This window comes from Paenalcaligenes hominis (assembly GCF_041359055.1).
Classification (GTDB): domain Bacteria; phylum Pseudomonadota; class Gammaproteobacteria; order Burkholderiales; family Burkholderiaceae_B; genus Paenalcaligenes; species Paenalcaligenes hominis_A.
The window spans coordinates 576,170-691,512 of the sequence record NZ_JBGJKZ010000002.1; the positions used below are offsets into that span (position 1 = coordinate 576,170).

The window sequence follows — 115,343 nt, forward strand, 5'->3', positions numbered from 1 at the left end:
TTTCAACGGCTTTTTAGTAATCAAACTCGCCTCAACGCCCTCTGGCTTTGCTTGATTTTTTCTCACGATGCGCAGATGGCGGTGCATGTGATCGTCCCATAAACATGTCTTTCACCTTAGCCAATTGCCCCTTAGGGCTACTAGCATAAAACGTCAGTTCATCCCGCTCAGCATCCAGCGACATTGAGTAATCTGGCAAGTTTCTTGACTCAGCTAGCGCCTTCATCTCAAATCGAAAACGACGCAACGCACTTACACTGCCACTTTTTTGATGTAACACTGTCAACGATACGCGCCAAAGTGGCTGCCTACCGCAGTGCTTTCGTGCTAGCTCATAGATTCGTCTATCCATGGGCTTGCGCAAGCGAAAGTAGGCGTTCGATAGTGTCAGCACTCGCTTCTCCTGAACGGATCGGAATAACCACTTGGGCAAGTCCACCTCAACAGCCACCATGCGAGTCACATCTTGTGATTGCTCTACCACTCGCCAACCATCAATCAAACTAAAGCCTCTATTTTCACGCAGACCTCCTGTTTCAATGCTAGTTTCAACCACCGTCCCTTTTAATCGACGCAGCATCTCAATCATTCTCTCGTAAGCTCGGCCACTGGTATCACGATGGGTCGCCCTCAAAAAATCAAACGCAGTAAATCGAACGGTAGGAGCTATGGTACGGCCACGGTTAGCGGCTTCGATCAGCTGGCTGATGCAATAGATCCAAAGATCCTTGTCATGAATCGTCGCGCAGCCCGTTGCACCCGGCAAAACAGTGATGGTTTGTCCATTACGATCGTAGCGTCGCACCTGCGTATCTCCTGCTCGCAATGCAAAAATGGGATGCTCCATACTGGCTACATCATTTTTTGGTGCTGGATCAAGAATATCTGCGACAAGAAATGCCCTCTGCCGATCTTCAGCTGCGTCTGGCTGGATGACCACCCCACTCACTGCCTCATCGTCTGGCTTCACACTTACACATAGTGAATAAAAACTAACGTCTACTCACTCGCCCCAGGGCGTAATGCACGAATACTCGATTGTTTGCGCGACTCAATCCACGCCTCAATCTCGGCCAAATCCCACGCCACGTTGCGACTCGTCAAAACGATGCGACGAGGGAATTCACCACGTTGCTCCATGTTGTAAATTGTCCGTTCAGACAAGGGAATTATGCTGTGGAGTTTTTTGCGGTTAATGAGTATTTTGCGTTCCATCGTATTTGCTCCTTCGTATCAATCAGTTGCCTGACGATACTTGCCAATGCTTGTATGGATGCGCAAAGTTGTTAGAATAAAGTTGAGATCACAGCCGAGCAGCGCCTTCATGAAAAAGCTGAACTTCGACCCCATTTATCAAGAAACCAAGCGAGTCACTAAAACCTCATCTGCGCGTATTCAAGCCAAATTGAATGACCCGTGCTCATGGTGCTTTTGTGAGCTGTGTTGGCGCACAACGGAATACTCAACTAACGTGGATTCGCCCCAAGTCATAAAACGACTGCTTCGTGGCAACGCAAAAATCGTCGATGTAACGCCCACAATGAGGGAAGCCGCTCGCAAAAAAGCGGACATCATAGTGGAACGCTATGAGAAAGCCTTAAAAGGTGAACTAGGACGCTACACAGCATCCCGCCTCTATAGCCAATACTGTGACGTGATTGATATGCGAAACGACCGCTCTGTCGAGGGCTTTAGAGATTGTGTGGAACGGATAGCCCTGTATCAGGAATGGGCAAAACATGGCGAGCTAGCTTGGAACACCCGCAAGCCCGGACAAGATGATAAAGCGGCAAAACCAAGCAAGCTGTATTGCGAAATGCACAACCCTAGACGAAGCGATGAAGCCCGACGCGCCTATCAGCGCGACCGACGATTCATGGCCGAGTATGAAAGCCTAATGGAAGCCATCTGGTCGCAAGGCATCAACACTATGTTTTTATCGCCTTGGGATATTGAGGCACACGCGTACGTACGACGAGAGGCTTATAGGCTGCTTCAAGAGGCTAAGGCTCCTAGAGCAACTGCGAGCACCATTCAAGAGCTTCTAGATCAAGGTATGAATCAATCTGAAGTTGCACAGGATCTAGGGATATCACGGCAAGCAGTATCGGCGGCTATAAAGAGACGGAATCTTGGAAAAGGGCGCTTACATGAGCATTTCAATTAAGGCTACCAGACGGAAACCCTCAACCCACAACCCACAACGATCCATTGAGGACTGTTATATTCAAACCACTCACATTGACTGTCTAAACAGCCCTATTGAACTTTTAGGTGTTTAAAATCTGCCGCTGTAAGCGATGAACGTCTAACCAAATTACGTGATAACATATCTTGCCGAATAGCAGCTACAAACTCAGCCATGGCCTTTTCCTTCTGTTCGTCGGGATACGCTGTAGCGGAGTGGACTGTTTCCAAAAATGCGTAGCCTTTGCGAATAACATCATCTGGACAGTAGAGCCATGCTATGTTGAGCTGGTTCAGGAAATCATTTTTCAATTGCGGCGCGTTTTCAGCCCCAACATAGAAACCTCTTAACGAACTTAACAGCTCCTTATAGCTCGCCTCTTTTCTCCGATATTGATCAGCAACTCGCTGCCGCCACTCGTTCACGAACCAAGCAACAGTAGCACTGACCAACGGCAAAGCAAGCCCCCAAAAGTCTGGAGAGGAGATAACTTCCTTAATAAAAATCATAGTCTCAATTTTGGATTGCATAGACATGTTCAATCATTAATCACTTTATATTAAAACTAGTGTAGTTCGTCTAAAGCTGTATTGATCCAACTGAACCTGCTCAAATGAAGATGCGGACATTACAATCTCACTTTTATCCGCCCTACAATATAATTACAATTGTAGCTCAGCGAACACTCCCAGCCGTCCACCCATCAATCATATCCGCCCAATCCTGCAACATTTCAGCTCTCTGTTCCCTATACTCCGCCTTGTTGTACACCGCTCTCACGTCACGTTGTTCGTGCACTAGGCACTTTTCAATCCAATCCGTGTTGGACTCTGCCTCATGCAACAAGGTGCTCGCGGTACGTCTTAAATCATGTGGCCCAAACTTCGCTAGCGACTGCCCTTCCTTTTGGGCCAGTCGGTAGGTTAAGGTCAGCACCTGATTCAGCGTCGCGCTGCTCATGGGTTTATCAGTATCATAGCGGGATGGCAGAACGTATTCCGACCCGCCCGCAAAAGTTTTTAATGCAATGAAGATATCCAAGGCCTGTCGGGATAAGAACACCAAATGAGGATTACGGCGTTTCATGCGCTCTTTGGGGATGGTCCAGAGTGCTTCGGTGAAGTTGATCTCGCTCCATGTGGCATTGGTCAGCTCACTCTTGCGCACCATGGTCAACAATAAGAGCTTGGCGGCGGCTCGTATAGAGGGAGATGTACCGATTCTTTCTATGTATTGATACATCAGGCCAATTTCTTCTGGTGTTAAGGCCCGGTCGCGCGGTTCAAATCGGGCAATACTGGCTGGACGTACTAGCTCTGCCGGATTCTCTACTTTTTGGCCGCGTTCAATCGCCCAGCGGAAGATTTGCAGCACCAACTCACGTGCGTGCACGGCGGTTACCGGTGCGCCTAACTATAGACAGACCGGCGTATATCTCGTGTGGAAGCTATCAAACAGCGCCTGATACAGCATTACCCTAATCATATTGCCTCAAGAGCGTCTGTGTTAAATCGATCAGGTCATCTAACAAGGCACTATCTATACTAGCTTTTTCCTCTGCTTCTTACACAACATTCCATAGGACAGTTGCGGCACAAACTTAGATAGCGGTGTATCTACTGCTAGTTATTAACCCTCACCCCAAGGGTTAATAACTTTCAATCCCGCTGCTTCAAACGGGCTGGTATCTCTTGTCGCAACAATAAAACCGCCTTCGTGTGCTGTTGCTGCTATTACTGCATCTGCAGCGGCAATGCCGCTACCGGACTTTTTAGCAGTTGCAAGTACCTCTGCATAAGCTCTGGTACATGACATATCAAATGGCAACACTCGCCCTGCAAACAACGGCAACAGCCTTTCTTCAATCCTTGAGCTAAGCAGTTTTTTGCGCTTGCCCTCCGGCATCAGCGCAACGCCTGCACGAATCTCCGCAATGGTCATTGCAGACAGATATAGGGTCTCAAGTAGCTGCTCATTTAGCCAAGCTAAAACACGCTCATCAGCCTTTGCCCGGAACTGTTCAGATAAAACATTTGTATCAAGCAGAATCATTAAAAACTCACAGCCCGTGCCGGTGAGTGGTCGCGCTCAAAACCTGCTGCCTCTTCATCAGTCAGTTTTACTTCGCGCCCTATTTCGCCCAGCAAATTGCCCAACTTGACGCGACCTTCAGGTTTTACTGCCTGCTCAAAAATGGCCAGCATTTCCGCCTGGAGTGACCTTCCGTGTTGTGCTGCCCGGACTCGAATCGCTCTGTGTACTTCCTCGGGAACGTCCCGAACTGTTACTGCTCGCACTCTCATAATCAAACCCTCCTAATGCAGTCTATGCTTTCAATTATATGAAACGCTTTCAAAGGTGGCAAGCGCCTGCCGTGATAAAAACACCAAGTGCGGGTTACGCCTCTTCATGCGTTCCTTGGGAGTCGTCCACAGCGCTTCACTAAAACTGATCTCGCTCCAGGTCGCATTGGTTAGCTCGCTTTTGCGCACCATGGTCAGCAACAGCAGCTTGGCCGCCGCACGATTTGTTGGGCTTGTAACCACCCGCTCCATGTACTGATACATCAACCCGATTTCTTCTGGTGTCAATGCTCGGTCACGAGGCTCAAACTTAACAATTGTGGTTGGACGCACTAAATCGGCTGGATTTTCGACCTTCTGCCCTCGCTCAATTACCCAGCGGAACACTTGCATCATGATTTCGCGCACATGAACGGCGGTGGCCGGTGCCCCTCGCTCGACGATGGCGTCGGTGAGTGCCCGCAAGTCCTCATGGGTAATCTCTATCAGTTTCTGATTGCCAAATCTAGACAGCAGCTCGCGCTCATAGACTGAACGGCGCATATCCCGTGTGGAATCGGCCACTTGATAGCCACGTAACCACTTTTGTGCCCACGCATCGAAGGTATCAGCATCTTTGATCCGAGTTTTAGCGCGGGCTTTTTCTTTGGCCGGAAATTTACCTACGGCAATCATCTTTTTGGCTTCGCCTAGTTGCTCTCGCGCCTCGGCCAATGTGATGCCGTCTAGACCGTAGCGACCAAAGGTGATGGTTTCTTGCCTGCCATGGATGCTGTAGTTGTAGCGAAAAGAAATGGTATCCGTGGGCGTAACAGCGATATACAGCCCATCCCTATCGTTGACTTTGTAGAGTTTCTCTTGTGGTTTTAGATTTCTTAGCTTGGTATCGGTTAGCCTTAGGGGTGGCTCCATATCCATTCTGATACCATGACTAAAAACCACGTCAAAAATCAGAAAAAAATAATTAAAAACAAGGTACTATGATTTTTCAACACCATGAGACAGAAAGTAAACCTCACATGGTATTTACTTTAATCATGGCATCAACAGTTCATAACACCAAGTTTCATACCACAAATAAATTGTACTTGAGGCTGCCAAACGGTGCCAGATCGTGCCAGACACAAATACAAAAAAGCCCGCAATTACGCGGGCTTAGTGGCTTTTTATGCCATCAGATGCCTAGCCGTGCCAGACGCGGGATTATTCCCACTCAATCGTCGCAGGCGGTTTGCTGGATACGTCGTAGGTGACGCGATTAATGCCGCGTACTTCGTTGATAATGCGGCCTGAGACACGTTTTAGCAATGAGTAAGGCAATTCGGCCCAATCGGCAGTCATGAAATCAGAGGTTTCTACGGCACGTAGTGCAACCACGTACTCGTAAGTGCGGGCGTCGCCCATCACGCCAACGCTTTTTACTGGTAAGAAAACAGTAAAAGCTTGCGAAGTCAGTTCGTACCAATTTTTGCCTGTGGCTTCGTCAACGGTGTTGCGAAGCTCTTCGATGAAGATCGCATCGGCTTGGCGGAGTAAGTCGGCGTATTCTTTTTTCACTTCACCTAAAATACGTACCCCTAAACCTGGGCCTGGGAACGGATGACGGTAGACCATTTCGGCGGGTAGACCGAGCGCAATGCCTAGTTTACGTACTTCGTCTTTAAATAGCTCGCGCAAAGGCTCAAGCAAGGATAGGTTTAAGGTTTCTGGCAAGCCGCCAACGTTGTGGTGAGATTTAATTCCAGTGGCTTTGCCAGATTTGGCTGCCGCGGACTCGATCACGTCAGGATAAATCGTACCTTGGGCTAACCATTTGGCATCGGTTTGTTTAAGGGCTTCGGCTTGGAAAATCTCAACAAACTCTTTGCCAATAATTTTGCGTTTGGCTTCAGGGTCGGTTACGCCAGCCAGTTTACCCATGAATTGGTCGCTAGCATCGACGTGAACAATGTTCATACCGAAGTGCTCGCCAAACATGGCCATGACCTGTTTGCCTTCGTTCAAACGTAACAAGCCGTGGTCAACAAACACGCAAGTTAGTTGGTCACCAATAGCGCGATGAATAAGTGCAGCAGCAACGGAGGAGTCCACCCCACCGGATAAGCCTAATATGACATGATCGGAGCCCACTTGCTCACGGATGGAAGCGATGGCTTCTTCGACGTAGTCAGGCATATTCCAGTCGCCTTCGCAGCCGCAGATATCACGGACAAAACGCTCAAAAATAGCCGGGCCTTGTTTGGTATGAGTGACCTCTGGGTGAAATTGCACACCATAAAAGCGACGTGTTTCGTCTGCCATGCCAGCATAAGGACAAGAGGCGGTGGAGGCCATGACGCTAAAGCCTTCGGGCAAAGCGGTAACTTGGTCGCCGTGAGACATCCATACATTTAACATGCCATAGCCTTCGGGAGTCTCAAAGTCTTGGATGTCTTTTAAGAGCGCAGTATGACCATGGGCACGGACTTGAGCGTGGCCGAACTCGCGGCGCTCGGCTTGTTCTGTTTTGCCACCTAGGTGCAATGCCATGGCTTGCATACCATAACAAATGCCTAAAACCGGTACGCCTAAATCAAAGACAGCAGCAGGAACCTGTAGTGCATCGTCAGCATAGACAGATGCGTGACTGCCCGACAAAATCACCCCTTTTAAATTGGGCTGACTGCGCAAGAACTCATCACTGACATCGCCAGGATGGATTTCGCAATAGGCACCGGCTTCGCGAATGCGACGTGCAATGAGCTGTGTAACTTGTGACCCGTAGTCAAGAATAAGAATGCGTTGGTGCATGATAACTTTGTAGAGGTAGATGAAAATCGGCCAAGCCGCATGAGGCAGCCTGGCCGATTAAAGCATTAAGTACAAAAACTAAACGCGTTTAGTCAGCCCGATAGTTAGGGGCTTCTTTGGTGATTTGCACGTCGTGTACATGAGACTCGCGTACACCGGAGGCGGTGATTTCCACAAACTCGGCTTTGTCGTGCAATGCAGGAATGGATTCTGCGCCGCAATAGCCCATTGAAGCACGTACACCACCCACTAACTGGTAAATAATGGCGAGTACAGAACCTTTGTAAGGCACACGGCCCTCGATGCCTTCGGGAACCAGTTTGTCTGCATTGCTGCCGGCTTCTTGGAAGTAGCGGTCAGCAGAGCCTTCGACCATAGCACCCAAGCTACCCATACCACGGTAAGACTTGTAAGAACGGCCTTGGTACAGGACCACATCGCCAGGGGCCTCTTCGGTACCTGCAAACATACCGCCCATCATGCAAGCAGAAGCCCCTGCGGCTAGCGCTTTGGATACATCACCTGAAAAGCGAATACCACCGTCAGCGATTAAAGGCACACCTGTACCACGTAGGGCTTCGGCTACATCAGCAATAGCTGTAATTTGAGGTACACCCACACCGGCAATAATACGTGTAGTACAAATAGAACCTGGGCCAATACCTACTTTGACCGCATCGGCACCGGCTTCAACTAAGGCTAGGGCTGCTGCTGCGGTAGCAATGTTGCCACCGATGACTTGGATATGGGGGTAGTTTTGTTTTACCCAGCGTACACGATCAATTACACCTTTGGTGTGACCATGAGCGGTGTCTACCACGATAGCGTCTACGCCAGCCTTGGAGAGCAGGTCTACACGCATTTCTGTGTCGCCACCTACGCCTACCGCTGCTGCCACACGTAACTGACCGTGTTGGTCTTTACATGCATTGGGGTGCTCGGTGTTTTTGACGATGTCTTTCACGGTAGCTAGGCCACGAAGCTCGAAGGCATCGTTCACAATGAGCACACGCTCGAGGCGGTGTTTGTGCATGAGGGCTTGAGCTTGTTCGAGGGTAGCGCCCTCGGGCATGGTGATAAGACGCTCTTGGGTGGTCATGACTTCGCGAATGGGGAGCTCGAGGCGATCCTCGAAGCGTAAATCGCGGTTAGTAACAATCCCCACCAGCTTGCCGTTTTCTACAACAGGCAAACCTGAAAAGCCGTTTTCTTTTTGTAACTGAATAGCATCCCGCACTTTCATATCGGGAGTGACTGTGATTGGATCAATCACAATACCGAACTCGTGACGTTTAACACGAGACACTTCACGTGCTTGTTGTTCTGCTGATAGGTTTTTGTGGATAACACCGATACCGCCTTCTTGGGCCATAGCAATGGCTAAGCGGGCTTCGGTAACGGTATCCATCGCAGCAGATACTAGGGGGATGTTGAGTTTGATGTCGCGCGTAAATTGCGCGGAGAGATCGGTATCGCGAGGTAAGATCTGCGAGTACGCAGGCACTAGCAATACGTCGTCGAATGTGAGAGCTTTTTTGATAAGACGCATGTCTTTATATCCCGTCCAAAACCTGATTATACGCTGATTTTTTTAACCTAGCCAGACACGTGCGTTGTAGAACAAACGCATCCATGGTGTTAAGCCACCGTTTGTTGCGTTAGCACCACCCGCATCGTGAGGCCCCCATTGCTGTGGTGCCCACGACAGCTGTACGTTACGAATGACGCGTTCGGGGTGCGGCATCATGATCGTAAAGCGTCCATCTGCTGTAGTAACCCCTGCGATGCCATTTACACTGCCATTCGGGTTATAGGGGTACTGCTCGGTGCGTTGACCACGGTTGTCTGTGTAGTGCAAGGCGGAGTGAATAGCACTTGCATTGCCTTGACGCTCGAAGTTGGTAAAACCTTCACCGTGCGAAACCACAATAGGTAAACGGGTGCCTGCCATGCCTTGAAGGAAAATAGAAGGCGAGTCCGCAATTTCTACAGAGGCCAGACGGGCTTCGTATTTCATGGACTGGTTTGCTGTAAACAAAGGCCAGTTTTCTGCGCCGGGGATCATGGGGGCTAATGCCGCCATCATTTGACACCCATTACATACCCCAAGCGCAAACGTATCGTTGCGTTGGAAAAACTCGGCAAACTGCTCGTTAAGCATGCTATTAAAGCGGATGGTACGTGCCCAACCCTGACCAGCACCTAACACATCACCATAACTAAAGCCCCCAGCAGCCACAATCCCTTTGAGGTCATCTAAACGACGGCGTCCACTAAGTAGATCGGTCATGGGTAAATCTATCACCTCGAAGCCTGCTTGGGTAAATGCCCATGCCATTTCGAGTTGACTGTTACTGCCTTGCTCGCGCAACACAGCAATTTTGGGACGCACACCTGTTTGAATAAATGGAGCTGCGATGTTTTCTTGGGGGTTGAAATTAACCTGTACCTGTAAGCCTGGGTTTTCCACGTCATCCCAAATCGCGTGCTCGGCTTCGGCGCTGGCTGGGTTATCACGCAATAACATCATTTGGTGATTCACTGCCGACCACGTTTTACCTAAATCTGCCCGAGCAATTTGGTAAATACATGCTGCATCACGGTACACCTCGATGGTATCCGTTTGATTAGGTTTGCCAATCACATGCGAGTGCGTAGACAAGCCGGCATCGCGTAACTGCTGTAACACTGCATCGCGTTGATCAGCAGGCACTTGGATGACCGCACCGACCTCTTCGTTAAACAAGGCTTTAAGGGTAAGCTCGTCGCGTTGTACGGCAACTTGCTCGGCACGAATTTTAAAATCACCCCAATCGGCGGCATGCGGATCGATGGTGAGCATATCAATATTCATCGACACGCCGGTATGACCAGCAAATGCCATTTCAGCAACCGTCGCAAATAAGCCGCCGTCTGATTTGTCGTGATAAGCCCAAATTAAACCCTGATCGGCTAAAGAACGGATGCTCGTAGCAAACGATTTTAATAAATCAGCGTTAGTGAAATCCGGTGCAGCGGTGCCTACTTGGCTGAACGCATGACACAATACCGAGCCAGCCATGCGTTGCTGACCTTCGGCTAAATCGATAAAAATCAACACGCTGTCCGCATCAGTGCGTAGTTGCGGCGTTAAGGTTTTACGCACATCCGCAACTTGAGCAAAAGCCGTTACGACCAAGGACACGGGTGCCACTACATCGTGCTCTTTGCCGTCTTCTTCCCAAGCGGTACGCATGGAAAGAGAGTCCTTGCCTACAGGAATGGATAAGCCTAGCTCTTGACACCATTGACTTACGGCAGTCACAGTATCAAACAAGGCGGCATCTTGCCCTGCTACCCCACATGCAGCCATCCAGTTTGCTGAAAGCTTCACATCATCAAAACTGCGTACATCGCTAGCCAACAGGTTAGTCATGGCTTCAGTTACCGCCATACGACCCGAGGCAGGCGCATCAAAAATCGCAATAGGGCTGCGTTCACCCATAGCCATGGACTCACCGCGTACCTGCTCGTAATCAGCCAAGGTTACAGCACAATCGGATACAGGAATTTGCCAAGGCCCGACCAATTGATCGCGGCTGCATAAGCCCCCTACACTGCGGTCACCAATGGTGATGAGGTAGTTTTTATTAGAGACCGTGGGATGGCGCATAACACGCTGCACGGCTTCTGCTAATTGAATAACGGGTAAATCAAGTTCGCCTGTAATGGGCTCTAGACGCGTAACATCACGCAACGTGCGTGGCGCTTTACCTAAGATGACCTCTAGCGGCATATCGACCGGAGCGGGGGTTTGTGCAACTGGACTGGGCTCGGCATAACCAGGGATACCTTCACCATACGTTACACGTAACTGACGCTCTTCGGTGGCTACACCTACTACGGCCCATAAGCAACGCTCACGCTCGGCAATGGCTTTAAATCGTTCTAAGTCAGCGGGGTTAATCGCCAATACATAACGTTCTTGAGACTCATTACACCAAATCTCGGCAGGAGAAAGACCGGATTCCTCTAGCGGCACATGGGTTAGATCAAAAATAGCCCCACGTTCTGCGTCATTAACTAGTTCAGGGAAAGCATTAGACAAACCGCCTGCGCCCACATCATGGATAGCAACAATAGGGTTGTTTTCGCCCTGCTGCCAACAGCGATCAATGACCTCTTGTGCGCGGCGTTGCATTTCTGGGTTGCCCCGCTGTACAGAGTCAAAATCCAGCTCGGCCAAATTAACGCCCGATGACATACTAGAGGCCGCACCGCCCCCCATACCAATACGCATGCCTGGACCACCCAATTGGATTAACAATGCACCAACGGGTAATGGGTCTTTATGGGTTTGGCGATCGTCAATGGAACCCAAGCCGCCTGCAATCATAATGGGTTTATGATAACCCCAATGCTGACCACCAATGGTTTGCTCAAAGCTACGCATGTAACCAAGCAAATTGGCACGACCAAATTCGTTATTGAACGCAGCACCACCCAAAGGACCAACAGTCATAATATCCAAGGCGGTAGCAATACGGTCTGGGAAACCCAACGAGTCTTTATCCCAAGCCTCGGCTAAAGCAGGTAGTTGTAAATTGGAAACGGTATAGCCCGTTAAGCCCGCTTTAGGTTTAGAGCCTCGGCCTGTAGCGCCCTCGTCACGAATCTCGCCCCCCGAGCCTGTACCGGCACCAGGATACGGTGCAATCGCAGTGGGGTGATTATGTGTTTCGACTTTCATAAGGGTATGAATTAGACCCTCATAAGCCTGATAGGCCCCTTTTGCATCCGAATCAGGCAAGGAGGCATGAAACACACTCGCTTGCCCACCCTCCATAATGGCCGCATTGTCGGCGTAGGCCACAATGGTTTTTTTAGGCTGAGCCGCATGAGTTTCACGGATCATGCCAAATAACGTTTTGCTTTGCTCAACCCCATCAATAACCCACTGAGCATTGAAAATTTTGTGGCGGCAATGCTCGCTATTGGCTTGTGCAAACATCAAAAGCTCCACATCGTGTGGATTACGTCCTAACTTTTGGAATGCTTCGAATAGGTATTCAACTTCGTCCTCGGATAAAGCCAAACCCATGGATTGATTAGCGTGTACCAATGCGCTAATGCCTTGGCCTAGTATGTCTACCGACTGCATGGCTTTAGGTGGCAGATCTTGGAATAAAGGCGCTCCATCAAAGTGTTGGTCTACAACACTTTCGGTCATGCGGTCATGCAGCTGCGCAGCCATCAGCTGTAGCTGATCGGCTTTAATACTTTTGCTACCTAATAGACCACGGCTAGGATCAATGACATAACGAATGCCACGCTCGATACGACGCACACCGCTTAGACCACAATTACGAGCAATATCAGTGGCCTTGCTGGCCCATGGCGACACCGTGCCCAAACGAGGAATAATACGCAGTATTAATTGGTCTTTAGTTAACGTTTGGGAGTCATAAGCAGGTAGTCCATCGTCTAGCAAAGCGGCAAGCTGTTGCTGTTGCTCTGCGTTTAGACCTTCGTCTGCCGTCCATACGTAGTATTCGTAATAGGCCGCAATATGTTGAACAGGTAAATCAAGAGATTGAAAACGCTGAAGAAGACGCTCGCTTTGAAAAGCGGGCAAGGCCGAAGAGCCAGAGAAATATAGTATTGAGGACACGATGTGAGCCAATGCAAAAGTGTTATAAATGCACGCTATTTTAACCACAATCCGCTGGGATGGGGGTTATTACGCAGTGCTAAATTCAATTTTTGGTGTTTTAACACACCTAGGTTCTATCTACTTTTAATCGTCATGACTAAGTTCTGTTACCTGAGTAGGGTAATGAACCTCGAGAATATCTAGCTCTTGGACACCACCTGGGGTACGCAAGGTGACCATATCGCCTTCTTGAGCTTTAAGCAGCGCGCGTGCTACAGGCGAAATCCAGCTGATCTTGCCATTTAATGGGTCGGCTTCATCAACACCCACAATGGTAACAGTGAACTCTTTAGCGTCTTGGTCAGCATACACAATAGTAGCCCCAAAAAACACCCGGTCTTTGTTGGGCTGTAAAGCTGGGTCCACCACTTCGGCTATTTCAAGACGCTTAGTTAAAAAACGAATGCGTCTATCAATTTCACGTAAACGCTTTTTTCCATAAATATAGTCGCCGTTTTCAGAACGATCGCCATTTGACGCCGCCCACGACACAGTCTGTACCACCTCGGGACGCTCTACATTTAACAAGTGCTTTAATTCAGCACGCAAGGTTTTATAGCCTTCGACAGTAATATAGTTTTTTGTCCCCGCAGGTAAGGCCACGGCCTCGGGCACTAAATCATCATCTTGCTGATCGTCTTCTTTGACAAAGGCTTTACTCATTTTACTACCTCAACATAGTGGCTCTAGCGCCTATTAACTTAACCAACGATGCCAGACCGGCGTTAAACCCGGCGGCAAAGCAGGTAAGCAACCTAAATCTAAACGCCCTTCAGAGGGACCGTGAAAATCAGATCCCATTGAGGCCTCAAAGCCAAATCGCTTTGCGACCTGAGCGTACTCATTGTATTGGTGTGGTGCATGACTACCTGTAACGACTTCAATACCCACCCCGCCGCAGTCTTTAAAAGAAGTAAATAGGTGATCGAACTGCAAGGTATCAAACTCGTAACGACCTGGATGTGCAATCACAGCTACACCACCGGCTTGTTGAATCCATTGTACTGCCTCGGTTAAGGTTGCCCATTGCATAGGCACAAAAGCAGGCGCTTGATCGCCTAAATATTTAGTGAAGACTTCCTGAATGGTGCTGCAATAGCCGTGGTCTACCAAAAAGCGGGCAAAATGGGTGCGCGAAACAAGCTCGGGGTTTGTCGCATAAGGCACTGCTCCTTCTAGAGCATTGGTAACCCCCATGGCGGCTAATGCATCGCTAATACGTTGAGCGCGCTGCCAGCGACCAGCCCGTACATAACGCAATGAATCGATTAAACTCTGCGACTGGTAATCAATACCCAAACCTACGATATGTACCGTTTTCCCTAAAAAGGTGACTGAAATCTCTACGCCTGGTACAAATGCCATACCTAGATTTACTGCCGTTTGCTCAGCCAATGCCAAACCACCCACCTCGTCATGATCGGTTAAAGCCCAGAGCCCAACCCCATTTTGATGAGCACGGTAAGCCACTTGGTCGGGCGCGAGAACGCCATCAGAAACCGTTGAGTGACAATGTAGGTCTACAATCATGTTAATCCTTCAGTAAAAACTGTGAGAGCACGTGCAACTGATCGGCCTGCATCAACGTAGGTGCATGCCCAACCCCTGAAACTTGATAAAGCCCTGCATTAGGTTGTCGTACAAGCATTTCATGTGCTGTATCGGGTGATAATAAATCAGAAAACTCACCCCGTACAATGAGGCAATCCTGAGGCAACTGCTCGAATGCGTGCCAGAGTGTTTGTTGGGCTAATTGCGTTAACTGCCCCTGCTGGGCTTGATCTAACTCGAGTTGTTGATGGAAAGCCGCAGCAATACCGCTATCGTAAGCATTGACCCAATAAGCCCCCTGCTGCTTGAACACATAACGAGCTAAGTGCTCCCATTGCGCGTGGCTATGAGGCCCAAAATTTGCCCAACGTGTTTGCGCACCCGCCACGGCCTGCTCCCACGAGGCAAACTGATGTTGATCGCTAACATACTGCGCGATGCGCGCTAACCCAGCCGCGCTCAATACAGGCCCCACATCGTTTAGAACGACCTTACCAAACTGCCAACTAGGCGCGGCCATCAGGGTGGGGGCAAAGAGCACACTGGCAACACTCAGAGTAATTAACCCGCCCATAGACGTACCCACCCAGTCCACACGCTCGGGTTGCAGCTGTTGCAATAAGGTTAAGATATCCGACCCGTATTGGGGAATAGTGTAATACGCGGGGTCAGCTAACCAGTCGGATGCGCCTCTGCCCACGATGTCCGGACAAATCACCCGATACTGTGTACTCATTTTTTGTGCTAGCGCATCAAAATCACGTCCTGTTCGCAACAATCCGTGCAGACAAAGCAAAACATGCGGATTCTGCGGGTCGCCCCATTCCTTGTAAGCCATTTGGTGCACACCGGCTGGACTAACACAGGAAATACGATGGTCTGTTGAGACAGGCAATGACATAAGCAAATCCTTTGAAGAAAAAACGGGACCTTAGTCCCGTTATACCGCATTCAGCTCGACTAATCGACAAGATAAATATGGGGTTTTTCTAATAAGGTGCGCACAGTTTGAATGAATTCTGCAGCATGCATCCCATCTACAAAGCGGTGATCAAATGAAGAAGACAAATTCATCATCGTACGAATTTGGATTTGCTCGTCTATGACCACTGGCGTGCGGATTTGTTTATTAACCCCCACAATAGCCACCTCGGGTGCATTAATAATAGGGGTAGCCACTACACCGCCTAGCGCCCCCAAACTGCTTAGGGTAATAGTGGACTTAGCGCTAAGGTTGCCTGTGCCTGCGCGGGCCGCTTGGGCTAAGTCATGAATGTTTGAGGCAATTTCCCATAAGGTCAGCTGCTGGGCATGCTCTAATACAGGCACCATCAAGCCTTCGTTGGTTTGGGTGGCAATAGCTATATGCACATCCTCATACTGTTGTAAGGTATTTTGTCCGGCATCGTAACGGGCATTGACCTCTGGGTGTTTTTGCACAGCTAAACACATGGCACGTACAAGAAAAGGCAATAGAGTTAGGTGCCCACGCTGTTCTGCCCAATGTTGATTAAGTTGCTGACGCCATGTCTCTAAATCCGTCACATCAATGGCTTCCACATAACTAAAATGAGGAATGCTTTGTGATGACTCCAGCATTTTTTTTGCAATTTGACGACGTAAGCCACGCACCGGAACAGTATGCACCCCACCCGTTGCCACAGAAGAGGAAAAAGTGCGCGTGCCTTGTGCGCCGGCTAGTTGCTGATCTAAATCGGCATGAGTCAGGTGATTTTTCTGCAACCGTTGCGCTAATTGCGGCAAGTCAATGGATAAACGAGCGGCACGTTTGCGCACAGCCGGGGAAGCCTGCACTTTGTGCAGCAACCGTTCGTGTGGTGTGGTTGTAGCAGCTGGGGCTGGGGCTGCTACAGCGCTTTTAATTGGAGTAGAGTCCACCGGCGCTTGGTTTTTTGTTTGGCTTTCAGGCTGCTCTGATGAACTAGGCACGGATACAGCAGCCAACGACTCGGCACCAGGCTCACCAGCCACAGACTCGGACTCGACCATAGGTGTTGCGCTGGTAGTAGATAAGGCAATATCCACTAAATCAGCACCCACAGCGAGGATCTCGCCGGCGGCACCACCCAATGAAGCAACCGTTCCAGCTACGGGAGATGTAATATCCACCGACACTTTATCTGTCATGACACTGGCTACTTTTTGATCCTCTGCAACAGGTTGCCCCACCTGAACAAACCACTCAACGATCTCAACCTCGGTAATACCTTCGCCAATATCGGGAATTTTTATTGTGTAATTAGACATGGCTTATAGCTCCTTCATCACTCGTTGATATGCTGCAATAACACGTTGAGGCCCGGGGAAATAGTCCCACTCGTGGGCATGAGGGTACGGAGTATCCCACCCCGTAACACGCTCGATGGGGGCTTCAAGGTCAAAAAAACAATGTTCTTGAACTAGAGCAGAGAGCTCGGCGCCAAAGCCAGATGTGCGTGTTGCCTCGTGTAAAATCACACAGCGCCCTGTTTTACGAACAGACTGGGTGATGGTTTCAATATCGACTGGCCAAATCGTGCGTAAATCAATGACCTCGGCATCAATGCCAGAGTCAGTAGCCGCAGCCAGAGCCACATGCACCATCGTGCCATAGGCCAAAACCGTGACATCGGCCCCCTCGCGGGTAATAGCAGCTTTGCCTAACGGCGTACTGTAGTAACCCGTGGGCACTTGCGCTAGCTCGTGGTCGCGCCACGATTGCAAAGCACGATCGTAATAGCCATCAAACGGGCCGTTATAAAGGCGCTTGGGTTCTAAAAAAATAACGGGGTCTGGGCTTTCAATGGCTGCAATTAACAACCCTTTAGTATCAATAGGGTTAGAAGGCATCACAGTGCGCAACCCTGCAATATGGGTAAAAATAGCTTCGGGGCTTTGGCTATGTGTTTGACCGCCATAAATACCCCCACCCACCGGCATACGAATGGTGACTGGCGCAACAAAATCGTTAACGGAACGATAACGAATGCGCGATAACTCGGACACAATTTGATCCATGGCTGGATAAAAATAATCACCAAACTGAATTTCAACCACGGGCGTTAAGCCGTAAGCGGCCATACCAATAGCCGTACCGACAATACCGCTTTCAGAAATAGGCGCATCAAATACACGCTGAGAGCCATATTTGGCCTGCAGGCCTTCGGTGGCACGGAACACCCCACCAAAATAACCGACATCTTGACCATAAATAACCATATTGCTATCGCGCTCAAGCATCACATCTAGGGCATCGCGCACAGCTTGTAATAGGCTAAGAGATTGTGTGCTCATAGGCCCTCCTTGAATTGCTGCTCTTGCTGTTGTAGATGCCAGGGCTTTTCAAAATACACATCATCAAACATGTGACTAGCATGGCTACGGTGGGCTTCTTGCATGGTGCCCCCTATGGACTCGGCTTTTTTCTGTGCTTCGATGACGTTTTGCTCTATCTGATGTTGGTAAGCAGTATGTTCGGCCTCCGACCACACGCCTAAACCTATTAAGTGTTGCTTGAGTCGAGCTATAGGGCAGCCTAAAGGAAAGTGTTGCCACTCGTCTGCTGGGCGGTATTTACTTGGGTCGTCAGAGCTAGAATGTGGTCCGGCCCGGTAGGTAACCCATTCGATAAGCGTAGGCCCACCGTTTTGACGGGCGCGCTCGGCGGCCCACTGCGAAGCGGCAAGACACGCCAAAAAGTCGTTGCCATCAACACGCAATGAGGCAACGCCTGTACCTGCACCGCGTGCCGCAAAGGTGTTGCCAGCGCCCCCTGCAATGGCCTGAAAGGTAGAAATCGCCCACTGATTATTTACCACATTTAATATAACGGGGGCATTGTAAACTTGAGCAAAGGTTAAAGCTGTTTGAAAATCGCCTTCGGCTGTGGCCCCATCGCCAATCCAAGAACTAGCAATTTTGGTATCGCCTTTAATGGCGGATGCCATGGCCCAACCTACACCTATCAAAAAACGCGTCGCCAAATTGCCGGATATGGAATAAAAACCATAGTCTTTGTACGAGTACAAAGCAGGCAACTGACGCCCTTTAAGGGGGTCGCAACTATTGGAATACAGTTGACACATCAAATCGGAAATGGGCATGCCTTGGGCAAGCAAAATACCTAATTGTCTATACGATGGAAACTGCATATCGCCAGCCTGCAGCATCATGGTTTGTGCTGTGCTGATTGCCTCTTCGCCATAAGACTGAATATAAAACGTTAATTTCTTTTGACGTTGAGCATGAAACATGCGTGCATCAAAAGCTCGGATCAGCATCATGGTTTTTAAACCTTGAAGTAGCTGGTCGGTGTCAATAGTGGGTGCCCAAGGACCGATGGCTTGGCCCTCGTCATCTAAAACTCGAATTAGACCTTGGGATAGGGCTAACATGGTGTTGGGCGCAGCCAAGGGGTCGGGGCGCGGCACCGCACCCGCAGGTTGCAAATGCAAATAGGAAAAATCGCTAGGTGCCCCGGGTCGTGCAGGCGGTTCGGGCACACGTAAGTGTAGCGGTGTTTGTCTCATGAGTACCTCGTGAAAGATCTTGTGGAAATTTCAACAACTGGGTTTGTTATGTTATTACTGAGCCTTGTGAGCTTTAGTTCACTTTAGCGTGCCATCAAAATTATGCAACTAAGGCCACGCTAGTAATTACCCTTGGTCTACCTACGAGAAAACGGATTTTGCCAGTAGCGCGCCTGATCCTTGCGCTCAGAGTAAAGCATTAACTCTGTGTTTTTTGTTGTCACAATGACCGCTCCATCTCGATCAGTACGGTAAAAATCGGTGCCTGCCTGAAGCCAGCGTTGCTCTACTTCAGGATGAGGGTGGTTAAAACGGTTCCACCACCCCGCCTGCGCTATGGCAACATTAGCCTGAAGCGCTTCAACCCATAATGCACTGGAAGAGGTTTTTGAACCATGATGCCCCACTATGACCACATCATAATGCCCCAAACCGGCTTCAATCAGTTGTTTTTCTTGGGCTATGCCCACGTCGCCCGTTAATAAAGCGCGCCACTGCTCTCCATGGACTGCCAAGACGCAACTGTGAGCATTTTTATCCGTGATCGCCCCTTTTTCATAGTGGACGCGATCAGGCCATACAAAGGCGAACTCGACCCCATCCACTTGCCATCTTAGGCCGCGTTGGCAAAACTGAGTTGGGATAGCATCGGTTAAGGGAGAGACCTCTTTGTGTAAAAGACGCAGCTCTCGCTGTATATATTGGCGTACATCAAACGAGCTATAAATCTGTTGAGTAGACATTCGCTCTAATACACTTAATGTGCCACCCACATGATCCAAATCGGCATGCGATAAAATTAACGCGTCCAATTGCTGTTTGCCTAAACTATGTAAATACGGCACTACCGTACGTTCGCCTTCATCACTATCCCAAGCCCGTCGTATGCCGGTGTCATACAAAAACACATGCTGTGCTGTTTCAATTACTACCGCGCTACCTTGGCCCACATCCAGCACATGCAAACGCCACTCGCCCTGTGCCAAAGGTGGAGGACGCCAAAATAATGCAGGCACTAACAGCCCCCACCCCATTGCGGACCACCGCCAAGCTTTGGGCCACAAGGCCACCACCACACCCAGCATTGCCAAGGCGACTACCCATACCGGAGCCCGGCTGGCTGGTAAACTGGCTAAATCCAATTGGGCCAACCATTGCGTGGGCCACATGGTCAGTTCCAAGCAAAAATGCGTGATTTCTAATGTCCACTGGGCAACACTTTCCCATTGCAAAACACAGAACATGGCAAATAAAAGCGCCAAGGGCGTGATGAGCAGCCCTATCATAGGTATGCCATAAGCATTGGAGACTGGCGAAACCAAGGACATTTCAAAAAACAGAAACGCCAATGGCGGCAATAAAGCCAAACTAATAACCAATTGCCACTGCGTGGCTAAGCGCATTTGCCCGCGCCACTGCTGCCAGCGCGATTGGGTATAGACGCCAAGAGCAGTACCACTCCATCCCGCACACGCAACCAACAGCAGCACCGCACCAAATGACAACCAAAATCCACTAGCCAGCACTGACCACGGGTCAAACAACACAATGCCGATGACTGCCCAAGCCACAATAGTGGTAATAGACAATGGCAAACGCATACTTAGGCTAAACACCACCACACTAAACATAAAAAAGGTGCGCCGCGCTGGCACCTCCCACCCAGCGATCAAACTATAAAGCCCTGCTACTACCCATGCTAGCCACGCCGCCGCCACAGGTGCAGGACAATATTGCGCCGCCGCAAACTGTCCAATGGCTAAACGACGCCAACACCAAGCAAAGCCCCAAGCACACACGCTAGCTAACAGCGTGACATGACTGCCGCTAATTGAAACCAAATGGGTGAGTCCAGTCCGGTTAAACACACGCCAGTCTTGCGCATGGATACTGGCCTGATCCCCAATTGATAAAGCTAAAATCACCCCACCCCACCGTAAAGACTCAAGATAAGGCAACATAGCTTGACGCAAAGCATGACGCCCACGTTGCGCCCATAAAGATAAGCTCCATTCGGTGGCTTTATCTTCTAAACGTTGTGGCTCCCCCCGTACCTGGGCAAGAGCACGAATGCCTTGGGCAAAAACATGCCCCTCGTAATCAAAACCCGCGGGGTTACGGGCTCCGTGTGGTGTTTTTAAATAAGCTGTCAGCGCCCATTGCTGGCCGGGAATAAGCTCAGGAAAAGATTCGGATTGGGGTTGCGCATAGGGACCACGCCATGTACCGCGCGACCAAACCAACGCAATATGCCTGGGTACCCCAGCGGGATGCGATTGCAAGACGGTAGCCGTTACATAACGACTAGTGGGATTTAGCCGTGCCAAACCATCAATTTGTACTACCAATTTAAAGGCTTGGTTTTCTTCGTGTGCAGGTAATTGCTGAGCTAGGCGCTGTTGCGCTTGGTATTGGCAATTGATTAAGGCCAATAACCCCACACTGCACAACAGGCCCAAATGAAAAACCCAGCGCTGATGACGGCAGTACCAAAGCAGCCCTAGACTGAGCAACAGGGCTAGCCCAGCAAACATAAGCGTACGTGTACTCCAAAGCTCAGCCCACTGCTGTGCCCACACAGTCATCGCCACCATAACTGCCGCTACCCATCGCACCATACCAACCCCTCCCTAAAAGAAAAGGGTAGTAAAAAAGCCGTCTTAAAAGACGGCCTTGAGCGGAAAATAACCTAGCGGTAAAACCCTTAGCTAACTAGTGGTGCTGGTGCCACTGGGCTAAACGTGGCAGTACCCGCAAGGCCGTCGCTGTGGTCTGAGTCTTTATCTCTGAGATAGGTTGACTACGCAAATCAGCCAATACCTGCGCAATCGCTGCTAGCTCAGCCGGGCGATTGTATTGATCGGGGTATTTTTTTACGTCAAGCCAAGCAGGCCCTATATCGGGTGCATCGGTTTCAAGCACGAGGTGAGTCAAATCCAAATCGGTGGCTAACCGTCGAATTTGCTTAGCTCGAGTAAATGTCATGGCCCCCCCAAAGCCTAAGGCAAAGCCCAACTCAATGAACTGCTGGGCTTGTTGGTGACTGCCGTTAAACGCATGAGCAATACCCGATAGCTTGGGGTAGCGGCGCAAATATTTTAAAATTTGATCTTGAGAGCGACGCACATGCAGCAACACAGGCAAATCAAAACGCTGGGCGATTTTAAGCTGAGCTTCGTAAAAGTACGTTTGTTTTTCGACCATTTCTGGGGTCTTGAGCTCGGGCACAAAAAAGTCCAAGCCAATTTCACCTATAGCCACTAATCGTGGATCTGCCATGGCTTGCGCTACATCCTGCTCAAGCTGCGTTAAATCGGCTTCGGTTGCCTCGGGCACATACAGCGGGTGAATACCTAAAGCATAGACCAGTTGCGGATGCTGCGCTGCCAGCTGCTGCACTACAGAAAAATTAGATTGGGCTACAGCAGGAATCACAATATAGCGCACGCCATTTGCGGTAGCTTGAGCTACCAGCTCTGCGGTACTTTCAAGAAAAACCTCAGCATCTAAATGACAGTGTGTATCAATTAACATCCGAGTAAGACTCCTTGTTCCATATGTAATTGCCTGTGCGCCAAAGCCGCCAAAGCGGGATCATGGGTCACAATCACAAATGCAATGCCCAGCTCTTGGTTCATGGATTGCAACAGTTCAAACATTGACTGCGCCGTTTCACGGTCCAAATTGCCTGTGGGCTCGTCGGCTAACACGCAATCAGGTCGAGTGACTAAAGCACGAGCCAAAGCAATACGCTGGCGTTCGCCCCCAGAAAGCTGCCCAGGGTAATGCAAAGCACGTTGAGCCAGGCCGACTTGTGTAATCAAAGTTAGAGCCTGCTCTCTGGCCTCGGCACGCGGTACACGTCGCACGATTAATGGCATAGCCACGTTATCAAGCGCCGTAAACTCAGGCAATAAGTGATGAAACTGGTACACAAAGCCTAAGTGACGATTACGAATCTGGCTACGAGTTTTTTCATTCAGTCGCTCGGCATCTTGCCCTGCTACCTTCAGTGTGCCTGCACTGGCTTGATCTAATAAGCCTAACACATGTAGCAATGTGCTTTTACCCGAGCCCGAAGCGCCCACAATGGCGACCATTTCGCCAGCATGCACATGCAAATTGACATCACGCAACACATCTACTGTGTTGCCTCCGTCTATATAACTACGTTGAATATGTGCGGCTTGAATGACGTGTTCTTTTTTAATCATGTCGTAACACCTGTGCAGGTTGAAGTTTAGAGGCACGCCAGCTGGGATACAGCGTGGCTAATAACGACAACACTAATGAAGTAACACCAATAATCACCATATCCATCACAGATGGGTTAGACGGCATTTGACTAATAAAGTAGATTTGTTGAGGTAAAAACTCTTGCCCCGTAAGATTTTCTAAAAATGGCACAATGACATCTATGTTGTAGGCTACCAACGCACCTAAACTGACACCAATTAATGTGCCCAACACCCCAATTAAAGCGCCCTGCACTAAAAAAACAAGACCAATGCTAGCCGGGGTAGCACCAATAGTACGCAAAATAGCAATATCACTGCGTTTATCTTTAACAGCCATTACCAAAGAAGACAGTAAATTAAACGCTGCCACCGCCACAATTAAGGTCAAAATTAAAAACATCATACGTTTTTCAGTTTGAACCGCAGCAAACCAGGTTTTGTTATTTTGAGTCCAGTCGCTGACATGCACACTAAGCGGTAAAGCCATGCGCAACTGCTCTGCCACCTGAGGCGCTTTTTGCATGTCTTGAATACGCAAACGGACGCCACTGTTACCACTATCTCTGAAGACACGAGCCGCATCCTCGTAATGCACAAACGCCAAGGTTGAGTCATATTCATAGTGCCCCGAAGAATACAACCCCACTACAGTAAACTGACGCATACGGGGCGCAAAACCAGCCGGTGATATACTGCCCTGAGGTGCCATTAACATCAAGGTATCCCCTTCACGCACCCCAAGTGTCTGCGCTAACTGCAAACCCAACACCAAACCAAACTGCCCTTCTTCAAGGCTATCAAGCTGGTTAACCACCATTTGATCGGCTAACTCGGACACCTGATGCTCTAACGCAGGATCTATGCCGCGAATTTGCACCCCATTCATTTTGTCTCCGCGTACCAACATAGCTTGAGCCGCCACAAAAGGAGCTGCGCCTACTACCTGTTTGTTTTCTTTAGCATTGTCGGCCAGAGCCTGCCAATGCGATAATACGTCTTGATGTGAGTGACTACGCACATATAATTCAATGTGCGGTAAAACCGACAGCATGCGGTCACGAACTTGGGTCTGAAACCCGTTCATCACCGAAAGCACAATAATCAATGCTGCCACTCCTAACGCAATCCCGGTCATAGAACTGGCTGCTATAAATGACACAAAGCGATCTTTACGCTTAGCTCCTCGACCACTTCGCGCTAAGCCCGCGTAACGCGCGCCTATCCAAAACTCATAAAACATAGACTTTACCGTTAATGACTGCTGCTAATTCCTGTATTGTATTAAGTGAAGCACTAGCCCCGGCCCCAATGGCAGCCGAGCTAATAAAGCACCTCCCTACTTACGCGCCAAACTTAGTTCGCTATTTGGACCAATGCCAAAGCCAATTGGTTCGGCCTACTCTAGACCAGACTCGCTGTACAGCACTCGAGACCTGGCAGGTGGAGCAAGCCGGTTTTTCTGCCGCGACAGCAAAGCATAACGCAGCTTTAGCTCTTTTGTTAGCATCGACCACTGAAAAAAAAGCAACCATCACACCAGATACTGCTTTTTGGTTAGCCGAGTTAGTACATTTAGCGCCCTCTAGAGAGGGGGCAGCCTTAATTCCCGCATCGGAACTGCAGATTAGTTCTGAACATAGCTACGAACTACTTAAAGCTGCGCAAGAGCTCTGTCAGGGTACTGCTTTTCGCCTAGAACCTTGGTCTGCACAGCATTGGCAACTTCATAGCACTATTGAATTACCTGCCGTTTTTGCAAGCCCACAGTTAGTTAGTCGTAGTGCAGTTAACGATTGGTGGGACCAAAACCCCGTCACCCGAGAATGGCGTCGTTTTGTCAATGAACTGCAAATGCTGTATTTTAATCACCCAGTGAATCAAGACCGTCTCAATCAGGGTTTAGCTCCCATCAATAGTTTGTGGCCTATAGGTGGGCTAACTGGGAATGACTGGCAGCCCCAACCTCGTCCCTATCAGCTGCACCAAGAGCTGACCCGGCCCTACTTACGCCAAGACTGGGGACTGTGGTTACAACGCTTACAGCAACTAGACCTTGAGCTCAAAACACAACTGCCTCATAAGCCAGACCTAGTTCTCACCAATACCGAACAACTCTTCATTGCTAGCCCACGACCATCACGGTTTTGGCACCGTTTTATTCAACCCACCTCTACCTGGAGATCACATTGGCTCGCCCAGTCTTAAGCCCTCGTTCCCCACAACCCGATATAGCAGACCAACTGACCCATGCCGGACTGCATCCTCTATTAGCACAACTATTTGCAACTCGTCAGGTCACCGATATTCAACAAACCAATTCTCGTTGGAATGCCTTATTAGCGCCGTATACTTTGCATGATATTGAGAAAGGGACACAGCTATTAGCGGATGCCATAGAGGAGCAACTACGCATTGTTATTGTGGCTGACTACGACTGCGATGGTGCAACCGCTTGTGCAATTGGAATGCGTGCGCTCGGCGAAATGGGTGCAGATGTGGATTTTTTCGTACCAAACCGATTTGAAACCGGTTATGGTTTATCTCCCCAAGTGGTTGAGCTGTTATTACAGCACCCTAACGGTAAACCCGACCTGATAGTAACCGTAGACAACGGTATTGCCAGCGTGGACGGCGTGGCGTTAGCCAATCAATTAGGCATGCAAGTGCTCATCACCGACCATCACTTGCCCGGTGACACCTTGCCCGCCGCCGCAGCCATTATTAACCCAAGCCACCCCCATTGCGCTTTTCCCTCTAAAAACCTGGCGGGAGTTGGTGTTATTTTTTACCTGATGTTGGCATTGCGTGCCGAACTGCGTGAACGAGGCGCATTTGATCTTGAAGATCAACCCCGTTTGGACCAGCTTGCTGACATTTTGGCCTTAGGCACTGTGGCCGATGTAGTTAAATTGGATGCAAATAACCGGTTATTAGTTGCTCAGGGTCTGAAACAAATCCGTCAGGGCAAAGCCCATGCTGGCATCCATGCTTTATTTACTGTCGCAGGGCGACAGCCACAACTTGCTAACGCCTTTGACCTAGGTTTTGCAGTCGGTCCTCGCATCAATGCGGCGGGTCGTCTTGAAGACATGAGCATAGGTATTCGCTGCTTATGCACAGATGACCCACTTGAGGCCATGGAGTTAGCCCAAGAACTGGATCGTATTAACCAAACTCGCCGCCAAATTGAAACTCAAATGCATCAAAGCGCCTTACAGGCGGTAGAGCAAATGATGCAACTTAAACCTCGTGCTAGTGTGTGTGTACACCAACCTGACTGGCATCAAGGGGTAGTAGGTCTAGTGGCCTCTAGGCTCAAAGAACGTTATTGGCGTCCTACTATAGCCTTTGCGCCGGGTGATGGAAATGAGCTGAAAGGTTCTGGACGTTCCATCCCTGACGTGCACTTGCGTGATGTCTTAGATTTGATTTCCAAAAAACACCCAGGATTAATCTTGAAGTTTGGAGGGCACTCTATGGCGGCAGGTCTAAGTATTCATCAAGAAAACCTAGCACAGTTCGAGCAGGCTTTTGATTATGCTGTGGTCGAGTTCACAGGCAAAACACAATTTGATCCTGTTATTGAACATGATGGGTCTTTAGCGGTCGAGTTTATGGATATCCACACTGCCGATCTGCTAAACCAACAAGTGTGGGGGGCCGGTTTTCCCGCCCCCACTTTTGTAGATAGTTTTCGGGTTGTGCACCAACGCGTGCTTAAAGAAAAACACCTAAAGCTACGCGTGGAGCGTGAAGGTTTGATGTTCGATGCCATTTGGTTCAATCAAAACCAACCTCTGCACGACCAAATTGAAATAGCATACCGATTGGATGTCAACCACTGGAACGGCCAAAGTCAATTGCAGCTTATGGTGGAATTTGCCCAATAACAGCTAGCGCGCTCTAGGTTGTAGAGCGCGCTATTAACTAACTACATTAAGCAGATGCCGTCGCCTTGGAGGCGTACACAATCCCACCCACAATTAATAAGAAAGCAAGGCCATGATACAGCTCTGGGGCTTGGCCTAAAAAAATCAACGACAGTAGGGCTGCAAATAACGGCATTAAATTAGCAAAAAAACCAGCCATAGCCGGACCAATCCGCTGCACCCCTAGCCCCCAGCACCTAAATGCAATAATCGCAGGCCCTACGGCCACATAAATTAACGCCAACCCTAGCCCCCAGCTCCACTCAATATGCCAGTCGGTTAAGGCCCATTCGCCTATAGAAAAAGCCCCAGACCACATCACACCAAAAGTCACCTGTGCCAATAGTAGCGTAGACCAATTTTGCTTCATTTCCGGCTCATGGCGATCTTGGCTGAGGATCCAACTATAAAAAGCCCAAATAATGGTGGCAAACACCATATAAATATCACCAATCACAAAGCGAAAATGCACCAGCTCACTTAGGTCGCCCCGAATCAAAATAACAGCCACACCTAATAACGACAGCAAAGCACCGCTCAATTGGCGTAATGAAATAGTGGAATTAAAAAACAAACGCCCAATTAACAGCATCCAAATGGGCATACTGGCATTGACCAAGGTGACATTAATGGGCGAAGAACTATGCAAAGCCATGTACTGCATAGCGTTGTACAACCCCACGCCAAGCAAGCCTAGCAATGCGTATTGACGCCAATGACGCCACAGCGCACTGCCTGAGCGCAGTATCTTGCCACCAAACAAACACAAAATGCCAAATGCAATAAACCACCGGATAAAATTCAAGGTGATAGGCGGAATCATATCGCTGATAACCCGCCCTATCACTGCATTTCCCGCCCATAAAAATGTCGCTATAACCAACAGCAAGACCGCCGAGGGCGTGAGTTTTTGATTCATATTTTATCCTTGCAGAAGCTATTATGCGGCTTCGTTAGTGTCTCCAAAATTCAAAATTATATAGAAAGCCACTTAATAAACCTAGGCATCACTCTAGACCCGAGCCGTAAACCCTTGACAAAAAAAGACTTTTAGCCTATACTATTATTTAATTAAAGTTGTTTTTCACCTAGGCATAGGCCTACGTCCACTGTCTCATCGGTGCCATAGCACCGGAGCCCAAAGCTCCTCTCTTTTATCGCGGTCAACACTGCGACAGCGCCCTTATTTCCTTTAACGAACTAGCATCTCGTTAGAGCATCAGGCTTTTATAATTTAAAAAGGACTTTATTATGTCAAAAGAAGAATTATTGGAAATGCACGGTTCAGTTACTGAAGTATTACCCGATTCCCGTTATCGCGTGGTATTAGAAAACGGTCACCCTGTGATTGCTTATACCGGTGGCAGAATGCGTCGTCACCATATCCGTATTTTAGCTGGTGATGAAGTTACCCTAGAAATGTCCCCCTACGATCTAACCAAAGGTCGCATTACTTTCCGTCACTTGCCCAAGCGCAACAACAATGCCCCCGCTGGTGCTAGCAACCATCGTCGTCGCCGTTAATTATTGCTAGCGTTCCTTTCTGAACGCTATGACATGCTGCTGTCACATAAAAATGTAACCATAACCTACCTATTTTGCATTATTATTATGGTTTGGTTTCATGTCAAAAACGCACTTTACGATTAAAAGCAGTTTTATTGTTTATTTTGCTCTGCTTGTCGTTTTTGCTCTACTTACGTACAGCGCTCTCCACCATTTAACGCGTACTATCACCCAGTTGCAACAGGCTCAAGCCACTCGTTATCAAGTGGCACATAGTATCAATGAATTCAGCTCCATTACCGAAGCCATGGCCCGCGATGCCATGGCTTTTGTTTCAAGTGAGCAGCCTGAGTTCAAACAGCGTTACGAACACTACGCGCATGTATTTCATGAGGCACTCGAGCACCCTCAAAGCTTGCGCTATTTAATTCATGCCAGCCCCCTTTCCGAACAAGAGAAAAAAGGTTTCGAACAAGCCTATGCTTTGGCCGCTGAATTAAGCGTTGCCCAGAAAAACGCCCTAGCCATTGCATCAGGGGAAATAGAAGAAGATGACGGCACCATACGTATTGCTTTGCCCAACACGTTAATGGCGCAAGCGCTGCTATTTAATCAAGGCTACCAAAACACCACACATCAACTCAGCGAGTTACTCGCGAAAATTAACCAAAGCCAACGCGAACGAGTAGATGCTGATGTGAATGAGGCCACTCGTAAAAGCCAGAGTGCTTATCTTTTGGCTCTGATCAGCTTATGCCTCATGCTGCTAGGCAGTGGATTAGGTTTATGGCGGCTTTATGGATCAATTCGCCACCCCCTACGCCAAAGCATGACACAAGCCCGTCGCCTTGCTGCAGGCGACTTACAGGCCCATATTACACATCAACGTCAAGATGAATTAGGGCAATTACTGCATGCATTAAATGGGATTGGGACGGGCTTGCAGCACACTCTAAGCACCGTACATCAGCATAGTGATGATTTACAGGACGCCTCACAGTGTTTAGTCCAGAACCACAGCGACCTACGTGGGTTAAGCGAAAAACAAAATCACCAACTGCAAAAGACCGAGCATACATGCCAGTTGCTGGCTCAAAATATTTTTAATCAAAGCCAGCAAATTGCTCAAGCACATGAATTAAGCCAACAGGCTGCGCAGCTTATGCAGGCCGGAAGCCTAAGCTCGGCCCAAATGACTCAAGCCATGAAAGCCATTCAGCAAAGCACCGAACAAATCAGCGGCATAATTGAGCTAATACAGACCATCTCATTTCAAACTAATTTATTAGCATTAAATGCCGCCGTTGAAGCTGCGCGCGCTGGTTCAGAAGGCCGAGGCTTTGCGGTAGTTGCTGCGGAAGTGCGACAGCTCGCACTGCGCTCAGCACAAGCCTCACAAGATATTGAGCGCTTAATCACCACCAACGTTGAGCAAATAGAACGTGGCAGCTGCTCTGCACAACAAGCTCATACCTTTAATGAAAAAATGACATTGACTATGAATGAGGTGCAAGCCATTATGACGCAGGTAGCACATGGTTTTACAGAGCAAAAAGAGCAAGTCACCCATATGCATCAAACCGTCACCGACTTATCTTGTATTACAAATCAAAAACTGAGACTAATGGACCAAGCCGCACATGAAACCACAGCCCAGCTAAATCAAGTACAAGCCTTGCATCAATTAATTGATTGTTTTTCATTTAGCTCACAAAAAACGCAAGATGTATCCCCTAACTCTAGGGTCCCACTCGCTCTACACTGATCCCCACACGCATTTTCGGCATAAAGCGTAAAATTCGTTAAAATAGTGGGAATACACAATAAATCAAATTGTTAATCAGGATACGCAGATGGAATCAGAACACATCAACCAAATCGAAGCCCAACTCGAGGACTACCTCGAACGCACCCTCGAATTGCGGAGGTATCTTTGACTACGATGAAAAAGCCCACCGCTTGCACGTAGTAAATGCCGAATTTGAAAACCCCCATATTTGGGATGATCACGAACGCGCTCAAGATCTTGGGCGTGAGAAAAAAAGCTTAGAAACAGTGGTTCATGGCCTAGATGAAATCCATCAAGGCTTAGTCGATGCCCAAGAGCTATTTGAATTAGCCGCTATGGATGATGACAATGACACCTTATTGTCTATTGAATCTGACAGCCAACAGCTAGGAAAGCGCATCGAAGAGTTTGAATTCCGTCGCATGTTCTCAAACCCTGCTGACAACCTAAATTGTTTTTTGGATATCCAAGCGGGGGCTGGCGGAACCGAAGCCCAAGACTGGGCCTCTATGCTCTTACGACAGTACGTGCGTTATGCCGAGCATAAAGACTTTAAGGTCGAAATTCTTGAGCAATCTGATGGCGAGGTCGCAGGCATCAAATCGGCCACCCTTAAAATCGAAGGCGAGTACGCTTATGGCTTATTACGTACCGAAACGGGCGTGCATCGTCTTGTACGCAAAAGCCCCTTTGATTCTAATCACGGCCGTCACACTTCATTTAGTAGCGTATTTGTTTACCCTGAGGTCGATGATTCTTTTGAAATTGAAATCAACCCAGCCGACTTACGGGTAGACACATATCGCGCCAGTGGTGCTGGGGGCCAGCACGTTAACAAAACAGACTCTGCTGTGCGCTTAACTCACGAACCCACCGGTATTGTGGTGCAGTGCCAAAACGATCGCTCTCAGCACCGCAACCGGGCTGAAGCCATGCAAATGCTAAAGTCGCGTCTGTTCGAGCTAGAAATGCGTCAACGCATGGCCGAGCAACAAAAGCTAGAGGACTCCAAAAGTGATGTAGGCTGGGGACATCAAATTCGTTCTTATGTGTTGGACCAAAGCCGTATTAAAGACTTACGCACCAACGTGGAAATTTCAAACACACAACGTGTACTAGATGGCGATCTAGACCCATTCATTGAAGCCAGTCTCAAACAAGGAATCTAAATTGATTAATGAGGTCATCGTTATTACGGGGGTTTCCCGCGGCTTAGGCTTTGCATTAGCGCAACACCTTGCTCAGCCACAACGTCTTATCATTGGTATTGCGCGCAGCAACAATGCCCAGCTTGCAGCCCATTGTCATGCTCATAATTGCGCCTATCATTTTATTCAAGCCGACCTAGCACAACCCCAAGCCAGCGCACACGCAGCCCAGGCTCTTAGCGAGCTGCTTCAAGCACACCCTCTGGCCCAGTCTTATTGGTTAATTAACAACGCAGGGACCGTCGCGCCTATGGCACAGTCCCATCAGTTGACAGACCCCTATTCCATCGCGCACGCGCTACAATTAAATGTCGGTAGTCTAATCAGCCTTAGTGCTGCATTCCTAACACACGCTCCGACTCAATCAGATCGACGCATTTTGAATATTTCCTCTGGGGCAGGACGTGGGCCCGTGCCTGGTTGGGGCGTATACGGCGCAACCAAATCTGCGGTAGACTATTTCACTCAAACCCTAGCACTCGAACACCCTCAAGTCCGTGCGGTGGCTTTAGCGCCCGGGGTAGTCGATACCGACATGCAAGCTGACATTCGCCAAACCGAGCCGGAATCCTTTCCTAATCGCGAGCGTTTTATTCAGCTTCACCAAAATCAACAACTTGCCTCAGCGGCCTTTACCGCTGAACAGATTGCCCGTTATCTTGCGAATGAGACATTTGGTACTAAAACCATCGATGATATTCGCCATTATTTTTAATTGTTTTACTCATGACTTCTACTACTGAGTCAACTCACGTTGACGAAAATCATCTGATCGCAGAACGCCGCACTAAACTCTCCGCGTTACGCGAGCATGGCAATGCCTATCCAAATGATTACCAGCCTGAGCACCATGCCCAACAATTACACCAACTCTACGATGGTCAAGACAAAGAAACGCTAGCAGCCACCCCTCACCAAGCCAGTGTAGCCGGTCGCATGATGCTCAAGCGTGTCATGGGCAAGGCCAGCTTTGCAACACTCCAAGACAGCTCGGGCCGCATCCAAATCTACCTAGATAAAAACACCCTAGGCGAAGACGTTTACGAGCAATTTAAAACCTGGGATATCGGCGATATCCTAGCCGTAAACGGGGAAATATTTAAAACCAACAAAGGCGAGCTTTCCATCAAAGCACACGAAATTCGCTTGCTGGTAAAGTCACTACGCCCCTTGCCTGACAAGTTTCATGGCTTAGCAGATCAAGAGCTGCGTTACCGTCAACGTTATGTAGACTTGATCATGAGCGAGGACACACGCACTACGTTTTTGGCACGCAGCAAAGCCATCAACAGCATTCGTCAGCACATGATAGAAGCCGGCTTCCTCGAAGTCGAAACCCCCATGCTGCACCCTATTCCAGGGGGTGCAGCGGCTAAGCCTTTCGTCACCCATCATAATGCGCTCGATATGGAAATGTACTTGCGTATTGCCCCTGAACTGTATTTAAAACGTTTAGTGGTAGGTGGATTCGAGCGCGTGTTTGAAATTAACCGCAACTTCCGCAACGAAGGTGTCAGCCCACGTCACAACCCAGAATTCACCATGATGGAGTTTTACGCGGCGTACACGGACTACCACTGGTTAATGGACTTTACTGAAACCTTAGTCCGCTCCGCAGCCGTGGCGGCTTGTGGTTCGGCTCAAGTTTCTTATCAGGGCGAAGCATTGCGCTTAGACCAACCTTTTGACCGCCTCACTATTGTTGAAGCCATTCAAAAGTACTTCCCCCATTACAGCACCGAGCAACTAAACGATATCGACTTTCTTAAAGCCGAGCTCACTCGCAAAAAAGTCGATATTAATGCTCCCGCATTTCTGCATGCTGGCATTGGTGCATTGCAATTGGCTCTGTTTGAAGAAACAGCCGAAGCCAAACTATGGCATCCTACCTTTATTGTGGATTACCCCGTCGAAGTCTCTCCTTTGGCCCGTGCATCCGACCATAACCCTGCTATTACTGAACGTTTTGAACTCTTTATTACGGGTCGTGAAATAGCCAATGGGTTCTCTGAGCTTAACGACCCAGAAGACCAAGCGGCTCGTTTCCTAGCTCAGGTTGAAGCCAAAGACGCAGGCGACGAAGAAGCCATGTATTTTGATGCCGACTATATTCGTGCCTTAGAATACGGAATGCCTCCTACAGGCGGTTGCGGCATTGGTATTGATCGTCTAGTGATGTTGTTAACAGATAGCGCTAGCATCCGTGATGTGATTCTCTTCCCACATCTACGCCGCGCCGATTAACACATGTAGTTGGATAAATAAAAACAGCACGCTTCACATAGTGTGCTGTTTTTTTTAAAGCTCGATATTTTTACGACGCACTACAACCTTTGATAGCATACGCTGCACAATGTCGCCGTGTTGGTTTTTGGTTAAGGACTCAAGCAAAACAATACCACGGTCTTTTTTTGTACGCGATGGCGTAATACTAATGATCTCAGACTCTACATGCAGCTGATCACTAGGACGTGTAGCTTGGGGCCACGTTACTTCGCAACCCGCCCCAACTAAACCGCCTGCAAAAGGAATACTTTCTACTAAGAGCTTCATGGTAATAGCTGCTGTATGCCAACCACTGGCCGCTAAGCCATTAAAAAAGCTTTGCTGAGCTAAGACAGGATCAGTATGAAAGACTTGAGGATCAAACTGTTTGGCATAACTGATAATTTGCTCTGCATCCAATACATGGCTGCCACTTTTATAACGATCGCCTTCTGTTAGCTCTTCTAGATAACGTTTAGTCGCTGCCTTAGACATAAAAAGCCCTTCTGTGAAAAATAATAAAAAAGCTGATTACCTGCTTAGAGGGGTAATCAGCTTTTAGTAACACCAGTGGTTAAGCCTAAACAGTAAAAGACTCACCGCAACCGCATGCTGCTTTTTCATTGGGATTGCGGAATTTAAACGTAGCGCTAAGGCCTTTACGCTCGTAATCGATTTGGGTGCCGTCAACAAACGGCAAGCTACGCGGATCTACATATACACGGATGCCGTGGTCCTCGAAGATATGATCATTTTCTGCGGCCTCATCCACATAGTTGACCTCATAAGCCATGCCTGAACACCCAGTCAAACGTACACCCAAACGTAGGCCTAAGCCCGAGCCACGCTTTTCAAGGTGCTTGCTAATGTGTTCAGCAGCTTGAGACGTTAGTGTAATAGACATATGTACCTCTTAATGTGTTAGGCTTGCTTCGAGCTGACGCCAAGCAAGCCATAATTGTTCAGTGACCTCGGAGGCTAGCCAGGCACAATGTAATTTAATGCCAGTTAAGTCCAAGGCGGCTATCAATGGTTGTGTATCAAATTGCTCTAGTTGATCTATAGGCATACCCACCAATAGCTCACATAAATAATCAGCCGTTGCAATACATGCCCCACAACCGTATGCTTTAAAACGCGCGGCTTGTACCCGATGGGCATCCAGTGCGATATAAATCTCCATCACAGCCCCTTGTTCTTGTGCTCCGACGCGAGCTTGCAAAACCTGTTCCCCCTCAAGGGTGCCTGCAAACTGAGGCTGCATAAAACGTGCACGTACAGTATCAGAATACATCATTTATCCTTTAATGAGCCATTACCAAGTCGGACTCGCCTTGCCAAACGGGCGATAACGCACGTAGGCGTCGTACCTGAGTGACAATTTCAGATAAAGCGGTATCCAGATCCTGTTGAGTGGTTTGACGACCTAAACTTATTCGTAAAGAGCTATGGGCTAGCTGCGGTGAGCGTCCAAGTGCCATCAGCACATAAGACGGGGCTAAGCTGGCTGAGGTGCAAGCAGAGCCACTGGAGACAGCTAGGCCTGTTAGCGACATCATCAGGGCTTCTCCCTCGATGCCTTCGAAACTAATATTCAGATTATTGGGTAGGCGCTGTGCTAATGAGCCATTGAGGTGCACACCTGGCAGTTCGGCCTGTAATTGATGCCAAAACTGATCGCGCATTTGTTGAATGCGCGCTTGCTCTGAGGCCATTTCCTTTTGTGCAAACTCGAATGCGGCCCCCATGCCAACAATTTGGTGAGTCGCTAAGGTGCCTGATCTAAAGCCACGCTCGTGCCCACCGCCATGAATCTGTGCAGTTAAACGTACACGCGGTTTACGACGAACATAAAGCGCACCAATACCTTTGGGTGCATAAAGCTTATGACCAGAAAATGACATCAGATCGGCCTGAATGGCATCCACATCCAAATCTATTTTACCAGCACCTTGCGCGGCATCAATATGAAAAAGAATATCGTGCTCTGCGCAAATTGCACCAATTCCTTTTAAGTCTTGGATAACCCCTATTTCGTTATTCGCCGCCATGACTGACACCAGCGTTGTGTCAGGGCGTATAGCTGCCTGCAACTGTTCTAGTGTGATTAGCCCCTCTGGGTTAACAGTCAAATAGGTGACTTCAAAGCCTTGGCTTTCTAAATAGGCAAAGGTATCTAATACCGCTTTGTGCTCGGTATTAACGGTAATCAAGTGTTTGCCTTTATCGGCATAGGCTAAAGCAGCGCCTTTAATAGCCAGGTTATTGGACTCGGTCGCACCTGAAGTCCAAACAATTTCACGTGAGTGCGCATGCACCAACGCAGCTACCTGCGCCCGCGCCCGCTCTACGGCCTCTTCGGCATCCCACCCATAAGCATGTGTATTCGAAGCCGGGTTGCCGTACTGCGTCGTTAACCATGGCATCATTTGTTCTAAGACGCGAGAATCTAAAGGCGTAGTGGCGGCATAATCTAAGTAAACGGGATAGGTAGTAGACAAAACCAACTCCAATAAAAATCTAACAAGTCGCTTGTTCGGGTGTAATACGATGTGTAGGGTGTTGACTGCTTTGTTGTTGGCGTACGGATTCCTCGAGTTGTCGCATACGCTGCTGATCAACGAGGTCTTGTAGTGAGACCGAGTCTAAGTAATCCACCATTTTACGACTTAATGTGGCCCATAGCTCGTGAGTCATGCATTGAATACGGTTACCATTTTCATCTTTTTCGCAATTACCTTTGCCACCACATTTGGTTGCATCTAAAGGCTCATCAACTGCAAATATAATATCAGCCACCGTAATATGTCGAGCCAAACGGGCCAAACTGTACCCACCACCGGGGCCGCGTGTACTATCGACCAACTCGTGACGACGCAAACGACCGAATAATTGCTCTAGGTACGACAAGGAGATGCTTTGACGTTCACTAATTTTGGCTAAGGTTACTGGCCCACTTTGCTGTCGCAGAGCCAAGTCTATCATTGCCGTGACGGCAAAACGTCCTTTAGTGGTTAAACGCATAATCTGTTCCTTGAGAGAAGCTGTTGCTGGCGAGGGATTGGCCTCATACCCGACTAATTTAGTCCAGTATAACAAATACCCATTATTTCAGTAAGGTATTAAGCACTTTTTTTGCATTTTGTTTTATAAGCGCAAACTCAACTGAGTAGTGCTTGATCTTTTAAACGACGTAACTGATCTCGGGTTTGAGCAGCAGCTTCAAACTCTAAATTTTTGGCCTGATCCATCATTTGTTTCTCTAGGCGTTTTAATTCGCGTGCCAACACCTTTTCATCACGTATTAGATCAAAATCCAAATCGGCAAGCTCGGATGAGGACGCCTGAGCAGGAGCCAACACGCCGTCAATTAAATCACGCACGGCTTTGTTAACACCACGCGCCGTAATACCATGATCAATATTGAACTGCAGTTGTTTTTCTCGACGACGTTCCGTTTCATCCATGGCTTTACGCATGGATTCCGTAATACGATCTGCGTATAAAATAGCATGCCCTTTTAGGTTGCGCGCGGCACGGCCAATGGTTTGAATAAGACTACGCTCTGAGCGCAAGAACCCTTCTTTGTCGGCGTCTAATATAGCCACCAACGACACCTCGGGTATATCTAACCCCTCTCGTAATAAGTTAATCCCCACAAGCACATCAAATACCCCTAAACGCAAATCACGGATAATTTCTACACGTTCAACGGTATCAATATCAGAATGCAAATAACGTACCTTTACGCCGTGCTCCGCCAAAAACGCACTCAGGTCTTCGGCCATTTGTTTAGTTAGGGTTGTAATGAGCACCCGTTCTTTTACAGCGACCCGTTTAGTGATTTCGCCAAACACATCATCTACCTGTGTAGTAGCTGGACGCACCTCGACCACGGGATCAACCAAGCCCGTAGGACGCACAACTTGCTCTACAACCTGGTCAGCATGAGTTTGTTCATACACGGCTGGGGTTGCTGAAACAAACACCGTTTGAGGCATGCGCTGTTCAAACTCTTCCATTTTTAATGGCCGGTTGTCTAAAGCTGAAGGCAATCTAAAGCCAAACTGCACTAGCGTTTCTTTGCGCGAGCGATCACCTTTGTACATACCACCGATTTGCCCTATGGTGACGTGACTCTCGTCAATGAACATAATGGCATTTTTAGGCAAGTAGTCGATCAAGGTAGGGGGTGGATCGCCAGCTTTTGCCCCCGACAAATGACGCGAATAGTTTTCAATTCCTTTACAAAAACCAAGCTCATGCATCATTTCCAAATCGAATCGCGTGCGCTGCTCTAGGCGCTGTGCTTCGACCAACATACCCTGATCAATAAAATACGCCAAGCGCTCTTTGAGCTCTTGTTTGATGGTTTCAATAGCACGTAATACTGTTTCACGCGGTGTCACAAAGTGAGAGCCTGGGTATACGGTAAAGCGCACCACTTCTTGCAGTACCTTGCCAGTTAAGGGATCAAATAAAGCCAGACTTTCTATCTCATCATCAAACAAAGTAACACGCAAAGCTTGTTCTGCATTTTCAGCGGGAAAGATATCGATGATCTCGCCCCGCGCTCTGAACATGCCACGCTCGAACTCAGTATCGTTACGCTCATATTGCATCGCTACTAGGCGCGCTAACAGCTCTTGACGACCGATTTCATCGCCTTGACGCAAGGTGAGCACCATCGCATGGTAATCGGCAGGATTACCTATACCGTAAATACAGGAGACCGACCCCACAATAATGGTGTCTGGGCGCTCAAGTAGGCTTTTCGTCGCAGATAAACGCATCTGCTCGATGTGCTCGTTAATAGACGAGTCTTTCTCGATGAAAAGATCACGCGATGGCACATAGGCCTCGGGCTGATAGTAATCGTAATACGACACGAAATACTCAACCGCATTTTTAGGAAAAAATTCGCGCATCTCTGCATACAACTGAGCCGCTAGCGTTTTATTCGGTGCCAACACAATAGCAGGCCGACCACTGCGTGCAATAAGGTTGGCCATAGTATAGGTTTTACCCGAACCCGTTACCCCTAATAAGGTTTGATACATCAAACCGTCTGACAAACCTTCGTTAAGCGCCTCAATCGCCGTTGGTTGATCCCCAGCCGGAGCATAAGGTTGATAAAGTTGAAACGGACTATTCGGATACTGAACGAATTGCGGTGTAAAGGTTTGCATACGTCACCCAGATTGATAGATACTCTTATTATCTCATTATTTCTTAGCGCAATTTCTGTTATCTGTTATGAATACCTTGTTTTCTCACGTTACTCAAGTTCCTCGCGACCCCATCTTAGGACTCAACGAGCTATTTCAAGCTGACTCACGACCTAACAAAATTAATTTAGGCGTAGGGGTGTATTACGATGAACAAGGTCATATGCCACTGTTAAATGTGGTCAAAAAAACAGAAAGTCTTTTAGCGGAACAAAGCGTCGCCCGAGGCTATTTACCCATCGATGGCATCCACCATTACAACATGGGCGCGCAATACTTACTATTAGGTAGGGACGCTTCGGCCATTCATCAAGGGCGTACAGTTACTATTCAAAGCCTAGGGGGCACGGGTGCATTAAAATTAGGCGCTGATTTTCTAAAAAATGTGGTGCCTAATGCTGTGGTAGCTATCAGCAACCCTAGTTGGGAAAACCACCGCGCTTTATTTGAAAAAGCCGGATTTCCCGTGGTGGACTACCCTTATTACGACGAGAAAAACCATGGCCTCGATATTGAGGGAATGCTGCAGTTTCTTGAACAATTAGATCCACAAAGCATAGTGGTACTTCACGCCTGTTGCCATAACCCCACCGGTATCGATCCCACATTCGAACAATGGCAACGTATTGCACAGGTCATAAAAGCCAAACAGCTCATTCCGTTTATGGATATTGCCTATCAAGGCTTTGGCGCGGATCTAGATGAGGACGCTAAAGCCGTGCGTTATTTAGCCGACCAAGGCATCCCTATGCTAGTTAGCTCTTCGTTTTCCAAGTCGTTTGCATTGTATGGCGAACGCGTGGGTGCGCTAACTGTCATTACTGAGCGCGCCGAAGAAAGTCCCAAAGTTTTAAGTCAATTAAAACGCATGGCGCGCACCAACTATTCCAACCCGCCCACCCATGGGGCTCAAATTGTAAACCTAGTGCTTAACGATGCAGCACGTTTCGCCGAATGGGAGGCCGAACTCAGTCACATGCGCCAACGCATTCACAGCATGCGTCATCAGCTTGTCACCCAACTGGCTCAACACGGGGTACAAAAAGACATGTCCTTTATCTTAAAGCAACAAGGCATGTTTTCTTACTCGGGTCTTAGTCAAGCCCAAGCCCAACGGTTGCGCGACGAGGACGCCATTTATCTCTTAGACACAGGGCGTATTTGCGTAGCTGCACTTAACGAACAAAACCTTAGTACCGTCGCTGCTGCGATTGCCCGTGTTGTGCAATAGAGCTAATTAACCGCTGAGCTAAGTGAAACCGGCTCTTACGCCGGTTTTTCTTGCTTTTTAGTTGTAGATCGTTGACAATAAAACTGTATATAACCCCAGTCAATGACATAGCCGTGAAACTTACTGCCCGCCAACAACAAATCTTCGACTTAATTCGTAGCGAAATTCAACGCACCGGCTTTCCGCCCACACGTGCTGAAATTGCAGAACGCTTTGGTTTTAAATCCGTCAACGCAGCCGAAGACCACCTTAAAGCGTTAGCGCGTAAAGGTGCCATCGAATTGGTTTCGGGTACATCACGTGGTATACGCCTCTTAGTCGATAACCCAACTCCCACCCAAAACTACCAGTTACCTATTATTGGGCGGGTTGCTGCTGGCCATCCTATTTTAGCCACCGAACACATCGAGCGCGAAATTGGTGTCGAGCCCTCACTTTTTTCCCAAACCCCCGATTACTTACTACGGGTACGCGGCCTTAGCATGCGCGACGCCGGCATACTCGAGGGCGATCTCTTAGCGGTCAAACGCAGCTCCGAAGCACGCAACGGTCAAATCGTTGTGGCTCGTCTTGGTGACGAGGTCACGGTTAAGCGTTTACAACGTCAGGGCAAAAAAATTGCATTACTTCCTGAAAACCCCGACTTTGAACCCATTATTATCCAAAACCAAGACGAGTTCTCTCTCGAAGGCATTGCAGTCGGCCTTATTCGCGACCAACCCTTTAACTAATTCTGCACTCAGCATTAAGCCATAAAAAAGACCCCAAAAGGTTGGATACATATCCAACTTCTTGGGGTCAGTTCATACATAGCACGATTGTTTGATTCGGCCGGACAGAAGCCCGACCGTGCCAGTCTTAGTGTTTAATCACCCCACTAATAGCCGGTGCGCTTTTTGCAGCAACAGCCTCAGCAGTAATACGCGCTAGTTCTTCATCAGACAACGGGGTTGGCATTTTTTCTAACGCCACTTCTAATACACGGTCAATCCAACGTACTGGGATAATTTCCAATGTATTTTTCACATTGTCAGGAATATCGGCTAGATCCTTCACGTTTTGCTCGGGAATCATTACGGTCTTAATACCACCACGCTGAGCAGCGAGAAGTTTTTCTTTTAGACCACCAATTTCCAACACCTCGCCACGCAAAGTGATTTCACCTGTCATGGCTACATCAGCACGAATAGGGATACCTGTAAGTGAAGACACTATGGCAGTAGTAATGGCAATACCCGCAGAAGGACCATCTTTAGGTGTAGCCCCATCTGGGAAGTGCACATGCAGATCACGTTTCTCAAAAATAGGATCAGCTACCCCCCACTTTTGCGCACGGGAACGCACTACGGTACGCGCCGCCTCGACCGACTCTTTCATCACATCGCCAATCGACCCAGTGCGTTGGATATTGCCTTTACCCGGCATATCGGCCACTTCGATGGTGAGTAAGTCACCGCCCACTTCGGTCCAAGCAAGACCGGTGACCTGACCCACTTTGTTTTCCGTTTCAGCCACACCAAAATCAAAACGACGCACGCCAAGGAAATCGCTTAAGTTGTCGCTAGTGACCACAATGGCTTCTGCTTTGGCACCCTTGGGTTGCACCAGAAACTTATGCACGGCCTTGCGGCAAATTTTGCTGATTTCACGCTCTAGAGAGCGCACACCGGCCTCGCGTGTGTAATAACGCACGACGTCACGGATTGCCTCTTCGGTAATCTCTAGCTCGCCTTTCTTCACACCATTGTTAGACATGAGCTTAGGGATCAAATGCTTAAATGCAATGTTTACTTTTTCGTCTTCGGTATACCCCGACAAACGGATAACCTCCATACGATCAAGCAAAGCAGGCGGAATATTCAGCGTATTGCTGGTTGCCACAAACATCACATCTGAAAGATCGAAATCCACCTCGAGGTAGTGATCTTGGAAGGTGTGGTTTTGCTCTGGATCCAGCACCTCGAGTAAAGCCGAAGACGGATCACCACGGAAATCAGCACCCATCTTATCGATCTCATCGAGTAAGAATAATGGGTTCCGCACACCCACTTTACTCATATTTTGCAGTATTTTTCCTGGCATGGAACCAATGTAGGTACGACGGTGACCACGAATCTCGGCCTCGTCACGTACACCACCCAATGCCATCCGCACATATTTACGATTTGTGGCTTTAGCAATAGACTGCCCCAATGAGGTCTTACCTACCCCGGGTGGCCCAACCAAACACAAAATTGGCGCTTTGAGTTTAGAAACGCGCTGCTGTACTGCTAGGTATTCAACAATGCGCTCTTTGACCTTTTCAAGACCATGGTGATCAGCATCCAACACCTCTTCAGCATTCGTTAACGAGTTGTTAATACGACTGCGTTTACGCCATGGTAGACCAATTAGCGTATCGAGGTAGTTGCGCACTACGGTGGCCTCGGCCGACATAGGCGACATCATTTTGAGCTTTTTCAGCTCGGCCTCGGCTTTTTTCAGCGCATCTTTAGGTAGCTTGGCTTCGGCTATACGCTGCTCAAGCTCTTCAATTTCTGCGCCGTCTTCGCCTTCGCCCAATTCTTTTTGAATGGCTTTAACTTGCTCGTTTAGGTAGTAATCGCGCTGGCTTTTTTCCATTTGTTTTTTAACGCGACCACGAATTCGTTTTTCAACCTGCAAGATATCAATTTCTGTTTCGAGCTGGCTTAATAAGGCTTCGAGACGCTCAACCACAGGAATGGACTCGAGCATTTGTTGTTTCTGCTCGAGTTTTAATGGCAAATGCGCGGCAACCGTATCGGCCAAACGACTGGCCTCTTCGATTGCATTCAAGGACGTCAAGATTTCCTGAGGAATTTTTTTATTTAGTTTGACGTATTGCTCGAATTGAGCCACAACAGCACGACGCAGGGCCTCGGCTTCAGCCGGAGTCTCGGTGGCATTTTCTACAGCAATGGCTTTGCCACTGAAGTGAGTCTCGTTATCGATAACCGCTTCAATTTTAGCCCGCTCAACCCCCTCGACCAATACTTTAACCGTACCGTCGGGCAGTTTTAACATTTGCAAAATGGATGCCGCACAACCGATTTCATACATATCGTCGGCGGTGGGCTCGTCTTTGCTAGCCGTTTTTTGCGCTACCAATAAAATGGTATTACCTGACTCCATGGCGAGTTCAAGCGCCTTGATGGAGCGAGGACGTCCAACAAATAAAGGAATCACCATATGCGGAAACACCACCACATCGCGCAAAGGCAATAGAGGTAGTTCCGTGGATTCCATAGATAAAATCTGGCTTGCAGACATAGTAATTTCCTTTTAATTACCTTAAACCACAAGGGGAAGCAAGATAGCTTCCCCTTGTGGTTCTAGCTTCTGACTTACAGATTGAGGCGAACTTGGCAATTTCAAGTAGGCAAAACGTAAAAACAGCGCTAACGGATAAATAGGTGGTGATTAGGCCACGGCGTTATCGCCAGAAGCTTGAGCAAGAGCATCTGCAGCATGGACCACGACGGGCTTAGCCGTGCCTTCTACTGCCTCTTTGGTAAGAATAACTTTACTCACATCAGGCATTGAAGGGAGGTCGTACATAGTATCAAGCAGTGATTTCTCTACTATAGAGCGCAAGCCACGTGCCCCTGTTTTACGCTTGATAGCTGCCTGAGCCACAGTTTTTAACGCTTCATCTTCGATTTCAAGCTCGACGTCTTCCATAGTAAACAACTGCTGGAATTGTTTGATAAGCGCATTTTTAGGCTCGGTAAGGATGCGAATCAATGCGTCTTCGTCTAATTCTTGGAGTGTAGTAACTACAGGCAAACGACCCACTAGCTCGGGGATTAAGCCAAATTTAATTAAATCTTCGGGCTCGACCTCGGCGAAGAGCTCTCCGACGCCACGTTCACTACGCGCACTGACTTTGGCACCAAAACCAATGCCTGATTTTTCAGTACGGTTTTGAATGACTTTTTCTAAGCCATCGAATGCCCCACCCACAATAAATAAAATATTGGTGGTATCAACCTGAATAAAATCTTGGTTTGGATGCTTGCGCCCGCCTTGGGGGGGTACAGAGGCAACCGTGCCTTCGATGATTTTTAATAACGCTTGCTGCACACCCTCGCCTGATACATCGCGTGTAATAGACGGGTTGTCCGCTTTGCGTGAGATTTTGTCGATCTCGTCAATATAAATAATAGCGCGCTGCGCTTTATCTACATCGTACTCACATGCTTGTAATAGCTTTTGAACTATATTTTCTACGTCCTCGCCCACATAACCGGCTTCGGTTAAGGTGGTTGCGTCAGCCATCACAAAAGGAACCTTGAGCATGCGTGCTAACGTTTGAGCAAGCAACGTCTTTCCAGAACCCGTCGGACCTATAAGTAGGATATTACTTTTTGAAAGCTCTACATCGCCCGTTAACCCTGCGTATTGGATACGTTTGTAGTGGTTATAAACCGCAACCGCTAAGTTACGCTTGGGCTGATCTTGGCCAATGACGTATTCATCAAGAAAAGCTTTGATTTCATGCGGTGTAGGTAAGTCGGCCCCGATGAGCTCAACCGCATTTTGCTCTTGCTTGTCCTCTAGGATCATCTCGTTGCATAAGCCAATACACTCGTTGCAAATATAGACTGACCCAGGACCTGAAATAAGCTTCTCTACCTCGCTTTGTGTTTTATTACAAAAAGAGCAGTGGAGGGCTTTATCGTCGGTCGGATGTTTATCGGACATAAATATATAAAATCAAAATAATGCGGCGAACCGCAGATAGCAGGGAGAGGGATGGGAGCGACAAAGCCTAGGCCTTGTCGCCATAACCCTTAAATATCGTCTGAACGATGAGTAAGTACTCGGTCTAATAAACCGTATTCCGTTGCCTCGGCAGCATCCATAAAACGATCACGCTCTGTATCGAGTGCAATTTGCTCAATGCTTTGACCTGTATTTTCGGCCAAAATTCGATTGAGACGTTCGCGCAAGCTTAGGATTTCCTTGGCTTGAATTTGAATATCAGAGGCTTGACCTTGAGCGCCACCTGAAGGCTGGTGAATCATGATACGTGAGTTTGGCAGAGCAAAACGCTTGCCCTTTTGACCTGAGGACAAAAGAAAAGCGCCCATGCTTGCTGCCATACCCGTGCATAAAGTTGACACCTCGGGCTTTACAAACTGCATCGTATCGTAGATAGCCATACCCGCATACACAGACCCACCAGGTGAGTTAATGTAGAGCGAAATATCTTTATCTGGGTTTTCCGACTCTAAGAACAACAATTGCGCCACGATTAAGTTGGCAGAATTATCGTTAACGGGCCCAACCAAAAAGATAATGCGCTCACGCAATAAGCGCGAATAAATATCGTAAGAACGCTCTCCGCGGCCAGACTGCTCAACCACGATAGGAACATAGCCAAGGCCTGTAGGCGTTACAGCATGTCCACCATTCATAGATGCATAGAAGTCGATAAAACGAGACGACATTTAGTTATTTCCCATTAATTGCTCAAAATCCACGTTTTCATCAGTTACTTTGGCTTGGGACACAATATGATCTACTACATTGTCTTCCAATACAATCGCCTCGATTTCAGCACGACGCTGAGCATCGGATAAATAGAAGCTGATGACCTCTTCAGGTTGTTCGTAGTTTTGTGCGAACTCTTCGATACGAGCACGTACCTGCTCTGGTGTAGCAGATAGCTCGGCGCTTTCTACTAACGCAGACAACAACAGACCTAGACGTACACGACGCTCGGCTTCGTCCTGGAATACGTCTTCAGGAATAGGCATGTCGTCGGCGTTCGGTAAACCACGCTGTTTTAGCTCTTGGCGAGCGGCAGCGATACGATTTTGGATTTCGCTTTGAACCAGTGCCTTGGGCACATCAAAACTGCTGGCAGCAAGCAACGCATCCATTACGCTGGCTTTAGTACGTGCATTTACACGTGCTTTGGCTTCGCGTTCGATGTTGGCGCGAACGTCGGCCAATAAGCTTTCGATATTGCCTTCTTCTTGACCAAGCTCTTTGGCGAAGTCATCGTTTAGCTCTGGCAACACAGGCTCGGCAACTTCAGTTACCTTGATGGTGAACTGAGCAGTTTTCCCAGCGACTTCAGTACCACCGTAATCTTCGGGGAACTCAAGAGGGAACACTTTTTCTTCGCCTGCTTTCATGCCTAGAGTGGCCTCTTCGAATTCAGGCAACATGCGGCCTTGACCCAATACAAAGGAGAAGCCCTCTGCAGTACCACCATCAAACGCTTCACCATCAATTTCGCCTTTGAAATCGAGAGTAACACGATCATCGTTTTGGGCTTCACGGCCGTCGCGGGCTTCGTAGTTAGCACGCTGCTTGCGAAGAATGTCTAAGGTGCGCTCGACTTCGGCATCACCCACAGTAACATCACTACGTGTGACTTCTAGCGCTGTTAGTTCGGGCAAGGTGATTTCTGGATACACTTCGAAGGTCGCGCTAAATACCATTTGATCTTCAGCGGCGTCTTCTTTAGGTGTAATAGAAGGTACACCAGCGATGCGCAAACCGCTGTTTTCGATTGCGCTGTCTAATGCTTTGCCTAGTTCATTGTTAATTGCATCGTAACGGATGCTAGGGCCATGGCTGCGCTCTACGATAGATAGAGGGGCCTTTCCTGGGCGAAAACCCTGGATTTTGGCTGTACGCGCCACACGTTTAAGTTGTGCCTGGACTTCTTTTTCGACATCTGCTGTAGAGATAGCCACATCGATTCGGCGCTCCAAACCGGACAGAATTTCAACCTCGGGCTGCATTAGAGACCTATATAAATGAGTAAGTTAACAAAAAATACATATCTTACCGGAAAAAGTTCAAAAAATAACCGGATAGTCCTATAGTTTACTAGTAAGCAAGGTAAAGGTGTCTACTGATTTTTATACCTATACCACTATTTAACTATTTCACTGCGTTAGCGAAGGATGATGTAGCAATGCCAAAACCCTTGTCGGATATACGAGTTCTAGAGCTGGGACAGTTAATTGCAGGACCTTTTGCGGCAAAAATACTTGCGGAATTCGGTGCAGAGGTTATTAAGGTAGAACCTCCTAAAACGGGCGACCCACTACGAAAATGGCGTCTATTGCATAAGGGTACCTCGGTTTGGTGGGCGGTTCAATCAAGAAACAAACAATCGTTGGCTTTAGACCTACGTCAAAAAGAAGCCCAAGACATCATTAAACAGCTGATCACTGAATGCGACGTTTTAATAGAAAACTTCAAACCGGGCACACTGGAGCAATGGGGATTAGGTTGGGCCGATTTAGAAAAAATCAACCCTAAATTAATTATGTTGCGTGTATCTGGCTATGGACAAACAGGGCCTTATAAAGACCGCCCTGGTTTTGGCCTAGTTGGAGAAGCCATGGGTGGGCTACGTCATCTCAGTGGTGAACCAGGCCGCGCACCAGTACGCGTAGGCATTTCAATTGGTGATTCGCTGTCAGCTCTGCATGGGGTGATTGGGGTGCTATTAGCACTACGCCAACGTGACAAAGACGGCCTAGGTCAATATATAGATGTGGCCCTGTATGAGTCTGTTTTTAATATGATGGAAAGTCTTTTACCCGAATACTCTGTATTTAATGAAATACGTCAGCCTGCAGGCAGCGCCCTGCCCGGCATCACGCCTAGCAATGCGTATTTAAGTAAAGATAATAAATACGCGCTTATTGCCGGTAACGGCGATAGTATTTTTCAACGTCTAGCTCAGGCCATGAATCGACCCGATTTAGCGCAGAACCCTCTTTATGCGCACAATGATGGCCGCGCACAACATGCCTCCGAAATCGACCAAGCCATTGCGCAATGGGCAAGTCGCTACACACTGGATGAGCTACTACAGATTTTGCATGAACACCGTGTGCCGGCAGGCCGCGTCTATGACATTGAGGACATTTATCATGACCCTCACTACCAAGCTCGTAATATGATCGTTCAAACAGAGCTAGATGATGGCACGCCCGTTGCTGTTCCAGGGGTGGTACCAAAGTTAAGTCGTACCCCAGGTGAAATTAACAGCAAAGCCCCGCGTTTAGGTCAACACACCACACAAATCTTATCTGAGCTAGGTATAGATGCGGCCACCCAGCAAAAACTGCTTGAAGCCGGCATCATTGACGCAGAAAATTTAAAAAAAGACTAGACAAGAAACGCATTTAGCATTACTATCTATTTTTCGTTCATTGCAGCGCCTTATTTAAAGTGCGACATGAACAAAAAGCTTGACAGAAAAAATTAAACAGCTTATAATTTTTATCTTTCAGCAGTAAAAAAAGCGAACGTGGCGGAATTGGTAGACGCACCAGATTTAGGTTCTGGCGCCGAGAGGTGTGAGAGTTCGAGTCTCTCCGTTCGCACCAAACATTGAAAGCCGTTGATTTTATGGGATCAAAATCCTTTAAAATCAACGGCTTTTTCGTTTTTGTTCCATTTACTGATAGCCTAATATCAAATATTCCAAACTCTAGGCCCCAAAAAAGCCTCACGAAAAGCCCCACGGCAAATATGGCTTTAATCTGATCATCAGCCTTTCTCTGGCTAGGCCAGCAATTAAACACGCCGCCTCTCGTTGACGCCCCCTCGCCTAAACGACGGAATTTCCGCGCACTTCGCTAAAGCCCAAAGCAATTGAACACAAAGACCCGCACAAAATAAAACTTGACTTACCGTGCCTTAGTACCGCATCAACAAAGCCTATAGAGCTTATTTTAAGCACAAAAAAACCCTTCTCGATTAAACCGAGAAGGGCTATACTAAAAGGTATTGAAAAACAAGGCACTTGCCCAGACTAGAGCTTTTTTATGTAAACGCCTTGGCTTTTTTAAATGTCTAGGCCTATGGTTTGCAGATCAAACTAGCTGGTGCTTTGTTAACCCCCCAGGTGACAACACTGTCAGCTCTTCTTTTCAAGGCCAATTCGGCCCTGTCATCGCACCCAAAAACGAACAGAGTTGTAAAACAATGTTAAATTCACCGCGCTTGCATTGCAAGAAAGTGAAAGCATTGTACAATCTTGTCCTTTCCTGACGCTAAGCATGCGCTTGATTAGGTGTTACGACTGAGTTGGTGTTAGTGCCCAACTAAAACATAAAAAGTAAAGCCCTACTTTTTTTGTCTTCCGAAACCCTGCTATATGGGAGCAGTCGTAACACCTAATCCAGTGCTTTGCAGCAATCTAATTAGTGTCTTTTTCTGCAGTAGCGCTATCTTCCTGAAATAGGCAAGATAGTCAGCATATCAAAACCTTTTCCCCGTGTTTGCCATTTGCTTGATGCATGTGTTTGCATGCCTATGTAAGTGTATTACATTTTAGCAACCCATGTAATAAACCGCAACAAACAGTAGCCCATTTAAGGGTATTTGCTTAATCCCCTAGAGAATAAAAGCGCCTGCACTTTAAATAAAGCATTAACTATTAAACCAAAACAAAAGCTTTATAGGCCCTGACCAGATACAGCTGCAGTCTGTAGTTATGAGCTGATACTTACTAGCATCAAGCCTTCAAAGCATAATCAGGTAAAAATATTAGTTTATATAGCAAAAAAGATCATAACGCATTTGCCTAAAAACGCCAATTTAGTTTAGATGCAATCATACACCCGTCGATATATTAATAATCTCCAATACATCCAAGCCGCTTTAACAGCCATTTAATTATTTTAAACTTAAATAAATGACTCAAGCTGTGTGAACACGAGTGCTTTGGTATACCTGCTTAGGCACAATTGAAAATACAAACGCACTTACTAGCATGTGGTTGCTTATTTAAAATAAGCGCTCTGTGCACACAAAGAAGCAATTTAAAGTAGAGGCTTTATTTTTATTTAACTGCTAATTGACCGAACTAAATCGATTTCATAATAATTCCTACCTACAGCACAGAGCAGCCTATTACCGCTATAGCCTATAAGGCTTATGATTCTTAATGCACAATAGAAATGTAAATCAATAGCTCCCACCCACGTAGTAATTAACCTAGGTTTTCAATCTCAAAAAACATGTAATCTAAAAAATAACAATAATGAAGCAAGCACAACACTAAACACTGTTTCAGCAGTTTTTATTAAACCAAGCACAACGAGGGAACGCTGGCCTCAAAAAAGTGTTAGCTTGAGCACTATTAACTACGTTCACTTTATTTTTGGTATTCACACCTTTATGAGTGTTATTTTGACAGTGCTTAGCTAGAGCCGTAAAATACTTGGGCAAGCAGAAACCGCAGCTTGTTGAGATCACACTCATTTCATTACTATGTTTGACCGGGGCGGGCCGGCTCTTTAATCAAGAGTCCCTTTTTGGCTCAGTGGAGTTTACGTTGATTACTCTCAGCCCTTTTAAACGGCGCTTAACTTACGTCACTATTTTCGAAATTCTCGCGGTTATTTTTTCCACCTTGATCTTAATGGGTCTTAGTGGCAGTGCAGCCCAAGACTCATTGCCTGTAGCGATTATGGTATCTGCTACAGCAGTGGCATGGAATTACACCTACAACACATTTTTTGAAATGTGGGAACGCCGTCACCAAGTTATGGATCGCAGCTTGCGTCTACGCTGTTTTCACGCCATTGGCTTTGAAGGCGGTCTGATCCTATTTTGCTTGCCTATTTATATGCTGTGGTATGGCGTGGGCGTATGGGAAGCCTTTATTATGGAATCGATCTTGTTGGCTTTCTTTTTGGTGTATACGTTTTTGTTTACGTTGTGCTTTGACAAAATATTTACCCTGCCTCAGCATGCGCTACGCAATCCATCCCAAATCTAAATATTAAAAATTGATCTAGCCTCTGCCCGCCCAGAGGCTTTTTTTATGGCTGATGGTTATTTTATGCGTCTTACCCCATCAATCTAACCCCCTAGGGATTCCTCTAGGTTCTCAAGTAACCCTTTGAATTATTAGAAAAAAAACAATAATCAGAACTTGTTTGCGCAATAGCAACACCAACTGTTATTTACCTATTTTCATTTTTTTGACATAATTTCATGCTTTAATGTAATCGATTACATTTTTACGCACGTCAACAACTAGGCAAATGAACATACAAAAAGTCGCTCAAGCAGCAGGCGTTTCTGTGGCTACGGTCTCCCGCACTTTCAATTTCCCAGAGAAAGTGTCGGCGGCTACCCGTGCCAAAGTGGAAGCAGCAGCTCATCGACTGCAATATGTACCTAACGCCAGTGCTCGTAGCTTGCGTACCCAAAACACACGCACAATTGGGGTCTTACTGCCTACTTTGCACAACCCCGTTTTTACCGAGTGTTTACAAGGCATTGCCGAAACTGCTGCCGAGCGCGGTTTTTCTATTATGCCTTTCACTACCGCTTATACGCTTGAGCAAGAATTAGAAGCTGTAAAAAAACTGCTCGGTTTCGGCGTAGAGGGTGTGATCTTAGTGGTTTCCGACCCCAAAAACTCACTGGCGCTTGAGCTATTGCAATCCACAAATACCCCGTATGTGCTGGCCTACAACTGGTGTTCAGAACACCCTTGTGTTTCAGTGAACAACCAACAGGCTTTTGCCGAAGTGGTAGCGTATTTAGCTCAACTCGGGCATCAGCGTATTGCTATGGTTAGCGGCCAACGTCATGCGTCAGACCGCGCCCAACAGCGCTACGAAGGTTTTGTACAAGGTATTCAACAAGCCCAGCTACCGCTTTTACCCCTGATTGAAGTCCCTTTTATTGATAATGCCGTAGAGGCCATAGCACAAGCGCTGCAAAAAGAGCGTACTGCAACCGCCTTAGTTTGTTCTAACGACTTAATGGCTATTAGAGCCATACGTGCCGCCCATCTGTGTGGCTATCAAGTGCCGCGCGACCTAAGCGTTACCGGCTTTGATGGGGTCCGTCTAGGTCAGGACCTTACCCCAAGCCTGACTTCTATTGTGCAACCCAATGCAGAAATTGGGCGTCATAGTTTAGAGCTTTTAATTCAACACTTAACACAACACACTCCCCTGCACGCTCAAGCGAGTATTTTGCTAGCGCATCAGCTTCAACCCGCTGAGTCCAGTGCACCTCCTTTTATATCGCATGACTAAGGTCATTTTTACAGGAATGATTATGCCATCCTTATTAAAACGCCTCGCCTACACTAGTGTGATCGGCTTGAGTTTAGGTATGAGCAGCCTTCAGGCTCAAACCGCTATTTGTTATAACTGCCCAACAGAATGGGCTGATTGGGGTACTCAACTTCGAGCTATTGAATACGAAACCGGTGTTAAGATCCCTGCCGACAATAAAAACTCGGGCCAATCCTTAGCGCAGCTTGTGGCAGAAAAAGCCAAACCTGTGGCTGACATCACCTATTTGGGTGTCAGTTTTGCCATTCAAGCAGACAAAGAAGGGGTTTTGGACACTTACCATCCCGCCGACTGGGACCAAATCCCAGCTGACCTAAAAGACCCTGCTGGTAAATGGTTTGCCATTCATTCTGGCACCATGGGTTTTATGGTGAATGTGGATGCTTTAGATGGCAAACCAGTGCCACGTTCATGGGCTGATTTATTAAAGCCTGAATACAAAGGTTTAATTGGGTATCTAGACCCCACCTCTGCTTTTGTAGGCTATGTGGCTGCCGTTGCCGCAAACACCGCCTTAGGTGGTACGTTGGATGACTTTGGTCCGGCTTACGAATACTTCCAGAGCTTGCAAGCCAATGACCCCATCGTGCCCAAACAAACCTCTTATGCACGCGTTTTGTCTGGGGAAATTGCCATTTTGCTTGACTACGATTTCAACGCATATCGTGCTAAATACAAAGATCAAGCCAATGTGGAATTTGTAATCCCTCAAGAAGGTACCGTAATGGTGCCCTATGTGATCAGCCTAGTTAAAGGGGCCCCACAAGCAGAAAACGCGAAAAAAGCCTTAAATTTTGTGCTTTCTGATGCCGGCCAAGAAATTTGGGCCAGAGCATATTTGCGTCCAGTGCGTGCAGAGGCCATGCCTGATGACATTAAAGCCTTATTTATTGATGAAAGTGAATACAACCGTGCCGTAGCCATTGATTACGGCAAAATGGCGGACGTTCAACGCTCTTTCTCAGACCAATACCTAAAAGAAGTCCGCTAATTTAGTCCCTCTTATGTCAAGCTCTGCGTTTCATCAAAGTCAACGCACCATCTTATTAGCCTGTCTGGCACCAGCCACTGCTTTTTTTCTAGCATTTTGGTTGTTGCCAATGACACGGCTATTGGCTCTCCCAGCTCAACAGGGTTGGGAGACCTATTTTGTGGTTCTGACGCATTCGCGGTATTTAACCAGTTTGGTTAATACCCTCGTTTTATCTCTAGTAGTAACGGCTCTCACTCTGGTTTTAGGCGCAACAGTCGGTATTTATTTAGCTCGCACACCTATTAAAGGTAAAGGCTTTTTAGTTTCATTATTGACCATGCCACTGTCCTTCCCCGGGGTAATTGTCGGTTTTTTTGTCATATTACTTGGAGGCCGCCAAGGTCCTGTAGCGGATATTTTTCAACAGCTAGGCATGGGCAGAGTTACCTTTGCCTATGGCGTGATTGGACTTTTTTTAGCCTATTTGTATTTTTCGCTACCACGAGCTATTGCAAACTATACCGCAGCCGCAGAAGCCATGGATCCTGCCCTAGAGGAAGCTGCTCGAACCTTAAATGCCTCGAAGTGGCACATCGTGCGCGATGTATGGATTCCTCAGCTTGCTCCGACCACAGTCGCCAGTGGCGCAGTTATCTTTGCGACCTCGATGGGCGCGTTTGGCACCGCTTTTACCCTATCAAGCAAAATAGAAGTACTACCCATTTCTATTTACAACGAGTTTACCAATTACGCTAATTTTGCTTTAGCGGCTTCACTGTCTATTGTGCTGGGTTTAATCACATGGCTTGTGTTGTTTGTAGCTCGCATTATGACTGAAAAGAAATAAAGACTGGTATGAAAAACTCACATTCATCGCCATGGTTGCGACTCATCACACTGTTAGTGTGTCTATTTATGATTGGCCCCCTGTTTTTATCCTTGTATGCAGGTCTGGTCAACAACTATGGCGCTGGCTTTAAAAGCGGTTTCACTACACGTTGGTTACAAGAAGTTTGGTCTATTTACGGCAGTACCGTTGGTTGGTCAATTTTAATTGGCTTAGCCTGTGTAATAGGCACGCTGTTAATCGGTGTGCCCTGTGCTTACGCCTTGGCTCGTCATCCCTCGAAATGGGCTCGAGCCTTTGAGGAACTGCTTACCCTACCAGTGGCCGTGCCAGGTTTAGCCTCAGCCCTTGCTCTTATCTTAGCTTACGGTCAAATCAGCGTCTTTAGACAAAGCTTTTTATTCATCTTAGTGGGGCATATTGTTTTCACCTTGCCTTTTATGGTGCGAGTGGTGTCGTCCGCGCTACAAAAAGAAGAGCTTTACGCCATTGAAGAAGCCGCCAGAACCTTGGGTGCTTCTTTCTTGCGTCGTTTTATTGGGGTGATTATTCCCGCCGTGTTTCCAGCCATTGTGGCTGGAGCCATGATGGTTTTCACCTTATCCATTGGTGAATTTAACCTTACTTGGATGCTCCACACCCCCTTAACGCGCACCTTGCCGGTAGGTTTAGCGGATAGTTATGCCTCAATGCGTGTTGAAGTTGGCTCTGCCTATACATTAATCTTTTTTATGGTGATTCTTCCCGTGTTATGGATTATGCAAGCCCTTGCTAACTTTGCCCAAAAGAAATACGGAAACTAAGTCAAAATCATGAAGCAACTTGATCGAATCAGCGTTGATATTGTTAACAGCGCTAAAACTTATCCCGACGGGACACAGGGCTTAAAACCCACGAATCTCCATATTCATCCCGGCGAAGTTCTAGCCCTACTGGGACCATCAGGCTGTGGCAAAACCACGTTATTACGCATGATCGCTGGCTTAGAAAGCGCAGATGCAGGCAGCCAAATTCTCTTTGGTGACCAAGACGTCACCGACAAACCCGTAGAACAACGCAATGTAGGCATGGTCTTTCAAAGCTATGCCCTCTTTCCTCAAATGAGTGTACAAGCCAATATTGGCTATGGCCTTAGTATTCGCGGTGTACCCGCTGCAGAGCGCAAGCAGCGTGTGGGTGAACTGGTAGATTTAGTGCACTTGAATGGGCTGGAGCACAAGCGCCCGTCCGAGTTATCCGGAGGCCAACGCCAGCGTGTGGCACTGGCTCGCGCTGTTGCGGTTAGACCTCGCGTTTTATTATTGGACGAGCCACTAGCCGCCTTAGATGCCAAGCTTAAAGAAACACTGCGTGATGAATTAGCCGACTTACTGCGTCAGCTAGGTATTACTGCCATTCACGTAACCCACGACCAACAAGAAGCCTTGGCTATTGCCGATCGCTTAGCAGTTATGCATGCTGGTCGTATTATGCAAGTGGGGCGTGGCGAAGACCTGTATCGCGACCCAAGCCATGCTTTTGTGGCGGAGTTTTTAGGGCGAGTGAACCGTATTAGTCGCAGCGCTGAGGCACGCAGCCGCCATATTATTGAGCTAGGTGCATTTACACAAGCCTGCCCCGATGCGTTAAAAAATAGCCAAATGCTTTTTGTACGCCCCGAAGATATTCAGCTCACCACGCCCAGTGCCGAGGTAGCCAAAGCTAAAGTCATTCAACGTACGTTTTTAGGTGAACGCATTGAGTTTAAAGTGCAACTCACTGATACACAAACGTTGATGGTGGAGACGCATAACCAATGCCCTTATCAAGTTGGCGACACCGTTGGTCTTACTATTCCCTCTACTCGCTTTTTGAACCCTGAAGCAGAATGAATCAAACCTTATTAGTACAAATTAGCGATTTGCATATTCGTGAACCAGGCCGCTTGGCCTATGGTCGCATCAATACCGCTCCTTATTTAGAAAAAGCGGTAACAGCAATTAATCAATTGCCCCAAAAACCAGATGCCGTTGTGATTACCGGCGATTTAACGGATTTTGGCCGCGTTGCTGAATATGAGCATTTACGTCGTTTACTAGCCCCTTTAACCGTGCCAGTGTATATGCTGCCTGGTAACCACGATGAACGGCATGTGTTAACCCAATGCTTTCCTCAGTTAGACTATTTAGAAAGCACGTTAGAAAGCCGCTACACGCAGTACGTTGTGCCTGTAGGTCCTTTGCGTTTGATCGCATTAGACACCAGTGTTATTGGGCAAAGCAGTGGTGTGCTTTGTGCGGAACGGTTGGCGTGGCTTGAGCAGGCGCTGATCGACAATGCCGAGCACCCTGTGGTTATTGCCATGCATCACCCCCCTTTTAATACGCTAATTGGGCATATGGATAAAATCGGGCTTTTACAAGGAGGCCCCGAGTTGGAGCAACTGCTACGCCGCTTCACAAATATCGAGCGTGTGATTTGCGGTCATTTACACCGCCCTATTTCAACTCGATTTGGCGGCACCATTGCCTCAACATGCCCTGCTCCAGCCCATCAAGTCTGTCTAGATCTAAGCCCCGAGGCAGAGTCAGCCTGGTGCTTAGAGCCACCTGCCATGCAAATTCATGCGTGGGATCATCAGGCTCAACGCTTGGTGTCTCATTTAGCCGTGATTGAAGAGTTTGAGGGACCCTACCCATTTCACGAGGGTGGGAAACTCATCGACTAATAACAACACCACACTAACTACCCCTAGGTAAAAGCTCCCTGCAAAGAGCTTTTACTTTTACAGCCGTTATATTTATATATAACGGCTTTTTTATCACCAGCCCCCCATTGCCACGGTAACAGCACTGAAAGCCATCTCACTTTAATACTAGCCCCGTTTAAACAAAGGTTCACTGATATAATACTAGGTTGATTTCTTCGTTTATACACAGGTTTTTTATGAGCGCTACGCCCCATCCTTTTTATGCTGAAGCCTTTACCGATTTACGCACCGTGCGCGATCTATTGCGTTGGGCCCTAAGCCAATTTCACCGTCATGAGCTCAGCTTTGGTCATGGTAGCGACAACCCCTCTGACGAAGCCATTTATTTGTTACTACATACGCTGCACCTTCCACTAGACACTATTGATCCTTTTTTAGATGCAGCCTTAACGTCCAGTGAAAAACAGCATTTTTTAGAGCTGGTACGCCGTCGTTGCGAAGAACGACTACCTGCCGCTTATCTTACTGGCGAGGCTTGGCTTCAAGGCTTACGCTTTAAAGTCAGTGCCGATTGCATTGTTCCACGCTCCCCCATTGCAGAGCTACTTAGCACCCAGCTCGCTCCTTGGGTCGAAGACCCCATGGCCATCCACTCTGTACTCGATGTATGCACAGGCTCGGGCTGCTTAGCCATTTTGGCTGCGCTTACTTTCCCTGAAGCGCACGTTGACGGCGTGGATATCTCTCCTGCTGCCCTAGCCATAGCCAAGCAAAACGTCGAAGACTACGATCTTAGCGATCGGGTTTGCGTGTTGGAAAGCAATCTATATAGTGCTGTAGCAGCCAAAAAATACGACCTCATTATCTCTAACCCACCCTATGTAAATGAAAGCTCTATGCAAGCCCTGCCAGCAGAATACTTGCATGAGCCTCGTATTGCTCTAGCTGGTGGCGATGACGGTATGGATCTGGTGCGCGTTATTTTGGCTCAGGCAGCCTCCCATCTAAATGAAGGCGGCCTTTTGGTTTTAGAAATTGGTAATGAGTACGACCATTTTTGTGCAGCCTTTCCCGAACTCGATCCCGTCTGGCTCAGCACAGAAACCGCCGATGACCAAATCTTGCTCCTCACTTACGAGCAACTTCAATCTTTTAACGCAAACTAACAGGGGCAAGACGTGATTCGTGCCACGGATTTAGGGTTACGCCGAGGAACTAAAGTTCTACTCAGTAATACACAATTTGTTATTAACCCCAAAGAACGGGTGGGCGTAGTAGGCCGTAATGGTGCCGGAAAATCTACGCTTTTTGCGCTTTTTCAGCATGAGATTGATGCCGATCAAGGGGTATTAGACCTCCCATCCAGTTGGCGTATTGCCAGTGTTGAACAAGAAATCCGTGACCGTGATCGGCCTGCCCGCGAGTTTGTTATTGACGGTGACACCCATCTGCGCGCCTTACAGGCTCAACGAGCCGCCACAGCAGACCACGATGGCGAAGAAATCGCCCGTCTAGAAAACGCCTTAATTGAAGCCGATGCATGGACCGCTCCCTCGCGTGCCGAGCAGTTGTTGGCTGGATTAGGATTTAAACCAGACCAATGGTTGCTGCCCGTAGGCCAATTTTCAGGGGGTTGGCAAATGCGCATTGCATTGGCTCGTGCGTTGATGGCACCTTCTGATTTGCTCTTACTGGATGAACCCACTAACCACTTAGATCTGGATGCTATGCTCTGGCTAGAGCGTTGGTTACAATCCTACCCCGGTACAGTATTGACCATTTCCCACGATACAGAATTCTTAGATGCCGTCAGCACCCATATTCTGCATTTCGAGCAACAGCAACTCATCAAATACCGTGGCAATTACTCATCTTTTTTAAGCCAGCGGGCCGAGCGCATGCGCCAAGATCAACTGGTTTGGGAAAAACAACAACGCGAAGTGGCTCATTTACAAAGCTTCATTGATCGCTTTAAAGCCAAAGCCAGCAAGGCTAAACAAGCCCAAAGCCGCGTTAAAGCACTGGCTAAAATGCAAGAGTTAGCCCCAGTACGTTTAGACGGTTCGGTACAGTTTAGCCTGCCTACGCCCGAGCACATGCCAGACCCCTTATTACGTTTGATTGAAACCGATCTAGGTTATAGCGTTCCTGAAAAGAAAACCATTCTGCATCAAGTAAATCTAGATGTACGCAGCGGCAGCCGTATTGGTATTTTGGGAATGAACGGTGCAGGTAAAAGTACTCTGATTAAAACCTTAGCAGGTGAAATCCCTGCTCTCAGCGGTGAGCTCGTCACATCAGCGCGCTTAGAAGTGGGTTATTTTGCCCAGCATCAGCTCGACATGATCGAAGCCGACCTAAGCCCTATACAACACATGCAACGCATAGCACCCGAAGTACGTGAACAAGAGCTACGCAACTACTTGGGCCGTTTTGCATTCAGTGGGGAAATGGCAACCGACACCACGGCTGGTTTTTCGGGTGGAGAAAAAGCCCGTTTAGCTTTGGCTCTTATTGTTTGGCACAAGCCAAACTTATTACTGCTGGATGAGCCCACCAACCATTTAGATGTGGAAACACGGGAAGCCTTAGCCGCGGCATTGGCTGAGTACGAAGGCAGTGTATTAGTGGTGTCTCATGATAGACAGCTTTTGCGCTCTACGGTGGACAACTTTTGGATCGTCGCAGATGGCTGCGTGGCCGAGTTTGATGGCGATTTGGAAGACTACCGCGATTGGCTCTTAGGTCGTGCAGCACAATTACGCAGTGCCAAAAGCTCATCTGCTGTCACCAATGAAAACGAGTCCACCCTAGATCGGCGCACGCAACGTCGCTTGGAAGCCGAAGCACGCCAAAAAATGGCTCAGCTACGCAAACCACTAGAGAAAAAGATCCAGCAACTTGAAAAACACTTAGAGCAACACAAAGCTCGTCTGCTTGAGCTTGATGAGCTGATGAGTGACCCAGAGTTTTATGGTGATCAATACAAAGAACAACGTCCTGCTTTACTTGCTGAGCACGGCGAACTCAGCAAACAAATTGATCAGCACGAAGAGCAATGGCTGGATTTGCTTGAACAAATTGAGCAAATCGAAGCGGAACACAAGGTTTAAACCTGCAGCTCAAAACTAACAGCAAAGCACGCTACCTAAGTAAAGCCGCTTCAAAATAATAATGCGCGCCCAGTTTTGGGCGCGCAGGGTTTGCAAACAGCGTATTAAAAGGTGAACAGCCTAAGCCAATTTCGTAAAGATCGCTTTAGTTAGCCTCCAGCTATGATTTCAAGCTTGGCAATACCCAAAGCCAACGTCTTTGTACCTGCATCACGAAAATGAATCTGGGCTTGCGCCTCGTTGCCGCTACCACTTAAAGTCAATACCGTTCCATCTCCGAACTTAGCGTGGCGCACACCTTGCCCAACACGAAAATGTTGATCGCCTACAACCAGCCCACTTTTAGCTACGGTCGAGGCCATGCCACCTGCAGAAGAAGATGCGGAAGAACCATACTGTGCCCGCGCTTTGTCCCATGATGAACCACCACGCCCAAAACCACCCACCCACGAGCTAGTTGCCACGGGGGCGGCTTGACGCGGCGTCAGCCACTTTAGATTTTCATCCGGCAACTCGTCTAAAAAGCGCGAGCGGGTCGCATAACGCGTTTTGCCGTGCAGCATTCGGCTTTGAGCCAAAGTGACATAGACGCGCTTACGACCACGCGTTAAAGCCACATACATTAAACGGCGTTCTTCTTCGAGACCATCTAGCTCGGCAAGGCTGTTTTCATGAGGGAACAGCCCTTCTTCTAGACCTGTTACAAAAACCGCATCAAACTCTAGGCCTTTAGCGGCGTGGATAGTCATAAGCTGAACGGCTGCTTGACCGGCCTGAGCTTGATTATCGCCGGCCTCAAGGGAAGCATGAGATAAAAAAGCAGCCAGTGGTGACATAGCGGCCAAAACCGCATTGCCATTTTCATCTACGGATTTGGCTTCAGGTGTAACTGGAATACGACCTGCGACCTCGTCAGCTAGACCCTCTTCGGTAACAAACATAGCCGCAGCGTTAACGAGTTCCTGTAAGTTCTCTAGGCGATCTGCGCCCTCTCGGTCGGCTTTATAGTGCTCGAGTAAACCACTGTCATGCACCACCTGTTCGATCAACTCGGGCAATGTAAGCATTTGCGCTTGGGCTGCCAAGTGGTTAATGAGCTCGATAAATTTACCTAGGTTGGTACCGGCACGACCGGTCATATAGGGCACAGCACGGTACAAGCTGCAATCGTACTGCCGTGCGTAGTCGCCTAATTGCTCTACAGAACGCGCACCAATGCCCCGCGTAGGAAAGTTCACCACGCGCAACCACGAGGTATCATCATTTGGGTTATCAATTAAGCGCAAATACGCCAAAACGTGTTTGATTTCTTGGCGCTCAAAGAAACGCTGCCCACCATACACTTTGTAAGGAATAGCCGAGCTAAAAAGCTGGTGCTCAATGACGCGCGACTGGGCGTTGCTGCGATACAGTACCGCAATCTCGTCGTGAGCATAACCGTCACGCAACAAGGCGCGTATTTCCTCGACCACCCATTGCCCTTCAAGCATATCTGAGGCTTTTTCTACAACGCGTACTGCTTCTCCTGGCCCTGAATCCGTCCAGAGTTTTTTACCTAAACGGTCCGCGTTATTGGCAATAAGCGCATTAGCCGCATCTAAAATATGGCCACTAGAGCGATAATTTTGCTCGAGGCGCACCACATTGCCTTTGGCATAATCCCGTTCAAAACATTTCATATTGCTGATATCAGCCCCACGAAACGCATAGATGGATTGATCGTCATCGCCCACTGCAAACATGACCGCCTGATCGCCAGCAAGCAAAGTCAACCAAGCATATTGCAATGGGTTGGTGTCTTGGAACTCATCAATTAATATATGCGCAAAACGCTGCTGATAATGACGACGTAAAGGCACGTTGTTTTGCAATAGCTCGTATGCCCGTAAAAGCAGCTCAGCAAAATCCACCACACCTTCGCGCTCGCACTGCTGTTGATATAGCTCGTAGATATCAACTAAGCGTCGCGTATGAGGGTCGAACACCTCGATGCGATCTGGACGTAAACCTTTTTCTTTTTGAGCGTTAATAAAACGCTGTACGTCGCGTGGTACAAACTTTTCGTCATCAATGCCGTTGGCTTTAATTAAGCGTCGTATTGCCGCTAATTGATCAGCGCTATCAAGAATTTGAAAACTTTGGACCAAGCCCGCGTCTTGGTGATGAAGACGCAGTAATCGATTGCACAAGCCGTGGAACGTACCTACCCACATGCCGCGCGTGTCGATAGGTAATAACGAATTAAGCCGCATCAGCATTTCGCGTGCGGCTTTGTTAGTAAAAGTAACAGCTAAGAGCGCGTAAGGGCTAACCCCTTGTTGCATCAACCACGCCATACGCGTGGTGAGCACTCGGGTTTTACCGCTTCCCGCCCCCGCTAAAATTAGCGTGTGGTGGGCGGGTTGGGTGACGGCTTGAGCTTGTTCTGGGTTTAAGCTCTGGATCATGCTGCGTAACGACGCAGACGCAAGGCGAACTGCTCTAAGCTATCAATTCCACTTTGCTGAGCACGCTGAACCCAAGCGCGTAAGTCGGCCAAGAGCTGATCGCTGGTCGCACTAGAGCTTTCCCAAAGACGAGAAAGTTCAACTTGCATTTGTACAACAGTAGATAGCTTGCCTTCGTCTTCGAGCACTTTTTGAAGCTGGGTGCGTTGCTCTTCGCTAAGAACCTGATCGCCACGACCAATCCAGTCGCTACAACGTCTTAATAGGGAAAGCTTGCCGTGATCGTCTTTGTTTTTCAAGCGCGAAATTTCCTCGGTAGCGGCTTGGCGGATAACATCGGCGTAGCGCGCTAAAATTTCGTAACGGTGAGTGATTACCCCCTGGAGAGTGTCCAGGCTAATGTCACTAGCAGCAACTTTGTTGGCTGGCTCTAGGCGCAATTTAGGTGCTACTTTTTTAACATGAGCCAGCTTAAAAAAGCGCAAAATGCTGATATAAACCCAACCTAAATCGAACTCGTACCATTTGCTCGAAAATTTAGCAGACGTACCATAGGCATGGTGATTGTTGTGGAGCTCCTCGCCGCCAATGATAATTCCCCAAGGGAAGACATTGGTACTGGTATCGGGACTAGCAAAATTGCGATAACCCAGTGCGTGACCCACGCCGTTGACCACCCCAGCCGCCCAGAAAGGAATCCAAGCCATCTGTACAGCCCACACAGCAAGACCAACTAGACCGAATAGCGCTAGATCAATACCCAGCATAATTAAAATGCCAAGTAAGTTGTGACGAGAGTACACATTGCGTTCCATCCAGTCGTCGGGCGTACCGTGACCAAAACGCTTGAGGGTATCCTCGTTTTTGGCTTCCTCGCGATACAGCTCGGCACCACGGAAGAACACCATTCCTAGACCAAAAACTACTGGAGAATGGGGGTCACCTTCGCGTTCGCAACGTGCATGGTGTTTACGGTGGATGGCAACCCACTCTTTGGTGATCATGCCAGTAGTAAGCCAGAGCCAAAAGCGGAAGAAATGCATCACGGCCGGATGCAAGTCGAGGCCTCGGTGAGCTTGGCTACGATGTAAAAACAACGTTACCGAAATAATAGTGATGTGCGTGACCGCCAGAGTGAACAGGACCACCTGCCACCATGACCACTGCAATAGCCCGTCGGCTAGAAAATGAAGAATATTTTGCATAGACCTATTATGGATAAACCATGTGAGTCAATTACAACTAAAGAAAATACAGCTGTACAGTTTAAACGCCTACTGAAGAGTCAGTGTTTGCGTTAAGTCAAACTGTGTCTGTTTTTCGCTGTAATACGGCCGCAAAGAAACCATCGGTATGATGATAGTCTGGGCGGAGTTCTAAGTAAGGCCCTGCCATAGTGAGGTCAGGACTACGTGGAGCTATTATAGGATTAACCTCCATAAGCTCAAAGTGGGGGTGTTGTTGCAAAAACCAAGTCACTTGGTCTTGGTTCTCTTGGGGCAACAAACTACAAGTAGCATAAACCAAACGCCCCCCGGGCGCGACACATTTTGCAGCGCGTTCAAGGATTTCCCGTTGAATTTGCACATAATGGTCAATACTTGCTGCGTGAAAACGCCATTTAATGTCAGGATTACGACGCAAAGTGCCCGTACCGCTACATGGGGCATCGACAAGCACACGTTGGGCTTTACCATGCAAACGCTTGATACGCGTGTCATTTGCTTCGTTAATGACTACAGGCACTATATTCGATAATCCACTGCGTGCAAAGCGCGGTTTAGCCCGTGCCAAGCGCGTCGCAGAGGTATCAAAGGCATATAACCGCCCTGTAGAACGCATCAGTGCTCCGATTAATAAGGTTTTCCCCCCTGCGCCAGCACAAAAATCAATAATCATTTCGCCGCGCTTAGGAGCGATCAGAGCAGCTAATAATTGACTTCCTTCGTCTTGAACTTCAATTTCACCTTTTTCAAATTGAGGCCAATTAGCCACAAAAGGTCGACCACGCAAACGAATACCCCAAGGGGAATACGAGGTAGCTTTGGGTTTAAAACGGGCTGTTTCGCCCTCGGAAAGTTGAGCTAATACCACGTCTCGCTCGGCTTTAAGCGGATTAACCCGTAAATCAAGGGGTGCCTCGGTATTAAGTGCTGCAGCCAAGGCCTCGGAGTCAGGCATGGATAAAAGCTGCTGAGCGAGCCAATCGGGCAGACTATAACGCTGAGCAAAAGGCATTTCCATACCGTCTAGGGTGAGGACGTGCTCAATCCAGTTTTGCTCGCCTGCATCTAGAGCCTCGCGTACATCTTTATCCCACGTATTGATTAAGCCCAAAATAGCTAAGCGTCGGCTTCCTGAACCGACTCCACTTTCTGCTAAATAACGGTAACGACGCAAATGACGTAACACATCAAATACGGCATTTGTCACCTCGGCTCGATCACGCCCCCCCATGTTTTTCTGTTTGCGCATCCATTGCGAAAGCACAGCATCGGCGGGATGCTCCCACTGCAGCACTTGGCCTAATACTTCTGCGACTTGATCAATGCGTCGAGCAATCATCGAAGCAGGACTGTATTGCTGTGTGCTTTTATGACGCGACGGCGTCGTTTTTTTACGTGGGGAACGTTGAGTAGACATAAACCAAAAAAATGAAAAATATTAAAGCGCAAAGGCACGATGAGACACACCGAGTACCTGAACCCTACCATCGGCTAATCGCTGGACTTGACCGGCAACCAACCAATGAACCACTTCATTATAAACGCGATGCTCAATATCTAATAAGCGTGCTGCTAATTGCTTTGCATCGTCATCATGGTGTACAGGTACTATGCCTTGGGCGATAATAGGGCCATGGTCTAAGACGGCGGTGACAAAGTGTACGGTGCAACCGTGCCATTGCAACCCGGCATCGATAGCCTGTTGGTGTGTATTTAAACCCGGAAACAAGGGCAACAACGAGGGGTGAATATTAATTAACCTATCCTCAAACTGCGCTACAAACTCGGGTGTGAGTATACGCATAAAACCAGCTAACAACACATAGTCTGGACGGTATTCATGAATAACAGTGGCTAACTGTGCATCAAACTGTTGGCGATTTGCAAATTGCTTGTGCTCGAGCACATGGGTAGACAACCCATATTGCTCAGCCCACTGAATCCCTTGGGCTTCTGCTTTGTTTGCAATCACTGCTACTACTTCAGCATTTAGCTGTTTATTTTTTATGGTTTCTACTATAGATTGCATGGTAGAGCCGCGTCCCGATATCAGGATGACTATGCGGCATTTTTTATTTGAGTCCGTCAACTTTTGCTCCAACGTTTTTCAAAGACAAATTTGTTTTGCCCGTGAAACCTACTTTTTCCATCTATCGCAATTTGCCTCGCTATAACTCTAGCGCAGCCAGTGCATTAACTATTGGTAATTTCGATGGTGTGCATCTTGGTCACCAAGCCATATTGCATCGCCTTCAAAAAGAAGCCCAGCGTCGCGATTTGGTACCCAGCGTAATGACTTTTAGTCCACATCCGCGCGCTTTTTTTGCAGAACGAGCCCAACGCCCTGAATTGTACCCTGCTCAGATCAATCCCCTAAGAGATAAATTGCAAAAACTCGCCCAGCACGGGGCACAGCAAATTATTTTACAGCGCTTTAATAACGCCTTTGCTACCCTAAGCCCTCAACACTTTATTGAGGAGCTACTAATTAAAGGTTTACGGGTGCAATGGCTACTTATTGGCGAGGATTTTAAATTTGGTCATAAACGCCAAGGCAACGTTGAACAACTTAAAGCCGCTGGTCGTCAATACGGTTTTGTAGTGGAAAGCATCGAGGACGTAGTAGATGCTGTTGGTCAACGCATCTCTAGCTCGGATGTGCGTACTGCTCTTGCCCAAGGTAACTTAGCCGCGGCCCATGCTCATCTGGGTTATAGCTATTGCATTAGCGGTCATGTGATTCATGGTCAAAAGCTAGGCCGAACTATAGGCTACCCTACTCTTAACCTAGCGGTGCCTCCGCGCTGCGCCGCGCGTACTGGCGTATATATAGTAAAATTACATGGTTTAGCTGATCAGCCAATGGCTGGCGTAGCAAGCCTAGGGTTGCGCCCTACTGTAGTAGACGCCGGACGTTTACTACTTGAGGTGCATCTTTTAGACCGTGACGTAAACGCTTACGGTAAACTAGTTAAGGTTGAGTTTCTCCATTTCGTTCGAAACGAAGAAAAATTTCCTGATCTTCAGACAATGATGGCTGCCATCGATAACGATGCCCGCAGCGCTCGTGAGTATTTTGCCTCCCATGGACTATAAAAACACATTAAACCTACCCGAATCCCCTTTTCCGATGCGTGGCAACCTGCCCAAACGTGAACCCGCCTGGGTTCAAGAATGGCAAGAAAACAACGTCTACGCAGCCATTCGTGCAGCCAGTGCAGGGCGTCCAAAATTTGTTTTGCATGATGGCCCTCCTTATGCCAATGGCTCGATTCATATTGGGCATGCTGTTAACAAGATACTCAAAGACATCATTATAAAAAGCCGTAATATGGCCGGTTTTGATGCGCAATATGTCCCAGGCTGGGATTGCCATGGCATGCCTATCGAAGTTCAAATTGAAAAACTCTATGGCAAAAACCTGCCCGTTAAAGAAGTACAAGCCAAAGCCCGTGCTTATGCTTCCGAGCAAATTGACAGCCAACGTAAAGATTTTATTCGCTTAGGGGTACTGGGTCAGTGGGATAATCCTTACCTCACTATGAATTACAGTAACGAGGCCGACGAACTGCGTGTGCTGGGTCGTATTTTAGAAAAAGGCTTCGTATTTCGCGGCCTAAAGCCCGTCAACTGGTGTTTTGACTGTGGTTCCGCTCTAGCCGAAGCCGAGGTCGAATACGCCGACCGTACCGACCCATCTATTCATGTTGCCTTTCCTTTTGCTGACAAAGCCAAAGTGGCAGCCGCATTTGGTTTGGCCGATGTGGCAGACGGTGCTATCGTCATTTGGACCACCACCCCGTGGACCATTCCTGCTAACCAGGCCCTAAATGTGCACCCCGAGTTCGAATATGCACTAGTGCAACTCGACCAAGCCCGCAGCACGGGCAGCACCTTAATTCTGGCTAAAGACTTAGTGGAAAAATGCCTCGAAGAATGGGGTTTAAGCGGTCAAATCATAGCTACCACTACCGGCGATAAGCTCGAACACCTGTGCTTTACGCACCCCTTGGCCCAAGCTGATGCAGGCTATCAGCGTGTTTCGCCTGTATACCTTGCAGACTATGTCACGTTGGATTCAGGTACTGGCGTGGTTCACTCCGCACCGGCTTATGGCGTAGAGGATTTTATTTCCTGCAAAGCACACGGTTTAAACGACGATGACATTCTAAAACCAGTACTAGGCAATGGCGTCTACGCCGAATCCTTACCCTTATTTGGCGGCCAGTTTATTTTCAAAGCTAACCCTGCCATTGTTAAAGCGCTAGATGAGTCGGGCACTTTGCTCAAAGCCGTGCAGTTCCAGCACAGTTATATGCATTGCTGGCGTCATAAAACACCCATTATTTACCGTGCTACCAGCCAATGGTTTGCAGGCATGGACATCGACAACAGCACAGGCCGTAGCTTGCGCGACATGGCACTCGAAGCCGTCGACAACACCGAATTCTACCCTTCATGGGGTCGAGCACGTTTGCACGCCATGATTGCCAATCGCCCCGACTGGACTTTATCTCGTCAACGTCAATGGGGCGTGCCTATGGCATTCTTTGTTCACAAAGAAACCGGCGAATTGCATCCACGTACCCCCGAGCTTATCGAGCTCATCGCGCAACGCATTGAAAAAGAAGGCATCGAGGCGTGGCAAAACATTGAGCCAGCAGACCTATTAGGCAACGAGGCCGATCAATACGAGAAAAACACAGATACTCTGGATGTCTGGTTTGACTCTGGCAGCACACATGCTACGGTTTTAGGTGGTAACAACGACCCCCACATCAAAGGCTCACACGCGTCTGAATTAGCGTGGCCTGCCGACTTATACCTCGAGGGCTCCGACCAACACCGTGGCTGGTTCCACTCTTCGCTCTTAACCGGCTGCATGATGTACGGCCGTGCCCCCTATAAGGCCTTGCTGACCCACGGCTTTGTGGTGGACGGCAAAGGGCGCAAAATGAGTAAATCAGTGGGTAACGTAATTGTTCCCCAAACCATTGCTGACACGCTAGGCGCAGAAATTTTACGTCTCTGGGCTGCGGCCACAGACTACTCGGGCGAACTTTCTATTTCGGATGAAATCCTAAAACGAGTGGTTGAAGCCTATCGTCGTATCCGCAATACGCTTAAATTTTTACTTGGGAATATTGCCGATTTTGATATTGAAAAAAATGCTATTCCTATCGATCGCTTGCTTGAGATTGATCGTTATGCCCTAGGTATGACAGCTCAAATGCAAGAACAAGCCTTAGCCCATTACATGAGCTATGAGTTCCACCCTATTGTGTCCCGCTTGCAAACGTTCTGTTCCGAGGATTTGGGGGCGTTTTATTTGGACATCCTTAAAGATCGTCTCTACACCACAAAGCCCGATAGCTACGCACGTCGCTCTGCACAAACTGCGCTCTATCATATTACCCGAGCTCTTTTAAAACTGATGGCACCTATTTTGTCTTTTACTGCCGAAGAGGCATGGAAAGACTTGTATTTAGGCAAAGAGCAACCCTTAACTATTTTCACAGAAACCTTCCATGCCATTCCCCTGGCGCGCGACAACGCACCATTGATGGCGCAGTGGGAGCGTATTCGTGAGATTCGCGCTGAAGTCATGCGTCAGATTGAAGTAGTTCGTAGTGCCGGTAAAGTCGGCTCCTCTTTGGCCGCCGAGGTTGACATCTATGCTCAGGGCGAAGACTACGCTTTGTTGGCGCAGTTAGCCGATGACTTACGCTTTGCTTTGTTGGTATCACGTGCCACCTTGCACAGTGGCGACGAGCTACGCATTGAGGTCACTCCAACTCAAGCAGAAAAATGCGATCGTTGTTGGCATCACAGCACAGATGTAGGGGCTAGCGAGCAACACCCCACCTTATGTGGGCGTTGTGTTAGCAACCTAGAAGGCACAGGCGAAGTCCGTGAACACGCATAGTCCGCAACCTACAGCCCATAAAGCCTCCTCTCCCCAGCGAGGGGGCTTTATTTATTGGCTTTTAATTGCTTTAGCCATTGTCGTATTTGATCAATTCACTAAACAGCTAGTTGAACAAAACTTTCAGTATGCGGAGCGCTTAGCTGTATTGCCGTTTTTTGATCTAACTTTGCTCTATAACCCTGGTGCAGCCTTTAGTTTTCTAGCTGATGGGTCCGGTTGGCAGCGCTGGTTTTTCACAGGCATTGCCGCCATTGCTACCGTGCTAATTGTGCATTTGCTGCGCAAACACCCCGAGCAAAAACTCTTTTGTGCCTCGTTAAGTCTAATTTTAGGTGGCGCTATTGGAAACGTTATTGATCGTTTGCTTCATTCACATGTAATTGATTTTTTGCTTTTCTACTGGCGTGATGCGTATTTTCCTGCGTTTAATTTAGCGGATATTGGTATTACATGTGGGGCCATCCTGCTTATCCTAGACGAAATTTTGCGCCTCAGAAAACACAAAAAAACGAAGGGATAAGTATGCAAAACCTAGCGCAAAAACGCTTGATCTTAGGTCTAACGGGCGGTATTGCTTGTTACAAAAGTGCCGAGTTTTTACGCCGCGCTCAAGATCTAGGCGCACAGTTTGATGTGGTCATGACAGCTGGTGCCCAACAGTTCATTACTCCGGTCACCTTTAAAGCGCTCTCAGGCCGACAAGTCCATACCGATCTATGGGATAACAGCAGCACCGATAACATGGCGCATATTCATCTCAGCCGCGAAGCCGACGCCATAATTATTGCCCCTGCCAGCACCAACTTTATCGCCAAGCTAGCCCAAGGCTTAGCCGATGATCTGCTTAGCACCTTATGTGTAGCTCGGGGCAACTGCCCTCTGATTGTGGCCCCTGCGATGAACAAAGAAATGTGGGCACACCCCGCAACACAACGTAATATTGCGCAACTCAAAGCCGATGGCGTGCATATTATTGGTCCAGGCAGCGGCGATCAAGCCTGCGGTGAAGTCGGCGATGGCCGCATGTTGGAACCACAGCAACTCTTAGCTGAAACCATTGCGTTTTTTGAACCTAAAAGCCTAGCTGGCAAAAAAGTGCTGATCACTGCTGGGCCTACTTCTGAACCCATTGACCCCATCCGCACCATCACCAATCGTTCGTCAGGCAAAATGGGCTACGCAATTGCCGAGGCCGCTTTCCGTGCTGGTGCTGACGTGTATTTAGTCTCGGGGCCTGTTAAACTCGACAGCCCATACGGAGTCAAGCGAATTAACGTAGAAAGCGCGCGCGAGATGCAAGCCACCGTGATGGGGCTGGCACCTCGCGCCGATGTCTTTATTAGCGTAGCCGCTGTTGCCGACTGGTATGTCAGCAACGCCAGTCAACACAAACTAAAAAAAGACGCCAGTCAACAAGCCCCTGCGCTTGAGTTTGCGCCTAACCCCGATATTTTAGCGGGGGTTGCTGCCATGGATGCTTCTGTACGTCCTTATTGTGTAGGGTTTGCAGCAGAAACCGAAAACCTACTGGCTTTTGCTGAGGCCAAAAGAGTGCGCAAAGGCGTACCACTGCTGATAGCAAATTTGGCTCAAGTAGCCATGGACAAGGACGACACCCAACTCCTGCTAGTCCACGAGCAAGGTCATGACCAATGGGCTCCCCAAAGCAAACAAGAAGCTGCCCAGCACCTCGTGCAATACATAGCCCACCAACTTCTTTCTTAATTTTTATAACCCGTACCCATGAAAAGCATTGCCGTTAAAATTTTGGATAAGCGCATTGAAACCTTGCCTGCGTATGCCACACCCGGCTCAGCCGGTTTGGACTTACGAGCCTGTATTGATGCACCATTAGAGCTAGCCCCCGGCGCTACCCATTTCATCCCTACCGGATTAGCCATACATTTAGCTGATCCTAACTACGCGGCCATGGTCTTACCACGCTCAGGCCTAGGCCATAAACATGGTATTGTTTTAGGTAATCTAGTAGGGTTAATTGATTCGGACTACCAAGGACCACTAATGGTTTCTATGTGGAACCGCAGCACGGAAAACTTTACTATTCAACCCATGGACCGTATTGCTCAACTGGTGGTGGTGCCAGTCCTGCAGCCAGAGTTTCATTTGGTTGATGAGTTTGATGAAGCCTCAACTCGCGGCACCGGAGGCTTTGGTAGCACAGGTAAAAATTAAAACCGGTTAACCAAACCACCTAGTTGATAATAAACTGCCCCCAAGAAGTTAGACATTAGTCCACTTTTGGGGGCAGTTCAATTTAGCTAGGCTTTTTGGTAATTGGCAGAGCTTAATCTACGAGCTCGGCCTCGGGATGCTGTGGCTCGGGCTGACCGCTAACATTATTGTCAGAGTCCTTGTCATCAAAAACTAAAACTACGTTTTTGTCTGCATCTAAGTCAACAGTAACCACCCCACCGCTGGTTAAACGGCCAAACAAGAGTTCATCAGCCAATGCACGACGAATGGTGTCTTGAATAAGTCGATGCATAGGTCTTGCCCCCATTTGTGGGTCGAAACCTTGTGCTGCTAGATGTTCGCGCACAGCATCAGTGAAACTGATATCCACGCGTTTCTCATGCAGTTGCTGTTCGAGTTGAAGCAGAAACTTGTCAACTACCCGTAAAATAACTTCGCGCGACAGCGGAGCAAATGGAATAATCGCGTCGAGGCGATTTCGGAACTCGGGCGTAAACAAGCGTTTAATGGCTTGCATTTCATCACCAGCCTCGCGTTTGTTGGCAAAACCAATGGTGTGTTTGCTAAGCGCTTCGGCACCCGCGTTGGTAGTCATGATAATAATAACGTTACGGAAATCCGCTTTACGACCATTGTTATCAGTTAAAGTGCCATGATCCATGACCTGAAGCAAGATGTTGTAAACATCTGGGTGTGCTTTTTCAATTTCGTCCAACAAAAGCACACAGTGAGGCTGCTTGGTAACGGCCTCGGTTAGCAAACCGCCCTGATCAAAGCCCACATACCCAGGAGGCGCACCGATTAGGCGCGACACCGTATGACGTTCCATGTACTCGGACATATCAAACCGCAGTAGCTCTACACCAAGCACATACGCTAGCTGACGAGCTACCTCGGTCTTGCCTACACCCGTTGGCCCAGAGAACAGGAATGAACCAATGGGCTTGTCGGGTCGACCTAGGCCTGAGCGTGTCATTTTAATGGCAGCCGCCAAGGCTTCGATAGCGGTGGATTGACCAAAAACAACTGTATTTAAATCTCGCTCTAGCGTTGCAAGTTTATTGCGATCATCGGAAGACACATTTTGCGGTGGAATACGTGCAATTTGTGCCACGATGGCTTGGATATCCGTTTTGCTGATGGTTTTCTTTTGGCGTGACACAGGCAATAAACGCTGAGCGGCCCCCGCCTCGTCAATGACATCAATGGCTTTATCAGGTAAGAAACGATCACCAATATGGCGCGCAGAAAGCTCGGCAGCTGCTGCTAAAGCCGACTGGGTGTAACGCACCCCATGGTGCTCTTCGAAGTACGGTTTTAAACCACGTAGGATTTGAATGGTTTCCTCTACAGTCGGCTCGGCCACATCCACTTTTTGGAAGCGACGAGATAATGCCTGATCTTTTTCAAAAATACCGCGAAACTCAGTATAAGTAGTCGCACCTAAGCATTTTAACTGACCTGAGGACAAGGCAGGTTTGAGCAGATTAGACGCATCTAGTGCCCCACCTGAGGCTGACCCAGCCCCGATAAGGGTGTGAATCTCATCAATGAATAAAACCGAACCAGGGTTGCGATCTAGGTCTTTAAGAACCGCTTTAAGGCGTTGTTCAAAATCGCCGCGGTATTTGGTACCAGCCAATAGTGCACCCATATCTAATGCGTACACAACTGTGTTTTGCAGAATTTCTGGGACCTGTTTATTCACAATACGTAAGGCTAAGCCCTCGGCAATAGCCGTTTTACCCACACCGGCCTCGCCCACTAGGAGCGGGTTGTTTTTGCGACGACGACATAAGACCTGTATGACACGCTCGATTTCTTTGTCGCGCCCAATAAGAGGGTCAATGCGCCCCTGCTGAGCCAACGCATTAAGGTTGCTGGTGTACTGATCTAGCGGCGACTTTTGATCTTGGGGGCCTGAAGCGGACTGCGTAGAGCTTTGAGGTTGCTCGGAGGGAGTCTCGGGCTTTTGGGCCATAGGCTGATGCGACGCATTTTTAGCAATGCCATGCGACAAATAGTTCACTACATCTAAACGAGTAACACCCTGCTGGTGTAGGTAATAGATCGCGTGTGAGTCTTTTTCACCGTACATAGCTACCAGTACATGCGCCCCCGTTACCTCTGTTTTGGTCGTTGAGCTGGATGACACATGCATAATAGCGCGTTGAATAACACGCTGAAAACCTAAAGTAGGTTGAGTATCAACCTCTTCGGAACCTTCGACCACAGGCGTGTTGTCAGCAATAAACTTACGTAGATGTTGGCGTAGGATAGAGGTATCGACCGCACAAGCGCGAAGCACATCGGCTGCCGCCGCATTGTCTAGTAAGGACAACAGCAAGTGCTCTACCGTGATAAATTCATGGCGAGCGGCACGTGCCTCTACAAAGGCCATGTGTAGACTGACTTCTAATTCTTCGGAGATCATGCATCCTCCTTCACGGTAAATAAGGTTTTAGTAACTTCTATAATAGTGCCAAATACAAATATTTAAAGGCCTTAACCTAAAGATAACATTACTTTCATGCATCTGGCACAGGTTCCATAATACACTTTAAAGGATGCTGCTCTGCTTGGGCCAATAAATGCACCTGCTGGATACGGGTTTGAGCAATGTCTTTAGGGTAGACACCACAGATGCCTCGCCCTTGGTAATGAATGGTCAGCATAATGCGCTCGGCCTCGTCCGCATTTTTATGAAATATCCCCATTAATACCTCAATGACAAATTCCATTGTAGTGTAATCATCATTAAGCATAATCACCTGAAATAGCGGTGGAGGTTTAATCTCGGCTTTTAACTCTTCTTTTAGCTCATCTTTATTAATTGTGATATTTAAACTCATAACTAAATACTAGGTAATTTCCATAGTTGACTGATTTATACTTAATTAAGCATTATATGTTTAGTCCTTACCGCTAATAATATAGCGGCATTACTTGGATTAATTAGAAATTTTAAATTTCGTTTTTTTTAAATTCGTTAAGAGGCAGTTAGTATGTCTGATACAATTCTCACTAGCGGGGACAGCCCTAAATTATCCGGAACAGTAAAATGGTTCAACGATGCCAAGGGCTTTGGGTTTATTACCCCTGACCAAGGTGGAGAAGACCTATTTGCACATTTCTCATCCATTCAAATGAATGGCTTCAAAACCCTAAAAGAAGGCCAGAAAGTCCTTTACGAGGTAGCACAAGGTCCAAAAGGTCAACAAGCGTTGAATATCACCTCAGCCTAACGCCTCTTACGAAAAACAAACACAATGATACATTTATTTACAGGGCGCTATAGCCCTGTTTTTTATTTACTATTTTTATTACTACTGCTATCTATTTCAATTACTAGTTTTGCCAAAAATAGCAAACAAATAATTAATTTAGAAGTAAATAATTACGCAATCCATGCTGAGGTCGCTGCAGACGAAGACACGCGCGCCCAAGGCCTGATGTTTAGAGAGCGTCTTGCCCCTGACAGCGGTATGCTCTTTGTATTTGAGCAGCCTGCTAGACCGTGTTTTTGGATGAAAAACACCCCATTAGATCTAAGCATTGCTTTTATTACTGACCAGGGCATCATCACCAATATCGAGCACATGCAAGCCCACCAATTGGATACGCATTGCCCAACAGAACCAGTACGTTATGCATTGGAAATGGAGCAGGGTTGGTTTTATAACAAAGCCCAAGCCGGCGATCAAATTCATGGCTTAACGCGCTAAGGGTACTGCCTTCCTCTCACTCGCATTGTTAGTTATAACAGATAAAAAATAAGGCTCCTAGAGTAGGAGCCTGTATTTATGATATGCGGTGCGAATTAGACACGCTCTAATAAAATAGCAATGCCCTGCCCTACGCCAATACACATGGTACACAAAGCATAGCGCCCACCGCTGCGCTGCAATTGATTAACTGCTGCTAAGACTATACGTGCCCCGCTTGCGCCTAGCGGATGGCCTAAAGAAATAGCGCCTCCGTTAATATTGACACGCGGGTCATCGTCAGCCAGACCTAAACCGCGTAACACTGCTAACCCTTGGGAAGCAAACGCCTCGTTTAGTTCAATCACATCTATTTGGTCTAGGCTTAGCCCAGTCAATTTTAAAAGCTTGCGTGTTGCTGGCTCGGGACCAATACCCATAATACGCGGCTCTACCCCTGCGTTTACCATGGCAACCACACGCGCTTTAGGCGTAAAACCGTGTTTTTTAGCCGCTGCTTCGGAAGCCAATACCAGAGCCGCTGCGCCATCGTTTACACCAGAGGCATTACCCGCTGTAATCGTGCCATCAGCGCGCACAAAAGCACGTAATTTAGCCAATGCTTCAAGAGTGGTCTCACGGGGGTGCTCATCCACATCCACACGTAATGGGTCGCCACGACGCTGCGGCACAAATACTGGCGTGATTTCTTCGGCCAAGATACCTGCGGCTTGAGCAGCTGCAGTACGCTGCTGGCTGCGTAGAGCAAACAGGTCTTGATCCGCACGAGAAACTTGAAATTGATCGGCCACGTTTTCAGCGGTTTCAGGCATGGAATCTACACCATACTGCGCTTTTAGTAATGGATTAATAAAACGCCACCCAATGGTGGTGTCGTATACGGCATTATCACGGCTAAATGCACTGCTGGCCTTGGGCATCACAAAAGGCGCGCGGCTCATGCTTTCTACGCCCCCTGCTAACATGAGCTCGGCATCACCAGCACGAATAGCCCGTGCTGCCGAACCAATAGCATCAATACCAGAACCACATAAGCGGTTAATAGTCATGCCTGGAACATCAATAGGTAAACCAGCCAACAAGGAGGACATACGAGCTACGTTACGGTTGTCTTCGCCAGCTTGGTTCGCACAGCCATACAGCACATCGTCCACCTGTGCCCAGTCGGCATTGGGGTAGCGCTCCATTAGGGCACGTAGAGGTACGGCACCCAAATCATCTGCACGTACGTGGGCTAAGCTGCCACCATAACGGCCAAAAGGGGTTCGCAACCCATCACAAATATACGCCTCGCTCATACTGTCTCCGAAAATAACATGATTCAAATTAACTGTATTTTAAGCCTATACAGTATCATTTCATAGAATATAGGCGAAATGTCCAACTTATGGGCAGATTTAACCTAAGCACTTACCCTAGGTTAAGAAAAAGCCCTGCTAAAAAGCAGGGCTACTGACTAACAACCTAATGCGTTAGGTCTTAGGCAAAGTTTTTGCTGGCGAAATCCCAGTTTGCTACAGCCCAGAAATTTTCTAGGTACTGTGGACGGGAGTTGCGTGTATCGATATAGTACGCGTGCTCCCAAACGTCACAGGTCAACAGAGCCACATCATCAGTAGTAAGTGGTGTGTTGGCATTGCTTGTGTTAACAATATCTACAGAACCGTCTGTTTTCTTTACCAACCAAGTCCAGCCAGAACCAAAGTTGCCTGCGGCTGATTTGTTGAACTCGGCTTTGAAGTTGTCAAAGCTGCCCCACTTGGCATTGATAGCATCAGCCAAAGGACCAGTAGGCTCGCCACCACCGTTAGGGGACAAGCTGTTCCAGTAAAAAGTGTGGTTCCAGACTTGAGCTGCGTTGTTAAACACGCCACCAGAAGATTTCTTTACGATGTCTTCAAGGCTATCGTTGGCCATATCGGTGCCTTCGATAAGATTGTTCAAGTTGGTAACGTAAGTTTGGTGATGTTTACCGTAGTGGTACTCGAGCGTCTCTTTGGAGATGTGAGGTGCCAATGCGTCTAGCGCGTAAGGTAGTTCAGGAAGGGTAAAAGCCATGTTTAATTCCTTCTAAGTTGTGCTAAATAGCGTTATTGTTTAAAGCAAATCATGCTTTTGTTTTAACTTAACATGCAGGTGACCTTGAGCCAACTGCACATCTAAAGACTCATCAATCTGTGTATCGTGGGAGCGTTTAATAATAACCCCCTGTTGGTTACGCACAATAGCATAACCTCGCTCGAGCACCGCACTTGGGTTTAAAGCCTGCAGTGTGTGTTGAGCCTGAGCCAAACGATGGTGCTGAGCATTTAGTTGCTGCTGCATAGATTGTAGCAAGCGAGTTTGCAAAACCTGTAGCCCATGTTGCGCTGGCTGAACCTGAGGTCGAACACGATGCAAACGGTGGCGTAGGTGTTGCAACTGCTGTTGATGCGATTGCACTGACAACGCTCTAGATAACCGCTGTACTGTATTTTGCCACTGTTGGCGCATATGAGCCACACGCTGCTGAGGGGACTGCAAGCGCCCCGCCGCATGATCTAAACGCAAGCTTGCTCTGTCTATGATTCTAGCTTGGGCCTGAGCTAAACGGCGTAATACCCCTAACAAATCGGCGTTACTTTGTTGCCAGCTTTGACAACTGAGCTCGGCGGCGGCCGTGGGTGTAGGGGCACGTACATCGGCCACAAAATCAGCAATCGTAAAGTCTGTTTCGTGGCCTACGCCGCTAATCACAGGAATTGGACTGGCATGAATCAGGCGGGCTAAGCGCTCGTCGTTAAAGCTCCAGAGGTCTTCCAAAGTGCCACCTCCTCGCACAAGCAAAATGGTTTGTACAGCCTGATCCGCAATGGCCTGGCCCAACGCAATGCATAGCTGTTCGGCGGCGTCTGCCCCTTGGACAGCTGCCGGATACACATAGACCTCGACATGGGGGGCTCGACGCTGCATGGTGGTAAGCACATCACGCAATGCCGCAGCAGCTAACGAGGTGACGACGCCAATTCGTTTTGGCGTCGCGATTAAAGGCAAGCGTTGCCCCACATCAAACAGGCCTTCTGCATTAAGCTTAGCTTTAATGCGCTCGAACTCGGCATGCAAATCGCCTAGACCAGCACGCTCCATGCTGTCGACCTGTAACTGAAAGTCGCCCCGTGGTTCGTACATGGACACGGCAGCATAGAAGCGATATTTTTCGCCAGTTTTAGGCATAAAGCCCACGCGCATAGCCCGTCCTCTAAACATCACCGCTTTGACCGCAGCGCGCTCGTCTTTAATGGTGAAATACCAGTGCCCCGAAGCCGCTTGGGTAAAGTTAGAAATTTCGCCCTCGACCCAGACGCGCCCTATGTGCTGTTCAAGCAACTGCGCCACATGACGATTTAACTGTGTTACGGTTAGCGTGTTTTGGGATGAGTTAGCGCTAGAATACAATCCAGACCTCCGCCATAAAATGAGCAAAACCTATACAACCTAGCCTTGGGCCGTTGAAATGCGGCTTTGCTCTGTTTTCAGATTGGGTTATCCACAGATAGTGTGGATAACACCTAAAGCCTCTATACAGCCTTAGGTTTTCCCTTAAAATAGTGGCTATCTTTGACTAAAGAAAGGAATCGCTTGTGCTGAGCATTATTCAGGCCGCAGGTTGGCCCATTTGGTTTTTATTACTGTGTTCTGTTATTGGGTTGGCTCTTATTATAGAACGAGCTTTTAGTTTACGCAGTGCCAAAGTTCTTAACCTAACTCTGCGCGATCAGGCCTACGAGCTCGCTAAGCACCGCGATACTCTTCCCGAGCAACTGCAACGCTTGCGTCAAAACAGTGCGTTAGGCCAGCTTTATGCTAGCTTACTCGAACACCGTAACGACCCCGAGTTCGTGCGCCGCCAAGCCGCCGAAGAAACCGGTTCACTTATTCATTTTCAGCTTAACCGCTATTTGCCTGCTTTGGGCACCGTTGCTGTTATTGCTCCGCTACTGGGGTTATTTGGCACGGTAGTCGGTATGATTGAAATCTTTGCAGCGTATTCTCCTCAAGGCAGTGATCCCGCCTTGCTAGCTAATGGCATTGCTATGGCACTTTATAACACTGGCTTTGGCATTATGATTGCAGTACCTGCGCTTATTTTTCATCGTTACTACCGTTCGCGTACCGACTACTTGCTAAATAGCCTCGAGGTCGAAGCCGGTCGCTTTAACCGTTTTATAGATCAAATGCAATGAACTTCAGACGCCGCCGTCATCATTCCACCGATGACATAGCAGTGGATTTTATCCCTCTGATTGATATTTTGCTTGTGGTGCTTATTTTTATTACAGCCACCACCACATTTTCACGCGTGCAAGAAATACCCGTCAACTTACCCAGCAGCTCTTCCCAGGCCCTATCCACAGAAAGCCATGTATTAGCCATTAGCCAAGATGGTCAATATGCCTTAAACGGGCGCTTTTTAAGCCAATCCGATAACAGCCTGTCAGAGGCATTGCAGGCTCTGCAAGACAAAACGGCATTATTAATCTATGCCGATGCCAATGCCCGTCACGCTTCTGTAATCCATGCCCTCGAAGCCGCCCGTACGGCGCAATTCGAAAAAATTAGCTTTGCTACCCAAGAATGAGCGTGCGTACTCACCTAGAACACTGGCTACATAAACAATGGGCTAAACGCGGTTTATTCAGCTGGCTGCTACGCCCCCTAAGTGGCATCAGCGCTTTATACATCTATCACAAACAACAGCAACCACGCCAACCTCTACCGCATAAGCGACCTCCTATTATTGTAGTGGGCAATATTATTGTTGGCGGAGCCGGCAAAACCCCCGTGGTTTTAGCCCTGTGCCGCCACCTACAACAGCAGGGTTGGACCCCAGGTATTATTAGTCGCGGTTATGGCGTCACCATTACTGGTGCCGCCCGCGTAGGCCAGGGTCAATTAGACGCTAAACGCTATGGCGATGAGCCCAGCTTACTAGCCCAGCAAAGTGGTGCGCCAATTGCCGTGCACCCTAAACGGGTTCAGGCTGTACAGGCTTTAATGCAATATTACCCCGAGGTAGATGTGATTATTGCAGACGATGGCTTACAACATCAGGCCTTAGTTAGAGACATTGAAATTATGGTGCAGGATCAACGCGGTGTGGGCAATGGGTTAGTGCTACCGGCAGGCCCACTACGCGAGCCGCCTGAACGCCTAACCGAGGCGGATTGGTTAATCACTCAGACCCTAGTTGATGGCCCTCTGCCCCACACCCCTACGCCGTCTACAGCGGGTCGTTCAGTACATATGCAGCTAGCTCCCGCTATTTTTGAACAGCTCAGCACGGGTCAGCGCATCAACGCAGCAACCTGGCTTGAGCACCATCGACCTCAACATGGTGCAGCACTGGCTGCCATCGGCCAGCCTCAACGTTTTTTTCAGATGCTGAAACGTTTTGGCCTACAACTGGATCACGAACTGGCTTTTCCTGACCATGGACAGATCCCCGCCTCCACCTTTAGTCAACTAAAGTCGGATTTTCTACTAATTACTGCCAAAGATGCCGTAAAATGTAGTCAAAAATCAGACTCACGGGTTTGGGTAGTCCATGTTGAGCCTCAATTTACACCGGCATCGTGGCTAGATGCCCTAGGCCAACAGCTGCAACACATCGCAAACTCAAACCCTCACTAGAGAAACATTATGGATTCCAACTTACTTGACGTGCTGGTCTGCCCTATTTGTAAAGGCAAACTCGAACGCAAAAACGACCAGCTTATTTGTCAAAAAGACAAACTGGCTTACCCCATTCGTGACGGTATTCCCATCATGCTGGAAAACGAAGCCACACCACTGGTCGAAAACTAACTATGTCGTTTACCGCTATTATTCCGGCACGCCTGGCTTCAACGCGCTTACCTAACAAGCCCTTAGCCGACATTATGGGCAAACCCATGATTGTTCGCACTGCCGAGCAAGTAAAAAAAACAGGGGCCAAAGCCATTTATATCGCCACGGACAGCACCAAAGTAGCGCAGGCGGTGGAGCCCTACGGTTTTAGCTCATTGTTAACCCAAGCCGATCATCCTACTGGCACCGATCGACTGGCCGAAGCCGTTGATCTATTAAACCTAGATGACAGTGAAATTATCGTTAATATCCAAGGCGATGAGCCACTCATTCGTCCAGAGCTGATCGAGGCCGTCGCCAATGAGCTGCATCAAAAACCCAACTCGGCCATAGCCACTATAGCCACCCCATACACATCGGGTGACGCCTTTTTTGACCCTAACAGTGTCAAAGTGGTATGCAGCCTAAGCGGTCAAGCTCTATATTTTTCTCGTGCACCCATCCCTTGGGCTCGCGACGCGCTGCAGCAGCAACCCAATGTTCTAGCAGAGGGCTTAACTCCGCTACACCATATTGGCATTTATGCTTACCGCGTTTCTTTTTTACGCCAGTTCCCTAATCTGCCTAGAGGCCCTCTTGAACTCTTCGAGTCACTCGAACAGTTACGGGCCCTAGAAAACGGTTATGCCATTAGTGTGCATGTCACATCCAATGCGCCTGCACTAGGCGTAGACACTCCGACAGATCTGGATAAGGTACGCGAAATATTTAAAAATCGGTTATAAACGAGGCTTTGCCTATTCAATTCGAGCCTAAATCCACCGCCAGAGTGTGCAACCAGGCTCCAATTCGATAGGCTAAATTTATTTTTACAGCGATACAGGAGAATCACATCATGCGCCTGATTTTATTAGGCCCTCCCGGGGCAGGAAAAGGCACTCAAGCCGCCTACATTATCGAAGAGTTTGGCATTCCCCAAATTTCCACCGGCGATATGTTGCGCGCAGCAGTAAAAGCTCAGACGCCACTGGGAATTGAAGCAAAGCAAGTGATGGACGCAGGTCAACTCGTCTCTGACGAGCTAATTATTGGTCTAGTTCAAGACCGTTTAACTCAGCCCGACTGCGAAAACGGTTATTTATTCGATGGGTTTCCACGCACTATTCCTCAAGCTGATGCACTAAAGGATGCCGATGTAGCATTGGATTACGTCATCGAAATTGATGTACCCGCCGATCAGATTATTGAGCGCATCAGTGGACGTCGCGTTCACCCAGAAAGTGGTCGCTCATACCACGTGGTATTCAACCCACCAAAAGTCGAAGGCAAAGACGACGTAACTGGCGAAGACCTCATTCAACGTGATGACGACAAAGAGGAAACCGTTCGTAATCGCCTTGATGTGTACCAAAACCAAACACGCCCTCTAGTGGATTACTACTCTAGCTGGGCCGCCTCCGGAGACAGCAAAGCACCCAAATACATTCGTATCGAAGGTGTTGGCTCTGTAGACGAAATACGCAACCGCATTATGTCTGCGTTAAACGCATAATTCGTTGTTTATTAAATCCGGCATCGTGCCGGATTTTTCTTATGAGGGTTACCCATGGATATCAAAGATAAGGTCTTTATAGTAACTGGCGGAGCCTCTGGATTAGGTGCAGGCACCGTACGCATGCTGGTACAGCATGGTGCTCAGGTCGTCATTGCCGACATCCAAGACGAAGCAGGTCAAAATCTAGCTACCGAGTTAGGTCAACACTACATTCATACCGATGTAACCAATGCAGCAGCAGCCCAAACCGTCGTCGATCATGCTCTTAAACTAGGCCCACTCTATGGGTTGGTCAACTGTGCCGGCATTGCCCCCGCCGCGCGCACAGTGGGTCACGAAGCCCCTCACGACCTCGCCCTCTTTGAAAATGTCATCTCCATTAACCTAATTGGTACATTTAATATGTGCCGAGTGGCCGCCTTTGCTATGAGCAAAAACACGCCTCTTGACACGGGTGAACGTGGCGTCCTTATTAACACCGCCTCGGTCGCTGCGTACGATGGTCAAATTGGTCAAGCCGCTTACGCTGCATCCAAAGCCGGCATTGTGGGCATGACACTACCGATTGCACGCGACCTTTCCCGCCTAGGGGTGCGTTGTGTTACTATTGCTCCCGGTATTTTTGCCACCCCCATGATTTTCGGCATGCCCCAAGAGGTACAAGACTCTTTGGCTGCTAGCATTCCCTTTCCTTCACGCTTAGGCCGCCCCGAGGATTATGCCAAGCTGGTTTACAGTATTATTGATAATGAAATGATCAATGGCGAGACCATACGCTTAGATGGCGCAATTCGAATGGCACCCAAATAACTATGAGTTTATTGCGCTCAGCCGCTACGATTAGCAGTCTTACCTTACTATCGCGCATTACTGGTTTAGTGCGCGATATTTTAATTGCGCGCAGCTTTGGGGCGGGGCCACTCAGTGATGCGTTTTGGGTCGCATTTCGGATTCCGAACTTATTACGTCGCCTATTTGCCGAAGGGGCTTTTTCGCAAGCCTTTGTTCCTATTTTGAACGAGGTACGCAGCCAAGGTGAAGCAAACGACGTCAAACGGCTCTTAGACCGCGTAGCACTGGCCTTAACCAGTGTATTAATGCTCGTGACCTTATTGGGCATATTGGCGGCTCCTTGGGTGGTGAGCGCCATGGCTAGCGGTTTAACCCATGCCGATAAACAATCTGAATTCGAAGCTGCGGTCTGGATGACGCGCACCATGTTCCCTTATATTTTGTGCATGTCACTGGTGGCTTTGGCATCGGGGGTACTTAATACATGGAGCCGCTTTGCTGTTCCTGCTTTTACGCCTATTTTGCTAAATGTGGCGATGATCTTAGCCAGTGTATTTGCTGCCCCTTATTTTGACCCGCCTATTTATGCTCTGGCCGTAGGGGTAATGGTAGGAGGTTTAGCCCAACTGACGGTGCAATGGGTCGCACTTGCACGTTTGGGCTTAATGCCTAGCTTGTCGTGGCGCGTACATATCGCCTGGGCAGACCCACTGGTCAAGCGCGTAGTAAAACAAATGTTACCTGCTATTTTAGGGGTCTCAGTCGCTCAGCTTTCCTTATTGATTAACACGAACATTGCGACATGGCTGCAATCCGGTAGCGTGACATGGCTCTCTTTTGCCGATCGCTTAATGGAATTTCCCACCGCCTTACTAGGGGTAGCGCTAGGAACCGTATTGTTGCCTAAACTGTCCGCTGCTTATGCCAAGGAAGAACACAGCAGTTACCAATCCCTTTTAGATTGGGGTCTGCGCCTAGTGGTTATGCTAGGTGTGCCAGCTGCTATAGGGATGGCTTTATTAAGTGAAGGTTTAGTAGCCACGCTATTTAATTACGGTGAGTTCTCAGCCCAAGATGTCCACCAAACCCAAACCGCTGTTATTGCCTATGCAGTGGGGTTATTGGCTTTACTAGCCATAAAAATCCTCGCCCCTGCATTTTATGCACGTCAAGACATTAAAACCCCCGTGCGTATTGCCATTGTGGTGTTAATTCTGACTCAGTTATTAAATCTGTTTTTAGTCCCAGCCTTTGCTCATGCGGGTTTAGCACTCTCGATTGGCTTGGGTGCCAGCATTAATGCGCTCTGTTTATTGTTTTTATTGTATAAACGCCACATTTATCGTCCCCAAGCCGGTTGGCTCCGGTTTATACTACGGTTATTCCCTGCGCTTGCCGTGATGACCTCTATCTTGCTTGTAGCGAATCAACACCTAGACTGGATCGCTCTAGCACACGCACCGTGGCTACGCGCCTTGTACTTATTTTTACTTGTAGGTATTTGTGCTGCGTGTTACGGTTTTACCCTTATTCTATTTGGCTTTAGACTGCGCGACTTTACAAAGCCGCGCCCCTAATATATAGTATTAGTCTTTGCCAATTAAACCTTTTTCTATTAAATACTAAATATGGCTAATTCAGCACAAGCACGTAAACGCGCCCGTCAATCCGTAGCGCGTAACTCTCACAACGCCAGCATGCGCTCCATGATGCGCACTGCCATCAAACGCGTCCGCCAAGCCATCGAAGCTGGCGACCAAGCCGCTGCTAACGAAGTATTCCGTAAAGCAGCCAGCGCTATTGACCGCGTTGCTGACAAAAACATCATTCACAAAAACAAAGCTGCTCGCCACAAGAGCCGTCTAGCCGCTGCCATCAAGGCAATGGCCGCCTAAATCGGCTAGGTTTAATTGGCCGAGACAGCGTAGCCTTTAATCAGGCAAACATAAAGGGTGCATAAGCACCCTTTTTGCATGGCGGTCAATTTCACAAACAAGTCCAAACTAAAACAATAAAACTTTGGCACAAAAAAAAGCAGCTAGGCTGCTTTTAGTCCATTTCAACCCCAGTGGTTTGCAAGTCGTTGTCTTTGGCAAAACCACATACAAATTTCCATGCCAAGGGCTCTAGCTCGCGTAAACGCGGATCGACTACGACACAGCGTACACCGTCAATTAAGCGTGGAACCACATAGGGGGAGTAAGTAAAAGGACCACCGACAGAACCGGCTGGCCTGTACTGAGAAAGCACCCCAGCTAGACGTTCTGCCCAGTCACTGGGTCTAAAGCGTTGACCAGCATTGGTTGTGCCATGAATTACGAGCATTGTCGACATAGAATTCCAAGAATAAACAACTTGTGACCGCAAAAACACTACTGCGACATTGTAGCCTATTGCGCAGATTCCACCTACCCGTATGTGCATACAGAACCCTATCACAGGACTAGGCGGACGCCTAACTTTGCACTATTATATAAAATTGGCTTACATTTTTTTTGCTAAGGTTTAGTATGAACGCTACGGCACCTATACGGCACTATTTACAGTTTAATGATTTATCAAAAGACGAAACGCTTTATTTGCTTAATCGCGCACGCCTTATCAAAGATCGCTTCAAGCGCTACGAGCCACACCTTACTTTACACGACCGCACCTTAGCCATGGTGTTTGAAAAAGCCAGCACACGCACCCGTGTTTCTTTCGAGGCTGGCATGTATCAAATGGGCGGTTCAGTCATTCACTTAACCACCAACGACTCCCAACTAGGTCGTTCCGAGCCCATCGAGGACACCGCACGGGTCATTTCCCGTATGGTAGACCTTGTCATGATTCGCACCTTTGGCCAAGAACGCATCGAATGTTTTGCTAAACATTCGCGCGTACCCGTTATTAACGGCCTCACCAACGAATACCATCCTTGCCAAATCCTGGCCGACATCTTCACCTTTATCGAACACCACGGCTCCATCGAAGGAAAAACCGTAGCTTGGATCGGCGATGGCAACAACATGGCCTACACCTGGTTGCAGGCAGCGGAAATGCTAGGTTTCACCCTACACATTTCCTCACCCAAGGGCTATACGCTCGACTCAGCCCTAATCGGCAACCCCTCCCCCACTACATTTAAAGAATTCTCAGACCCCATGGAGGCCTGTAAAGGGGCTCACTTGGTTACCACCGACGTCTGGACCAGTATGGGCTTCGAGGAAGAAAACGAAGTCCGCCGCACCGCATTTGCTGACTGGTGCGTAGACGCCGAAATGATGGCTGTAGCTGCCCCTGATGCTCTTTTTATGCATTGCTTGCCAGCGCACCGCGGCGAAGAAGTCACCGCCGACGTAATTGACGGCCCTCAAAGCGTAGTCTGGGACGAAGCCGAAAACCGCATGCACGTACAAAAAGCCTTGATGGAATTTTTACTTTTAGGCAAACTCGAACAATAAGCCCTTGCTCACGCCAAAACACCCCAAAACCCAAGGGCTTTTGGGGTGTTTTTTATGCTTGCCCATCTTTACGCCCAGCCGTTATGTTCGCCACTTTTTTTCTAATTCTTCCCGATTTTTTACTGATGGCGCTAGGCTTAGCCTTGGTGCGTTTTCGCTTTTTACTACCCGAATTTTTTCATGGTGCAGAAAAACTCGTGTACTACGTGCTTTTCCCTGCTCTACTTTTTTCCTCCATGGCTAAAAGCGAACTAAGTCTGCAACAAATCTCCACCCTAGGTTTAGGCACAGCCTTGGTCATCCTAGCTGGCGTCGCCATGACCTACGTAGCACGCCCCCTGCTGCAACCTAACACGTTACAACACGCATCCGTGGCTCAATGCGGCTATCGCTTTAACTCCTACCTAGCCTTTTCAATTGCAGGCGCTTTGGGCGGCACAGCAGGTCTCAGCGCTATGGCTGTGATTGCCGTGGTGGCAGTGCCTTTGGGCAATATTGCAGCGGTATCAGGCTTAGCACAGGGCGGCAAAAGCGGCAATATACTACTTTTACTTCTTAAAAACCCACTTATTATTGGCACCCTGTCTGGCCTAGCGTGGAATCTATTAGGGCTGCCTCTGCCCGCCCCACTGGATGTCACCCTTTCGCGCCTAGGCTCCAGTGCTTTGGCCTTGGGTTTAATTTGTGTAGGTGCCTCGTTCTCTATACACGCATTACAAGGCGCGCAACGCTTAGTAAGCTGGATGATTGCCGTAAAGCTATTGTTCTGCCCTGTGGTCGCGTTGGTGCTTAATGCGGTCATGCCGTTAAATGCGCTTGAGCAGCAAATGCTGCTGTTATTCGCAACACTACCTACGGCCTCAACCACCTATGTTTTAGCAGTAAGAATGGGGGGTGATGGCAGATTAGTGGCGTTAACGATGTCGCTATGCACGTTGTTTGCTGCTGTCACTATGCCGTTATGGTTGATGATTCGGTATGCTTAACGTTTCTTTGACGTATTTTCATAATCGGTTATTCGCTAAATAGAAGCAAAGAGTTAAACCATTTCTTCTTTGACGTGCTTTCATAATCAGCCATTCGCTAGGCAGTGCTCGCTCGTTTCACTCGCTCCGCGCTGAATCGCTCATAGCTGTTTATGACGCACGCCTAGGGAAGGTTGTGTTTAGCACAAGTTTTTCTTTTTTTAAGCCTTCAGAAAGTTCATTATTTCTAAAACAACTAGTGTTAAAAATTACCTTAACCAACTGACACTCTTAGCCTATCTTTACCTCGGCCTTATCTAAAGCAAGCACTCTTAAAAAAGTAAGCTCTAAAGCAACTCCCCCAGTCCGCCTTTACTCACCTCTGTCCAACTCAGACTAACGATCGAACGGTTCAGCGCGGAGCGAGCGTAGTGAGCGAGCACTGCCTAGTGAGGGCGTTAGACTGAGGGAGGATGCGGGAGCAAACGAATTCATACGCTAAGCTCAAAATAGTAAGTGTTTAAGGGGGGGCATAGTAGCATATCTTTGCCTAACTGGCATCCTGTAATGCTAAGGGGGTTAAAAGCATTTCTTCGGCGTGCTTTCATAATCAGCCATTCGCTAGGCAGTGCTCGCTCGCTGCGCTCGCTCCGCGCTGAATCGCTCATAGCTGTTTATGACACACGCCTAGGAAAGGCTGTGGTGTAGCATAAAACTTAGTTTTTGCTGACCTTATAAAGCTATCTTTGTATCAACTACCTCTAAAACAACCACCTCTAAAGCAACTTCCCCAGTCCGCCTTTACTCACCTCAGCCCAACTCAGACTAACGATCGAACGGTTCAGCGCGGAGCGAACGCAGTGAGCGAGCACTGCCTAGTGAGAGCGTTAGACTGAGGGGGGATGCGGGAGCAAATGAATAAACACTTTAAACTCAAAATAGAAAGTGTTTAAAGCAGCTATCAGACCTCTCTTTGATTCGTCGCACTTTGGAATATTTAGCGGGGCAAAAACGTTCTTTTGACGCATTTTCATAATCGGTTATTCGCTAAATAAAAGCAAAGTGTTAAGCCATTTCTTTGGCGCACTTTCATAATCAGCCATTCGCTAGGCAGTGCTCGCTCGTTTCACTCGCTCCGCGCTGAATCGCTCATAGCTGTTTATGACGCACGCCTAGGGAAGGATGTAGTGTGGTATAAAGCTTAGTTTTTGCTGACCTTATAAAGTATCTTTGCGTCCACCACCTCTAAAGCAACTAGCGTTTAGAACTACCTTAATCTCCTGACATTCTTAGCCTATCTTTACCTCGGCCTTATCTAAAGCAAGCACTCTTAAAGAAGTAAGTTCTAAAGCAACCACCCCTAAAGCAACTCCCCAGTCCGCCTTTACTCACCTCAGCCCAACTCAGACTAACGATCGAACGGTTCAGCGCGGAGCGAACGTAGTGAGCGAGCACTGCCTAGTGAGAGCGTTAGACTGAGGGGGGATGCGGGAGCAAACGGTTAATGCCGTTAGATCATGACACTACGAAGCGGGAGCAATTGAATGCAGGCTTTATGATGTAACGCCGTAAAAGCCTGAGATGCAAAAGCAAATCGAATAACGCCTTGCATTTAACCTGAGCGGTAAAAAACCAAGAACCGCAACTAGCGACGTGCTGTGCACCCCGCTAGTTGGGAAAAGACAAACGATTACTTATCGTTTTTTAACTGCGGTAACGCTGCACCCTCGGCAGGAGCAAGTAGACCGGCTTGAGTGTAGGTGAATAGCTTGTCGCGCGTATCCACAATATCAAGGTTACGCATAGTAAGCTGACCAATACGATCACGAGGCGTGAAAGTATCGTCGCCCTCTTTCTCCATGGTTAGACGCTCTGGACGGTAGGTAAGGTTGTCAGAGACGGTGTTCATGATGGAGTAATCATTACCACGACGCAGTTCGATGGTTACCTCGCCAGTGATGGCACGGGCTACCCAGCGTTGGGCGGTTTCACGTAGCATGATGGCTTGGGGATCAAACCAACGGCCTTGGTACAGCAAACGACCTAAACGTAAGCCGTTAATGCGGTATTGTTCAATGGTGTCTTCGTTGTGAATACCAGAAACCAAACGCTCGTAAGCAATATGCAACAAGGCCATGCCAGGGGCCTCGTAAATACCGCGGCTCTTGGCTTCGATAATACGGTTTTCAATTTGATCGCTCATACCCAAGCCATGACGACCACCAATACGGTTGGCTTCGAGGATAAGCTCGACCTTGTCAGCGTACTCTACGCCATTAAGAGCAACCGGCACGCCCTCGTGGAAACGGACAGTGACTTCTTCTTTGGCGATTGTTACGTCGTCACGCCAGAATGCTACGCCCATAATAGGCTGCACGATGTGCATGCCCGAGTTCAAGAACTCGAGATCTTTGGCTTCGTGGGTGGCACCCAGCATGTTGGAGTCTGTGGAGTAGGCTTTTTCCGCAGACATTTTGTAGTCAAAGCCGTACTGAGTCATGTACTGAGACATTTCAGCACGCCCACCTAGTTCGTTAATGAACTGTTGGTCTAACCAAGGTTTGTAAATTTGTAACTGGGGGTTGGTTAATAAACCATAACGATAGAAACGCTCGATGTCGTTACCCTTGTAGGTGCTGCCATCGCCCCAAATGTTGACGTCGTCCTCTTTCATGGCGGCGACTAGCATCGTACCTGTCACAGCACGACCTATAGGCGTGGTGTTGAAATACGTCACACCAGCAGTAGTAATATGAAAAGCACCACTTTGTAATGCAGCAATGCCTTCGGCGACAAGTTGCTGACGGCAGTCAATTAAACGGGCTTTTTCTGCACCGTATTCGAGGGCTTTTTTAGGAATGGCCTCGTAGTCCGACTCATCTGGCTGACCCAAGTTAGCTGTATAAGCATAAGGAATGGAGCCTTTGTTACGCATCCACAAAATTGCAGCACTGGTGTCTAGTCCACCAGAGAAAGCGATACCAACCTTTTGGTTGACGGGAATGTTCTCTAGAATAGTCGTCGTCATAATGAGTCCAAATACACAATGTATGAATTAATCCGCCTATTATATCCTCCATTACAAAGGCTTTCAGCAAAGAATGTTATCCTTAGCGCTTTACTCAACCAAAGTGCGCTCAGTCATGCCTGAAATTTACATTGCCGCTGCCATTATTCTTGATCCTGCAGGTCAAATGCTATTAGTACGTAAGAAAAACACCACGCGCTTTATGCAGGCTGGCGGTAAAATAGAACAAGGCGAACAGCCGTTAGACGCTTTATTGCGCGAAATGCACGAAGAGCTGCAAATCCAACCGAACGCCACCGACATTTTCTACCACGGTCTCTACCTAGCTCCTGCAGCAAATGAGCCGAATCACACGGTACGCGCCCATATTTACCAATTAACGTGGCATAATCCTATACATATAGCGGCGGAAATAGAAGAAGCCATTTGGGTTACACCCTCTTCTGCTTCTACCTTACCGTTAGCGCCGCTTACCGAACATATTATTATTCCGTTATTGATTTAGGCTCCCTAGAGCATGAACACACATACTACTCAAACCACGCATTGCTTTACCTTGCAACAACTACGTGCCGCCACTCAAGCTGGTGGTGTAGCAGGCGTATCACTAAAAGCCCAAGGCAGTGGTTTTTTTATTCAGATTCAACTGCGCACGGGTCAAAACGCTGTACTTGTCACAGCGCGCAGTCGTTCGCCTCGCATGTTTAAAAACCCAGCTCAAGCCTTTGGCGTTTTAAAGCGGGTGGGCATTGTAACGGGTAGTTTTGACGTCACGCATTACTCCCCCGAGCAGCAGCAAACCGATAACGACACCACCAAAAAAGAAAAAAGCACGGTGTCAGCCAAAGCCTCTCGTGCCCGTAAAAACACAGTCCAGCCCACGCCGGCTCCTGCGCCTGTGGTGGCTCCTGCCGTCGTTACTGCACCCGCACCTGCAGCATCTCCGGCCCCATCAGCAGATCAGGCTGCACCCGATGCCGAGCTAACCCCTGTTGCAGCGGCTGTAGTCGCTCCGGTTGCGGCTACACCGTCTGTGCCAACAACAGCTTCTACTACTAAAAAATCCAAGCCAAATAAAACCGAAGCTAACGAACCCAGTCTTGGTGTGCAGCAGTCATTAATCTAATCTCTCAGTATTTGATGTGTTAGATAACAAAATGGGGACCCTAAGGTCCCCATTTTTAATGGATGGTTATAGCGCTCTAGTTAGACTGCACTTTTACCAATCCTTTACCACGAATAACACGACGGTAAATCACAAAGCTCACAATAACAAAAGCTACCACCATGCAGACCCCACTAATAGGACGGGTCAAAAACACAGACATATCACCACGCGACAAGAGCAGCGCACGACGGAAATTCTCTTCCACCATTGGCCCTAACACAATCCCTAGCAATAACGGCGCAGGCTCAAAACCCAATCGGGAAAAAACGAAGCCAAACACGCCTATGCCCAACACAATCCACACATCAAATAAGTTGTTGTTGGCGCTATACACCCCTAAACAAATAAAGAGCAACACCGCAGGGTAAATTAAACGGTATGGCACAGACAGTAAACGCACCCACATACCAATCAATGGAATATTCAACACTAAAAGCAATAAATTCCCGATCCAGAAACTGGCAATTAAGCCCCAGAACACGGTGGGGTGTTCAGTCATAAGTTGTGGGCCAGGCTGAATGTTGTGGATCATCATAGCACCCAGCATCAGCGCCATAATGGCATCACCCGGAATACCTAAAGTCATCGTAGGAATAAAGGCCGTTTGTGCTGCCGAGCTATTTGCTGATTCCGGTGAGGCCACCCCTTCGATCGCACCATGACCAAAGTTTTTGCTGTTTTTATTAACCTTTTTTTCCATGGCATACGACATAAATGACGCAATCGTACCACCTGTACCAGGCAAAATACCAAAGAAAGACCCAACACCTGCCCCACGGAAAATACTGGACAATGAGTTTTTGAACTCGCCTTTCTCAAAACGCAAAGAGCGCCAGCCAATTTTTTTAGAACTGACCACGTGCCCTTCACCCAAACGATTTGCATTGGCAATAACATCCGCAATACCAAACAAACCCATAGCGACTGCTACTAGCGCTAAACCGTCTTGAAGCTCTGGAATATTGAACGTAAACCGTGAAATACCCGTATTAATATCGGTGCCCACTACCCCGAAAATTAAACCGATGATAACCATTGCCACCCCTTTAACAGGTGAGCCAGTGGTAAGAGTCGATGCAGCAAGCAGACCCAAGAACATCAAGGAAAAATACTCAGCGGGACCAAACTGAAAGGCCACCTCAACCAAAAGCGGGCCAAATGCCATCATTAAAATAATACCGATGGTAGCCCCCATAAAAGAGGACAACATCGCAATTAGCAACGCAGAGCCTGCGCGCCCCTGACGCGCCATGGGGTGCCCGTCTAAACACACTACCGCATGCGACGGAGTACCAGGTAAATTTAATAGAATAGTTGTGGTGGCACCCCCATAGGTTGTGCCATAGTACAGGCCCGCCAACATCATCAATGCCCCAGCCGGGTCAATACCATAGGTAATAGGCAGCAACATTGAAATGGCGGCTAATGCACCAATACCTGGCAACACTCCAATCAGATTACCTACAAACACCCCAATGAATGAATACATTAAGTTGTGCAGGGTTAATGCGGTTTCAAAACCAAGAATAATATTGTCTAACATGAGCCTAACCTTTTAACCCCAAGTGAATAACGGTAACTGCATTTGTAGACCGTAATGAAAAACTGCTACGGTAAAAGCGGTTAAGACCACACCGACGGCCAACGCCACTTTAAAAGTATTTTTATGATCCGCAAACGCCGCCACAAAGGTTAAGAAAAACGTAGCGGGCACCAAACCACCGTATTTACCCAGAATCGCAAACAAAGCTACCGAACCAACCACTAAACCCCAAGTGATAAGTTGCGCTTTAATACTGAGCTTCTCTAAGTCACCATCACCACCAGCGCGGTCCATTTCGGGACTAATTAACACCAATAAACCTAGCACCATTAAAATCCCTCCCAACATCAAGGGAAAGTAGCCAGGCCCCATTCGTGCTAAAGAACCAATTTGATAATTGAGGCTACCTATAACCGTAGCCATGCCGATGAGCACCAGTAACCCACCTGACCAGAGCTCCTTAGCATTAATTTTAAATTTCACTTTTTTCTCACTTTCAAATAGTCGTAGTCAGTACGCAGCACTAAATATAACGACCCCAGAGCAACCAAAGATTACAATTTAGTAATAAAGACGCATACCTAGGGGTCTTCTACTAGTCGCGGCCCTTTTTTCAGACTGTTTTCTGGGTTTTACACTGATTCAAAGGTAATGCGTATACCTAGACCACCAAGCGCGGAGCGATAAAACTCACAATGGCCCTGATGAAAACTCACAATACTTAAAACGCTAGTCAACCCCAAACCTGTGCCCGGAATATGCTCAGCCACCTGATCACGGTAAAAGTGAGTGCCCAGTTTTGCCAGCGACTTGTCACTGACCCCAATACCATCATCCTCTATCTCAAAAACCGTTAAATAACCTTTTTTGTAGAGTCGCAGCTGAATCAGCGAATGACCGTATTTGCAGGCGTTTTCTAAAAGGTTACTTAAAGCACTGGCTAACAAATCAACATCACCATGCACATAACAGTCAGGGCTCAGGTGAGCCTCTAGCCGCATGGACTTTTCCTCGGCATACGGACCATACAACGCCACCATGTCATTAAGCAGTACGCTGAAATTCACCTCTTGTTTACTTTGTCTATAAACGCCCGACTCAAGCTCAGAAATTTGCAGCAATTTATCAAACAAGGTGGTTAAGGACTCTAGCTCTTCTAAGACCTGCTGTGTTTTTTCCTGTGCTGCCTCGGGCGTAACAGCCTCGTGAGCTAATGGATATAAATGTGAGGTAATCCGCATAATTGGAGTACGCAAATTATGGGTAATAGTTTCTGATAAATAGCGCACCCCCGTTAAGGATTTCTCTAGATGATCCAACATCAAATTGAGCTCTTTAATCAATAAATTAAGCTCATCATCGGTATTTTCCACAGGAATACGGCGCTTAAACTGCCCCGCTCGAATATGAGCAGCCGTACGTCGAATCACACTAACATTAGATGCTATCTCTGCTCTAAACCAATATGTACTGAGCACCACAAAAAACAAGCCCATCATAATGGTGATTAAACTCGCTCGTAGCATTAAGCCTCTAAAAGCATAAATATCATGCAAATCTTTACCGACCAGCACAATATCGCCCCCTAGATGCACACGCTGTAGCTTAGCCTCAATGCTTTTACTGTCTTTATGCACCGTGAGATCAGCAATATAGTCACTGCCCTCAAAAGCCATGGGGTAATAATCCATATTACCTACCACTTTGTGCTCATTTGAGTCCATAAAGAGCCACAAGTCAGATGACTGTCCTTGAATTTCATAGCGGATGTAATCAATCACCACATCACGCCCCTGCGTGGCATATAGACCCTCCACTCGCTTAGCCATACTAGTAATTTGCTTGAACTGCTGAGCATGCAAAGCGCCCATCACTTGCAAGAAAATAAAACCCAGCAAAAAAATAATAATGACTACGCCTAAAAACCCATACAGCAAGCTAAAACGCAACGTTAACGAGGAATGAATGCGCTGCATAAGCCGAGATAAAAAAAACATAGTAGGACTCGCTAGGGTTCGTAAACAAATCGATAACCCACCCCACGCACAGTTTGAATAAACGCATGCTCAAAGGGTTTATCGATTTTGTTACGTAAACGGCTAATTTGCACATCGGTAAGATTAGTATTGGGCTCAAAGCGATAACCCCATACCTGCTCTAACAGCATAGAGCGCGTCACTATTTGGTTTTTATGTTTGATTAAATACACCAAAAGCTGCAGCTCTTTAGGTTGTAGCAAGATGGTTTGACCGGCGCGCTCGACTTTAGCGCTAAGTAAATCAATGCGTAAATCCCCCACAATCAGTTCCGTGCTGTCCTCCGGTTTTTGCGTCAACACATAACGCCGCAACAGCACTTCAACCCGCGCCAATAACTCGGGCAAAGCAAAAGGCTTTACCAAATAATCATCACCACCTGCTTTCAGGCCACGCACCCGATCATCCAAACCAGATAAAGCACTTAACACGAGAACCGGGTAACTTTTTTGCAAAGAGCGAATAGTAGTAAGTAAGCTTAGCCCATCGAACTCGTCGGGCAACATTCGATCCAGAATCACAAGACTCCAATCGTGATGCAAAAGTTGCTCGAGCGCAGTGGCCCCATCAGCAGCCCAAGTGACGTGATAACCTTGTTTTTCGAGGGCTTTTTGAACAAACTTGGCGTTGACAGTATCGTCTTCTACGAGCAAACAGCGGATCACGGAGTACCTTTAAAGTGGGGGCTTTGAATTAGGGGTATTTTAGCGTAAGCCTTGCAGGTAGTCTTTTTTCCTTGCTGTTATTGCTCCCGCTTCTTGGTGGCATGATCTAATGGCATTAATCATTTGCTCCCGCCTCTTAAATATCATGATCCAACGACATTAACCGTTTGCTCTCGCCCCCACCTCAGACTAACGCTCTCACTAGGCAGTGCTCGCTCACTACGCTCGCTCCGCGCTGAACCGTTCGATCGTTAGTCTGAGTTGGGCTGAGATGAGTAAAGACGGACTGGGGGAGTTGCTTTAGGGGTGATTGCTTTAGAACCCACTTCTTTAAGAGTGCTTGCTTTAGATAAGGCCGAGGTAAAGATAGGCTAAGAATGTCAGTTGGTTAAGGTAATTTTTAACACTAGTTGTGCTAATTGTTTTAGAGATGATGGATTTGCTGAAAGCTTGAAAAAGAAAAACCTGTGCTGCACCACAGCCTTTCCTAGGCGTGCGTCATAAACAGCTATGAGCGATTCAGCGCGGAGCGAGCGCAGCGAGTGAGCACTGCCTAGCGAATGGCTGATTATGAAAGCGCGCCAAAGAAATGGTTTAACTCTTTACTTTTATCTAGCGAATAACCGATTATGAAAATGCGTCAAAAGAACGTTTTTGCTCCGCTAAATACTCCAGAGTGCGACGAGTCAAAGAAAGGTCTGATAGTAGCGTCAAATTCTTATTACTTTAAATCTGACCTGTTCAACCGTTTGCTCTTGCTCCCTATGCTTTTACAGCGTTACATCATAAAGCCTGCATTCGTTTGCTCCCGCATCCCCCCTCAGTCTAACGCCCTCACTAGGCAGTGCTCGCTCACTACGCTCGCTCCGCGCTGAACCGTTCGATCGTTAGTCTGAGTTGGGTTGAGGTGAGTAAAGGCGGACTGGGGAAGTTGTTTTAGAAGTGATTGCTTTAGAACCTACTTCTTTAAGAGTGCTTGTTTTCAATAAGGCCGAGGTAAAGATAGGCTAAGAATGTCAGTTGGTTAAGGTAATTTTTAACACTAGTTGTGCTAATTGTTTTAGAGATGATGGATTTGTTCAAATCTTGAAAAAGAAAAACCTATGTATGCTAAACATAACCTCCCTTAGGCGTGCGTCATAAACAGCTATGAGCGATTCAGCGCGGAGCGAGTGAAACGAGTGAGCACTGCCTAGCGAGTGGCTGTTTATGAAAGCGCGCCAAAAGAACGTTTTTGCTCCGCTAAATACTCCAGAGTGCGACGAATCAAAGAAAGGTCTGATAGCTGCTTTAAACTCTTTCTATTTTGAGTTTAAAGTGTTTATTCATTTGCTATTGCCCCTTATGCTTTTACAGCGTTACATCATAAAGCCTGCATTCGTTTGCTCCCGCATCCCCCCTCAGTCTAACGCTCTCACTAGGCAGTGCTCGCTCACTGCGTTCGCTCCGCGCTGAACCGTTCGATCGTTAGTCTAAGGTGGGCTGAGGTGAGTAAAGACGGACTGGGGAAGTTGTTTTAGAAGTGACTGATGTAAGGATGAGCTGAAAATACCAGTGGATTGAGGTGGTTTTTTAGAAATGGGGATTTTTTTGGTGGTGGATTTGCTAAGGGCTTAATAAAAGAAAAACCTGTGCTAAACATAATCTCTCCTAGGCGTGCGTCATAAACAGCTATGAGCGATTCAGCGCGGAGCGAGCGCAGCGAGTGAGCACTGCCTAGCGAGTGGCTGTTTATGAAAGCGCGCCAAAGAAATGGTTTAACTCTTTGCTTTTATCTAGCGAATAACCGATTATGAAAATGCGTCAAAAGAACGGTTTAACTCCTCACTCCCATTTTGTGAACGGTTGTTTATAAATGAGGAACGCTTTAACTTTCAGCCTCAGCTTTGCAAACGACTGGCTATAAAAGCACGCCAAAAAGAATCAAGTTGCTTGGGTAGAAGTAGCTGGAGAAAGAGTGCTGAGTAAATACTCCATAAGCTCTTTAACAGGAGCAATCCGCTTGCCTAGTGGTAGTGCTTCAGAGCCGCGGAAAAAGAGACCGCGGGCGACGTCGCCAACGAGCGCATAGGCCAGTTGACGATCAATGCAAAACTGGCCGCTTTTAGCAACACCATCGCGTAAACCACAAAAAGCAAGACAATCAAAACCCTCAGAGCACTCGCGCTCTTTGGCGACTTGTTGCAATTTGGATTCCTTGTGTAGGTACGCATCCAGCCAAGGCGTGCGGACGGCGCGCGCGGGCAGGCCGGCTACACTCATAAACGTAACAATATCCTCAGGTTCAGCGTCTACTAAGACCTGTTTAAAGTTAGGGTGTGCATCGCCCTCTTCGGTCACTGCAAATGCACTACCTAGTTGTACTGCGCTGGCACCTAAATCCAAAAGCTGTTGAACTTGGTGCGGGTCACTAATCCCTCCGGCTACAATTAAAGGAATCGGTGCAATGCCAAGCTTTTCAAATACGGCGAGAGTTTCTTTAATAGCAATTTCAAATTGGTAATTAGGGCTATCCATTTGCTCAACATTCGCCAAGCCAAGGTGGCCTGCTGCAAATTTGGGGTTTTCAATAACGATGGCGTCGGGTAGGCGATTTTTGCGTAGCCATTTACGCAGCACCAGCTGTATACCACGGGCATCCGAGAGAATAGGTATCAGGGCCACATCCGGAAAATCCTCTGTCAGCTCTGGCAAGTCCAGCGGCAAACCTGCACCAACCACAATGGCATCTGCACCGCTTTGGCAAGCTTGGCGCACGTATTCCGGATACGCTTCAACGGCTTTCATGATGTTAACGGCAATGGCACCCTGTCCTGCAGCGAGCACTTTGGCCGCTTTAATTTCACGGTCTAGTGCTAGCAGGTTGCACGCATTGATGTTGGCTTTGCTGCTGTCGTCATTCGAGCGTTGCATGAGATCGGGGTGGTGACGACGCAAGTCCACACTTGAAATGGTGCCCATGCCACCCAGTTTAGCGACGGAGCCGGCCAAACGGTGCGCAGAAATACCCACACCCATCCCACCTTGAACGACGGGCAAGATTGACTTGTTTTTGATAGTGAAGCGTTGTGTTTGTAAAGTGTGCACCGCAATGTCCTTCATCAATTACTGAAACATGTGAAGAACTACTATGCCTAGAAAAAACAACAGCGACCTTAATTTGCATCAAGGTCGCTGCATTTAATTCGAACTAGAGTCCTGCTTAACTAGTACATGCCATGAAAAACGGCGTCTTCGGGGCCAATGTGAGAGGGAGGGCTCCAAGTTACATCGCGCATAGAGTGTTGAACCAAGTTCTCTACCCCTAGCAGCACTGCAAAAATAGCCATACGTACTGGAATGCCGTTATCTGCTTGGCGGAAAATAGCTAAGCGCGGGTCGTGATTAAGATCCACACTTAGATCGTGCGCGTCTTCACGGCTATCACGCGGTAAAGGGTGCATAATAATGACGTCCTCTTTGCCATAAGTATCAAGCAGCGCTTTATTAATTTGAAAATCAGCGCTGTAGCCTTCGAGCTGCTCGTCACTAAAACGCTCTTTTTGTACGCGAGTGGCGTAGATGACGTCTGCGCCTTTGATCTCTGTCATAGTATGGGCTTGCTCAATAACATGATTTCCACGCTGCGCTACGTGTTCGATGATGTCTTGGGGCATTTCCAAACCGGGTGGCGAAATCAAAGTGAATTTCAAGCCCTTGTATAAGGACAGCATTTTCATTAATGAATGCACGGTACGGCCGTATTTAAGATCGCCTGTAATGGCAATATGCGAGCCATCAAGCAGCTTTCCTAAGCGTGAGAACTCGGTCAAGATAGTGTAGAGATCGAGCAGTGCCTGACTAGGGTGCTCACCAGCCCCATCACCGCCATTGACTACAGGAATATTGGTGGCTGCTGCAAACTCGGCCACTGAACCTTGTTCGGGGTGGCGGATAACCATGGCATCCACATAACCACTCATGACCCGACTGGTGTCGTAAATGGACTCGCCTTTAGCCATGGAGGAAAACGTAAAACCGGTGGTGTCACACACAGAACCGCCTAAACGGCAAAAAGCGGCACCAAAACTGACTCTAGTGCGCGTGCTGGCCTCGAAAAACAAGTTACCCAATACCGCACCCTCGAGCACACGCGACACCTTTTGGCGGCGTGCAATAGGCTGCATCATATCCGCAATGCGTACAAGTTCTTCGACGGATTCGCGGGTAAATTGCTCAACAGAGAGTAGTTGGTGTTTGCCATGAATAGCAATACGGTCACGTAATGGGCCTCGTTGATTATTTTGCGCATATTTTTCTAATAGGCTTTCGTTTTCAACGATTTCAGTCACAAAACGCTGTACGACTTCAGGCATACCGCGGAATTCTTGGGACCCTTCGGGAAGTAGCCATGTATCGAGTGCGCGACGTTTAACCCCAATACGCGCCGCAAATACGTCGCGTGTTAAATTCAAGCGACGCATTGCATCGCGTAAAAAAACCTGTTGTGAGACAGCCATGAGTTGTATTCCTAATAAAACATACGCAATGCGTATATATTAAACCCAAATGCGCTTACAACCGGTTTTTTTATGCAAATGATAAAAAATTACGACAGTGCTTTACTGTGCGTCTTCACCAGCAATAATACGAGCAGCCATCATGGCGTTTTCACGTGAGCCGACCATGAATATCAAGCGGCCTTCGGTGATGGGCTCAGAGTAGCCGGGAATAGCCAATAAGGTGCCATCTACCACCAACGCCAAACGCTTGTTCGGGTTTTGTTCGGTCAAGCGTGCCAAACGCTCTTTGGCTACTGTGTTTAGAGTTAATGCTAACAAGCCCTCGCCTGTTTCCGACGTGCCGGCCTCGACGGTGTCTAGGTCATTGCGTGTTAGGAAGGCCTCGGGCTCTAGATACAGGACGTTGCTCTCGTCGATTTGAACCTCAGCCCAATCAGAGTGAGGTTGGGTATCGGCTAGGAACACCAATAAAGGGGCTGCCATTTGAGCCTCAGGTGCTTGGGTTGCATCGGTTGGGGATGCGGGTGTAGTTGCGGGGGCAGTGCCGTCTACTGGGGCCGATGTATCTGGAGTGGTAGGTGGAGTTTGACATGCAGCCAACGCCAATAATGCCACCGGAGCAAGTAAACGACTAACAAATTTTAATTTAGGCATAATTCAACACCTTCCTCTTATGAAATAGCATTTTTAATGCAATAAGTGTAGCAACATCTTTAAAAGAGCTCTATGGCTGCTTATTAACTTAACAATTACTATCTATTTAAACGCGTATTTAGCTCACAAAATGTGTCAAATATTTGTAAATTATATCTATTGCTTATTTAAGTTAAAGCAACGTATAAAATTATTGCGCTTAGCTTGCTTTAAAGAATCTGCCTGACCCTTTAACAATGACTCCCTGCCCCCACATTGTTATTTATAAAACAAAGCAAACTACGCTTATTAACGCTAATCTATGAGCGCGCCCTTTGCTTTGCTTAATTAAGGAAAACCATACTATGCGCCCCACCACTCTTGCTGAACTCGACCAAGCCCGCCTACGCTGTCAAAAGTTGGTTTCGCGACGCGCCCTCGTTTCTGCCGCAGCGGCAGTAGTACCTATTCCGGGCGTGGATGTCAGCACAGACGTGGCCATTTTGTTACAACTCATTCCAGCCATTAATGAGGAATTTGGGTTAAGCCCAGCCCAAATCAATGACCTCACTCCCGAATTACAAAAAATTGTCATCGTGGGGGGTGCTAATTTTGGCGTAGGTCTGTTGGGAAAAATCATCACTCCTCAACTCGTCATTCAGGTGCTACAACGCATAGGCGTAAAAAAATTAGCGGGTAAATACGCCACCAAATACATACCCGTCGTCGGCTCAGTCATCGCATCTAGCATTAGTTATGCCGTGCTGCGCAAAGTTGGCAACCAACATATCAACGAGTGTTACGCTATGGCTAAACAGCTTATCGATGCCGACAGCACAGCCCTAACAACCCTGTAAAGTTTCAGGTAATGCTTTATTTTTAACTTAACCTTCTTTATCATTCTGAACGATAATGATTATCATTATAGTTTTGATTGATAACAAGGTTGATACATGAACTCACATCTCTCTCATAGAGGATGGCGGCTAAGCACGCTTTGCCTCGCCCTCTCCGCGGCTATTCCCCTAGCCCATGCCCAAAACAAATCAGAAAACGCCGTGTCCCAACTACAAAACATTGTGGTGACGGCTTCCGGTTTTGAACAACTGGTCGAAGATGCACCTGCCTCAATTAGCGTGATCCCTCGCGAAGAGCTTGAGAAAAAAGCTTACCGTGATGTGACTGATGCTTTGCGTGACGTGCCCGGCGTAGTCGTTACTGGCGGTGGCAGCTCGAGCGATATTAGTATTCGCGGTATGGCGGCGGGTTACACACTGATTTTAATTGACGGTAAACGTGTTAACTCTCGTGAAACGCGTCCAAACAGCGATAACGCAGGGATCGAACAGGGCTGGCTGCCTCCGATCGAGGCCATTGACCGCATTGAGGTGGTTCGTGGCCCCATGTCTTCATTATATGGCTCCGAAGCCATGGGCGGTGTGGTTAATATCATTACACGCAAAATAGCCGACACGTGGACTGGGTCGTTGCGCACCGAAGCCACGCTGCAACAACACTCCGAGTCAGGCGATATCTACCAAGGTAACTTTTATGTAGCTGGCCCCATCAAAGAAGGTCTGCTAGGCGTACAGATCTCTGGGCAAAAATCGCGTCGTAACGAAGACAAATTTCTACAGGGTTTCAACAAACAAGACACCCAATCCGGCAACATTAAATTTACTTTGACTCCTTCGGAAAACCACGACCTAATCGCCGAGGTCGGCCGCACCGATCAAAAACGCATTTCAACCCCAGGCAAAACCATTGCCCTGGAAACATGCGGTCGCAATGGCTGCACCCCTAACGAGGCCTCAGAGAGCAAGTACACACGCGACAGCTATGCTCTGACCCACAAAGGGCGCTACGGTAACCTGCAGTCAGAATCCTACATACAACAAGACCGCAACAAAAACCCAGGGCGTAACATGTTCATTAAGAACACCGAACTGAATTCGCAATGGAATACCATGTTGGGCAACCACCATGTCACCTTTGGGGCACAGTACCTGAGTGAAAAACTGGAAGATCACGGCAACCAATACAAGCCCGAAGTCAGTGATTTATCTCGATACCAGTGGGCAGCTTATGCCGAGGACGAGTGGGAGCTACACCCTAGTTTTAGCTTAACCAGCGGATTGCGCCTGACTCACGATGAAAACTACGGCAATCACTGGACCCCTCGTTTATACGGGGTGTGGCACGCCAGCGATGAGCTTAGCGTCAAAGCGGGTGTATCGACTGGTTTTAAAGCTCCTAGCTTACGGGCTGCCGTAGCAGACTGGGGACAAATTACTGGTGGCGGTGGTGGAGTACCTGCCGTGATTGTAGGAAACCCCGATCTCAAGCCCGAAAAAAGTATCAGCCAAGAAATTGGTTTTATTTGGGATAACCGCGAAAACCTAAACCTAGGCTTAACCTTTTTTAATACCCAATTTAAAGACAAGATTTCCGAAGTACGCCGTTGCACCGACCCCGATGGACTTCCCACTTGCCATGTCACACCAGGCGACCAAGGCTATAAATTCATCAGTGATCGCGTCAACGTAGATAAAGCTGTTATGCGTGGTATTGAAGCCGTTGCCAGCTGGAATATTACTGACGACCTGCTATTAAGCAGCAACTACACCTTTACGCATTCAAAACAAAAAAGCGGAGACTTTAGCGGTAGACCGTTAAACAAAATGCCTAAACACATGTTCAACACTACCTTAGACTGGGATTACAGCCCAGAGCTAAACCTATGGACTCGTGTTAATTTCCGCGGCAAAAGCTCAGACTATTTAAGCCGAACTTCGATGAGCGAAGGCACCCCATCATTCACCTTCGTGGATATGGGCTTGGGCTATAAAATTAGCAAAAACACAAACGTGGGTGTGGGGATTTACAACGTGTTTGACAAACGCGTAACCAACGAAACGCACGGAGCTGTTTATGATGGTCGTCGTTATTGGGCCCAGCTCACCGTTGGTTTTTAACACCTCGGTGACCTGAGCTAAAACGGGGCTGTTTATACAGCCAGATCCGTGTTAAAGGCGGCAGCTGGCAAATGCTGAGCTGCTGCCTCATCCACCAAAATACGCACATTGGAGTGCTTTTTCAAAATAGACGCAGGCAACGATTCATCAACCCCACTGTGGTAGAGCTCTGCCATAATTTGCGCTTTATTTTCACCTGTAGCCAACAACAAGATTTGCTTGGCTTGCATAATATCCCCTAAACCCAACGTAATGGCTTGGGTTGGCATTTGGGACTTGTCTGCAAAAAAACGGCTGTTATCAAGCCGTGTTTGTGGCGAAAGGTCCACAACATGCACTTGACTATCAAACGACGTGCCAGGTTCGTTAAACCCAATATGACCATTGGTGCCAATCCCCAACAACTGCCAGTCGATGCCGCCTAGCTGTTGAATTAAATCATGGTAGTGCGCACATTGCTCGTCTAAGCTGTCACATAGCCCATCGGGTAAATGAACCCGCTTGGGATTAAAAGGCACCAAACCGAATAGTTCTTGTTGCATATAGTAATGATAACTTTGCGGATGTTCTGCACCTAAACCAATATACTCATCTAAATTGAACGTAGACAGCTGATCTAGGTTGAGCTGCTGCTGGCGTGCCTGACGCACAAATTCATCGTAGATGGGCTCCATGGTGCTGCCTGTGGCTAGGCCTAATACAGCCTTAGGATTGCGTTGAATTAAGGCAACCCATTCAGCAGTCACATAGTCGGCTATGGCTTGGGGGCTAGTAAAGCGATAGAACATCATTCGTTTCGGTCTATGATTAAGAATAAACACGTATTATTAATCAAAACTTCGTTACCGTGTGTGTTTTTATCTAGCCATACATTAATTACTTAGCTCTATTAAATGTGCAATAATGTTAGGTTCGCCCAATTAGCGTTTGTTATAGATAAATTAAATAAGTAAACATGGTTAAAAAAGTCGCTGTTATCGGATTTTCATTTCGCTTGCCCCAGCAAACTAACAAAAAGAATTATTGGGACAAACTGCTTGCAGGGCTGGATCTCGTTACACAAGTTGCTCCCGATCGCTGGAGCTTCGACACCTACCTACACCCCAGCAAACAAAACCCAGGCACCAGCTACACCATGGCGGCGGGCTCATTGGGCGATATTAGTCAATTCGATGCGCAGTTTTTCGGTATATCCCCGCGTGAAGCCGAATTGATGGACCCGCAACAACGCATTTTGTTGCACTTAGCTTGGGAAGCCATAGAACACGCTGGTATCGCCCCCTCGTCCTTGCGTGGGCGCGATGTGGGGGTCTATGTGGGGTTGTCTAGCAGCGACTACGCTTACCGTATGGCGGACGATATTCAGGCCGTTGATTCGTCTACAGCCACGGGCAATACAGCCAGTATTGCCGCCAACCGCTTATCTTATGCCCTCGACTTGCGCGGCCCCAGCATGTCATTAGACACTGCCTGCTCCTCGTCATTGGTGGCGTTTCATCAGGCCTGCTTATCTATTCGATCAGGCGAAACCAGCATGGCCTTGGCTGGTGGTATTAGTTTGCATCTACACCCTTATGGCTTTGTGGGTTTTTCTAAAGCCTCTATGCTGTCGCCTACTGGTCGCTGTCAGGTGTTTGATGCGTCAGGCGATGGTTACGTGCGCTCCGAGGGCGGCGGTTTGTTTTTATTAAAAGACTACGACCAAGCCATTGCCGATGGCGATCGAATCCTAGCGGTAGTTGTTAACAGTGGCGTTAATACCGACGGCCACAAACAAGGCATTACCGTCCCCAATCACCTTAGCCAAGCTCAGCTGATTCAACGCACCATGAATGCCGTGGGGCTTAGCGCCGATGATTTGCATTACGTCGAAGCTCACGGCACAGGCACAGCGATTGGCGACCCCATTGAAACCCGTGCCTTAGGTATAGCGCTAGGCCAAGATCGTGCCCAACCGTTGCCCATAGGCTCGGTCAAAAGCAATATGGGCCACCTAGAAACCGCATCGGGGGCAGCGGGCTTAATTAAACTACTGTACGCGTTTCAACATCGTCAGGTTCCTGCCACCATTGGCATCAAAGAACTTAATCCGCGCATTGACTTTGCGGATCTCAACCTAGAGGTGAACCAAACTCCTTTAGCATTGCCCGCAGACCAAACCCTGCGTATGAGTATTAACTCGTTTGGCTTTGGGGGCTCTAATGCCCATATTATTTTAGAAAGTGCCCCGTCGGCACCCGAACCACAGCCTGTGGTTACACCTCAAGCCCTGCCTCTGCTTTTAAGTGCTAAAAGCGCAGAAAGCTTGCATAGCTATGCCAGCGAGCTGGCCGACTTTATTCAAAATGAAGCCCATTCAAACCTGTACGACATAGCGTATCAGTTGTACAAACGTCGCGAGTTGCACCCTCAGCGCACCGTGTTATGGGCCCAGACACCAGCTCAAGCCCTTGATCAGCTCACCGCTTTTTCTCAAAAACAAGCTAACTGGGCTCCAGTAGTGACCCAGCCCTTAGCCAAAGGTGACCAGCCAGTTTTTGTGTTCTCGGGTAACGGTTCGCAGTGGGAAGGCATGGGTCAAACCCTATTGGAACACCCCGTCTTTTTGCAAGCCATCCAAACCATTGATGCGCTTCTTGCTCAATACAGCACCTTGTCACTGGAAAGCACACTACGCAATACCGAAAAAACAGGTCAGTACGCCCATACCGATGTGGCACAACCCGCGCTGTTTGCTTTTCAAGTGGGTTTGGTTATGTTGTTCGAGCACTATGGTGTGCGCCCAGCCGCAGTCATTGGTCACAGTGTGGGTGAGGTCGCCGCCGCCTGGGCCTGCGGCGCGCTCAGCTTAGAGCAAGCCGTCCAAGTCATTTTTGAACGCAGTCGCCTTCAGGAAACTACCAAAGGCCAAGGTCAAATGACTGCGGTTAACGTCAGCGCCGACCAAATGCTGGCCTTAATTGCCGAGCACCAACTGCAAGACCAAATCAGTTTAGCTGGTGCAAATAGCAGCACAGGTTGTACCATTGCTGGCCCTAGTGCGGCCTTAGATCAGTTTGAACCGCAGCTTAAAGCTCAAGGCATCCGTTTGAAACGTTTAGATCTCGATTACGCGTTTCACAGTCCTGCCATGGACCCCATTCGCACCGAGCTCATCGAACGTTTAGCTACCCTAAAGCCCCAAGCCAGCCGCATTCCCATGTACTCAGTAGTCAAAGGGATGGTTATTGATGGTCAAACACTGACTGCCGAATACTGGTGGGATAACATCCGCGAACCAGTTCTGTTTGAGCCCGCCATTCAGGCCTTGGTAGCAGACCAGTTTGACTTGTATGTTGAAATTGGCCCACACCCCGTGTTGCGCGGTTATGTACAACAGGCATGCCGCGATGCAGACCTTACGGCTCAGGCTCTTATGCTTTGCCAGCGTCACAAAGAGCAGCTAGAACACATACAGCAGCGTATTGTAGAAGTTAAGCTGCTGGCCCCTACCCCCGATTTTGATGCTGCTTTTCCCTATGTAGGGCAGTTTGTTGACTTACCTCATTACGCGTGGGAGCTCGAATCCTATTGGCATCCCGTTACCCCCGAAGCGTATGATTTAATTCATCGTCATAAACAGCACCCGTTGTTAGGCTATCCTCAGCCCCAACACGCTCACGCGTGGGAAAATCAGCTCGATACCCTGCTGTACCCTTACTTAGGCGAACACGTGGTAGGTGATGCGGTGCTTTTACCAGGGGCCGCATTTTTAGAAATCGCTTTGGCCGCCGCTAAAGAACACCACCAAAGCCATCATATAGCACTAGAAAACCTCACTATCAGTGCCCCATTGGTATTACAAGAGCAACCCGCAAAAAAAGTACGGGTGCAAATCGATGACACCGACGGTCGCTTGGTGTTGCGCAGCAAAACTCTGGCCCAAGAAGAAAGCTGGACCGAGCACGCCCAAGCCCGCGTAGTCCAAGCCGCCAACCAGCACTGGCAGCACAGCACTCCTTTGCACCTACCTGAACGAGCCGCTGACTTTAGCGGTGCCGAACACCATGCTCTGACCCAACAAGTTGGTCTTAGCTATGGCCCACACTTTAGTGCAATCCAACAAGGCTGGCGTCTTGACGAACAAACCATCCTTTCTGAGCTGCAAGGGGACGATTATGTTGCACAAGACCTAGATCAGTATCTGCTACACCCGGGCTTAGTTGATAGTTGCTTTCAATCCATTATTCACTTGCTAGTGGATCACCCACTCTTTGGTAAAGGGGTGGCTTTTGTTCCGGTACAGCTTGAACACGCCTATGTGCGAACAGACCTAGGTCGCATTCGCTATGCGCGCACGCAGTTTTTGCGTTTGAATCCGCATTCGTTGTGCGCTAATTTTGATTTTTATAATGCAGACGGCGTGCATCTGGCACACCTAAGCGAGGTACGCTTTAGAACGGCGCGCCTGCAAAGCGCCGAGCCCATTGAGCTCAGCTACTTAGACTATCAGCTGAGTCCGCGCCCATTAACGCAGACACAGACTCACTTCAAGGGCGACGCTCTAGCTCAACACCTACAACACAGTTTTGATGCTATTGCTAACTCAGCGGCCTACCAACGGGTAGCTACCGAAATTGACCCCTTGCTTAATAGCTTGGCCGACCTCTATAGCAAAGAGGCAGTTTGGCAGTACCATCAACAGCACCCCATTAATCGCGCCGCGTTAGCTCAACTGCAACACGAACACCCAGAGCGCCATGCCATGCTCGCGTTATTGCTATTGCGTCTAGAGCAAACCCAAGAGGCAACATGGCATAATGACGAGCTGCAAATTGCCGCGCCTGAGCTGAACCCCAACGACGTTTGGTTTGAATTATCGCGTGATTACAGCGATGCTTTTGCCTTGTTCCTTGTAGTGGCTCGAGTCGGCATGCACTTGCACGAAGCGCTATTAGGTCAGCACTCACTACATACTCTGCGCGGCGCAACCGTTAGCCAACCCAAGCTCTTAGAAGCCAGTCTAGGGGCGCACCAGCCCTTGGCTCTACAGCACCAACTCGCTCTGCACTTACAACAGCAAAGCCAGCAACTACCCGCTGGGCAGCGTCTGCGTATTGTAGAAATTGCCCAACATCAACCGTAGTTTGCCGAACAAGCTCTGCATGAATTAGACGCCAACCAGTGCGACTACGTGTTCTGGGCCGCTCACGATGGGGCTTTGGAAAAAGCCCAAAACCTACAGCACGAATACCCTGCCCTCCAATGCGATTTACTCCAAGCCGATGCCTTACCCGCAACAGGCTTTGATGTGGTTTTAATTAGTGGTGATTTTGACAACATTCAACAAGCCGACCTAGCGCTACAAGCTGCCGAGCACGCCTTGGTGGACAACGGTACCTTGATGGTATTTAGTCTACATGCCAATTACTGGCATTCTTTTATCCATTTGGATCAGACTCAGCAGGGGCTTTTACCCCACGCTTATTGGCAGCAGCGCCTACAAGCACATAGCCATTTCAATGTACAGCACACGCTGGAATTAGATGAAAACGCCCTTAGTGCTTATGGTCTGCTTGCTAGCAAAACCGCCTCAGCAGTTCCAGCAGAAACCACAGCTGCCGCCACGGCAACACAGCAATGGTACGTATTGGCAGACACCCCTGTTGGTATAGCCCTAGCCGAACAACTCACCCAGCGCCTAGGGGCAGAGCACGTCATCTGTCGCAACACGTGGGACTTTGAGGCGTTGCAGCCCGACCAGACTATTGTTTACTTAGGCGGCCTTCAAAACGAAAGCGCTTCAGCCTTAGATGTACAGCAGCAACGTTGCGCACAGCTAACGCAATTAGTACAACAGTACCCCTACCAAAACCAAACGCTTTGGGTGGTGTGTACGAACGCAACACCTTATGCTATTGCCCCCCTCAGCGCGCAGCCTAGCCGTTTAAGCCAGCTTAACGATGCCAGCACGTGGGGTTTTGTGCGCACGCTAATGAACGAATCCGATCGCCTACACGTAAAAGCCGTGGACTTTGCGTGGCTCGACTCGGCCGAGGCGGTTGAACAAACGGCGGACTGGTTACACGACGAGTTAAGCGCTCAAAGCACAGAACAAGAAGTGGTGTACAGTGCCACAGGCCAGCGATACGCCCCACGCTTGCAGTTAGTTGAAGCGCCTAATGCCAACAAAACCACTAGCCATCAAAGCGTGCGTCTAGAGTTTAGCTACCCAGGTCAATTACGAAACCTGCGTTGGCAACAAGTTAGCCTACCCGCACTTCAAGAACAGGATATTAAGGTGCGTATCCACGCAACAGGGCTTAACTTCCGTGATGTGATGTATACCTTGGGTATGCTCTCCGATGAAGCGGTTGAACATGGTTTTGCGGGTGCATCGTTAGGGCTAGAGTTTGCTGGGGTGGTCGAGTCTGTTGGGGCCGGCGTTAGCGACTACAAGCCCGGAGACCGAGTGGTAGGCTTTGGCTCACACAGCTTTGGTACCTACAGCATTAGCAGTAGCAGCGCCATGGCACCCCTGCCTGATTTTATTCAATACGAAGCCGCCGCTACCATTCCTAGTACCTTCTTTACGGTGTACTACGCACTGAAGCACTTAGCTCATCTAGAAGCCGGTGAGCGTGTATTAATTCACGGCGCGGCAGGTGGCGTGGGTATAGCGGCCATTCAACTTGCTACGCATTTGGGGGCTGAAATTTATGCCACCGCTAGCTCGCCAGAAAAACGCGACTTCTTGCGTTTAATGGGGGTAAAACACATCTACGATTCACGCTCTTTGGCTTTTGCGGATGACATTTTGCACGACACCCAAGGGGAAGGCGTGGATGTGGTACTGAACTCGTTAGCGGGCGAAGCCGTTAATCGTAACTTACAAGTGCTGCGTCCTTTTGGCCGTTTTCTTGAACTGGGTAAGCGCGACTTCTATCAAAACTCGCGCATTGGCTTGCGCCCATTCCGCAATAACATTAGCTACTTTGGCATCGATGCTGACCAGCTTATGCAAGCTAAGCCAGCCCTGACTCAACGCTTGTTCCGCGAGGTCATGAGCCTAATGGCTGAGGGACAACTCGCCCCCCTACCATATCAAGCGTTTGATGCGAACCATATCGTGGACGCATTCCGCTATATGCAACAAGCCCGTCAAATCGGTAAAATCGTGGTGACCTACGAGCAACCTTTGCGTCATGTGCATGCCCCTGCTCTTAGCAGCACCTTGCAATTACCTCCCGATGCAACCTATGTGGTAACAGGCGGCCTAGGCGGCTTTGGCTTACGCACTGCGCAGTGGTTAGTGGAAAAAGGAGCCCAACACTTGCTGCTACTTAGCCGCCGCGGTGCAAGCAGCGAAGAAGCCACCCAAGTCTTAGCAGAGTTCAAAGCGCAGGGTATTAACGCACAAGCTGTGGCCTGTGATGTGACACAAGCCGCAGACGTGGCGGCAGCTTTTGCCTATGCTGCAGAACATCTACCCCCAATCAAAGGGATTGTTCATGCCGCTACCGTCATTGACGACGCGTTAATTATGAACCTTAGCGAAGAACAAATTCGCCGCGTCTTAGAGCCTAAAATCAAAGGGGCTTGGCATTTACACGAACACAGTCTACAGCTGGCCGAGCCTTTGGATTTATTTGTGGTGTACTCCTCTGCGACCACGCTCTTTGGCAACTTAGGTCAAAGTAACTATGTAGCAGCTAACCATTGGCTCGAGGCGCTGATGGGCTTGCGTCTACAACAAGGGCTTGCAGCGACTAATGTGCGCTGGGGTGCCATTGACGACGTGGGCTTTTTAGCTCGTCACGATCAAATTAAAGATGCGCTTAAAGACCGCATGGGTGGTGCTGCCCTGCCGGCTGCTTTGGCCTTAGAGGCATTAGAGTCCATGCTGGTGCATCAGCGCTCACACCTAGGGGTAATGGAATTAGATTGGAATGCTTTAGATCGCTTCCTGCCTACCGCTAGCAGTCCAAAGTTCAGTGCGATGGCACATCTTGCCTCAGAATCGGAGCACGACGGCCAACGTGAAAACTGGTCTGAGCTGCTTGCCACCCTTAGCCCAGAGGCTTTACAAGAGCACGTAACGCAAATCATTAAAAGTGAGGTCAGTGAGATTTTACGTCTGCCCGTACCCCGTATTGATGCGCAGCAATCCATTTACGATATGGGCCTAGACTCTCTATTGGGTGTGGAATTGGTTTTAGCATTGGAAAACCGCTTTGGCGTGCGTATCCCTGTTATGTCCTTAAATGAAAGCCCAACCATCGAGCGTCTTTCGTTAAAGTTGATTGACTTACTACAAGGCACCCATACCGAAAGTGGTCTAAGCGACAACATTCAACAAATCGTAGCGCAACACAACATTGACGTAAGCGCCGAAGCCATTGCCGAAGCCGCCGAACAATTGGAGTCGGATTTACAGCAACCCCAGTCGCGTCTATTGCATTAATTTATGACAGAGCCAACCAAAAAACCCGGCCTTGCTAGCCAATTGAAGCAAAAACTGATCCAACAAGGGCTAGAGCGCAAGCTCAATAAAACGCAAAACGTGCCCTTGCGAGATCGGATCCAACAACAATTGGGTCCGCACATCCCGGAAAAGTTTTACCGTTTTCATCTGCTGCCCGAGTACCAACAACTGCGCATCATGGACCAAGGTGCGCAGCAATTGGGAGTTAGCAGTCCGTTTTTCAAAATACACGAAGGCAGTGCTGGAGCCACCAGTCGCATTGGCGGTCACGATTACATTAATTTTTCCAGTTACGATTACTTGGGACTGGCCCAGCACCCTGCCGTGCGCCAAGCCGCCAAAGACGCCATTGACCAATACGGTACCTCGGTGTCGGCCAGTCGTATTGTGTCAGGCGAGCGCCCTATTCACCGTGAACTCGAACAACGTATTGCCGAAGCCTATGGCACAGACGAGGCCTTGGTGTTTGTAAGTGGTCATGCTACGAACGTATCTACCATTGGGCATTTGTTTAATGCGCGTGATCTGGTCTTGCATGATGAACTCATCCATAACAGCGTGCTTCAAGGCATTCAGCTTTCCGGAGCACACCGCCTACCCTTTAAGCACAATGACTGGGCTCAAGTCGAACAAATCCTGCAACAACAACGCCATCAGTTTGAAAAAGTGCTCATTGTGGTCGAGGGCCTCTACAGCATGGATGGCGACTACCCCGATCTAGCAGAATTCATTCGCATTAAACAAGAGCATTATTGCTTTTTAATGGTGGATGAAGCGCACTCGTTTGGCGTAATGGGCGCGCACGGTAAAGGCTTGGCCGAACATCTAGGCCTATCTACCCGCGATGTGGATATCTGGATGGGAACGTGCAGTAAAGCACTGGCTAGTTGCGGAGGCTTTATTGCAGGGGAAAGTGCGTTAATTGAACATCTAAAGTGTTTAGCCCCCGGTTTTTTATACAGCGTAGGAATGGCACCTACACTTGCAGCCAGTGCGTTAACCTCATTAGAGATAATGCAAAACGAGCCCGAACGTCTGCATCGCCTACAGCACAATAGCCAGTATTTTTTACAGCAAGCACGTGCGGCTGGTTTAGATACAGGTTTAAGTCAAGGCTATGCGATAGTGCCTATTATTGTAGGGAGCTCAATTCGAGCCGCTCAGCTTTCTGCGCAGCTGTTTGAGCAAGGGGTGAATGTGCAGCCTATTTTGTACCCTGCGGTGCCAGAGGCGCAGGCGCGCTTACGTTTCTTTATTAGCTGCGAGCATACGCAAGCGCAGATGGATGAGACGATCCACAAAGTTAAGAGCTTGCTATAGCCAAGTACCTTGTAGCAGCCCTCTCTCAGACGTGCGTCATAACCAGCCATGAGCGATTCAGCGCGGAGCGAGTGTAACGAGCGAGCACTGCCTAGCGAGTGGCTGGTTATGACAGCGCGGCAGAAAATGGCTCTTTGCTCTAATCCTTTGCTCCTGTATCCCACGCATCCCACCTCAGTCTAACGCTCTCACTAGGCAGTGCTCGCTCACTACGTTCGCTCCGCGCTGAACCGTTCGATCGTTAGTCTGAGTTGGACTGAGGTGAGTGAAGGCGGACTGGGGGAGTTGCTTTAGGGATGGTTGTTTTAAAAGGCGTTCATATAAAGACAATCTAAAAGTCTCCCCAGAGATCATCTCCCGTGCAGAACACAACCTCCCTTAGACGTGCGTCATAAACAACTATGAGCGATTCAGCGCGGAGCGAGTGAAACGAGCGAGCACTGCCTAGCGAATGGTTGTTTATGACAGCGCGGCAGACAATGGTTCTTGGCTCTAAGCCTTTGCTTCTGTATCCCACGCATCCCACCTCAGTCTAACGCTCTCACTAGGCAGTGCTCGCTCACTACGTTCGCTCCGCGCTGAACCGTTCGATCGTTAGTCTGAGTTGGGCTGAGGTGAGTGAAGGCGGACAGGAGGAGTTGCTTTAGGGGTGGTTGTTTTAGAAGGCGCTCATATAAAGACAATCTAAAAGTATCCTCAGAGATCATCTCC

At 48.3% G+C, this 115,343-nt stretch carries 93 protein-coding genes, 1 tRNA gene and 2 pseudogenes; 46 read left to right on the plus strand and 50 right to left on the minus strand.

Annotation, left to right across the window (positions count from 1 at the left end; all coding sequences use genetic code 11):
- Positions 1 to 31: 31 nt before the first annotated feature.
- Positions 32 to 970 carry a plasmid replication initiator TrfA gene (gene trfA, locus ACBP46_RS06665; protein ID WP_371015953.1) on the minus strand — a complete coding sequence of 313 codons (939 nt, stop codon included), beginning with the start codon at positions 968 to 970 and terminating at the stop codon, positions 32 to 34.
- Positions 971 to 999: 29 nt separating this feature from the next.
- A complete protein-coding gene (locus ACBP46_RS06670; protein ID WP_371015954.1) occupies positions 1,000 to 1,215 on the minus strand; it encodes a helix-turn-helix transcriptional regulator in 216 nt (71 codons plus the stop codon).
- Between the two features lie 109 nt (positions 1,216 to 1,324).
- On the opposite strand from ACBP46_RS06670, the gene ACBP46_RS06675 reads away from it, so the two are divergent.
- A complete protein-coding gene (locus ACBP46_RS06675) occupies positions 1,325 to 2,167 on the plus strand; it encodes a hypothetical protein (protein ID WP_371015955.1) in 843 nt (280 codons plus the stop codon).
- A gap of 92 nt (positions 2,168 to 2,259) precedes the next feature.
- Here the strand turns inward: ACBP46_RS06675 and ACBP46_RS06680 are convergent, their stop codons facing one another.
- The 18 genes and pseudogenes from ACBP46_RS06680 to ACBP46_RS06765 form a co-directional block, all read right to left on the minus strand.
- A complete protein-coding gene (locus ACBP46_RS06680) occupies positions 2,260 to 2,724 on the minus strand; it encodes a hypothetical protein (RefSeq protein ID WP_371015956.1) in 465 nt (154 codons plus the stop codon).
- Positions 2,725 to 2,863: 139 nt separating this feature from the next.
- A pseudogene (locus ACBP46_RS06685) lies at positions 2,864 to 3,598 on the minus strand (tyrosine-type recombinase/integrase); the annotation flags it as partial.
- 219 nt (positions 3,599 to 3,817) lie between these two features.
- Complete coding sequence (locus tag ACBP46_RS06690; protein ID WP_371015957.1) at positions 3,818 to 4,240, minus strand: type II toxin-antitoxin system VapC family toxin; 423 nt, start codon at positions 4,238 to 4,240, stop codon at positions 3,818 to 3,820.
- Entirely contained in the window at positions 4,240 to 4,485 is a 246-nt protein-coding gene (locus tag ACBP46_RS06695; RefSeq protein WP_080995577.1) for a FitA-like ribbon-helix-helix domain-containing protein, read from the minus strand. The genes ACBP46_RS06690 and ACBP46_RS06695 overlap by 1 nt, the downstream gene beginning before the upstream one ends.
- 57 nt (positions 4,486 to 4,542) lie before the next feature.
- Positions 4,543 to 5,403 (minus strand): annotated as a pseudogene (locus tag ACBP46_RS06700) (tyrosine-type recombinase/integrase); the annotation flags it as partial.
- A gap of 291 nt (positions 5,404 to 5,694) precedes the next feature.
- Complete coding sequence (gene guaA / locus ACBP46_RS06705) at positions 5,695 to 7,281, minus strand: glutamine-hydrolyzing GMP synthase (RefSeq protein ID WP_371015958.1); 1,587 nt, start codon at positions 7,279 to 7,281, stop codon at positions 5,695 to 5,697.
- An 88-nt stretch (positions 7,282 to 7,369) separates the two neighbouring features.
- Positions 7,370 to 8,830: an IMP dehydrogenase gene (guaB, locus tag ACBP46_RS06710; RefSeq protein ID WP_371015959.1), complete on the minus strand. Its 1,461-nt coding sequence runs from the start codon at positions 8,828 to 8,830 to the stop codon at positions 7,370 to 7,372.
- 42 nt (positions 8,831 to 8,872) lie between these two features.
- Positions 8,873 to 12,931 (minus strand): phosphoribosylformylglycinamidine synthase, encoded by a 4,059-nt coding sequence (gene purL, locus ACBP46_RS06715; RefSeq protein ID WP_371015960.1) that lies wholly within the window; start codon positions 12,929 to 12,931, stop codon positions 8,873 to 8,875.
- 126 nt (positions 12,932 to 13,057) lie between these two features.
- A complete protein-coding gene (gene greB, locus ACBP46_RS06720; protein WP_371015961.1) occupies positions 13,058 to 13,636 on the minus strand; it encodes a transcription elongation factor GreB in 579 nt (192 codons plus the stop codon).
- A 33-nt stretch (positions 13,637 to 13,669) separates the two neighbouring features.
- The gene (locus ACBP46_RS06725; protein ID WP_371015962.1) at positions 13,670 to 14,503 is read right to left on the minus strand and encodes a PHP domain-containing protein; all 834 of its coding nucleotides are present in this window, start codon (positions 14,501 to 14,503) and stop codon (positions 13,670 to 13,672) included.
- Position 14,504: 1 nt separating this feature from the next.
- Positions 14,505 to 15,425 carry an alpha/beta fold hydrolase gene (locus ACBP46_RS06730; RefSeq protein ID WP_371015963.1) on the minus strand — a complete coding sequence of 307 codons (921 nt, stop codon included), beginning with the start codon at positions 15,423 to 15,425 and terminating at the stop codon, positions 14,505 to 14,507.
- Between the two features lie 59 nt (positions 15,426 to 15,484).
- Positions 15,485 to 16,792 carry a dihydrolipoamide acetyltransferase family protein gene (locus ACBP46_RS06735; protein WP_371015964.1) on the minus strand — a complete coding sequence of 436 codons (1,308 nt, stop codon included), beginning with the start codon at positions 16,790 to 16,792 and terminating at the stop codon, positions 15,485 to 15,487.
- Positions 16,793 to 16,795: 3 nt separating this feature from the next.
- Positions 16,796 to 17,818 carry an alpha-ketoacid dehydrogenase subunit beta gene (locus ACBP46_RS06740; protein ID WP_371015965.1) on the minus strand — a complete coding sequence of 341 codons (1,023 nt, stop codon included), beginning with the start codon at positions 17,816 to 17,818 and terminating at the stop codon, positions 16,796 to 16,798.
- Complete coding sequence (locus tag ACBP46_RS06745; protein ID WP_371015966.1) at positions 17,815 to 19,053, minus strand: thiamine pyrophosphate-dependent enzyme; 1,239 nt, start codon at positions 19,051 to 19,053, stop codon at positions 17,815 to 17,817. Before ACBP46_RS06745 ends, ACBP46_RS06740 begins: the two co-directional genes overlap by 4 nt.
- A gap of 137 nt (positions 19,054 to 19,190) precedes the next feature.
- The gene (locus ACBP46_RS06750; protein WP_371015967.1) at positions 19,191 to 21,671 is read right to left on the minus strand and encodes a DNA internalization-related competence protein ComEC/Rec2; all 2,481 of its coding nucleotides are present in this window, start codon (positions 21,669 to 21,671) and stop codon (positions 19,191 to 19,193) included.
- Between the two features lie 94 nt (positions 21,672 to 21,765).
- Positions 21,766 to 22,587 (minus strand): TatD family hydrolase, encoded by an 822-nt coding sequence (locus tag ACBP46_RS06755; RefSeq protein WP_371015968.1) that lies wholly within the window; start codon positions 22,585 to 22,587, stop codon positions 21,766 to 21,768.
- On the minus strand, positions 22,581 to 23,267 hold the full coding sequence (locus tag ACBP46_RS06760) for an ABC transporter ATP-binding protein (protein WP_371015969.1): 687 nt from the start codon (positions 23,265 to 23,267) through the stop codon (positions 22,581 to 22,583). Before ACBP46_RS06760 ends, ACBP46_RS06755 begins: the two co-directional genes overlap by 7 nt.
- Positions 23,260 to 24,531: a lipoprotein-releasing ABC transporter permease subunit gene (locus tag ACBP46_RS06765; protein WP_371015970.1), complete on the minus strand. Its 1,272-nt coding sequence runs from the start codon at positions 24,529 to 24,531 to the stop codon at positions 23,260 to 23,262. Before ACBP46_RS06765 ends, ACBP46_RS06760 begins: the two co-directional genes overlap by 8 nt.
- Positions 24,532 to 24,545: 14 nt before the next feature.
- Between ACBP46_RS06765 and ACBP46_RS06770 the strand changes: the two genes are divergently transcribed.
- Entirely contained in the window at positions 24,546 to 25,496 is a 951-nt protein-coding gene (locus ACBP46_RS06770) for a hypothetical protein (RefSeq protein ID WP_371015971.1), read from the plus strand.
- Positions 25,478 to 27,181, plus strand: a complete 1,704-nt coding sequence (gene recJ / locus ACBP46_RS06775; RefSeq protein WP_371015972.1) for a single-stranded-DNA-specific exonuclease RecJ — start codon at positions 25,478 to 25,480, stop codon at positions 27,179 to 27,181. The genes ACBP46_RS06770 and recJ overlap by 19 nt, the downstream gene beginning before the upstream one ends.
- Before the next feature lie 46 nt (positions 27,182 to 27,227).
- Here recJ and ACBP46_RS06780 read toward each other — a convergent pair whose 3' ends face one another.
- The gene (locus ACBP46_RS06780; protein ID WP_371015973.1) at positions 27,228 to 28,139 is read right to left on the minus strand and encodes a DMT family transporter; all 912 of its coding nucleotides are present in this window, start codon (positions 28,137 to 28,139) and stop codon (positions 27,228 to 27,230) included.
- Between the two features lie 332 nt (positions 28,140 to 28,471).
- Here ACBP46_RS06780 and infA point away from each other — a divergent pair, with 332 nt between their 5' ends.
- From infA to lysS, 5 genes are all read left to right on the plus strand, one after another.
- On the plus strand, positions 28,472 to 28,744 hold the full coding sequence (gene infA / locus ACBP46_RS06785; protein ID WP_371015974.1) for a translation initiation factor IF-1: 273 nt from the start codon (positions 28,472 to 28,474) through the stop codon (positions 28,742 to 28,744).
- 100 nt (positions 28,745 to 28,844) lie between these two features.
- On the plus strand, positions 28,845 to 30,491 hold the full coding sequence (locus tag ACBP46_RS06790; protein WP_371015975.1) for a methyl-accepting chemotaxis protein: 1,647 nt from the start codon (positions 28,845 to 28,847) through the stop codon (positions 30,489 to 30,491).
- Between the two features lie 88 nt (positions 30,492 to 30,579).
- Positions 30,580 to 31,684 (plus strand): peptide chain release factor 2 gene (prfB, locus tag ACBP46_RS06795; RefSeq protein WP_371015976.1). Its coding sequence is split into 2 segments (ribosomal slippage): positions 30,580 to 30,660 and positions 30,662 to 31,684, totalling 1,104 coding nucleotides; the frame shifts between segments, so codons are not numbered across the junction.
- 1 nt (position 31,685) lies between these two features.
- The gene (locus ACBP46_RS06800; protein WP_371015977.1) at positions 31,686 to 32,438 is read left to right on the plus strand and encodes an SDR family NAD(P)-dependent oxidoreductase; all 753 of its coding nucleotides are present in this window, start codon (positions 31,686 to 31,688) and stop codon (positions 32,436 to 32,438) included.
- Between the two features lie 11 nt (positions 32,439 to 32,449).
- On the plus strand, positions 32,450 to 33,967 hold the full coding sequence (lysS, locus tag ACBP46_RS06805) for a lysine--tRNA ligase (RefSeq protein WP_371015978.1): 1,518 nt from the start codon (positions 32,450 to 32,452) through the stop codon (positions 33,965 to 33,967).
- 54 nt (positions 33,968 to 34,021) lie between these two features.
- On the opposite strand, the gene ACBP46_RS06810 is transcribed toward lysS, so the two are convergent.
- The 6 genes from ACBP46_RS06810 to uvrB form a co-directional block, all read right to left on the minus strand.
- On the minus strand, positions 34,022 to 34,483 hold the full coding sequence (locus tag ACBP46_RS06810) for a MaoC family dehydratase (RefSeq protein WP_371015979.1): 462 nt from the start codon (positions 34,481 to 34,483) through the stop codon (positions 34,022 to 34,024).
- An 85-nt stretch (positions 34,484 to 34,568) separates the two neighbouring features.
- Positions 34,569 to 34,892, minus strand: a complete 324-nt coding sequence (locus ACBP46_RS06815) for a HesB/IscA family protein (RefSeq protein WP_371015980.1) — start codon at positions 34,890 to 34,892, stop codon at positions 34,569 to 34,571.
- Between the two features lie 9 nt (positions 34,893 to 34,901).
- Entirely contained in the window at positions 34,902 to 35,285 is a 384-nt protein-coding gene (locus ACBP46_RS06820) for an iron-sulfur cluster assembly scaffold protein (RefSeq protein WP_371015981.1), read from the minus strand.
- A gap of 7 nt (positions 35,286 to 35,292) precedes the next feature.
- A complete protein-coding gene (locus tag ACBP46_RS06825) occupies positions 35,293 to 36,489 on the minus strand; it encodes an IscS subfamily cysteine desulfurase (RefSeq protein ID WP_371015982.1) in 1,197 nt (398 codons plus the stop codon).
- 19 nt (positions 36,490 to 36,508) lie between these two features.
- Positions 36,509 to 37,012, minus strand: coding sequence for a Fe-S cluster assembly transcriptional regulator IscR (iscR, locus tag ACBP46_RS06830; RefSeq protein WP_371015983.1), 504 nt, complete (start codon positions 37,010 to 37,012; stop codon positions 36,509 to 36,511).
- Between the two features lie 137 nt (positions 37,013 to 37,149).
- Complete coding sequence (uvrB, locus tag ACBP46_RS06835; protein WP_371015984.1) at positions 37,150 to 39,177, minus strand: excinuclease ABC subunit UvrB; 2,028 nt, start codon at positions 39,175 to 39,177, stop codon at positions 37,150 to 37,152.
- Positions 39,178 to 39,244: 67 nt separating this feature from the next.
- Here uvrB and ACBP46_RS06840 point away from each other — a divergent pair, with 67 nt between their 5' ends.
- Complete coding sequence (locus ACBP46_RS06840; RefSeq protein WP_371015985.1) at positions 39,245 to 40,447, plus strand: amino acid aminotransferase; 1,203 nt, start codon at positions 39,245 to 39,247, stop codon at positions 40,445 to 40,447.
- Between the two features lie 107 nt (positions 40,448 to 40,554).
- Positions 40,555 to 41,178, plus strand: a complete 624-nt coding sequence (lexA, locus tag ACBP46_RS06845) for a transcriptional repressor LexA (RefSeq protein WP_371016061.1) — start codon at positions 40,555 to 40,557, stop codon at positions 41,176 to 41,178.
- A gap of 127 nt (positions 41,179 to 41,305) precedes the next feature.
- On the opposite strand, the gene lon is transcribed toward lexA, so the two are convergent.
- The 4 genes from lon to tig all read right to left on the minus strand — a co-directional run bounded on the left by lon (position 41,306) and on the right by tig (position 47,229).
- Positions 41,306 to 43,738: an endopeptidase La gene (gene lon / locus ACBP46_RS06850; protein WP_371015986.1), complete on the minus strand. Its 2,433-nt coding sequence runs from the start codon at positions 43,736 to 43,738 to the stop codon at positions 41,306 to 41,308.
- Positions 43,739 to 43,888: 150 nt separating this feature from the next.
- Complete coding sequence (gene clpX, locus ACBP46_RS06855; protein WP_371015987.1) at positions 43,889 to 45,172, minus strand: ATP-dependent Clp protease ATP-binding subunit ClpX; 1,284 nt, start codon at positions 45,170 to 45,172, stop codon at positions 43,889 to 43,891.
- Between the two features lie 89 nt (positions 45,173 to 45,261).
- A complete protein-coding gene (clpP, locus tag ACBP46_RS06860; protein ID WP_371015988.1) occupies positions 45,262 to 45,921 on the minus strand; it encodes an ATP-dependent Clp endopeptidase proteolytic subunit ClpP in 660 nt (219 codons plus the stop codon).
- On the minus strand, positions 45,922 to 47,229 hold the full coding sequence (gene tig / locus ACBP46_RS06865; RefSeq protein ID WP_371015989.1) for a trigger factor: 1,308 nt from the start codon (positions 47,227 to 47,229) through the stop codon (positions 45,922 to 45,924). It abuts the gene before it with no gap.
- 176 nt (positions 47,230 to 47,405) lie between these two features.
- Between tig and ACBP46_RS06870 the strand changes: the two genes are divergently transcribed.
- The 11 genes from ACBP46_RS06870 to ACBP46_RS06920 all read left to right on the plus strand — a co-directional run bounded on the left by ACBP46_RS06870 (position 47,406) and on the right by ACBP46_RS06920 (position 60,176).
- On the plus strand, positions 47,406 to 48,617 hold the full coding sequence (locus ACBP46_RS06870) for a CaiB/BaiF CoA transferase family protein (protein ID WP_371015990.1): 1,212 nt from the start codon (positions 47,406 to 47,408) through the stop codon (positions 48,615 to 48,617).
- Between the two features lie 132 nt (positions 48,618 to 48,749).
- Positions 48,750 to 48,834 (plus strand) — tRNA-Leu (locus ACBP46_RS06875).
- A 1,955-nt stretch (positions 48,835 to 50,789) separates the two neighbouring features.
- Positions 50,790 to 51,236 carry a PACE efflux transporter gene (locus tag ACBP46_RS06880; RefSeq protein ID WP_371015991.1) on the plus strand — a complete coding sequence of 149 codons (447 nt, stop codon included), beginning with the start codon at positions 50,790 to 50,792 and terminating at the stop codon, positions 51,234 to 51,236.
- A gap of 268 nt (positions 51,237 to 51,504) precedes the next feature.
- Positions 51,505 to 52,512, plus strand: coding sequence for a LacI family DNA-binding transcriptional regulator (locus ACBP46_RS06885; protein ID WP_371015992.1), 1,008 nt, complete (start codon positions 51,505 to 51,507; stop codon positions 52,510 to 52,512).
- Between the two features lie 79 nt (positions 52,513 to 52,591).
- The gene (locus ACBP46_RS06890) at positions 52,592 to 53,545 is read left to right on the plus strand and encodes an ABC transporter substrate-binding protein (protein WP_371016062.1); all 954 of its coding nucleotides are present in this window, start codon (positions 52,592 to 52,594) and stop codon (positions 53,543 to 53,545) included.
- Between the two features lie 13 nt (positions 53,546 to 53,558).
- Positions 53,559 to 54,374 (plus strand): ABC transporter permease, encoded by an 816-nt coding sequence (locus ACBP46_RS06895; RefSeq protein WP_371015993.1) that lies wholly within the window; start codon positions 53,559 to 53,561, stop codon positions 54,372 to 54,374.
- Positions 54,375 to 54,382: 8 nt separating this feature from the next.
- Entirely contained in the window at positions 54,383 to 55,177 is a 795-nt protein-coding gene (locus ACBP46_RS06900) for an ABC transporter permease (RefSeq protein WP_371015994.1), read from the plus strand.
- Between the two features lie 9 nt (positions 55,178 to 55,186).
- Positions 55,187 to 56,245: an ABC transporter ATP-binding protein gene (locus ACBP46_RS06905; RefSeq protein ID WP_371015995.1), complete on the plus strand. Its 1,059-nt coding sequence runs from the start codon at positions 55,187 to 55,189 to the stop codon at positions 56,243 to 56,245.
- On the plus strand, positions 56,242 to 57,081 hold the full coding sequence (locus ACBP46_RS06910; protein ID WP_371015996.1) for a phosphodiesterase: 840 nt from the start codon (positions 56,242 to 56,244) through the stop codon (positions 57,079 to 57,081). The genes ACBP46_RS06905 and ACBP46_RS06910 overlap by 4 nt, the downstream gene beginning before the upstream one ends.
- 218 nt (positions 57,082 to 57,299) lie before the next feature.
- Positions 57,300 to 58,229, plus strand: a complete 930-nt coding sequence (gene prmB, locus ACBP46_RS06915; protein WP_371015997.1) for a 50S ribosomal protein L3 N(5)-glutamine methyltransferase — start codon at positions 57,300 to 57,302, stop codon at positions 58,227 to 58,229.
- A gap of 12 nt (positions 58,230 to 58,241) precedes the next feature.
- Positions 58,242 to 60,176, plus strand: a complete 1,935-nt coding sequence (locus ACBP46_RS06920) for an ATP-binding cassette domain-containing protein (protein WP_371015998.1) — start codon at positions 58,242 to 58,244, stop codon at positions 60,174 to 60,176.
- 149 nt (positions 60,177 to 60,325) lie between these two features.
- On the opposite strand, the gene ACBP46_RS06925 is transcribed toward ACBP46_RS06920, so the two are convergent.
- From ACBP46_RS06925 to purN, 4 genes are all read right to left on the minus strand, one after another.
- The gene (locus tag ACBP46_RS06925; protein ID WP_371015999.1) at positions 60,326 to 62,623 is read right to left on the minus strand and encodes a UvrD-helicase domain-containing protein; all 2,298 of its coding nucleotides are present in this window, start codon (positions 62,621 to 62,623) and stop codon (positions 60,326 to 60,328) included.
- Positions 62,620 to 63,828 (minus strand): DesA family fatty acid desaturase, encoded by a 1,209-nt coding sequence (locus tag ACBP46_RS06930; protein WP_371016000.1) that lies wholly within the window; start codon positions 63,826 to 63,828, stop codon positions 62,620 to 62,622. Before ACBP46_RS06930 ends, ACBP46_RS06925 begins: the two co-directional genes overlap by 4 nt.
- 97 nt (positions 63,829 to 63,925) lie before the next feature.
- Positions 63,926 to 65,188, minus strand: a complete 1,263-nt coding sequence (locus ACBP46_RS06935) for an RsmB/NOP family class I SAM-dependent RNA methyltransferase (protein ID WP_371016063.1) — start codon at positions 65,186 to 65,188, stop codon at positions 63,926 to 63,928.
- Positions 65,189 to 65,287: 99 nt separating this feature from the next.
- Entirely contained in the window at positions 65,288 to 65,938 is a 651-nt protein-coding gene (gene purN / locus ACBP46_RS06940; RefSeq protein ID WP_371016001.1) for a phosphoribosylglycinamide formyltransferase, read from the minus strand.
- Between the two features lie 41 nt (positions 65,939 to 65,979).
- On the opposite strand from purN, the gene ACBP46_RS06945 reads away from it, so the two are divergent.
- The 5 genes from ACBP46_RS06945 to dut are packed head-to-tail and all read left to right on the plus strand — an operon-like array spanning position 65,980 to position 71,971.
- A complete protein-coding gene (locus ACBP46_RS06945; protein ID WP_371016002.1) occupies positions 65,980 to 66,945 on the plus strand; it encodes a bifunctional riboflavin kinase/FAD synthetase in 966 nt (321 codons plus the stop codon).
- On the plus strand, positions 66,935 to 69,775 hold the full coding sequence (gene ileS / locus ACBP46_RS06950) for an isoleucine--tRNA ligase (RefSeq protein ID WP_371016064.1): 2,841 nt from the start codon (positions 66,935 to 66,937) through the stop codon (positions 69,773 to 69,775). The genes ACBP46_RS06945 and ileS overlap by 11 nt, the downstream gene beginning before the upstream one ends.
- Positions 69,762 to 70,298 carry a signal peptidase II gene (lspA, locus tag ACBP46_RS06955; protein ID WP_371016003.1) on the plus strand — a complete coding sequence of 179 codons (537 nt, stop codon included), beginning with the start codon at positions 69,762 to 69,764 and terminating at the stop codon, positions 70,296 to 70,298. The genes ileS and lspA overlap by 14 nt, the downstream gene beginning before the upstream one ends.
- Positions 70,299 to 70,300: 2 nt before the next feature.
- Positions 70,301 to 71,503 carry a bifunctional phosphopantothenoylcysteine decarboxylase/phosphopantothenate--cysteine ligase CoaBC gene (gene coaBC / locus ACBP46_RS06960; protein WP_371016004.1) on the plus strand — a complete coding sequence of 401 codons (1,203 nt, stop codon included), beginning with the start codon at positions 70,301 to 70,303 and terminating at the stop codon, positions 71,501 to 71,503.
- A gap of 18 nt (positions 71,504 to 71,521) precedes the next feature.
- The gene (gene dut / locus ACBP46_RS06965; RefSeq protein WP_371016005.1) at positions 71,522 to 71,971 is read left to right on the plus strand and encodes a dUTP diphosphatase; all 450 of its coding nucleotides are present in this window, start codon (positions 71,522 to 71,524) and stop codon (positions 71,969 to 71,971) included.
- Positions 71,972 to 72,083: 112 nt separating this feature from the next.
- Here the strand turns inward: dut and clpA are convergent, their stop codons facing one another.
- On the minus strand, positions 72,084 to 74,426 hold the full coding sequence (gene clpA, locus ACBP46_RS06970) for an ATP-dependent Clp protease ATP-binding subunit ClpA (RefSeq protein ID WP_371016006.1): 2,343 nt from the start codon (positions 74,424 to 74,426) through the stop codon (positions 72,084 to 72,086).
- Positions 74,427 to 74,520: 94 nt separating this feature from the next.
- Positions 74,521 to 74,844, minus strand: coding sequence for an ATP-dependent Clp protease adapter ClpS (gene clpS, locus ACBP46_RS06975; protein WP_371016007.1), 324 nt, complete (start codon positions 74,842 to 74,844; stop codon positions 74,521 to 74,523).
- 153 nt (positions 74,845 to 74,997) lie between these two features.
- Between clpS and ACBP46_RS06980 the strand changes: the two genes are divergently transcribed.
- Positions 74,998 to 75,237, plus strand: a complete 240-nt coding sequence (locus ACBP46_RS06980) for a cold-shock protein (protein ID WP_167660439.1) — start codon at positions 74,998 to 75,000, stop codon at positions 75,235 to 75,237.
- 24 nt (positions 75,238 to 75,261) lie between these two features.
- Positions 75,262 to 75,717 (plus strand): DUF192 domain-containing protein, encoded by a 456-nt coding sequence (locus tag ACBP46_RS06985; RefSeq protein ID WP_371016008.1) that lies wholly within the window; start codon positions 75,262 to 75,264, stop codon positions 75,715 to 75,717.
- Between the two features lie 95 nt (positions 75,718 to 75,812).
- Here ACBP46_RS06985 and pcaF read toward each other — a convergent pair whose 3' ends face one another.
- From pcaF to xseA, 3 genes are all read right to left on the minus strand, one after another.
- Positions 75,813 to 77,015, minus strand: a complete 1,203-nt coding sequence (pcaF, locus tag ACBP46_RS06990) for a 3-oxoadipyl-CoA thiolase (RefSeq protein ID WP_371016009.1) — start codon at positions 77,013 to 77,015, stop codon at positions 75,813 to 75,815.
- Positions 77,016 to 77,196: 181 nt separating this feature from the next.
- Positions 77,197 to 77,775, minus strand: a complete 579-nt coding sequence (gene sodB / locus ACBP46_RS06995; RefSeq protein WP_371016010.1) for a superoxide dismutase [Fe] — start codon at positions 77,773 to 77,775, stop codon at positions 77,197 to 77,199.
- 39 nt (positions 77,776 to 77,814) lie between these two features.
- Positions 77,815 to 79,152 carry an exodeoxyribonuclease VII large subunit gene (xseA, locus tag ACBP46_RS07000; RefSeq protein ID WP_371016011.1) on the minus strand — a complete coding sequence of 446 codons (1,338 nt, stop codon included), beginning with the start codon at positions 79,150 to 79,152 and terminating at the stop codon, positions 77,815 to 77,817.
- Positions 79,153 to 79,337: 185 nt separating this feature from the next.
- On the opposite strand from xseA, the gene ACBP46_RS07005 reads away from it, so the two are divergent.
- The 9 genes from ACBP46_RS07005 to rpsT all read left to right on the plus strand — a co-directional run bounded on the left by ACBP46_RS07005 (position 79,338) and on the right by rpsT (position 85,785).
- On the plus strand, positions 79,338 to 79,940 hold the full coding sequence (locus ACBP46_RS07005; RefSeq protein WP_371016012.1) for a MotA/TolQ/ExbB proton channel family protein: 603 nt from the start codon (positions 79,338 to 79,340) through the stop codon (positions 79,938 to 79,940).
- A complete protein-coding gene (locus ACBP46_RS07010) occupies positions 79,937 to 80,335 on the plus strand; it encodes an ExbD/TolR family protein (protein ID WP_371016013.1) in 399 nt (132 codons plus the stop codon). The genes ACBP46_RS07005 and ACBP46_RS07010 overlap by 4 nt, the downstream gene beginning before the upstream one ends.
- Complete coding sequence (gene lpxK, locus ACBP46_RS07015) at positions 80,332 to 81,387, plus strand: tetraacyldisaccharide 4'-kinase (protein WP_371016014.1); 1,056 nt, start codon at positions 80,332 to 80,334, stop codon at positions 81,385 to 81,387. The genes ACBP46_RS07010 and lpxK overlap by 4 nt, the downstream gene beginning before the upstream one ends.
- Before the next feature lie 9 nt (positions 81,388 to 81,396).
- Positions 81,397 to 81,561, plus strand: coding sequence for a Trm112 family protein (locus tag ACBP46_RS07020; RefSeq protein WP_371016015.1), 165 nt, complete (start codon positions 81,397 to 81,399; stop codon positions 81,559 to 81,561).
- 2 nt (positions 81,562 to 81,563) lie between these two features.
- Positions 81,564 to 82,328 carry a 3-deoxy-manno-octulosonate cytidylyltransferase gene (kdsB, locus tag ACBP46_RS07025; RefSeq protein ID WP_371016016.1) on the plus strand — a complete coding sequence of 255 codons (765 nt, stop codon included), beginning with the start codon at positions 81,564 to 81,566 and terminating at the stop codon, positions 82,326 to 82,328.
- Between the two features lie 110 nt (positions 82,329 to 82,438).
- Positions 82,439 to 83,095, plus strand: a complete 657-nt coding sequence (adk, locus tag ACBP46_RS07030; protein WP_371016017.1) for an adenylate kinase — start codon at positions 82,439 to 82,441, stop codon at positions 83,093 to 83,095.
- 54 nt (positions 83,096 to 83,149) lie between these two features.
- Positions 83,150 to 83,908 carry a 3-hydroxyacyl-CoA dehydrogenase gene (locus tag ACBP46_RS07035; protein ID WP_371016018.1) on the plus strand — a complete coding sequence of 253 codons (759 nt, stop codon included), beginning with the start codon at positions 83,150 to 83,152 and terminating at the stop codon, positions 83,906 to 83,908.
- Between the two features lie 2 nt (positions 83,909 to 83,910).
- Entirely contained in the window at positions 83,911 to 85,467 is a 1,557-nt protein-coding gene (gene murJ / locus ACBP46_RS07040; protein ID WP_371016019.1) for a murein biosynthesis integral membrane protein MurJ, read from the plus strand.
- Positions 85,468 to 85,518: 51 nt separating this feature from the next.
- Entirely contained in the window at positions 85,519 to 85,785 is a 267-nt protein-coding gene (gene rpsT / locus ACBP46_RS07045) for a 30S ribosomal protein S20 (RefSeq protein WP_167660430.1), read from the plus strand.
- Positions 85,786 to 85,939: 154 nt separating this feature from the next.
- Here the strand turns inward: rpsT and ACBP46_RS07050 are convergent, their stop codons facing one another.
- Positions 85,940 to 86,224: a DUF3579 domain-containing protein gene (locus ACBP46_RS07050; protein ID WP_371016020.1), complete on the minus strand. Its 285-nt coding sequence runs from the start codon at positions 86,222 to 86,224 to the stop codon at positions 85,940 to 85,942.
- 176 nt (positions 86,225 to 86,400) lie between these two features.
- Here ACBP46_RS07050 and argF point away from each other — a divergent pair, with 176 nt between their 5' ends.
- Complete coding sequence (gene argF / locus ACBP46_RS07055; protein ID WP_371016021.1) at positions 86,401 to 87,333, plus strand: ornithine carbamoyltransferase; 933 nt, start codon at positions 86,401 to 86,403, stop codon at positions 87,331 to 87,333.
- Positions 87,334 to 87,416: 83 nt separating this feature from the next.
- A complete protein-coding gene (locus ACBP46_RS07060) occupies positions 87,417 to 88,319 on the plus strand; it encodes an AEC family transporter (RefSeq protein WP_371016022.1) in 903 nt (300 codons plus the stop codon).
- A 1,669-nt stretch (positions 88,320 to 89,988) separates the two neighbouring features.
- Here ACBP46_RS07060 and argG read toward each other — a convergent pair.
- Positions 89,989 to 91,326, minus strand: a complete 1,338-nt coding sequence (gene argG, locus ACBP46_RS07065; protein WP_371016023.1) for an argininosuccinate synthase — start codon at positions 91,324 to 91,326, stop codon at positions 89,989 to 89,991.
- Positions 91,327 to 91,441: 115 nt separating this feature from the next.
- Between argG and ACBP46_RS07070 the strand changes: the two genes are divergently transcribed.
- Together ACBP46_RS07070 and ACBP46_RS07075 are read left to right on the plus strand one after the other, a co-directional pair.
- Positions 91,442 to 91,831 (plus strand): NUDIX hydrolase, encoded by a 390-nt coding sequence (locus tag ACBP46_RS07070; RefSeq protein ID WP_371016024.1) that lies wholly within the window; start codon positions 91,442 to 91,444, stop codon positions 91,829 to 91,831.
- 12 nt (positions 91,832 to 91,843) lie between these two features.
- Positions 91,844 to 92,452: a hypothetical protein gene (locus ACBP46_RS07075; protein WP_371016025.1), complete on the plus strand. Its 609-nt coding sequence runs from the start codon at positions 91,844 to 91,846 to the stop codon at positions 92,450 to 92,452.
- A 76-nt stretch (positions 92,453 to 92,528) separates the two neighbouring features.
- On the opposite strand, the gene ACBP46_RS07080 is transcribed toward ACBP46_RS07075, so the two are convergent.
- From ACBP46_RS07080 to ACBP46_RS07110, 7 genes are all read right to left on the minus strand, one after another.
- Positions 92,529 to 94,037 (minus strand): tripartite tricarboxylate transporter permease, encoded by a 1,509-nt coding sequence (locus ACBP46_RS07080; RefSeq protein ID WP_371016026.1) that lies wholly within the window; start codon positions 94,035 to 94,037, stop codon positions 92,529 to 92,531.
- Between the two features lie 12 nt (positions 94,038 to 94,049).
- Positions 94,050 to 94,520 (minus strand): tripartite tricarboxylate transporter TctB family protein, encoded by a 471-nt coding sequence (locus ACBP46_RS07085; RefSeq protein ID WP_371016027.1) that lies wholly within the window; start codon positions 94,518 to 94,520, stop codon positions 94,050 to 94,052.
- 149 nt (positions 94,521 to 94,669) lie between these two features.
- The gene (locus tag ACBP46_RS07090) at positions 94,670 to 96,034 is read right to left on the minus strand and encodes a sensor histidine kinase (RefSeq protein WP_371016028.1); all 1,365 of its coding nucleotides are present in this window, start codon (positions 96,032 to 96,034) and stop codon (positions 94,670 to 94,672) included.
- A gap of 11 nt (positions 96,035 to 96,045) precedes the next feature.
- Positions 96,046 to 96,738, minus strand: a complete 693-nt coding sequence (locus tag ACBP46_RS07095; protein WP_371016029.1) for a response regulator transcription factor — start codon at positions 96,736 to 96,738, stop codon at positions 96,046 to 96,048.
- Positions 96,739 to 98,661: 1,923 nt separating this feature from the next.
- The gene (locus ACBP46_RS07100; protein WP_371016030.1) at positions 98,662 to 99,840 is read right to left on the minus strand and encodes an NAD(P)H-dependent flavin oxidoreductase; all 1,179 of its coding nucleotides are present in this window, start codon (positions 99,838 to 99,840) and stop codon (positions 98,662 to 98,664) included.
- A 104-nt stretch (positions 99,841 to 99,944) separates the two neighbouring features.
- Positions 99,945 to 101,237, minus strand: a complete 1,293-nt coding sequence (locus tag ACBP46_RS07105; protein WP_371016031.1) for an aspartate carbamoyltransferase — start codon at positions 101,235 to 101,237, stop codon at positions 99,945 to 99,947.
- Positions 101,238 to 101,339: 102 nt separating this feature from the next.
- Positions 101,340 to 101,894 carry a SecDF P1 head subdomain-containing protein gene (locus ACBP46_RS07110; protein WP_371016032.1) on the minus strand — a complete coding sequence of 185 codons (555 nt, stop codon included), beginning with the start codon at positions 101,892 to 101,894 and terminating at the stop codon, positions 101,340 to 101,342.
- 344 nt (positions 101,895 to 102,238) lie between these two features.
- On the opposite strand from ACBP46_RS07110, the gene ACBP46_RS07115 reads away from it, so the two are divergent.
- Positions 102,239 to 102,730: a hypothetical protein gene (locus ACBP46_RS07115; protein WP_371016033.1), complete on the plus strand. Its 492-nt coding sequence runs from the start codon at positions 102,239 to 102,241 to the stop codon at positions 102,728 to 102,730.
- A 96-nt stretch (positions 102,731 to 102,826) separates the two neighbouring features.
- Complete coding sequence (locus tag ACBP46_RS07120) at positions 102,827 to 104,848, plus strand: ligand-gated channel protein (protein ID WP_371016034.1); 2,022 nt, start codon at positions 102,827 to 102,829, stop codon at positions 104,846 to 104,848.
- A gap of 32 nt (positions 104,849 to 104,880) precedes the next feature.
- Here the strand turns inward: ACBP46_RS07120 and nagB are convergent, their stop codons facing one another.
- Positions 104,881 to 105,639, minus strand: a complete 759-nt coding sequence (nagB, locus tag ACBP46_RS07125) for a glucosamine-6-phosphate deaminase (RefSeq protein ID WP_371016035.1) — start codon at positions 105,637 to 105,639, stop codon at positions 104,881 to 104,883.
- Positions 105,640 to 105,803: 164 nt separating this feature from the next.
- Here nagB and ACBP46_RS07130 point away from each other — a divergent pair, with 164 nt between their 5' ends.
- From ACBP46_RS07130 to ACBP46_RS07140, 3 genes are read left to right on the plus strand one after another with little or no spacing between them, the layout of a single operon-like run.
- Entirely contained in the window at positions 105,804 to 109,973 is a 4,170-nt protein-coding gene (locus ACBP46_RS07130) for a type I polyketide synthase (protein ID WP_371016036.1), read from the plus strand.
- Between the two features lie 48 nt (positions 109,974 to 110,021).
- On the plus strand, positions 110,022 to 113,291 hold the full coding sequence (locus tag ACBP46_RS07135; protein WP_371016037.1) for an SDR family NAD(P)-dependent oxidoreductase: 3,270 nt from the start codon (positions 110,022 to 110,024) through the stop codon (positions 113,289 to 113,291).
- A gap of 3 nt (positions 113,292 to 113,294) precedes the next feature.
- Positions 113,295 to 114,632, plus strand: coding sequence for an aminotransferase class I/II-fold pyridoxal phosphate-dependent enzyme (locus ACBP46_RS07140; RefSeq protein ID WP_371016038.1), 1,338 nt, complete (start codon positions 113,295 to 113,297; stop codon positions 114,630 to 114,632).
- Positions 114,633 to 115,343 lie beyond the last annotated feature (711 nt).

What these genes read in the sequence shown, in the direction of transcription:
- ACBP46_RS06670 (WP_371015954.1), bottom strand. Translation starts at nt 1,215, where the DNA reads ATGGAACGCAAAATACTCATTAACCGCAAAAAACTCCACAGCATAATT.
- ACBP46_RS06675 (WP_371015955.1), top strand. Translation starts at nt 1,325, where the DNA reads ATGAAAAAGCTGAACTTCGACCCCATTTATCAAGAAACCAAGCGAGTC.
- ACBP46_RS06680 (WP_371015956.1), bottom strand. Translation starts at nt 2,724, where the DNA reads ATGTCTATGCAATCCAAAATTGAGACTATGATTTTTATTAAGGAAGTT.
- ACBP46_RS06690 (WP_371015957.1), bottom strand. Translation starts at nt 4,240, where the DNA reads ATGATTCTGCTTGATACAAATGTTTTATCTGAACAGTTCCGGGCAAAG.
- guaA (WP_371015958.1), bottom strand. Translation starts at nt 7,281, where the DNA reads ATGCACCAACGCATTCTTATTCTTGACTACGGGTCACAAGTTACACAG.
- guaB (WP_371015959.1), bottom strand. Translation starts at nt 8,830, where the DNA reads ATGCGTCTTATCAAAAAAGCTCTCACATTCGACGACGTATTGCTAGTG.
- greB (WP_371015961.1), bottom strand. Translation starts at nt 13,636, where the DNA reads ATGAGTAAAGCCTTTGTCAAAGAAGACGATCAGCAAGATGATGATTTA.
- ACBP46_RS06725 (WP_371015962.1), bottom strand. Translation starts at nt 14,503, where the DNA reads ATGATTGTAGACCTACATTGTCACTCAACGGTTTCTGATGGCGTTCTC.
- ACBP46_RS06730 (WP_371015963.1), bottom strand. Translation starts at nt 15,425, where the DNA reads ATGTCATTGCCTGTCTCAACAGACCATCGTATTTCCTGTGTTAGTCCA.
- ACBP46_RS06735 (WP_371015964.1), bottom strand. Translation starts at nt 16,792, where the DNA reads ATGTCTAATTACACAATAAAAATTCCCGATATTGGCGAAGGTATTACC.
- ACBP46_RS06740 (WP_371015965.1), bottom strand. Translation starts at nt 17,818, where the DNA reads ATGAGCACACAATCTCTTAGCCTATTACAAGCTGTGCGCGATGCCCTA.
- ACBP46_RS06745 (WP_371015966.1), bottom strand. Translation starts at nt 19,053, where the DNA reads ATGAGACAAACACCGCTACACTTACGTGTGCCCGAACCGCCTGCACGA.
- ACBP46_RS06750 (WP_371015967.1), bottom strand. Translation starts at nt 21,671, where the DNA reads ATGGTGCGATGGGTAGCGGCAGTTATGGTGGCGATGACTGTGTGGGCA.
- ACBP46_RS06755 (WP_371015968.1), bottom strand. Translation starts at nt 22,587, where the DNA reads ATGTTAATTGATACACACTGTCATTTAGATGCTGAGGTTTTTCTTGAA.
- ACBP46_RS06760 (WP_371015969.1), bottom strand. Translation starts at nt 23,267, where the DNA reads ATGATTAAAAAAGAACACGTCATTCAAGCCGCACATATTCAACGTAGT.
- ACBP46_RS06765 (WP_371015970.1), bottom strand. Translation starts at nt 24,531, where the DNA reads ATGTTTTATGAGTTTTGGATAGGCGCGCGTTACGCGGGCTTAGCGCGA.
- ACBP46_RS06770 (WP_371015971.1), top strand. Translation starts at nt 24,546, where the DNA reads ATGACTGCTGCTAATTCCTGTATTGTATTAAGTGAAGCACTAGCCCCG.
- ACBP46_RS06780 (WP_371015973.1), bottom strand. Translation starts at nt 28,139, where the DNA reads ATGAATCAAAAACTCACGCCCTCGGCGGTCTTGCTGTTGGTTATAGCG.
- infA (WP_371015974.1), top strand. Translation starts at nt 28,472, where the DNA reads ATGTCAAAAGAAGAATTATTGGAAATGCACGGTTCAGTTACTGAAGTA.
- ACBP46_RS06790 (WP_371015975.1), top strand. Translation starts at nt 28,845, where the DNA reads ATGTCAAAAACGCACTTTACGATTAAAAGCAGTTTTATTGTTTATTTT.
- lysS (WP_371015978.1), top strand. Translation starts at nt 32,450, where the DNA reads ATGACTTCTACTACTGAGTCAACTCACGTTGACGAAAATCATCTGATC.
- ACBP46_RS06810 (WP_371015979.1), bottom strand. Translation starts at nt 34,483, where the DNA reads ATGTCTAAGGCAGCGACTAAACGTTATCTAGAAGAGCTAACAGAAGGC.
- ACBP46_RS06815 (WP_371015980.1), bottom strand. Translation starts at nt 34,892, where the DNA reads ATGTCTATTACACTAACGTCTCAAGCTGCTGAACACATTAGCAAGCAC.
- ACBP46_RS06820 (WP_371015981.1), bottom strand. Translation starts at nt 35,285, where the DNA reads ATGATGTATTCTGATACTGTACGTGCACGTTTTATGCAGCCTCAGTTT.
- iscR (WP_371015983.1), bottom strand. Translation starts at nt 37,012, where the DNA reads ATGCGTTTAACCACTAAAGGACGTTTTGCCGTCACGGCAATGATAGAC.
- uvrB (WP_371015984.1), bottom strand. Translation starts at nt 39,177, where the DNA reads ATGCAAACCTTTACACCGCAATTCGTTCAGTATCCGAATAGTCCGTTT.
- ACBP46_RS06840 (WP_371015985.1), top strand. Translation starts at nt 39,245, where the DNA reads ATGAATACCTTGTTTTCTCACGTTACTCAAGTTCCTCGCGACCCCATC.
- lon (WP_371015986.1), bottom strand. Translation starts at nt 43,738, where the DNA reads ATGTCTGCAAGCCAGATTTTATCTATGGAATCCACGGAACTACCTCTA.
- clpX (WP_371015987.1), bottom strand. Translation starts at nt 45,172, where the DNA reads ATGTCCGATAAACATCCGACCGACGATAAAGCCCTCCACTGCTCTTTT.
- clpP (WP_371015988.1), bottom strand. Translation starts at nt 45,921, where the DNA reads ATGTCGTCTCGTTTTATCGACTTCTATGCATCTATGAATGGTGGACAT.
- tig (WP_371015989.1), bottom strand. Translation starts at nt 47,229, where the DNA reads ATGCAGCCCGAGGTTGAAATTCTGTCCGGTTTGGAGCGCCGAATCGAT.
- ACBP46_RS06870 (WP_371015990.1), top strand. Translation starts at nt 47,406, where the DNA reads ATGCCAAAACCCTTGTCGGATATACGAGTTCTAGAGCTGGGACAGTTA.
- ACBP46_RS06885 (WP_371015992.1), top strand. Translation starts at nt 51,505, where the DNA reads ATGAACATACAAAAAGTCGCTCAAGCAGCAGGCGTTTCTGTGGCTACG.
- ACBP46_RS06890 (WP_371016062.1), top strand. Translation starts at nt 52,592, where the DNA reads ATGAGCAGCCTTCAGGCTCAAACCGCTATTTGTTATAACTGCCCAACA.
- ACBP46_RS06895 (WP_371015993.1), top strand. Translation starts at nt 53,559, where the DNA reads ATGTCAAGCTCTGCGTTTCATCAAAGTCAACGCACCATCTTATTAGCC.
- ACBP46_RS06900 (WP_371015994.1), top strand. Translation starts at nt 54,383, where the DNA reads ATGAAAAACTCACATTCATCGCCATGGTTGCGACTCATCACACTGTTA.
- ACBP46_RS06905 (WP_371015995.1), top strand. Translation starts at nt 55,187, where the DNA reads ATGAAGCAACTTGATCGAATCAGCGTTGATATTGTTAACAGCGCTAAA.
- ACBP46_RS06910 (WP_371015996.1), top strand. Translation starts at nt 56,242, where the DNA reads ATGAATCAAACCTTATTAGTACAAATTAGCGATTTGCATATTCGTGAA.
- prmB (WP_371015997.1), top strand. Translation starts at nt 57,300, where the DNA reads ATGAGCGCTACGCCCCATCCTTTTTATGCTGAAGCCTTTACCGATTTA.
- ACBP46_RS06925 (WP_371015999.1), bottom strand. Translation starts at nt 62,623, where the DNA reads ATGATCCAGAGCTTAAACCCAGAACAAGCTCAAGCCGTCACCCAACCC.
- ACBP46_RS06930 (WP_371016000.1), bottom strand. Translation starts at nt 63,828, where the DNA reads ATGCAAAATATTCTTCATTTTCTAGCCGACGGGCTATTGCAGTGGTCA.
- ACBP46_RS06935 (WP_371016063.1), bottom strand. Translation starts at nt 65,188, where the DNA reads ATGATTGCTCGACGCATTGATCAAGTCGCAGAAGTATTAGGCCAAGTG.
- ileS (WP_371016064.1), top strand. Translation starts at nt 66,935, where the DNA reads ATGGACTATAAAAACACATTAAACCTACCCGAATCCCCTTTTCCGATG.
- coaBC (WP_371016004.1), top strand. Translation starts at nt 70,301, where the DNA reads ATGCAAAACCTAGCGCAAAAACGCTTGATCTTAGGTCTAACGGGCGGT.
- dut (WP_371016005.1), top strand. Translation starts at nt 71,522, where the DNA reads ATGAAAAGCATTGCCGTTAAAATTTTGGATAAGCGCATTGAAACCTTG.
- clpA (WP_371016006.1), bottom strand. Translation starts at nt 74,426, where the DNA reads ATGATCTCCGAAGAATTAGAAGTCAGTCTACACATGGCCTTTGTAGAG.
- clpS (WP_371016007.1), bottom strand. Translation starts at nt 74,844, where the DNA reads ATGAGTTTAAATATCACAATTAATAAAGATGAGCTAAAAGAAGAGTTA.
- ACBP46_RS06980 (WP_167660439.1), top strand. Translation starts at nt 74,998, where the DNA reads ATGTCTGATACAATTCTCACTAGCGGGGACAGCCCTAAATTATCCGGA.
- ACBP46_RS06985 (WP_371016008.1), top strand. Translation starts at nt 75,262, where the DNA reads ATGATACATTTATTTACAGGGCGCTATAGCCCTGTTTTTTATTTACTA.
- pcaF (WP_371016009.1), bottom strand. Translation starts at nt 77,015, where the DNA reads ATGAGCGAGGCGTATATTTGTGATGGGTTGCGAACCCCTTTTGGCCGT.
- sodB (WP_371016010.1), bottom strand. Translation starts at nt 77,775, where the DNA reads ATGGCTTTTACCCTTCCTGAACTACCTTACGCGCTAGACGCATTGGCA.
- ACBP46_RS07010 (WP_371016013.1), top strand. Translation starts at nt 79,937, where the DNA reads ATGAACTTCAGACGCCGCCGTCATCATTCCACCGATGACATAGCAGTG.
- lpxK (WP_371016014.1), top strand. Translation starts at nt 80,332, where the DNA reads ATGAGCGTGCGTACTCACCTAGAACACTGGCTACATAAACAATGGGCT.
- ACBP46_RS07020 (WP_371016015.1), top strand. Translation starts at nt 81,397, where the DNA reads ATGGATTCCAACTTACTTGACGTGCTGGTCTGCCCTATTTGTAAAGGC.
- kdsB (WP_371016016.1), top strand. Translation starts at nt 81,564, where the DNA reads ATGTCGTTTACCGCTATTATTCCGGCACGCCTGGCTTCAACGCGCTTA.
- adk (WP_371016017.1), top strand. Translation starts at nt 82,439, where the DNA reads ATGCGCCTGATTTTATTAGGCCCTCCCGGGGCAGGAAAAGGCACTCAA.
- ACBP46_RS07035 (WP_371016018.1), top strand. Translation starts at nt 83,150, where the DNA reads ATGGATATCAAAGATAAGGTCTTTATAGTAACTGGCGGAGCCTCTGGA.
- murJ (WP_371016019.1), top strand. Translation starts at nt 83,911, where the DNA reads ATGAGTTTATTGCGCTCAGCCGCTACGATTAGCAGTCTTACCTTACTA.
- rpsT (WP_167660430.1), top strand. Translation starts at nt 85,519, where the DNA reads ATGGCTAATTCAGCACAAGCACGTAAACGCGCCCGTCAATCCGTAGCG.
- ACBP46_RS07050 (WP_371016020.1), bottom strand. Translation starts at nt 86,224, where the DNA reads ATGTCGACAATGCTCGTAATTCATGGCACAACCAATGCTGGTCAACGC.
- argF (WP_371016021.1), top strand. Translation starts at nt 86,401, where the DNA reads ATGAACGCTACGGCACCTATACGGCACTATTTACAGTTTAATGATTTA.
- ACBP46_RS07060 (WP_371016022.1), top strand. Translation starts at nt 87,417, where the DNA reads ATGTTCGCCACTTTTTTTCTAATTCTTCCCGATTTTTTACTGATGGCG.
- argG (WP_371016023.1), bottom strand. Translation starts at nt 91,326, where the DNA reads ATGACGACGACTATTCTAGAGAACATTCCCGTCAACCAAAAGGTTGGT.
- ACBP46_RS07070 (WP_371016024.1), top strand. Translation starts at nt 91,442, where the DNA reads ATGCCTGAAATTTACATTGCCGCTGCCATTATTCTTGATCCTGCAGGT.
- ACBP46_RS07075 (WP_371016025.1), top strand. Translation starts at nt 91,844, where the DNA reads ATGAACACACATACTACTCAAACCACGCATTGCTTTACCTTGCAACAA.
- ACBP46_RS07080 (WP_371016026.1), bottom strand. Translation starts at nt 94,037, where the DNA reads ATGTTAGACAATATTATTCTTGGTTTTGAAACCGCATTAACCCTGCAC.
- ACBP46_RS07090 (WP_371016028.1), bottom strand. Translation starts at nt 96,034, where the DNA reads ATGTTTTTTTTATCTCGGCTTATGCAGCGCATTCATTCCTCGTTAACG.
- ACBP46_RS07100 (WP_371016030.1), bottom strand. Translation starts at nt 99,840, where the DNA reads ATGAAGGACATTGCGGTGCACACTTTACAAACACAACGCTTCACTATC.
- ACBP46_RS07105 (WP_371016031.1), bottom strand. Translation starts at nt 101,237, where the DNA reads ATGGCTGTCTCACAACAGGTTTTTTTACGCGATGCAATGCGTCGCTTG.
- ACBP46_RS07110 (WP_371016032.1), bottom strand. Translation starts at nt 101,894, where the DNA reads ATGCCTAAATTAAAATTTGTTAGTCGTTTACTTGCTCCGGTGGCATTA.
- ACBP46_RS07115 (WP_371016033.1), top strand. Translation starts at nt 102,239, where the DNA reads ATGCGCCCCACCACTCTTGCTGAACTCGACCAAGCCCGCCTACGCTGT.
- ACBP46_RS07120 (WP_371016034.1), top strand. Translation starts at nt 102,827, where the DNA reads ATGAACTCACATCTCTCTCATAGAGGATGGCGGCTAAGCACGCTTTGC.
- nagB (WP_371016035.1), bottom strand. Translation starts at nt 105,639, where the DNA reads ATGATGTTCTATCGCTTTACTAGCCCCCAAGCCATAGCCGACTATGTG.
- ACBP46_RS07130 (WP_371016036.1), top strand. Translation starts at nt 105,804, where the DNA reads ATGGTTAAAAAAGTCGCTGTTATCGGATTTTCATTTCGCTTGCCCCAG.
- ACBP46_RS07140 (WP_371016038.1), top strand. Translation starts at nt 113,295, where the DNA reads ATGACAGAGCCAACCAAAAAACCCGGCCTTGCTAGCCAATTGAAGCAA.